Source organism: Streptomyces sp. NPDC038200 (assembly GCF_055600785.1).
This window is the reverse complement of record NZ_JBVJYH010000016.1, coordinates 1-115,343: the sequence shown is the minus strand read 5'-3', so window position 1 is coordinate 115,343 and position 115,343 is coordinate 1. Positions and strand designations below refer to the sequence as shown.

Sequence of the window (115,343 nt, the reverse complement as noted above, 5' to 3'; positions counted from 1 at the left end):
CTCGGGGGGCAGCGCGGCGGCCGTGGCCGCGGGACTGGTACCGCTGGCCCTCGGCAACGACGGGATGGGCTCGCTGCGCATCCCGGCCGCGAACTGCGGGCTGGTGACGCTGAAACCGGGGCACGCGGTGGTGCCGGCCGGGATCGGCAACGGCGACTGGTTCGGCATGTCGGAGAACGGCCCGCTGGCCACGACGGTCGAGGATCTGCGGCTGATGCTGGCCGTCCTCGCGGACGCCGGGTTCGGGCGGACCGACGAGCCGGCCCGCCGGCGGGTCGCCGTCGCCCTGCGCAGCCCGCTCGCCGGGGTGAGCGTCAGCCGGCCGTATACGATCGCGGTCCGGCAGGCGGCCGGGGCGCTGGCCCGGTCCGGGCACCGGGTGCGGCGGGCCGAGCCGCCGTATCCGCTCTCCCTCGGTGTGACCGCGCTCCGGCACTGGACGGCCGGGACCGCGGTGGACGCCGAGGGCCTGGACCGGGCGCGGCTGGCCCGCCGGACCCGGGTGCACGCGGCCGTGGGGCGCCGCTTCGTCCGCGCGGTCCGCACCGGTGACGCGCGCGAGCGGCTGCGCGCGCGACTGACGCCGTTCTTCACCGAGCACGACGTGCTGCTCACCCCGGCCCTGGCCCGCCGCTCCCCGCAGGCCGGCCCGTGGCACGAGCGCGGCTGGCTGCGCAACGTCCTCGCCAACACCGCCTACTCGCCGTTCACCCCGCCGTGGAATCTGACGGGCTGGCCCGCGATGTCCGTCCCGGCCGGCGCCCTGCCCTCGGGCGCCCCCTGCGCCGTACAGCTCGTGGGCCGGCCCGGGACGGAGTCCGTGCTGCTGGAGCTGGCGGCGGAACTGGAGCGGGCGAACCCGTGGCGGCGTACCGCGCCGGTGGCGGACCGCTGGTGAGCTGGGCGCCTCAGTCCAGCGCCCGGTACATGATGTGCAGCCCCACCCGGCCGTGGCGCGGGTGGTCGTACGCCTCCGGGACCGTGCCCAGGACGGTGAAGCCGAGGGACTTCCAGAGACCGACGGCGGGGTTCGTCTCGACCACGGCGTTGAAGACCATCGCCCGGTAGCCCTGGACCCGGGCCTCGGCCAGGAGGTGTTCGGCCAGCGCGCGGCCGATGCCGCGGCCGGAGTGGTCCGGGTCGACCATGAAGCCGGCGTTGGCCACGCCGGCGGCGGGTCCGCCGTAGTTGGGGGTGAGGTAGGCCGAGCCGACCACGGTGCCGGTCTCGTCCTCGGCGACGTAGGTCCGCTTGGCCGGGCCCGTCCACAGGGCGCGGGCCGCCTCCTCGGTCGTGTCGGGGTCCCACGCGTAGGTCTCGGCGGCGGCGACGATGCGGTGCCAGAAGGGCCAGATCCGCGGCCAGTCCTCGGCCGCGGCTTCTCTGATCAGCATGGGCGCGAGTCTGCCACGCCCATGCGTGCGGCGATCGCGACGGGTCGGTTCCGGGGTCAGTCCACGCTCGGCAGGATGTGGGGCTCGGCGAGGTCGTCCTCGTACCCCGCGAGGCGGATCGGGGCGGACCGGGCCCACACGTCGAGGCTGCCGAGTTCTCCGGGCCGGCGGCCCACGCGCTCCCGGTGTTCCTCGGGGCGCTGTTCGCGATTCGTCTTCTCCGGTGTCACCGCGCACTCCTTATGTGTCGGGTCACCCTCGGGGCGTACCGGACAGTCTGCGCTCCGGTGCTCGACGCCCGCTCGGGTCTGGATGGAAGGCCAGTTCGGACGCGGTGGCGCCGGTACCTCTGTCAGAGCAGGCCGTTGTGAACCGGCTCGCCCCAGGACGGACGATGGGTGTGGGTGGGACCCCGTGCTGCTGTCCGTCCACTCCAGACTAACCAAATGAGCGGGCATCCGCTCGATAGGGAATGCAAACAAGGTGTAACCAATGCACTGCTCGCGGCTCCCCAATACCCCCTAATATGGGGCTTTTTGAAACAAGATGCTCACTCGTACGACGTCGGGAATCACCCACTCGGCCTAGCCCGGCGAACACCCCTTCGAACCGGTGCGGCAACTGCCCCCCGCATCCGGCGCAGTTCAGGTGTCGTTGGCCACGCGGCAAGCTCGCCATGGTCTGCTGACGCGGCAACGGCTGTCTCGCGGAAGGACTGACGCATGGAGCTGCGCAGCGTCGAGGAGCTGATGGATCTGCTGTACGCCGGCCGGCAGCAGCACGCGCTGCGGACCGCGGCGCTGCTGCGCCGCAGCCGACCCGCCGACAAGGAGCTCCAGGTGGCGGCCCTGGTGCGGGGCATCGGGCCGGTGCTGAGCCCCGGCGACGAGGCGGCCCGCGCACGGAGGGCGGCCGAGGCCGTGCGCTCCCTGCTCGGAGAGCGGGTGGCCCGGCTGGTCCGCGCGGGCACCGGCACCCTCGGCCCCGCCGACGACGATGCGGTGCTGCTGCGCCAGGCCGCCGAGGAGGGCCGCACGGCCGGCTTCGACGCGGGCGTGCTGGAGGACTGGCGCACGGTGCTGGAGCTGGTCGCGGCCCGTCACGCGCGGCTCGGCGCGGTCGACTGAGGACCGGCCGCCGCCGCGCGTCACACCATCCGTCACACCGTCCGCGTCACGCCGTGCGCGTCACCCGCCCGGCGGCTCACCACTTGCCGGGCGCGTAGTCCTTCAGGAAGACGCCGTACAGGTCCTCGCCCACCTCGCCGCGCACGATCGGGTCGTACACGCGGGCGGCGCCGTCGACCAGGTCGAGGGGGGCGTGGAAGCCGGCCTCGGCGAGGCGCAGCTTGTCGTAGTGGGGGCGCTCGTCGGTGATCCAGCCGGTGTCCACCGAGGTCATGAGAATGCCGTCGGTCTGGAACATCTCCTCGGCGCTGGTCCGCGTCACCATGTTCATCGCGGCCTTGGCGGCGTTGGTGTTGGGGTGACCCGCGCCCTTGTAGCCGCGGCTGAACACACCTTCCATGGCGGAGACGTTCACGACGTACGCCCGTCCGCTCGCCGCCTTCCTGGCGGCGTCGGCCATCGCCGGGCGCAGCTTGCTGATCAGGATGAACGGCGCCGTGTAGTTGCACAGCTGCGTCTCGAGCAGCTCCACCGGGGAGATCTGCTCGATCGACTGCACCCAGGTGTTGCTCTCGACGACGTCGGGCAGCAGACCGCCCGCGTCGATGGCGGTCCCGTCGAGGTGCCGGGCGACGCTGGCGTTGCCCGCGACCAGGGCGAGGTCGGCGACCTGCTGCGCGTCGAGGTCGCCGGCGCCGACGGGGAGGGCGGCCGGGGCGCCGAGATCACCGACGGCGCCGGAATTGAAGGCACCGATGACGTGGTGGGCGGGCAGCTCCCCGGCGGGCAGCGGCGCGCTCTCGCCCTCGACGAGGGCGGCGTAGGCGGAGGGCAGCCGGCGCACGGTCTGCGTGGCGTTGTTGATCAGGATGTCCAGCGGGCCCGCCGCGGCGACCTGCTCGGCGAGGCCGACGGCCTGGGCCGGGTCGCGCAGGTCGATGCCGACGACCTCCAGGCGGTGCAGCCAGTCCGCCGAGTCGTCCATCGCCTTGAAGCGGCGGATGGCGTCCTTGGGGAACCGCGTGGTGATCGTGGTGTGCGCGCCGTCACGCAGCAGGCGCAGCGCGATGTACATGCCGATCTTGGCCCGGCCGCCGGTGAGCAGGGCGCGCTTGCCGCTGAGGTCGGCGCGCGCGTCCCGCTTGGTGCGGTTCTCGGCGGCGCACTTCTGGCACAGCTGGTGGTAGAAGTAGTCGACCTCGACGTAGCGCTGCTTGCAGACGTAGCAGGAGCGCGGGCGCTGGAGTATCCCCGCGATCCGGCCGGTCTCGATCTTGGAGGAGGGCAGGATGCCCTCGGTCTCGTCGTCGATGCGCTCGGCGGAGCCCGTCGCGGTGGTCTCCGTGACGGCGCGGTCGTGGGCGGTCTTGGCGGCCCGGCGCTCCTGGCGGCGGCGCTGCTTGACCGTCCGGTAGATGTGCGAGGTGGCCTGGCGCACCTTGACCGCGTCGGGGTGGTCGACCTCCAGCCGGTCCAGTTCCTCCAGCACGCTGAGGCAGACGGCCAGCCGCTCGGGGTCGATACCGGGCCCGTAGACCACCTCGTCCATGGGCACGTCCATGGACGTCGAGCCGTCCTCTGTCACCGTCATCGCGCTGCCGCTTCCCTGATCACCCGCGCGGCGCTCCGACTCGCGTCCGCTTTCGAGCAGGGAATGTTACGGAGGGCCGGGCCCGGGGACCAAACCGCTCTGCCGGGCCCCGCCGCGCGGGGCACCGTCAGTGCCTCAGCGGTCGCACACCGCCAGCAGCGTCGCCACCTCGGTCGTCACCGCGTGCGCGAACCGGTCCAGGTCCGGCACGGCCCGCGCATCGGCGACGAGCCCGTAGTGCACGCGTCCGCGGTACGTCGAGATCGCGACCGCCAGCGCCTGGCCGGGCGCGAGCGGGGCCAGCGGATACACCTCGGCCAGTTCGTGGCCACCGAGCCGCAGTCCGAGGCCGGGCAGCGGCACGCTGGTGACGAGGATGTCGAACCAGAGCCGGGCGGCCTGGCCGACCAGCGGCCCGCCGAGCCGGTGGCCGAGAGCCGGGACGTGGTCGGCCAGCAGGGCCACGGCGCCGGCGCCCCGGTCGGAGCCCGCGTCCTTGTTGCGGACCATGGCGGTACGCACGCTCCGCAGGCGGCCGAGCGGGTCGGGCTCGTTCACCGGGAGCCGTATCAGATAGCCGGAGAGCCGGTTGCCCTGCGGCTGGGCGGTGCGCGGGCGGCGCCGGGAGACGGGGATCAGGGCGCGGGGCGCCACGTCCTTGCTGCCGTCGCCGCGCTCGTCCAGCCAGCGGCGCAGGGCACCGGCGACCACGGCGATGAGGACGTCGTTCACGGTGCCGCCGGCGCTCTTGCGGACCCGGTGCACGTCGTCGATGTCGAGGACGACACCGGCGGTGCGGCGGGTTCCGCTGGGCGCGGAGGTCAGCGCGGCGCAGGGGCGCATGCCGAGCGTGGACCGGGCGAGCGAGGTGCCGATGTCCAGGGCCCGGCCCACGTCGGACAGCGCCTCCCTGACCAGCCCGGGAACCAGCGCGGGCAGCCGGCGCACGTCGGACAGCAGGCCGCGCGGCGGCTCGACGGCGCGCGGCGCACGCTCGGGCAGGTCGACGGGGTCCAGGACGCCGGCGGCGAGCTTGAGCGCGCGCAGCCCGTCGGCGAGGGCGTGGTGGAACTTGAAGAGCACCGCGAAGGACACCCCGTCGGCGCCGGGCAGCACATGCGCCTCCCAGGGCGGCCGGGCGCGGTCCAGCGGGCGTTCCATCAGCCGGCCGGCGACCGCGTGGAAGTCGTCGGCGGGGGCGTGCAGCCGGACGTGGTCCAGGGGGTCGAAGTCCGGGTCGGTCTCGCGGGCCGCGCCGCCGAAGGCGAGCGGCTGCCAGAGGTCGCGGATGCGCATCCGCAGACCGGGCACGGCGGCGGCGCGGGCGGCGAGCAGGTCGGCGGCGTGGGCCCCGGCGGTGGGCGAGTGCGCGGCGAAGACACCGAGCGCACCGAGATGCATCGGGTGCCGGTCGGACTCCATGTTCCAGAAGGCCAGGTCGAGAGGAGCGAGCAGGTCGGAAGTCAAGGGCTTGCCTCACGCGTCGGCGACGGGCGGAACAGCAGTCAATCTCCGCCGGACGATTACGGTCAAGTACGATCACACTACGCACAGTTAACGTCAGGTTAAGTCCCGCCTCCGCCGAAAGGGACGGGACTCAAGAGACGGCCGAGGTCATCTCAAGGCAGGCGGGGCCGCATCGGGTGACGTGCCCCACTCCGACGGGCGCGGGCCGACCGTGAACGCCAGGGAGCGCAGGGAGCGCAGCGTTCCGGTGGTCAGATAGGTCCGGGCGTGCGGGGCCCCGTCGGTGCGCACGGCCTGGACGTAGCGGTCGGCGCCCGAGGTGCCGGGCGCGGTCACCGTCAGCCGGCCGACCGGCCAGTAGCGGCGGTCCAGGGTCAGGTCGACGCGGTCGAAGACCGGCGTGGTCAGGCCCCAGGTGTCGTGGCCGGGCTGGACCGGGAAGAGCCCGATGGACGACAGGACGTGCCAGGCGGACATGGTGCCGAGGTCGTCGTTGCCGGTCATGCCGGTGGGGCCGTCGGTGAACAGGGTCAGCGCCGCGTGCACCACGTCCGTGGTCTTCCACGGCTGGCCGGTGGAGAGATAGGTGTAGGGCGCGATGAGGTCCGGCTCGTTCATCGGGTTGTAGACGGCGGCGTTGTAGTAGGCGTACGGGTCGCCGTGCACCCACACCTCGCGGGCGGTCCGCGCCGGGTCGGCGAGCAGCCGGTCGTAGGCGAAGAAGGTGTCCAGGCGGTCGTTGGCCGCGCGCTTGCCGCCGATCAGCGCGACCATGCCCGGTACGTCCTGCGGCACGAGCCACTGGTACTGCCAGGCCGTGCCCTCGTGGAAGCCGATGCCGCGGGCCGGGTCGGCCGAGCCGGTGAAGGCGCCGGAGGCGTCGCGCGCGCGGAAGAAGCCGGTGGCGGGGTCGAAGACGTTCCGGTAGTTCCGCGAGCGGGCAGCGTAACGGGCCGCGTCGTCCGCGTGCCCGAGACCCCGCGCCATCTGGGCGAGCATCGCGTCCGCGAGCGCGTACTCCAGAGTGACGGAGGCGCCGTGGTGGTAGTCGGAGTCGCCCACCTTGGCGTACGGGCGGCCTTTGACGTAGGGCGCGAAACCGCCCGCCAGGTACTCGGCGTTGGCCTCCCGGCCGACACCCGGGTACTCGGCGGGCGGCACGCCGTCGGCGTTCCTCCGCAGCGCCCGGTAGGCCCGCTCCTCGAAGCCCTTCAGGAGCCCCGTCCGGTAGGCGGTGGTCAGGAACGGGGTGACCGGGTCACCGGTCATGATGTTGGTCTCGACCGGACCGTAACCCCACTTGGGCAGCCAGCCGCCGTCCTCGGCCACGGCGACCACCGACCGGGCCATGTCCCGTGCTTCACGCGGCGCGAGCAGCGCGAGCAGCTGGGCCTGGGTGCGGTAGGTGTCCCACAGCGACCAGTTCTGGTAGTACGTGAAGCCCCGGGCACGGTGGGTGCGGCGGTCCCAGCCGAAGTAGCGGCCGTCGGCGTCGCTGCCGACGTTGGGCGCGAGGTAGGACCGGTACAGCGAGGAGTAGAAGGTCCGGCGCAGCGTGGGCGTGCCGCCCCGCACGCGGACGCCGGCGAGCCGGTGCTCCCACGCCTCGCGCGCCCGGCGCCGAACGGCGTCGAAGGACCGGCCGCCCTCGGCGCGCAGGTTGGCCGCGGCGCCGCGCGAGTCGACGTACGACAGGGCGGTGGTCGCCTCGACCGTACGGTCCCGGGTGGTGTCGAAACGGACGTAGGCGCCGCCGGGCCCGCTGTGGGCGCCCGGGGTGACGGTCCGGCCGTCCCAGGTGCCGTAGGCGGTGAAGGGCCGGCTGAAGCGGGTGATGGTGTAGACCGTGTAGGGGCCGGTGTCCCGGCAGAAGCCGTGGCCGGTGATCTCGGTGCGCACGGTGCGGTCGTCCAGGATCTCCACCGCGCTGCTGACCGGCTTGTGCAGCGACTGGGCCGCGTTCAGCAGGACGTTGGCCCGGTCGGTGGCCGGGAAGGTGTAGCGCTGCACGCCGGTGCGGGCGGTCGCGGTCAGTTCGGCGCGGATGCCGGAGGCGAGGCCGACCCGGTAGTAGCCGGGACTCGCCTCCTCGTCGTCGTGCGAGAAGGCCGCCGCGTACTGGGCGTGGTCCGTCTGCGTGACGTCGCCGGTGGTGGGCAGCACGGGCAGGTCGCCGCCGATGCGGCAGCCGACGCCCGAGAGATGGACCAGCGAGAAGCCGCGGATACGGTTCTGCGTGTAGTCGTAGCCGGTGCTGTGCCCCGTGTCCGGGGAGAGCTGCACCATGCCGAAGGGCACGGCCGCGCCGGGGAAGGTGTTGCCCTCGTTCTGGGTTCCGATGAACGGATTGACCAGATCGGTGAGGTGGCCGTCGGCCCGCTCCGCGGCCCGTGCGGCGGGGGTGGCGAGCAGCGCGGACGCCGCCATCACCCCGGCCATGCACAGGCCTGTGCGCCGGGTCCCTCTCATGTCGGATGACCTCCGCAGGTTGGACGTCGTTGCCTGCATCCTGAGGGCCGAAGGCCGCAAACCCGGGCATCCTGGAGGTGTCGCGCGAAACGCGTCGCGCCGAGCGGGGAACCGACCGGAGGGTGACGGGTGGTCAGAGGGGCCGCTTGAAGCCCTCGTGGCTGCGGACGAAGCCGAGGCCGCCGTAGGAGCGGTGGGCGTCCGCACGGCTCTTGTCGCTGGTGAGCTGGACGAGCGCGCAGCCGCGGGCCCGCGCCCTGGTCATCGCGTGCTCCATCAGCGTCCGGCCGAGCCCGCCGCCCCGCCGGTCCGCGCGGATCCGCACCGCCTCGATCAGGACGCGTTCGGCGCCGCCCTTGCCGAGTCCGGGGATGTAGGTCGCCTGGAGGCAGCCCACCACCGTGCCGGTGCCGGTGCCGCCCTCCCCTTCGGGCGCGCGCTCGCCCTCACGCTCGACCTCGACCTCGCCCTCGCCCTCGCCCTCGACGAGGACCAGTATCTCGTTGCGGGGGTCCCGGTCGATGGCGGCGAAGGCGCGCTCGTGGGCCTCCGTGACCCGGGCCGCCGCCGGATCCACCACCCGTTCCTCGTCGGCGAGCAGGGCCACGACCGCGGGCAGGTCGGCACGGGTCGCGGGACGGAACACGAGTGCGGTGGCTGCGGACATGACGTCGACCCCAGCGGGCGCTACGGCACCCGCTGCCCCTTCCCCAACGCGATGACTCCGCCCTGGGAGACCGTGTACAGCTCGGCGTCCCGCTCCGGGTTCACACCGATCGTGGCGCCCGGCGGGACCTCCACGTTCTTGTCGAGGACGGCACCGCGCACCACGGCACCCCGGCCTATGCGGACGTTGTCGTGCAGCACCGAGCCCTGGACGACCGCGCCCGGGTCGACGCGGACGCCCGGGGACAGCACCGAGCGGGTGACCTGGCCGCGGATCAGGCAGCCCGCGCTGACGATGGACTCGCTCGCGATGCCGCCCGCGTTGAAGCGGGCCGGGGAGAGCTGGCCCGAGTGGGTGTAGATCGGCCACTGGCGGTTGTACAGGTTGAACGCGGGGCGCTCGGCGATCAGGTCCATGTGCGCCTCGTAGTAGGCGTCCAGGGTGCCCACGTCCCGCCAGTAGCCCTGGTCGCGGCTGGTCTCGCCAGGCACGTGGTTGTCGCTGAAGTCGTACAGCTGGGCCTCGCCGCGCGCGGTCAGCTGGGGCAGGATCGAACCGCCCATGTCGTGCACGGACCGGCTGTCCTCGGCGTCGCGCTGCAGCGCCTCGACGAGTGCCTTGGTGGTGAAGACGTAGTTGCCCATCGAGGCGAACACGCTCTCCGGGTCGTCCGGCAGGCCCGGGGGGTCCGCGGGCTTCTCCAGGAACCGCCGCACGGTACGGCCGTCCGGACCCGGCGTGATCACCCCGAAGGACGAGGACTCCGCGCGCGGCACCCGGATGCCGGCCACCGTCACCCCCGCGCCGCCCTCGATGTGCTGCCGGACCAGTTGCCGCGGGTCCATGCGGTAGACGTGGTCGGCACCGAACACGGCCACGTACTCGGGCTGTTCGTCGTGGACCAGGTTCAGGGACTGCAGGATCGCGTCGGCGCTGCCCAGGTACCAGCGCGGGCCGAGCCGCTGCTGCGCGGGGACCGGGGTGACGTAGTTGCCGAGCAGGCTGGACATCCGCCAGGTGGTGGTGATGTGCCGGTCCAGCGAGTGCGACTTGTACTGGGTCAGCACACAGATGCGCAGCACATCGGCGTTGACGAGGTTGGACAGGACGAAATCGACGAGGCGGTACGTTCCCCCGAAGGTGACCGCGGGTTTGGCGCGGTCCGCGGTGAGCGGCATCAGGCGTTTGCCCTCACCGCCCGCCAGCACGATCCCCAGTACGGAAGGCCCTCCACGACGCATGGCCGCTCCCCTCACCGTGGTTGAACCATGGCTGCCCCGAGCAGGCCGGACTAAGCCTGCTTGAGGATCTCCTCGTACAGCCCCGCCGTACGGCGGGCCACCGCGCCCCAGCCGAACTCCCCCACCGCGCGCATCCGTCCCGCCTCGCCCATGCGACGGGCCGCGGCCGGATCGCCGAGGACGGTGTCCAGCGCCCGGGCGAGCCCGGAGTCGAAGTCGTCGTCCACGTCGACCAGCAGACCGGTACGGCCCTCGTCCACGACCTCGGGGATACCGCCCACCCGTGACGCGACCACCGGTGTGCCGCAGGCCATCGCCTCCAGGTTGACGATGCCGAGCGGCTCGTAGACCGAAGGGCAGACGAACACCGCCGCGCGCGTGAGGAGTTGGACCACCTCCGGGCGCGGCAGCATCTGCGGGATCCAGACCACGCCCGCCCGTGACCGGCGCAACTCCTCGAACAGCTCCCTGAACTCCCGCTCGATCTCGGGGGTGTCGGGCGCCCCCGCGCAGAGCACGACCTGGGCGCCGGGATCGATGTCCCGGACCGCGCGCAGCAGATGGGGCACGCCCTTCTGCCGGGTGATCCGGCCGACGAACAGCACGTACGGGCGGTCCGGGTCGACGCCGTGCCGGGTGAGCGCGTCGGTGCCGTGGTCGGGGCGGTAGAGCCGGGTGTCGATGCCGTTGTGCACGACGTGGACGCGGGCCGGGTCCAGCGCCGGGTAGCAGGCGAGGACGTCCTCGCGCATGGCGCCCGAGACGGCGATCACCGCGTCCGCCGCCTCGATCGCGGTGCGCTCGGCCCAGCCCGACAGTGCGTACCCGCCGCCGAGTTGCTCGGCCTTCCAGGGGCGCAGCGGCTCCAGTGAATGCGCGGTCACCACGTGCGGGACGCCGTACAGCAGCTTGGCGACATGGCCGGCGAGATTGGCGTACCAGGTGTGGGAGTGGACGAGTTCGCGGCCTTCCAGGGCGGCGGCCATGGCGAGGTCCACGGAGAAGGTGCGCAGCGCGTCGTTGGAGCCGTCGAGGGCGGACCAGGGACGGTGGCGCACGACCCCGACCCCGCGGCCCTCGCCCCAGCAGTGCACCTCCAGGTCCACCAGGGCGGTCAACTCGCGTGCCAGGAACTCCACATGGACGCCGGCACCACCGTAGACGTCCGGGGGGTACTCCCGGGTCAGCAGTCCCACTCGCACCCGACAATCCCCTCGTCCCGGTGGCAGGTTCTCTCATGGTCACCCAGATGCGGCGCCCGGGGAAGAGCGCGGCGGGCGCGTGAAGCAGCAGTCGCCGCAGAGGCCGCCCCCCGGCACCCGGTAGTACAGGCAGCAGCTGCGGCGCCGGAAGGCCGTGCCGGTGCGGACGCCGGCGGCGTCGAGCAGGGGGTGGGTGAACAGTTCGCCGGTGAGGGCACGGGTGCGGGCGGCCACGTCGGTACGGCCGTGGACGCGGGCCCAGCGGCTCAGTTCCCGGGCGGTCGCGGCGAGCGCGGAGCCCGCGTTGCCCCACAGCAGACCCGCCGCCACGCCGTAGCGGGCCCGCAGGGCGGCCGTCAGCGGCTCCAGATGGCCGTGCAGCACGGTGTCGAGGAGCGTGGCAGCGTCCCCGGGCAGCGGGCGCGGCCCGGTGAGCCACAGGTCGTCGGGCGCGGCGGCGAGGGCGTCCCAGCGCAGCAGGCGCGGATCCAGGTCCGGCAGCCGGCCGTACAGGACGGCGCAGCCGAGGGCCGCCGACCACAGCCGGGCGGCCAGCCCTTGCTGGGCGATGGACGCGGCGACCCGCGGCTCCCGGGTCCCCAGCCGCTCCCCGACGGTGGTGACACGCAACGTGAGGGGATCCGGGGGGACATCCGGGACGTCCGACGTCACCCCCGCGTAGCCCTCCGCGAGGGTCGGCAGCCGCTGCGGACCGGTGCCGTCGCCGGCCGCGGCCGGGCCCGCGACGGTGCGCAGGACGAAGAAGCCGCCGAGCGGGTGCAGCGCGGCGAGTCCGGGATCGAGGTCGAGGTCGAGGTCCACGACAGGAACTCGTACCAGGTGCGTCGCGGAGACGATCAGGCGGGTCTCCCCGCGGCGTCGCCCCTCCAGGGGATGATCGCCCGGCCGGTGTACTCCATCGGCAGTAGGACGCATTGCGTGCTCAGGTACGACGACGGGAAGGGCGCGGGCGGGCAGAGTGTTGGCCATGGAAGCCGACCGTTCGCAGCGCCGGGCCCGGGACGTCCGCCGCACCCAGAGGAGACACCGATGAGCGCCCTGGCGTTGTCCGTGCTCCTGTCGGTCGTCTCCGCCCTCGCCTACGCGGGCGGAGCGATCGTGCAGGAGCAGGTCGCGGTCTCCTCCCCCGCCAGCGCGTACCTCCCGCTGCGCCGGCCCGGCTGGTGGGGTGCGCTGGCGCTCAACGGTCTCGGCGGGGTGCTGCACGTCGTGGCGCTGGCCTGCGGGCCGCTCAGCCTGGTCCAGCCGCTCGGCGCGCTGACCATCGTCTTCGCGCTGCCCATGGCGGCGCTGTGCGTGGGCCGCCGGGCCGGCGCGACCGCCTGGCGCGGCGCCCTCATGGCCACGGTGGGCCTCGCCGGTCTGCTGTCGCTGGTCGGCTCCTCCGCCGCCGCGCACTCCCTGGCTCCGGCCCAGCGGCTGGTGGTCGCGCTGGTCACCGGCGGGGCGGTGGTGGCGCTGCTGTGCGCGGGCCTGGCCGCGCACCGGCATCCCGCGGTGCGCAGTGTGCTGCTCGCCACCGCCTCCGGCATCGCGTTCGGCATGGCGTCGGTGTTCACCAAGACCGTGGCCGTCGACTGGGCCCATGGGATCAGCCTGGGCGATCTGCCCTCGCTCGTGGTGATCGGCCTGTTCTCGGTGGCCGGCGTGCTGTTGTCCCAGGCGTCCTACCGGGGCGGCGGCCTCGCCGCCCCGCTGGCCACGCTGACGGTGGTCAATCCGGTGCTGGCCGCCGCGGTCGGCATCCTGATGCTCGGTGAGACGTTCCGCCACGGCACCACGGGCACCGTGCTGGCGCTGGGCTGCGGGGTGGTGGCCGCGGGCGGCCTGATCATGCTGACGACGGAACGGCTGGAGCGCGAGGCACGACCGGCCGCCACGGGACCGACCCCGCCCGTCGCACCCCCGGCCGGGGGGTCGCCGACCGTCCCGACGCCTGCTCTCCCGACGTCGGCTCTGCCGGCACCTGTTCTCCCGTCGTCCGCTCTCCCGTCGTCCGCTGTCCCGACGTCCGCCGTCCCGAAGCCGGCCGCTGCCTCGCGGGTCGACCCGTCGGCGGGGGAAGCGTCGTCGGTCGGCCTGTCGGCGGGGGAAGCGTCACCGGTCGGCCTGTCGGCAGGGGAAGCGTCACCGGTCGCCCTGTCGGTACGGGAAGCGTCGTCGGTCGGCCCGTCGGCTGGGGCGGCGGCGCCGCTGATCGTGTCGTCGGGGGAAGCGTCGCCGCGCACGGTGGCCTCGGCCGTCCGGCCGTCGGGCCCGGCGTGGTGGCCGGTGGTTCCGTCGTCGGTCGTCCTGTCGTCCGCCGAGGCGGCCCTCGCGCAGGGCCTGCCGGTCGCCGCCGAGGCGGTGCGCGCGGTCGCACGGGCGCGTGTCGCCATGCCGCAGCAGCGCGGGTCCGCCGAGCCGCGGACGGACCGCGCCGGGCGTGCCGCGAGCGGCCCCGGGTCCGGTCCGGCCGGACCGGTGCTGCGCGCGTTGCTCGTACCGGGCGGCGGCGGGGCGGACGGCGAGGGTGCCGTGCCGCAGGCCGAGGAGGTGGCGGCCCCGTCGTACCCGCCGCTGCCCGGGGGCGTCCCCGTGCCGCTGCCGGTCCTGGACCGGCAGCGTGCGCGCGTCAGATCCTGACGCCGCCGCCCCGGAGGTAGGCGAGCGGGTCGATGTCCGTGCCGAAGCCGGGCCCCGTCCGCACCTCGAAGTGCAGATGCGGCCCCGTGACGTTCCCGGTGGAGCCCGAGCGCCCGATGCGCTGGCCGGCGGTGACGTGCTGGCCGACCCGCACGGAGATGGCGGACAGATGGGCGTACTGGGTGTAGCGGCCGTCGGCGTGCCGCAGCACCACCTGGTAGCCGTACGAGCCGCCCCACCCCGCGGCCACCACGTGCCCGGCCGCCGCCGCCTTCACGGTGGTGCCGGTCGGCACCAGGAAGTCGACGCCGGTGTGGTAGCCCTTCGACCAGTGGGAGCCCGCCACGTGGTAGCCGGTACCGACGGTGGCGGTCACCGGGGCGACGACCGTGTGCCGGGTCGGGGCCGGGGTGTGGTGGGTGGGGGGATGCTCCGAAGGCGTCTTCTTCTTCGGGGCCTTGGGCGGCGCGGGCCGGGTGGCGGTGCCGTTCAGGCTGAGCCGCTGGCCCGGCATGATCAGGTCGGGATCGGAGCCGATCGTCGTGCGGTTGCCCGCGTACAACGTGCGCCAGCCGCCCGACACGCGATGGTCCCCGGCGATGCCGGAGAGGGTGTCGCCGTGCACCACCGTGTACATCTCGGCCCGGCCCGCGCGGGACTGCGGGGTGGTGTGCGGCTGCACGTCCTTGACGGAAGAGGACCGCGGGGCGGCGCTCTTCGCAGTGCCGGACGCCGTCGCACCGGTCCGCGCCGGATGCGCGGCCGCGGAGTCCGTGTGCACGTCGGGGCCGCCCCCGCCCCGGGACAGCCCGGCCCGCACCGAGCAGACCGGCCAGGCGCCCGGCCCCTGCCCGTCCAGGACCTTCTCGGCGACGGCGATCTGCTCGTCCCGGCCGGCCAGGTCGGCGCGCGGCGCGTACCGGGCGCCGCCGTACGCCTCCCAGGTGGACTGGGTGAACTGCAGCCCGCCGTAGTAGCCGTTGCCCGTGTTGACGTGCCAGTTGCCGCTGGACTCGCAGGCGGCGACCTTGTTCCAGGTGGCCGCGTCGGCGGCGCTCGCGGTGCCGGCGGCGATCAGCGGCATCGCGAGGCCGGCACCGCCAGCCGTGACGGTGAGTGAGGCGCGGTTGATCCTGTTCGGCTGGTACCGGCGGTGCCGGCCGCGTACGGCCATGTCCGAAATCCCCTCGGCATGCGTCAGGAGCGGCAAAAGTAAACGCCCCGAACAGGCCATGACAAGACGGCAAATCGGCCTCCGTCACGTGCCAAGTGGCCAAGAACGGACCCTGCTTGATCCGGACGGCCGGTGACTGAGGCGGAAGGCGGTCCCGCTGCGTACACATGCGTGGCGGGTCGGATGTGCGCTCGCCGTAGCGGCACGTCAGGATGGGCAGGGACCCGTACTGACGGAGCCGTAGTCACGAGGCAACCAGGGAGCAGGCGGTATGAGCACTTCAGCGCAGATCGGTGTCACGGGCCTCGCGGTCATGGGCCGCAATCTCGCCCGGAACTTCGCGCGCAACGGCTACACCGTCGCCGTGCACAACCGTACGGCGTCGCGGACGAAGGCGCTGGTGGAGGAGTTCGGCAGCGAGGGGGACTTCGTCCCGGCCGAGACCGCCGAGGAGTTCGTGGCGGCCCTGGAGCGCCCGCGCCGCCTGGTCGTCATGGTCAAGGCGGGTGAGCCGACGGACGCGGTGATCGAGGAGTTCGCGCCGCTGCTGGAGGCCGGTGACATGATCATCGACGGTGGCAACGCGCACTTCGCGGACACCCGGCGCCGGGAGAAGGCGCTGCGCGAGCAGGGCATCCACTTCGTCGGCATGGGGGTGTCCGGCGGCGAGGAGGGCGCGCTGCACGGGCCGAGCATCATGCCGGGCGGCCCGAAGGAGTCGTACGACTCGCTGGGCCCGATGCTGGAGAAGATCTCCGCGAAGGCGAAGGACGGGGCGCCCTGCGTGACCCACGTGGGTCCCGACGGCGCCGGACACTTCGTGAAGATGGTCCACAACGGTATCGAGTACGCCGACATGCAGCTGATCGGCGAGGCGTACCAGCTGCTGCGCGACGTCGCCGGGTACTCCCCCGCGCAGATCGCCGACATCTTCCGCACCTGGAACACCGGCCGTCTCGACTCGTACCTGATCGAGATCACCGCCGAGGTGCTGTCCCACGTGGACGCGGGCACCGGCAAGCCCTTCGTGGACGTGGTGGTGGACCAGGCCGAGCAGAAGGGCACCGGCCGCTGGACGGTGCAGATCGCGCTGGACCTGGGCGTGCCGGTGTCCGGCATCGCCGAGGCGGTCTTCGCCCGCTCCCTGTCCGGCCACGCGGCGCTGCGTGAGGCCTCGCGGGGGCTCGCCGGGCCGACGCCGTCGGCACTGAGCGAGTCGGAGGCGGCGGCCTTCGCCGACCGGGTGGAGCAGGCCCTGTACGCGTCCAAGATCGTGTCGTACACCCAGGGCTTCCACGAGATCGCCGCGGGCAGCGAGGAGTACGGCTGGGACATCGACCTGGGAGCCGTCTCCGCGATCTGGCGTGGGGGCTGCATCATCCGCGCGGCCTTCCTGGACCGCATCCGCGCCGCGTACGACGCCCGTCCCGACCTGCCGAGCCTGCTGTCGGACGAGACGTTCGCGCGGGAGATCGCCGCCGCGCAGGACGACTGGCGCGAGGTGCTGATCGCGGCGACCCGGCAGGGCGTGCCGACGCCGGGCTTCGCGGCGGCGCTGGCGTACTACGACGCACTGCGGGCCGAGCGGCTGCCGGCGGCGCTCACGCAGGGGCAGCGGGACTTCTTCGGGGCGCACACGTACCGGCGGGTGGACCGGGACGGCGCGTTCCACACACTGTGGGGTGGAGACCGGTCGGAGGTCTCCGCCTGAGAGCGGGCGCGCGCCTCTGAGGGCGATCGGCCGAGCGTGAAGAACGGGCGCCTCCGACAACTCGGAGGCGCCCGTCTCGTCGGCGCGGCCGGGGATGTCGCCGGCCGAGGGCGCGGTTCCCCCCGAGGCCGGGGATGTCGCCGGCCGGGAGACGCGGTTCCCGGCGAGCGCGGGGATGTCGTCGGCCGAGGGCGCGGTTCCCCCCGAGGTCGGGGATGTCGCCGGTCAGGGGACGCGGTTCCCCGCGAGGTCGGCATGCGGGCGCTCAGCGCCCTGGTCCTCGATCCTCGGCCCTCGGCCCTCGGTCCTCGGCCGCGGGGCGGGCCCGCCCTTCAGCTGAGGGGCGGACCCGGCTCCGGGGCCGGTACGGGTTCGGGGCCCGGGGGGATCGGGGACGGTGACGGTTCCGGCGGGCCCGGAGCCGGCGGCGCCGGCGGCGGGGTCGGGTCGGGGCCCGGTACGGGCGGGGTGGGCTGCGGTGACGGTTCCGGGGGCGGGACCGGGCTGGGATAGGGATCCGGCGGAGTCGGCCCGGGACCCGGGGCCGGGCCGGGCGGTACCGGGTCGGGATGCGGGTTCGTCATGAGGTTCTCCGGGCTGTCACGAGACGTCGCCTCTGGACTACTCCCCCCGCCTACCCGACGGTCGCGCGGCCACTCACCCGACGGCAACACCGAACCTGCCCCGGCTAGTGGTCGACGGCAGCGCCGAACGAGCCCCGCGGGAGGCCGGCGGCAGCACCGAACGAGTCCCGCGCGAGGCCGGCGGCAGCACCGAACGAGTCCCGGCGGGTGGCCGGCGGCATCCGCGGACCTGTCGAGGCCCCCCGAGGACCCCCCGAGGAGCTGCCCGGAACCGCTCCGGGTGGGCGACCGACGCCATGCGACGGCCCACCCCGCTCCTCCGGGCCCCGCCCCGACCTAGCCCTATCCCGCCGAGCGGCCGGCGGCATCCGACGGTCCGCTCAGAACCGTCCCGGGTGGGCGCGCAGCCAGTCCTTGGCGGCCGACAACAGCTCCGCGTCGGCCGGCGGGGCCGTCTCGGGATGGCGTTCGGCCCACTTGACGACGTAGGGGCACAGCGGGGCCACCGGGACGCCCTCGCGCTCGGCGAGGGCGTACAGCTCGCGGGCGAGCGATCCGGCGATGCCCTTCCCCTCGTGGGCGGGCTCGACGATCGTGTGGACGGGGACCAGGGCGCGCGCGGGCGACTCCAGGACGAAGTACTCGATGCGGCCGACGACTTCACCGTCGCCGACGGCCTCCAGGCGGCCCGCCGCCCGGTCGTCGCGGATCTCGGTCTCGCTCATGGGCACGCACGCTCCTGGTCCTGGTCCGCCGGTCAGGCCCCTACGGCCTGCGGGCTGCGCTGCTGGTCCGTGCCGGGCACCGGCTCGGACGGGTCGGCGCCGAGGGCCACGATCCGGTTGTCTGCGTCGACGTGCACGATCCGCGGCTCCAGTTCCCGCGCCTCGGCGTCGGTGACCTGAGCGTAGCTGATGATGATCACCAGGTCCCCGGGGTGCACGAGATGGGCCGCGGCCCCGTTGATCCCGACGACCCCGGAGCCGCGCTCGCCCTCGATGACGTACGTCTCCAGCCGGGCGCCGTTGGTGATGTCGACGATGTGCACCAGTTCCCCGGGCAGCAGGTCGGCGGCGTCGAGGAGATCGGCGTCGATCGTCACGGATCCCACGTAGTGCAGGTCGGCCTGGGTGACGGTGGCGCGGTGGATCTTGGACTTGAACATTGTCCGAAACATCGGGGCACTCCCACAAATAGGCTCCCTGCCTGCGTTTTTGCAGGTCAAGGGCTGTTTCCATACCCTACAACGAGTCGCATGTCCGGGCAGCTGTCCCCAGGTTTCCAGGACTCATGCGGACCACTTACCGACTTCTCCTACGCATCGTCAGGCGACTGGAGGAGGGGTTCGCGCGCCCCCCGTCCCCCACCGCGACGACGGCACAAGCCTACGCAGCACCCCTCAAGGGCATCCGTGATGACGGTCACTCGGGCGGCCTGGAGGGCGGTCGGAGGCGGGCGCGCCCCGCAGGTGGAGGCCCCTGACCTCGCGCTTTCACGAGGGCTGCCGTCCGGCAGCGAGCAAGCAAGCAGAAAAGTGCCTCTGCCCAGCTCTGACCAGCTCTGCCCAGCAAGAACGAGGATCGTCGAGGTCCCTGCTCGTGCGCTGGCCGGAGGCACTTTCCAAATGAAGAAGCGCATCGGGTCCTACCCGCGTGTCCGCGTCGAGGGCGGCGGCCACGGGGTGGTTTGGTTTCCCAGGCCGGGGCGTACTGCTGGTCGAGACCATTGGGTCTAGGCAGCACGACCGTGCTGCCTATGGACCCAGCACACACGGCGTCAGTCGGCGCGGCGTCCGCAGTATTCCCGCAGGCAGCGGTGTACGGCTTCGGGGTCGATACCGTTGCTCTCGAGCAATCCGGCGCCGGCCTCGGCCAGGCACTGGAGCAGACCGCAGAGGCGGTGGTCGCCGCCTCCCGGACCGGCGGGCGGCCGCTCTCCGCCGGGCAGTGCATTGGCGCTCACGGAGTACCCGTGCGCCGAGCGCGCCGGCCCGGGCGCGGGCCTCTCTGGGCAGCCTCGAAGACCGGACTTCGTTGAACGTGAGTACGGCGTTCCAGGTGCCGGCGTGGGCACCGTCGCCGAGAGGAGGTGATGGTCAGCCGCTAGAACAGGGTGTCGGCAAGGCGGTCGATCTGATCGATGGCCGGTGACCAGCAATAGAGCATGACTTCATCGGCGCCGATGCCGATGAAGTCATCGACCGCCTTACGGATGGTCTCCGGCGTGGTGAGAAGACCATCGGCCACGTGATCGGCGCGGCCGCTGAATCCGTAGTAGTCACGGACATTGCGTCGGGCTTGTTCGACGGTGGGCTCTGGGCCGAGGGCGACGTTGACCTGAGCAACCAGGCGCGGCCGGCCAGGGCGGTCGTGCTTCTCCCAGACCGCCTCCACGTCGCGGAACAGGCCGTCCATGAACTGCGGCGGCAGCGCCGCGCCGAGGAAGCCGTCGCCGAACCGCCCGACACGCTCGATCGCTGCTGGGGCGAAGCCGCCGAACAGCACCTCCGGGCCGCCGGGCGTCATGGGCGCGGGACCGATCGGTCCGACGCCTTCGTCATACGGCTCGCCGCGCCAGGTCCGGCGCAGCAGGGGCATCTGCTCGTCGAGGCGGCGCCCCCGACGTCGGATGTCGATGCCCGCGGCCAGGCAGTCGTCTTCGCGACCGCCGATGCCGATGCCGAGCGTGAACCGGCCACCGGACATGCGGTCCAGGGTCGCGGTCTGCTTGGCGAGCATCGCTGTGTTGTGGACGGGCGCGATCAGAACTTCGGTTTGAAGGCGGATGCGGGAGGTGGCGCCGGCGAGCGCCGCAAGGGTGATGAGGGGCTCAGGGTTGTCGAAGACGAGTCGGTCGAGCAGGCCGAGCGTGCTGAAGGGGCCGACGTCGGCGCGCTGGGCCCAGGTCAGCAGCAGGGCGGGATCATCGATGGGGAGACCGAGACCGATCTTCATGGGGAAACCTCCGGAGGGCACACAGAATCAGGTGCCGCCCCTCCGTGGCTCCGCGCTGCTGTGCGCGGGCTTGCTCCCATTCTGCGGCTACGTTTCCAGAGAGCGTGATCTTTAAGAGTGCGGCGACCATATCGCGCTCGGCCGAGCCTGAGCAACGACCTTTCCGTGCACGCAGAAACTGACCGACGGGCACATGACAGGGCTGTACGCCCGCCCGACCCACCGGACACGCCCTACATCCTCGCCCGGGCCGGCTTCTCGCTGTCGCCCGCGCCGGCCGACAACGGCACGCCGAGCCCTCCCGGGCTGCGCCGGGTGGTGACCCGGTTCTTCCACGCGGAGCGGGTCGCGGCCGCCGTGCCGATGATCGAGCGCATCGCCGGCGAACTGCTCGACGAGGTGCGGACGCGGCTCGCCGCCGACGGCAGCCGCGACCTGTTCGCCTCGTTCGCCCAGCCCTTCCCTGCCGGGTACTGAGGGAACTCCTCGGCATCCGGGGTGTCGACCCGGCCACCCTGATCCGCTGGAGCGACGCCGCGCTGGAGCTGTTCCGGGGCAAGCCCCCGCTCGAACGGCAACTGGAGCCGGCCGAACTCGTCGTGGTCTTCCACCGGTGGCCCACCGCGACCGTGCGCGACGGCACGGCTCCCGCCGACTCGTTCATCGGGGCGCTCGCCCGCCACCGTCTGCCCGACGGCCGACCACTGGACACCGGGACGGCGGTCGGCGCCTGCTTCTTCGTCTTCGTCGCCGGGCAGTCCACCACCGGGCAGCTCATCGCCACCGTGCTGCGGCGGGCGCTGACCGAGCCCGGCGTCTGGTCGCGCGCGGCCGGGGAAACCGGCCTGGCGGAGGCATGGGGGGAAGAGGTCCTGCGCCGCGAGCCCCCGGTGACCACGTGGCGCAGGGTCACCGCGCGGGCCACCGAAGTGAGCGGGGTACGCCTGCCGGCGGGCGCCCAGGTGCTGCTGATGCTCATGGGGAGCGGATCCGATCCCGAGGTCTTCCCGTCCCCGGAGCGGATGTGTCCGCGTCGGCCGAACATCCGCCACCATCTGCCTTCGACGCCGGCCGTCACCGCTGCCCGGGCGCGTCCCTGGCCCGCACCGAAGCGGCGGTGGCCCTGCGGACCGCGGCCCGCGGACTGCCCGGCATCCGACCGGCCGCGGGGACGGACGAGCCGCCGATGCTCGGCCTGCTGTCGTTCCGGGCCCCTCTGGCGGTGGTGGTCGAGTAGCGGACGGCCGCACGGCGGAGCCGTGAACCGCTCCGGCCGCTGCCGGCTTCCCGCCGGGACATCGCACGAGGCGCGGGCGACGTCCTGTGACAGGTTCCGTCCGCGCCAATTTCCTTCAATCCTGCACCACATCACTTTGTGTGACGTCTCATGCGTAGCCCGTGAGAGACGGGGCAGGCGACCGTGGCAGGCGCTCCGTGCTGTGGCGTCGGCGGCACTGGTACACGACCGAGCCTTGAGCGGGCGGGGATCGGCGGCAGCGGTCAGGCACGTGCACGAGTCGCTCGGGAACCTCGGCACCCCGGACGCGGGCGGGTGCCGGTCCGCTCGAAGGGGACGGCGTGACAGTGGTCGGCGTACCGACACGGCCGGGGACGACGCACTGGCGCGGCCCGGTGGCCGCCCGACGACGACAGAGGAGTTGAGGTTCCGTGAGCAAGGTGCTGTACGTGCATGCCAAGGGCGGTCCCCCGGTGGGCCATGCCCTGACGCGGGTGGCCGCGAGGTCCGCGGTGCACCTTCTGGCCCTCAGCGAACTGCCCGCGCCCGTGGCCCATGACGCCGCGAAACTGTGCGCGTCGGTCGTCACCCCCCGCCACGCCCACGGCGGCGACCTGGTCGAACTCATCACCGCCCGGGCCCTCGAGGTGGGGGCGGACGCCGTGCTCACCTTTTCGGAATACGCGGTGGTCGCGGTCGCCGAGGCGGCCCGGCGGCTCGGGCTGAGGGGTGCCGGGCCCACGGCCCCCCTGGCACGTGACAAGCGCCTGATGCGTGCGGCGTGGGAGCGCCGGGGCGTACCGCAGCCGCGGTTCCGCGCCGTCACGAGCGCCGCCGAACTGGAGCAGGCCTCCACAGAGTTGTCATGTCCACTTCTTTTAAAGGCGGCATGGAGCGCCGGGTCGACCGCACACCAGATCATCGAGCGGCCCGGGGACGCACGGGCCGCCTGGCAGCGGTCGAGCGCGGTGATGACCGAGTCCGCGCTGCTCGGATTCGCGGAACTGCACGTTCCCGGCGCCTCGGACGACTTCATCGTCGAGGAGATCGTCGACGGATGTGCCGAGGAGTGGTTCGACGGCCCCGGCTGGGGTGACTACGTCAGCGTCGAGGGGGTGGTCGTCGACGGGGAGTTCCGTCCCCTCTGCCTGAGCGGGCGGATGCCGACGGTGGCGCCCTTCACCGAGCGCGCCGGTATCACCCCGGCCGCGGTGGGAAGCGAGGCCCAGCGCGCCATCGTGGACCTCGCCCGGCGTGCCGTGGATGCCCTGGGACTGGAGAACTGCGGCATCCACACAGAGATCAAGCTGGGCCGGGAAGGCCGGATGTGGGTCATCGAGACGGCCGCGCGGTTCGGTGGGGCGATGACGGTGCCGCAGATCGAGGAGGTCTTCGGGCTGGATCTGATCGGCCTGTTCACCGACCAGTTGCTCGGCGGCTCACCCGCGTGGCCCGCACGGGCGCTGACGCCCGAGGACGCCAGGGGCGCGGCCGGATCGCTGGTGGTTCTCGCCGTGCGAGGCGACGGCACTCCTTGGCCCCGGCGCCATCGATGGGACTCCTCGGCGGTCGTCCGTTCCGCGCCGGTCGGCGCCGGCAGCACGCTGTCCGTCGTCCGCGAGAGCTCTCTGCCGGACGGGGCCCCCGTGCCGGTCTACGATCCCGCCGCCGGGGCCAACACCATGGCTGCCCTGTGCCTGTTGTCGGCGGATCGGCCGCAGTCCGTCGTCCGTGACTTCACCGCCCTGGTCGATGCACTGCCGCGCATTCTGCCCACGGACGTCACCGAAGGGGCCCGCCCATGAGCCACGCACCGCACGAGGCCGAGGCCCCCGACACGGCGGGCGACCGTACCGTCGTCGGCGCCAACCTCTCGTTGCCGTTGTTCCGCGCCCTGTCCGGCGTGCTCGCCGGACACCCGTACCTGAAGATCGTGGTGGACAGGTCCGAGGACACCTGGCACCTGCTCGACACCCGGGTGCACCCCTTCCACGTCGACTACGTCGCCACGCGCATCCTCGGCATGAGGATGGACGAACTCGACACGGGGCTGGACGCGTTCAACGCATCCGTGTACATGGCACCTGACCGCCGCTTCCTGCTCGGCGTGCTGTCCCTGCACAGCGACGAGGACGCCGAGGGGTTCGAGCGGCCCTTCCTGGTCCTGGAGACCACCGAAGCGGACACCATGCACGCCGCACTGCTGGAGGAGTTCTACGCGTATGTGCGCGCACGGGTGGACGGCCGCCTGCCCCTGCTGCTGAAACCGGCGAACCACGGGCAGGAACACGAACTCGCCTCGGTCGGCGAGGCGCGCGTACCGCGCATCCTCAGTCAGGAACTGTTCGGCAACCGGACCCGCACCTGTCTCAATCCGGGCGTGGCCGAGGGGCGGCTGCGCTACTTCCGCCATCCGGCGGAGTACCGCAGCGCCGCCCCGCAGCTCGGCTGGGCGGACATCGTCGCGATGGCCTGTCTGCCCGATGACGTGCCCCGGGTGGCGGGATTCGTCAACACCGAGCCCACGACGCCGCTTTCGCACACCAATGTCCTGGCTTCGGGCTGGGGCATCCCGAACGCGATCGTCCGCGACCTGGACTCCCTGGTGCGGCGGGACGAACTGGACGGCGCCTGGGTCCGCTACCGGGTGTCCGAGGACGCCATCACCCTCGAACGGCTGTCCGGCGCCCCGGCCCTGGAGATGCCGGTCTGGCACCAGCAGCGCATCCGCATCGACGCACCCGTACTGGACCAGGCACCGATCATGGCTCTGCACCGACTGCGGGGCACCGACCGCGACAGCTACGGCACCAAGGCCGCCAACCTCGGCGAACTGCACCACGTCCTGGACAGCCGCACGGCGAACCTGACCGCGTTCTACGCACGCCCGCGCCCGCCGCGACCCGATCTGCTCACCCACCTGGCCGTACGGCTCGGCGAGCCGGGGGCACCTGTGGAACTGCTGCAAGCCGCGGCGGCGGAACGCGTGGCGGCTGCCGTCAGGGCACCCGACGGGGTGGCGATCCCGTTCCGCCTGCACCATCTCTTCCTGACCTCGTCGCCCGCTCTGCAACAGGGCATCGGCAAGCTGAAGATGGCGCTCGAACTCGGAGCGTTCGACGTGATCGACTCCCTCTGTCTCGACCTGCAGCGCCTGATGCACAGCACGCCGATCCCCGACGAGGTGGCACGAGCCGTCACCGGCGCGGTACCGGGTCTGCTGGCCGAAGGACACCGTCTCGTCGTGCGCTCGTCCTCCAACGCCGAGGACCTGCCGGGTTTCTCGGCGGCCGGGATCTACGACTCGGTGACCACCGTGCGCGGCGAGGAGCAGTTGCTGGACGCGGTGCGGCAGGTGTGGACGTCGTTGCTGTCGCCACGGAGCGTACGCCTGCGGCACGAGGCCGGCATCGTGCTGGACGACACGTACATGGGAGTGATCATCCAGCGGTACGTGCCCGCCGACCTCGGGGGCGTGCTGGTGACCTGCAATCCGACCCGGCGGGAGGACTTCCGCAACGTGTACGTCAACTGCACGGCCGGTTCGCCGGAGCGGGTGGTCGACGGCACGGTCCTGCCCCACCAGTACCTGTACAACACGGTCGAGGGCGGCGGGCGCACCGTGGACGTCGGCTCCTCGGGGGCGGACCTCCCCCCGGACACCCGTGCGTCACTGGGCGAACTGGCCCTGGTGGGGCGTCTGCTGCAGTCCCACTTCAGCGCGGACGACCCCGACGACGCGCTCGACATCGAGTGGCTCATGACCGCCGAGGGGGCGTTCCATCTGGTCCAGGTCCGCCCGTACGCCCGGTGAGGCGCCCCGTGATCTCTGTGTGGCGCCGCTCCGCGGAGCCGGCCATGACCCCGGCCGCCCGCCGGATCATCCGCCTCAACAACGGGTTCCAGCTGTTGTTCAATCTGTTGTGGTGGATGCCCGTGTTCTACGCCTACCAGCGTGCCGCGGGCCTGTCGGACGGCCAGATCTTCGGCATCCAGAGCATCTACTACGTCGCCTTCTGCCTGTTCGAGATACCCACGGGCGTCGTCGCCGACCGCGTCGGTGCCCGCAACTGCCTGCGCGCCGGCGCGGTGGTCATGACGGCGGCGAACATGGTGCCGGTACTGGCACCCTCCTACACCGGCTTCCTCGTCCATTTCCTGGCGATCGCCGCCGGACGCTCCCTGACCTCCGGCGCGGCGAGCGCCTGCCTGTACGACGGCCTGCGCGCCGAGGGGGCGGACGCCCACTACCTCAGGGCCGAGGGCACGGCACGTGCCCTCGGGCTCGCCGCCAAGGTCGTCTGCTGGCCGCTCGTCGGACCGCTGATGTCCCTGGCCCACCAGTCGCCGTACGTGCTCAGCGCGGCGAGCGCCGCGGGCTCTCTCGCCTGCGCCCTGGCCCTGCCCCGGGAGACCGCCGGTGGCCCGGTCGCGGGGACCGGCACGCGCGGGCGGCGGCGCGGAACCCTGCTGCGGGACGTGGGCGCCTCCCTGCGCACGCTTCGGTCGTCACCGTGGCTGGCCCTGCTCATGGTGCAGGGCGTGGCGGTCTTCACGCTGTCGCGGATCTGCCAGGTCAACCTGTTCCAGCCGGTGCTGCTGGAGCACGGCATCGCGGAGAGCGGTCACGGCGGTGTCCTCGCGGCGATGACCGTCGCCGAGGCGGTGGCCTCCGCCAGGCCCCAGTGGCTGAGCCGGCGGCTGTCGCCCGCGACCTGGGTGTCCCTGCTGAGTGTCGCGCTCGCCGCGGCGCTCGCCGGCACCACGGTCGGCGGCCCCTGGGCCGTGGTGGGGTTGCTGTGCGCGTTCGCCGCGATCACCGGGTTCGGCTATCCGGTGCAGCGCAAGCTCATCAACGACGCCATCCCGAAGGAAGCCGCGCGTGCCACGCTGCTGTCGGTGGAGAGCATCGTGGACCGCGGTGTGTGCGCCCTGGCCGCGGTGGCCGCGGGCGCGTACCTGGCGGCGGGCCGGCTCGACGCGCTTCTGTGGCAGTCCGCCGCGGTCACCTGCGTGCTGATGCCGGTGCTGCATCTGGCCCTGCGCCGCGTGGGTCCGGCGGCGGCCATGCCTCGGACGCCTGGGGCACGCGGTGCCGACGCGGCCCCCGCCCGGGCCGTCGCACAGCCGCCGGCGGAGCCCGTCGCGCTGCCCGTGGACGAGGGCGCGGCCCCGCACCCCTGATCCGGACGGCGTGCGGGACGACGCGTTCGCAGGGGAAGCCGGGAGCGCTGCGATCACGCGTGCGACCGCTCCGGAACCGACCATCGGCGGCGAAGCGCGGACGCTGATCGTGGACAAGGCCCGGATCCGCCTCGGCCGGCCGGCCGAGCACACTGCCGAAGACCGATTCGGTCATCACCCGGGCCAGTTGGTCGCCGTCGGCGTCACCTGGGTAGCAGGAGGCACTGATGAACGCGGTGGCGACCGCCCTTCGCAAGGATCCCGCTGGGAGAGCGGCGCTCGTCGTGGACGGGCTGGATCACGTCACCCGCGTACACGGCGGGAGGACCAGGAGAGCGGACCCGTCGCCGGCCCTTGCCGAGGTACTCAGCTCGCTGCCGCTCCCAGCCGGCAGCGTGCTCATCGTCCTCAGCCAGTCCGGGACCCATCTCGCCCCCCTCAGACAGGCAGGGCCAGCCACCGTCGCCGTACCGGCGCTCGCGCAGGAAGAACTCCGTGGCACGGCCGAGCGGCTCGGGCTCCTCCCGTCGAAGGGAGGCGGCGAGGCCGAGGCCGTGTCGTGGAGCTGGAGGCGCACAAGGTCATCGAGGCCCGCCCGGCCGACGGGCCGAGCGCCGTGGAGATCCTCGGCAGCGCCACGTCCGGAGGCCACCGTGCCGGTACGCGCACCCGGCTGCTCCTCGACGCCCTGGTCCACCACGCGGTCGACCTCTCCCCCATGGATGGCCGCCGTCAGTAAGCCGGTTGCTCGATCGTCGCTGTCAGGACGGAAGCCGTAGTCCCGGTGATGCTGAGGAGGAGAGGCGACCGCACGTCCAGGCCGGCCAGGAAACCGGCGAGAGTTGTGCCTGCGAAGCCCGATGTTCGGACGACATCTCTCGCAAGGTGACGACAGCCGTCTGCGCCTCGTCTCGTTATGGCGATGACTGCGTGACCTGTGCGTGCCGGTCGCGTTCATCGGCTGTGCGAAAGATCATCACGTGTGGCCGCTGGATCTGGCGTGCTCCGGAGACTGGCATCCTCGGTAGCGTGACCATCTGCCGCATGGAGTGTCCATGTGTCCGGCTGGTCCGTGCGACGGCTTCCGACGGAGAATGATGAGACTGCGATGACTGAACTGAAGAAGCCCGAGGTCGACGTTCCGGAGGGTGAAGCACCTACCGAGCTGACCATCCGGGACCTGGTCGTCGGGGACGGGGCTGAGGTGAAGCCGGGCATGGTGGTCAGGGTCCACTATGTCGGGGTGACCTTCGAGTCCGGGAAGGAGTTCGATGCCTCCTGGGACCAGGGTCAGCCGTTCAAGTTTGCCCTGGGCAGTGGCAGGGTCATCAAGGGCTGGGACCGAGGGGTGAGGGGGATGAAGGTCGGCGGTCGGCGCGAGATCATCATTCCCCCGCGTCTCGGCTACGGCAATCAGTCGCCCTCTCCGTTGATCCCGGCGGGCTCGACCCTGGTCTTCGTGGTGGATCTGCTGGACTCGTATTCCAGCACAACCGGGTGGAGCAACGCCTAGCCCGGCGTTTCACTTGCCGCCGTGTCCGCGTAAGCCGATACGAACAAAGATCCGGACCATTTCCGGACCAGCCGCCGCCAGAGAGCCGCAGCATCGGCTGTTTCCGCTGATCGGCTCGGGTGCAACTGCTGCACCACCAGGAGAGGAAGAACCTGCTGGCCTCAGCATCGAATCAAGCCGCTTCCCACAAGCCTGCATCCAAGACGCGAGCCGCCTTCGTGATGCTCCCAGGCATCAGATGCCGGTAGCCCGGCGTGACTCCACCTCCAGCGCACCGGCAACGACTGCATCGAGGTCGCCTTCCGCACCGCGCGCGCCGCCGACCCGGCGGCCAAGCTCTGCTACAACGACTACAACATCGAGAACTGGACCTGGGCCAAGACCCAGGCGGTGTACGCCATGGTCCGGGACTTCAAGCACGCCAGCGTGACCAACGACTGCCTGGCGGTCGCGCGCTGTCTCGGCATCACCGTCTGGGGGCACGCGCCGCCGACTCCACCAGCTCCAGCTGTGGGACTGCCACAGCTGCGCCAACCGGCAGTGGACGTACATCGACACCGGCGAGCTCAGGGTCTACGGCGACAAGTGCCTGGACGCCGCCGGCACCGGCAACGGGGCCACAGTCCAGATCTACAGCCGTGGGGGCGGCGACAACCAGAAGTGGCGCCTCAACTCCGACGGATCCATCGTCGGCGTCCAGTCCGGCCTCTGCCTCGACGCCGTCAGGACCGGCACCGCCAGCGGCACCCTGATCCAGCTCTACTCCTGCTCGAACGGCAGCAACCAACGCCGGATCCGTACCTGATGGGGCCTGCCACAGACAAGGGCGCATCGACGACGGCCTGTGGCGCGGCTCTTCCCGCCCCTCCAGGAAGCCGTCCTTGACGGTCCCGGGTCGCCGCCGTGGTGTTGTCGACTGCCGGGGCCCTGGCCCGGGACCGCCGCTCACACGGGCGTCAGAATCCCTTGCCGGCCGGCACCGCGCTTGCGGGCGACCGCGTTGACGTACCGCGTCACAGCGGCCATGTAGTGGGAGTCGCTGCTCGCTTCGCTCGTCAGGCGATGGGGTCGTAGCCCAGGAGCCAGGCGGGTAGCCCGCCGAGGTCCCCTTCACCGCACACGTAGGGGCCGGGGCGCAGCAGCACCCACATCCTCTCCTGCCGACACAGCTGGATGAACCCGGCGAAGTTCCGCCGGTCGGTCGACAGGTCGAAGGTTCCCTGCCGCTCCTCCAGGTGGTTCCCCATCAGGTACAGCGAGATCGTGTTCAGCCCCATGGCCTTGGCCATGAGGAAGACTCCTCGTGGAACCTGCGCGGAGCCTGCTCGGACGATCGGCCGCCGGAGTGGCGGCCCGGATCGACAGGTTGCCCACCGGTCCTCGGTGACGCGGCCGACCGGCCGGTTCACCTCACATGGCCCGATACCCTCACGACAGGGACCAGCTCTGGCTGCCGGCGCTCGCAGCGGCTCCCCTCTCCTGGTCCACCGCCGCCTTCTCGGCGGTCGAGCCGTCCGCTACACCGATGTTCAGGCCGCCGCCTACGCCCACCAGCATGTAGGTACTGCCGGAGTAACTGCCGACCAGGTCGAGCGCCCACTGCTGGTTGGTGCCGCCGTTGCACCTGAACTGCTGCAGTTGCACACCGGTAGCCGTCGACTTGTACGGCACGTCCAGGCAGAGTCCGCTTTTCACACTGGTCAGCGTGTAGATGTTGTCCGCCACCCTGGTGAGGTTCCACTTCTGGTTGTCGCCGTTGTGGTCCGGAAACTGAATGACCTTGGCCTTTTCGTCCGGGTCGGCCCCGTATACATCCATCGCCATCGAACTCTTGGCATTGATCAGTTCATGGACTCCGGCGGACGGCAGCCCGCTGCCGGCGCTCCAGGTACCGGCAGCGGGATCGAGGGACCAGGTGGGGTACTGGCCGAGGTTGACGGACGTTCCTCTGATCGTCAGCGGCAGCCAGATCAGCTGGGAGCTGCCGAGGTCGTGCGGGTTCCATCGGTCGCCGGCGTAGAGGTACGTGGTGCCGGACGTGCCCTGCACGGTGATGATGTTCGCCGTCTGGCTGTTGTAGGTGTTGGTTCCCGGTCCGGCGAAGTCCCGGAACGACGACCAGGGTCCGCTCAGCGATGTGGCGGTGGCATAGACGTTGTCGTTGGTGGCCCAGCCCGACAGGTGGGAGCCGAACACGTAATAGAGGCCGTTGACCTTGACCATGGCGGGCGACTCGATGCTCTTGTCGTCGCTGCCGCCCAGGACCGCGACCGTGCTGTCCACCGAGAGGCAGTCGGCGGAGAGCCGGTCGACGCGCAGACCGTGCCGGCGGTCCTCGCTCAGCAGATACGCGGCGCCGTCGGTGTCCTGGAACAGGCCGATGTCACGGCTCTCGAAGCCGAGCGGCCGGAAGCTGCCCCGGTAGGTGTACGGCCCGCACGGCGTTCTGCTGGTTGCCACCCCGATCTTGGCCTCGGAGTAGCTCGGGTCGTCGATGTGCATGTACATCACGTACGTGCGTGTCGAGGAGTTGTAGATGACCTTCGGCCGCTCCACGATCCGGTCCGGCCCGAGGTCGCCGCTGCCCTGCCTCACCAAGGCAACGCCCTGATAGGTCCAGTTGGCGAGGTCGGTCGAGGTGTAGCAGGGGATGTTCTGGAATGACGCGTTGTCCTTGGTCCGCCCTGTCTTGTCCTCACCGAAGCCGTACCAGGTGTCACCGACGTTGACGATGCCCAGGCCGTGGAGCTGGAGGGTGTTGCCGTTCTGGTCGGTCCTGGTGGCTCCCAGGGTGAACGAGACAGTGGCCGCGCTCGCCTGCGCGGCGGGAAGCAGGAGTGCCGCAAGGCTGAGGAGCAGCGTCAGTAGCGCGGTGGCGACTGTACGGGGGCGGCCGCCGGGCCGGAGGTCCCGGGATCTTCCGATGGGCATGTCTCTCACCTCTCGTTCACGGTCCGTGGAGTCCGACGGGCTCAGTTCCGACGCGCGGTGGCCGTCGGTGCACCGACCTGGCCGACAGGAAGGGGTGCGGTCCCATTGCAGGAGACGTGGAAAGGGCGACGTACCCGCCTCAGCGCCACATCACGGCAGCCGCGGTCACATCGCTCCTTCCCCGCACCACTTGCAGCCCGGCACCGGCGATGATGCCGGCGGTAGTCAGCAGCAGGCAGGCCCGAACGATGGTCTGGGCTCTGGTGAGGCGAGGGAGCGGGGCGTTGGCAGCGACGGTGATTCCTTGCTCGCCTCCGAGTTGACCACGGTCGGTGTTCAGACCTGCTCGGTGGGGCGTACGAGCAACTCGGCGACGGCCACGCGCCGGGGGCGGGTGACGACATAGCCGACGGTGTCGGCGATGTCCTGGCCCTGCAGCCGCTCGATGTCGCCCAGGGACGAGGCGATGTACTGCTGGACGGCGTCCGGGTTGTGGGTGCGCAGTTCGGTGTCGACGATGTCGGCGGGCACGACCAGGGCCTCTCCGCCGGTGCCAGTGATGTCCGTGGCAAGGGCGCTGAGCCGGTCCTCTCGGCGGCCGACCAGGGCCACGGAGGCGCCCTGGCGGGCCGGCCCCAGGGCGGTGGCGTGGCCGATCCCGCTGGAGGCACCGGTGACCAGGGCGACAATGCCTTCAAGACGACGAGTCATGGGTTCAAGCCTTTCGACGAACGGTCACGCTGCTCGGGGGCCGTAGGGGACAAGGGGGTGACGGCCCATCGGTGAGGGCCGCGCGGGACAGCGGCCCTGTGTGAGGCCCCGGCCGGGCTGGGGCGCGGGTTGGTTTCAGGGAACCTTCTGATCCCTGTTCGACGAGCACCTGGGGACCCACCGCAGGTCTCTGCCTGGAGGCAGTCCCGCGCGGGAGGCCGAGAGGCCGCACCCAAGGGGTAGGAAGACCGGTCGTTCTTTTCGTTGACGATAGCCCCCTCGACAGACTCACGCCAGTGGTCGATCCACTTGTGGGCTCCCTCACCGGCCCAGCGCTGCCGCGCCATGACCGCAACCAGCACAACCGCCCCACCCGGCCCCCGCTGCAGCGTGTGGCGACCGGGTCCGGACAGGGAGAGCGCAGACGAAGAACGCGGCATGACGATCCTCGGGGCAGAGAGCAGCGCCCTGGGAACTCAAGGCGCAAAGACACGAGATCGATCAGAAACAAACGCCATCCAACAGCACGTCCATGACATCCGTTCGGAGTGTCGAACGTCAAGGGCTGTGCGCCGCCTTTCACGACGTGAGGTCACGCCAAGAGATCCGGTGATCACGCGCATGGCCGTGCTCCCATGGCTCCGCGCAGCCGTGCGGCGTGGTAATGCGCTCGACGAAGCGCGCGGAGAAGCCCAGCACAAGCCCTGTGCGGCCAGGAGATCCGACGTAAGCACCTCGGACATGCACTCAACCGGCCGCGGCAAGGGCTCCCACGCCAACCCATCAGAAAACAACATCTTCCTCGGCCCAGTGTCTTGACAGTCTTGCGTGAGCACGCGGTACAACTACGCCATTGGGCATGATGCGTTGACCTCGACCGCCGCGGACACATGCCCAGGCAGCCGTCGATGAAGAACGTTCACCGGTACTGCCTCATTGACCACCACTGATGCAGGCGGGGGATCCCTCCCTCACGCCATCGACAGGATCACCCATGACGAGCTCCCGTTCCCGTTCGCCGACCCGACCGACCCTCTCTCGGCGAATTCGGCACTCATCGGCGCGCTGCACAACACGCACGCCCGACTGCATCGCTGTGCGCCCCAACGCCGCGCCGCCACAGCCGCTTGAGATCGGTCACTCGCAGCATCCGTACGGCGCCATCGAGCCGGGCAAGCCAGGCAGGTAGCACCTTCATGCCTCGGCGCACGGACAGATCCGCACCTCCGGGGGACGGGTCCTGGGTACACGCGTGCCAGTCCACCGGCAGCGTCGCTGATCAGTCTCGCCGGCCCTCGAAACCGCGAGGCGCCCCCGGCCGGCCGCCGCTGCCGTGCACGTATCCGGTCCGGTGCTATCCGCCCGAAAGCCGCCCCCCAACCCGTAAACGCCGGCAGGCCGATATTCGGCATGCTCGGAACACCCTCAGGAAGGACGATCCTGATGCTTCCTCATACCCGACCACCCACCGTCGTCATGAGAGGCCGACGCTGCTGGACGGCAGTTCTCGCCGTCGTCGGGCTCTGCTTGGCGCTGGTCACCGGCGTGGCACCGACCCGTGCACACGCCGCGGCCGGGACCCCGATCAGCGTCGACGGCAATTCCCGGGGTCGCACGTTCGACGGTGTCGGAGCCATCAGCGGTGGTGGTGGCAACACCCGCCTGCTCGTCGACTACCCCGAGCCGCAGCGCAGCCAGATCCTGGATTACCTCTTCAAGCCCGGCTACGGCGCGTCCCTGCACATGTTGAAGGTGGAGATCGGCGGCGACACCAACACCACCGACGGCGCCGAATCCAGCATCGAACACTCACCTGGCAGCATCAACTGCGACAACGGCTACGAGTGGTGGCTGATGCAGCAGGCCAAGCAACGCAACCCGAACATCAAGCTGTACGCCCTCGCCTGGGGCGCCCCGGGCTTCCTCGGCGGCCACGACTTCTGGTCCACCAGCTCACCGTCGACGGTGGACTACCTCATGACCTGGCTCGACTGCGCCAAGAAGCACAACTTCACCATCGACTACCTCGGCGGCTGGAACGAGAGGTACGACAGCAAGAAGAGCCCCGCCTGGTACGAGGCCCTGCACGCCGCCCTCGTGCAGCACGGCTATGCCTCCACGAAGGTCGTCGGCGCGGACAACAACTGGCAGAACGCGGACGACATCGCGTCCAACTCCGAGCTGTCCAAGGCAGTAGACATCCTCGGCACACACTACCCCTGCGGCTACCGAAGCGATCAGAAGGACTGCTCCCCCACGCACAACGGCAGCAACGGAGCCGCGCAGGCATCCGGGAAACAACTGTGGGCGAGCGAGAACGGCTCGGACGACGCCGACTACGGCGCCGTGGCGATGGCCCGCGGTATCAACCGCGGTTATCTGGACGGCAAGATGACCGCCTACATCAACTGGCCCATCGTGGCGTCGATCTCCCCCAATCTCGACTTCAACGGCGTGGGCTTGATCCAGGCCAACCAGCCCTGGTCCGGCGCTTACAACGTCGGCCGCAGCACCTGGGCGATGGCTCAGACCAGCCAGTTCGCCTCCCCCGGCTGGAAGTACCTCGACAACTCCGGCGGCTATCTCGCCGGCGGCACCGACAAGAGCAAGGGCAGCTACGTCAGCTACGCGGCCCCGGACAAGTCCGCCTGGAGCACCGTCTTCGAGACCATGGACGCCACCGTCGACCAGACCGTCTCCCTCTCCGTCACCGGTGGTCTGCCCAGCGGCACCCTCCACGTCTGGACAACCGACCTGAGCGACGACCATCCGCGCATGGTGGCCGCGCCCGACCTGACGGCGACCGGCGGCGCCTACCAGCTCACCCTGAAGCCCAAGCACCTCTACACCGTCACCACCACCACCGGTCAGGCACCCGGAACCGTCACGGGCCCGCAGCGCACCATCCAGAGACTCCCCTACTCAGACACCTTCTCCGGGTACCACACGGGCTCGGAGGCCAAGTACTTCGCCAGCATGAACGGCGCCTTCGAGGCAGCGCCCTGCGGCGGAGGGCGCAGCGGCCAGTGCCTGCGCCAGATGACCACCACGACGCCGATCCAGTGGACCGACGAGTCCAGGAACCAGCCGTACACCACCATGGGCGACGTCAACTGGTCCAACTACACCGTCGCCGCGGACGTGTTGCTGGAGAAGTCGGGAGCCGGAGCCGACCTGCTGGGCCGCGTCGGCTGGCAGAAGAAGAACAACAACGGTCTCAACGCCTATCACCTGACCCTCGACACCGCAGGCAACTGGGCCCTGCAGAAGAGCGACCAGGCGTGGAACTTCACCACACTCCCGGACGCCAGCGGCAAGCTTGAGAAGGCGCCGGGCACCAACGCCTGGCACCGGCTCTCCCTCACCTTCCAGGGCAGCACCATCACCGCGAAGATCGACGACATCCAGGTCACCCGTCTCACCGACAGCAGCTACGGCGCCGGACAGATCGGGCTCGGCACCGTCTGGGACTCCGACACACATGGGTACTACGGAGTCCAGTACTCCAACCTGTCCGTCACCCCGGGTACGACTACGAACCTGAACGGGACCTACAAGATCGTCAACGTCAACAGCGGCCTGGCGCTCGACGCCCAGCACGAAGACACCGACAAGGGAACGCCGATCATCCAGTATCCCTTCAATGAGCGGTCGAACCAGAAGTGGACGCTGACCGCCGGCGAGGACGGTTACTACACCATCACCGGCGTCGGCAGCAACAAGGTGCTGGACGTGTCGAAGAAGACCACGTTGCCCGAAACCCAACTGCAACTGTGGGACGGCAACGACGGCACCAACCAGCAATGGGCGGTGACCCCCTCGACCGACGGCACCTTCACCATCGAATCCCGCAACAGCGGCCACCTGATCGACGTCTTCCACGGCTCAAAGGACGAACAGGCCCCGGTCATCCAGTGGAATCCGAACGGAGGCAGCAACCAGCAGTGGAAGCTGGAGAAGGCCGGATGACCGGCCCGCACTGAGCGGGGCCGCCGCGAGCCGCGGTCGACCGGGCCCCGACGACGGAATATCAGGGGCGGTGGACACCCGCTGGACGCCGTGCGCCTCCTCATCTGACGTGAGGCGGCGCACGTGCTCGCCCGGCCGAGACGGTCTCCGGGAAACCGACCGGCGCGGGAGACGCGTGCGTCGCCGCGCTCGCCGCCGGCCTGGCTGCCAAGCGGACCTGGCGTGATCTGCTGCGTGGCGCATGGCCCTCACGGCTGCCGCTCTGAGGCGGGCTGCTGGAGCTCCGAATGCGCCGTGCCGGGCCCCTCACCACACAAAAACCCAAGGAGGAGGTTCTCATGCGAATATGCAGACGTCTCGCTGCTCCGGTCGGCCTGGGCCTTGCGGCCTGTGCCCTGACCGGTACCGGCGCTACGGCCCACGCGGCCTCGGCAGCTCCCGCCTCCGGCACCGTGTACACCCTGACGAACGCCGCGAGCCACATGCTGATGGACGTCCAGTACGGCGCCACCAGTCCCGGCAAGCCGATCGTCCAGTGGCCGTCGAACAACGGGGCCAACCAGCAATGGCTCCTGACCCAGACCAGCTCCGGCGCGTATACCGTCATGAGCGCCCACAGCGGCCTGTGCCTGGACACCCCGGACCCGCGGAACTCCACCCCGCCTGTCCAGCTCGTCCAGAACAGGTGCGATGGCGCCGCCAGCCAGCAATGGAAGATCGAACCCGTCGGCGACGGCACCTACACCCTTGCCAACGCCGCCAACGACCGCCTGCTCGTCGACAACGCCGAGTCGTCCACCACCAAAGGCACCGAGATCATCCAGTGGCCGTCCGACGGCGGCACCAACCAGCACTGGACCCTCACCCCGCTCACACGGGTCGGCACCTACACCGCCGGCCTGATGTACAACGGACCCTCCTTCACCGACCAGAGCATCCGAATGGTCGCGCACACCAGCGTCGCAGGGTCCATGCTCCGCGTTCGACTGAGCAACCTCTACGGCACCAAACCGCTGACGATCGACGCCGTCGACCTCGCCCGGCAAAGCAGCACCCCCGGCACCGCCGTCCCCGGCACCCACCGGACCGTCACCTTCAACGGCAGCGCCTCCGTCACCATCCCCGCCGGGCAGGACGTCGCCAGCGACCCGATCCCGGTGGTCGTGGACGCGAACACCGACCAGCTCGTGAGCCTCCACCTGCCGGGCACGCCCGCCGGCACCACCTGGCACGCCGAGGCACAGGAAACCGCCTGGATCTCCACCGACGGCAACCACGTCACCGACGACGGCACCGGCAACTATCCGAGCACGAAGACGTCCTGGTACTTCCTCGACGGCCTGGACGTCGTCTCCCCGACCGCCACCGGAACCCTGGTGTGCGTCGGGGACTCCATCACCGACGGCGTCGGTTCCACTCGGGGCGCCAACCACCGCTGGCCCGACTACCTCGCCCAGCGCATGAACTCCGCCTCCAGCGGCCCCACCCTCGGTGTCGTGGACGCCGGCATCGGCGCCAACCGCGTGCTGACGGACGCCAACGCCGACAACCCCGGTCTCCAGAACCGATTCGACCACGACGTGCTCGGCCAACCCAACGTCAAAGACGTGATTCTGCTGGAGGGCATCAACGACATCGGCAGCAACATCGGCCCGAACGGATCCAGCCCGGTGACCGCCGCGGACCTCGAGAACGGCATGCAGGCCGTGATCCACAAAGCCCATGCCGCCGACGCGAAGATCATCGGCGGCACGATCCTGCCCTTCAAGGGTGCCGGCTACTACACGACCTACGGCGAGCAGGTCCGCCAAGCCGTCAACCAGTGGATCCGCACAAGTGGCGCCTTCGACGGCGTCATCGACTTCGACAAGGCGATGAAGGCCCCCGGCGACTCCCTGGCCCTCAACCCCGCCTACGACAGCGGCGACCACCTGCACCCCAACGACGCCGGCTATCAGGCGATGGCCAACGCCGTGAACCTCTCCTTGCTCACGCCGTGACACCGTGACGCGGAGCCTCTGCGGACCCGCTGACTGAGAGCGCAGATGCAGCGTTGGGCCCCACACTCCACGGAATGTGGGGCCCACCGTGTGGCATGCGGAGGGTCAGCGTCGGGTCCAACGCTGGTTGTCGTCGCCACCGTCGCAGTTCGCGAGGATCAGCGTGGAGTCGTCGACGGTGGCGCCGCCGCTGACCTTGATGCACAGCCCTGACTGGGCTCCCTTGACGGTGCCGTCGTCCTGGAGCGTCCAATGCTGGTTCGTCTGTCCGTTGCAGTCCCATGCGATGACCGGTGTTCCGGGAGCGGTGCCCTGGCGGTAGGCGTCCAGGCACATGTCGCCGAACACCCGCAGCTCCTTGTCGGGCCAGCTCGTCCACAACTGGTTGGCAGCGCCGTGGCAGTCCCAGATGATGGCTCTGGCGCCCGCCTTGTCCGCGCCGCCTTCGACATCCATGCAGCGGTTGGAGCGGGCACCCACCAGTGACGAGGTGGTGCTGGTGACGGGAGTGCCGCCACTCACCTTGAACGCGGCGACTCCGTGTGCGGGAACGCCGGCGCTGATGTCGCCGGACGTGGTCGATGTGTCACCGGCCCACAGGTCGGCCAGCGTGAACGAGTTGCCGCTCAGCCCGATCTGGGATGCGGTTGTTCGAATGGTCGTGGTCGCGTCGCTGCGGTTGAACAAGCCGATCGCCACCGACCCGTCGGACAGCGGCTTGGCGAACACCTCAGTGTTCTCCTGAACGTCGTGACGCACCCTGCGTCCGCCCGCGCCCAGCGGATCCTGGTCCACCGCGATCAGCCGCGGGTTGCGCAGAATCTCGCTCACATCCGCCGGCATCGACCGGATGTCGTTGCCCGCGATGAGCGGTGAGCCCATCAACGCCCACAGCGCGAAGTGCGACCGCCACTCCTCCGGCTTGAGACCGGAATTCCCGACTTCCAGCATGTCGGCGTCGTTCCAGTGCTCGGGCCCGGACTGTGCGGCAAGGGGTGCGTTGATGTCGACTATGCCGGTGAAGTTCGCCCATCGGGGCTGTATGTCCTCGGTGGTCCGCCACATGTCCGCCACCTGGCTCCAGTTGTAGGTCGCCCCGGTCTTGTCGGCGTGGTAGCTGTTCGGGTTGATGCTGTAGACGATGGGCCGGCCTGTGGCACGCAGGGCGTCGCGCATCTTGGTGAACCCGGCGACCTGGTCGGCGAGGGTGCCGTCGCTGCTGCACCAGTCGTACTTCAGGTAGTCCACACCCCACGCGGCGAACTGGCGTGCGTCCTGCGTTTCGTGTCCGAGGCTGCCAGTGGATCCGGGGTAGCGGTACGTGAGGTTCGGGTTCTCCTGTGCGCAGGTCTTGGAGCCGGGTGCTTCGTAGATGCCGAACTTCAGGCCCAGGGAGTGGATGTAGTCGCCGAGCGCCTTCATGTCGGGGAACCGTTCCGAGGCGCCCTGAAGGTTGCCCTGCGCATCGCGCTGGGGGTCGAACCAGCAGTCGTCGACCACCACGTACTGGTAACCGGCTGCCCTCATGCCCGAGTCGACCATCATTTTGGCGGACTCGCGGACCAGCTCGTCGTCGATGTTGCAGCCGAAGCTGTTCCAGGTGTTCCACCCCATGGGCGGTGTGAGCGCCGGGCTGCCGGGCGCTGCGCTCGCCGGCTGGTGCGCCCCGGCTGCAAGGAGCGCCCCGACACCGGTGAGCGCGGCAACGGCAGCGCGCAGGAGACGTCGAGGGACGTAGGTGGGCGACATTGCCTCTCCTTCGATAGAAGCAGATATGCGGGTCCGGTGGGTGTGGAGCCTGCGGAGCAGGGGACGACAACTGTCGGGGCTCTCGCCGCGGCCGCTGCGGTGATGGGGGATGTCGCCCTGGGATGCACTCGGTACAGGGAGAGCGTCGAACCTTCAGTCGATGCGGATCGCGTACAGGTCGACGTACTGGTTCCTCAAGTCCGCTCTGTCCCACATCACCACGTGCCGCAGACGGCCTCGTACGTGGATTCCATGAGGAGGGTGTCAGCCCTTGTTGGCCCCGAGCGTGAGGCCGCTGACGAACTGCCGTTGGAGCGCGAAGTACACGATCAGCGTAGGGATCGCGGTGAGCAGTGCGCCGGCGGCGATCAGGTTGGGGTCGGTGAAGTACTGGCCGGAGAGGTTGTTCAGGGCCGACGTGATCGGCATGTTCTGGCCGGTCGAGATCAGCACGAGGGCCCAGAAGAAGTCGTTGTAGATCCAGATGGACAACAGGGTCGCCAGGGCGGCCATCGCCGGTCTGCACAGCGGCAGCGTGATCTGCCAGTACAGTCGCCACACTGACGCGCCGTCGACGAGGGCGGCCTCGGTCAGTTCGTGCGGCAGCGAGCGCATGTAGTTGCTCAGCACGAACGCGCAGAAGCCGGACTGGAACGCCACGTGGATGAGGACCAGGCCCAGCGCGGAGTCGTACAGCTTGCCGCTCGCGGTGATGCCCGGCAGGTCCGTGAGCAGGTACAGCCGGTACAGCGGGGTGATGATGACCTGCTGCGGGAGCAGGTTGCCCGCCGTGAAGACCAGCAGCAGCGCGAGGTTGAGTCGGAAGTCGAACCGGCTGACGTAGAAGGCGACCATCGACGACAGGAACAGCGTGAGCAGCACGGCCGGCACCGCGATCAGCAGTGTGGTGCCGAAGTAGTGCGTCATGTCCGACTGCTGGAACGCGTTCGTGAAGTTGTCCAGGCTCAGCTTGTCCGGCCAGGACACGTAGCCCTTGGCGCTGGTCTCGCTGTACGGCCGCAGGGCCGAGTAGATCGCCCACAGCAGCGGGGCGAGCCAGGCCAGGGCCGTCCCGGCGAGGAACACGTGGAGGACCAGCCGGGCAAGTCGGATCCGCCTGGAGGTGCGGGGCGGGGCGGCGGCCGAGGCGCTCACGATCGTCGTTCCTTCCGCAAGGTGCTGATCAGGTAGGGGATGATCACGGCAAGGGAGATCAGCAGCAGGACGACGGCGATGGCGGAGCCGTAACCGATGCGGCTGGACTCGCCGATGATGTTGTTGGTGATCAGGATCGAGAGCAGTTCCGTGCCCTGAGCGCCCTTGTTGAAGACGAAGACCAGGTCGAAGGCGCGCAGGGCCTCGATGACGGTGACGACCAGGATGATGCTGTTGGTGGGGCGCAGGGTCGGGAAGATGACGTTCTTGAACGTTTGCCACTCGTTCGCGCCGTCCAGGGCCGACGCCTCGCGCAGGGAGGGGTCGACGCCCTTCAGGCCGGCCAGGTACAGGATCATCAGGTAGCCGGTGTGCCGCCAGCAGGCGGCGACGAGCACAGCCCAGAGGTTGAGCTTCGGGTCACCGATCCAGTCGATGTAGTGGCCCGGCTTGTTGGCCCCGATGAGGCTGTTGATCAGGCCCGTGTCCGGGTTGTAGACCAGCTGCCACACGAAGCCGATGACCGCGAAGGACACGACGACGGGCAGGAAGAAGGCCGTCTGGTAGAACCGGCTGAACCGGATCTTCTTGTCCAGCTGTACTGCCAGGAACATCCCCAGCGGCATGGGCACGAGGAGCAGTACGGCCAGCCAGACGACGTTGTGCTCGACAGCGGGCCAGAACTGCGGGTTGTCGGTGGACAGTTCATGGAAGTTCTGCACTCCGACCCACTCGATGGAGTCGAAGCCGATGCCGTCCCAGGTGGTGAAGGCGAGCGCGATCGAGGCGAGGGCGGTCACCCAGACGAGGGCGACGTGCAGGACGGTCGGCACTCCGGCCATGAGCCACAGGGTGACCCTGTCACGGCGGGTGAGCAGCCGCCGGTGCCCCTGAGGCACGCGTACGCGCCTGTGCCGGTCATTCGTCTTTGCTTCCGGAGGCCCCGGGGGCGGGGGCGTAGGGGTAGTCCTCGCCCCCGGGGTGCTGGTGGTCTCGGTGCTTGCACCGGTGTTCGGAGTGATGGTCATGACTCAGCGAAGATCGTCTTCTTCTGGCGCTCGATGGAGGACAGGAGGCTGTCCACGCCCTTGGGGTTGCGGATGAAGTTCTGCAACGCGGGCTGCACTACCGTCGAGGTGAAGTCCGGGCGGCTGTCGCGGTCCATGAACTGGGTGAGGCTCTTGGCGCCCGAGATCATCGCGTACGCCTTCTTCTGCAGCGGCGTGTAGGAGGAGGTGGGAGCGTTGCTGGAGGCGGCGACGACGCTCGGGTCGGATGCGAGATAGAAGGACTCGGCCTGCGGGGTGCCCAGGAACTCGAGGAGCTTTACTGCACCCGCGCGGTTCTTCGGCGCCTTGGAGAGCATGAAGCCGTCGGTCGGCGCCTCGACGGTGTCCTGGCCGTAGGCGGAGTTGATCTCCGGGAAGGCGAAGAAGTCGAGGTCGTCCAGGTCGGCCTTGCTGGTGAACTGCTGCGCGACGAAGGAGCCCAGCAGGTACATGCCCGCCTTCTTGGACACCAGTGTTTGCGCGGCGTCCTGCCAGGTACGGCCGACGGCGCCGTCCTGGTGGTAGGGCAGGAACTCGGCCCAGTGGTCGAAGACTGTCTTCACCTTGGCGTCGGTCCACGACTCCCTGCCCGCCATCAGGGACTTGTGGAACTCGTGGCCGTTGAGGCGGAAGTTGATCTGGTCGAAGGTGCCCATCGCGGGCCAGCCGTCCTTGTCGCCGAACGCGATGGGGACCAGGCCGTCCTTCTTCATCTGCTTGCACAGTGCGACGAGTTCGTCCCAGGTGGTGGGGACCCTGTAGCCGTGCTGCCGGAAGACGCTCTGGCGGTAGAAGAGCGCCCACGGGTACGTGTACAGCGGCACGAAGTAGTACTTGCCGTCCTCGCCCTTGCTGAGCTGCTTCATCGCGTCGGAGAAGTTCTCGCCGATGGTCTGCCACACCTCGTCGATCGGCGAGGCGAGGCCCTTGGCCGCGAAGAACTGCATGCGGTAACCGGCGAACCAGGTGAACACGTCGTCCGGCGTGCCCTGCAGATAGGAGTTGATCTGCTCCTGGAACGTGTTGTGGTCCTTTGTGTTCACCGCGACCTTGATGCCGTCCTTCTTCTGGAAGGCCGCGTAGATGTCGGCGAACGCCTTCTTCGGCACCGCATCAGAGGCGTAGGAGCCCAGGGTGACGGTCTTCGGGTCACCACCGGCACCGCTGCTGCCGGCGCAGGCACCCAGCACGGGCACGGCCGCGCTGAGCGCTACGGCGCCGCCTGCCCCGCGCAGCAGAGTGCGGCGGCTCGGGCCGACAAGGGAGGGACCGGAGGGAGGGACTTGCATAAGAGCTCCTGGGACTGAGGACGAGCTGGCATCACGCAGCGGACCACACGGAGACACAAGGTCGACCAGAAATCAACGGGATCGAACAGCGAACCTATGAGACCCGTTCGGTCCGTCGAACGTCAAGGGCCGTGCGTCACCCTGGTGAAACGTCAGGAGAAAGGAGCAGGTGGACGGGCAGAGACACTGCGGGCAACCCTCGGAAGGTGAGCAGGAGTCATCTTCTACAAAGCCGCAAGACTGCCTTACGGCCTGCAACTTGGCCCAATAGACGAGCGCAACTCGGGGTCTGGCACTCCTCGCACTCTCATGACTTGAGGCAACCGCACGAAAGCGACAGCCTCACCTGGACCCTCACGTCTGCCGGCTTCCTTGTTCACGGTGAGGCATGGACACACGTCTGACGGCCCCCTCCTCTTGCGCCAGGAGTGAGCGAACTTGTTTGGCCTTGTTGACCTTCCCACTCCCCTCCCTGCCCCCTCCGGCGACTCCGGGCCAGACAGCGACAACAGCTGCCGCACGTCCGGGACTCGCCCGGCTGAGGAAGATCGCTGATCAATGCTCGACGCCCCGACCCGGACAGGGCAGGGGCGGGGGCGACGTCGCCGAACACACGAGCGGCGGAACCGAGTTCCCTGCGACCACGGCGACAGACCATCGCATTGACCTGCGGACCCTGCCCCCCGAGGTGTTCGCCGAGACCGGCATGGCCACGGTCCTGCGCCTCCCGCTCGGCTACCTCGAGTCCGTAACGGGCGAGGGCTGTCCCCCCGGACGGAAAGCCCAGAAGGCTCCGGCTCCTCTCCTGCGCCGAACTCGGCGATGAGGCTTCCGGACTGCTCGACCCCGTCTTGGCTTCGCTGCCGCGAAGGGTTCGACTGCTGTGACAGGGTTCGAAGGCGACCCCGGGAGATCAAGGAGTCGGCAAGCCCGGCCGCCAAGCCAGACAGGCCCTCCGGGGCAGCAGTAACCCGTGAGGCTCCACACAAGCGCGCCGATCGGTTGGCGCCCGGACGGCGAGGGAGCTATCGTCACCAAGTAGAACGACCGGTCTTCCTCCCTGTGGGGAAGGGTCTGCATCGGCCTTCCCGGCTGGGCTGCCTCCAGGCCGAGACCTGCCATCAGGTCGCCGGTGCACGTCGAAGAGAGATCAGAAGTTCCGTGAAACCAATCCGCGCCCCGGCCCAGCCGGGGCACCGCACAGAGCCGCCGCCACCTGCGGCTCCGACGGGATCAGCCTCCCGACCGGATCAGCCGGACCGCGTCCAGCAGGGTCTTGTGGGCGGCGGTCGAGTCGTCCAGGTAGCCGGCTGCCATCGCGCCGTCGTACATCATCAGCAGCGCACCGGCGGCCGACGCCGGGTCGGCGTGCCCGAGCCGGGTGAGCAGGTCCTGGAAGAGGGTGCGGATCCAGTCCCGGTGGCTTGCCACCAGGCCGCGGACCGGGTGGTCGGCGTCCGGGTACTCGGCGGCCGCGTTCAGGAACGGGGATCCGCGGAAGCCGCGCTCGCGGGCGTGCTCGGCGATCGCCTCGAAGATCAGGTCGATCGCTTCGGCGGGCGGGTATGCGGCGGCCAGCGGTTCGGCCACCTGCTTGTAGTAGGCGTCCTTGGTCACCAGATAGGCCACGACCAGGTCGTCCTTGGAGGCGAAGTGCCGGTAGAAGGTCGCCTTGGTCACCCCGGCCTCGGCGATCAACCGCTCCACGCCGATCGCGCGTACACCTTCGTAATAGAACAGCCTCGACGCGGCCCGGACCAGGCGTTCGCGAGGCGGCAGGTCTCCTTCGACCGTGCTCTCCTGACGCTTGGGGTTGGTTGTCTTCTGCCCAGTAGTACTCACTTCCCCATTGTGCCCGTGGCGCGGCCCTGAGTGGCCCCCACCCTCATACGGCCTGCCAGGGCCGTCCCCCCTGTTCCGTACGGCCCGAACAACGTGGCCGCGCATCGAAAGGTTTGAACGATGACTCGTCGTCTTGAAGGAACCGTCGCCCTGGTCACCGGCGCGTCCAGCGGCATCGGCCACGCCACCGCCCTCGAGCTTGCCGGCGAGGGCGCCTCCGTGGCCCTGGTCGGCCGGCGCGAGGACCGGCTCACCGGCCTCGCCGCGGAAATCTCCAAGGCCAGCGGCAAGGCCCTGGTCGTGCCCACCGACATCACCACCGCCGAGGCCGCCGCGGAAGCGGTCGAGCGGACCGTCGAGGGCCTGGGCCGCCTGGACACGCTGGTCAACAACGCCGGCCTCATGCTGCTCGGTCCCACCCCCGGCGCGGACCTGAACGAATGGCAGCGCATGGTCGACATCAACCTGATGGGTCTGATGTACACCAGCCACGCGGCCATCCCGCACCTGGTCAAGGCCGCCGCCGACGGGCCGCGCCGGGTCGCGGACATCGTCAACATCAGCTCGCTGAACGGCCGCAACGCCTACGCCATGATGGCCGTGTACACCGCCACCAAGTTCGGCGTCACCGGCTTCAGCGAGGCGCTGCGCCAGGAACTGGCAAAGCAGCATGTCCGTGTGTCCGTCGTCGAGCCGGGCAGCGTCGACACCGAACTGCGCAGCCACAACTCCGACGCCGTCCAGCAGCTCCTCAACGCCGGACTCGCCGACGTCGAACGGCTGCAGAGCCAGGACATCGCCGACACCGTCGGGTACATCGTCACCCGCCCCCGGCACGTGGCCGTCGCGGAACTGCTCGTACGCCCCACCGAGCAGGCCTGAGCCCGAGGCCGGGCCCGCTCCAAGGCGAACAAGGAGGCGTGGTGGCGGTCGGCACTCCTGTCGCAGCAGCCGGCACCATCGTCCCTGCCTGCCGGCTGCTGGCCACCGCCATCGCGCTCGGAGACGGCCTGCAGCATCGTCGGCAGAACGGTTCGGCTTCTGGGCCGAGGAGGCCGTCGTCCCGTACCAGGCGTTCACGGCGGCCGGCCACGAGATCGTCGTCGCCACGCCTGGTGGCGTCGTGCCGCCCGTGGACCAGGGCAGCCTGGCGCCGCCGTTCAACGGCGGCGAGGAGGGCGCGCAGAAGATGGCCGCCGACCTCGCCTCGATCAACGAGATCCAGCGCCCCTCAGGCTGCAGGACGTCGACCTCGCCGACCACGCCGCCGTCTACTACCCCGGCGGCCACGGCCCGATGGAGGACCTGGCCGTCGACGCCGCCTCCGGCAAGCTCCTCATCGACACCCTCGTCTCGGGCAAGCCGCTCGGCGTGGTCTGCCACGCCCCGGCCGCGCTGCTGGCCGCCACCCTGACCGACGGCAGCAACGCCTTCGCCGGCTACCGGCTCACCGGCTTCAGCAACGCCGAGGAGACCCAGGGCGGTCTCGCGGCCGGCGCCAAGTGGCTGCTCCAGGACCGCCTGGTCGAGATCGGCGCGGACTACCAGGAGGGCGAGCCGTGGGCCCCGCATGTGGTCGTCGACCACAACCTGGTCACCGGTCAGAACCCGGCTTCCGCGGGGCCCGTTGCAGCCGAGATGCTCAACGAGCTGCCGTGACCCAGGAATCCGGACCGACGCCACGCCGTCCGCGCCCGCGCTGACATCCGCCTGCCTACCTGACTGGACACTCGCGCCCCTCCCCGTACGGAAGGCATCTGCAGAAAGGAAGTCCAACGCTCTGCTGCGGTTGGCCCAGCGCAGCGCTTCACGGCATCTACAACCCCGACGACCGCGACATCGCGGCCAAGCGATCAAGGCGTTCACGCTCTACAGCGCGCAGTTCCCCGACGCGGAGAAGAAGATCATCGGCCTCGAGGCCGAGCTGCCGGCGCAGACAACCTCCCCGCTGGACACTGACCCGCTGCGGACGGCCAACCCCATCGAGCCCACCCTCGCCACCGACCGCCCACGCGTGAAGGTTACTTGTGCGGCGCCGGTCCGCGCGCCAGTCATCGCTCGATTGTTCGACAGAACAGCACCGCGCACATCAACGCGGGAAGACGACCGTCAGCAGGCGGAAGAGTTCGGCGCGCTCCTCGTCGGACAGCTGGTCCAGGCCGGTCTGCGTCTGCTCCATCCGTTCTCGGATCGTGTCGATGGCCTTCTCGCCCACCTCGGTGAGGGCGACGTTCTTCACGCGGCGATCGGTGGCGCTGACCTCGCGCCGGACCAGATCTCGCCTTTCAAGCCGGTCGATGATCCCGGTCATGTTCGACGCGTCGCAGGCGAGGGTCTGCGCGAGCGAGCGCATCGAGGCGGGACCGCGGCGCAGCACCGCGAGGGTCTTTGCCTGACTGGAGGTGAGGCCCGTATCCGCGGCGGCGGCCGTGAAGTCGGCGTAGTGCGTGCTGACCGAGTGGGCGAGCAGCTCCATGAGCAGGGCCTTGGACGGGATGGACGGCATAGGTCGAGCGTACCGCGAAAAGCTTGAGCCCCTCAATCTTTGACATTCACCATCTCCACTTGTTTCATGTCCTCAAGTATCGAGTACCTCAACGGTTTGGGTCCTAGACCATCGATGCATCCATCCTTTGGCAACCTTCCACCGGAAAGAAGACCGTGAAGTCCTCCCTTGCCACCGCGCCGGAGCGCCGCACCGGCAGCCTCAGCCTCGTCCTGGTGCTGGGTCTCGCCGCCATGGTCGTGTCGATGATGCAGACCCTGGTCATCCCGATCCTCGGCATCATCCAGAACGATCTCGGCGCCACCACGGCCGAGGTCAGCTGGGTCACCACGGCCACGCTGCTGTCGGCCGCGGTCTTCACGCCACTGCTGGGCCGCCTCGGCGACCAGCACGGCACGAAGCCGACCCTGCTCGGCGTGCTGGTGGTCATGGTCGTCGGAAGCGTGCTCGCCGCCACCACGAGCTCCATGCTGCTGCTCATCGCGGCCCGCGTGATGCAGGGCGCCGCCACCGCGATCTTCCCGCTCGCGCTGTCCGTGCTGCGCCAAGAGGTCGAGCCCGCGCGACTGCCCGGCGCCATGGCCCTGGTCAGCGGCACGCTCGGGGTCGGCAGCGGCCTCGCCCTGGTCAGCGCCGGACTCCTGACGCAGGGTGCGCACCCCGACTACCACCAGGTCTTCTGGCTGGCGGCAGCCCTCGCCACCATCGCCCTCATCGCGGTTGCCCTCGCCGTGCCCGCGCCCCGCACCCGGACCGGCGGCCGCACCGACTGGCTCGGCGCCACCGGCCTCGCCCTTGTGCTCGTCCTGCTCCTGCTGCCCATCTCGCAGGGCCACACCTGGGGCTGGACCTCACCGCGCACGCTCGCCCTCTTCGTCGGCGCCGCCGTCACCACGGTCCTCTGGGTCGTCGTCGAGCGCGCGGTCCGCGACCCCCTGGTCGACATGAAGATGTTCGTCCACCGCCCGGTCCTGTTCACCAACATCGCCGGACTGCTCGTCGGATTCGCCATGTTTGCGCAGTTCATCGGCGTCTCCTACCTCGTCCAGACACCCGCTGAGATCGCCGGCTACGGCTTCGGCGCCTCCGTCCTGCGTGCCTCCGTCCTCTACCTGCTGCCCTCCGCCCTCATCTCGCTCGTGGCCGCCCAGTTCGGAGGAATGCTGGTACGCCGCATCGGCGCGCGCCTCACCCTCGCCGCCGGTGCCGCCTTCGGCGTCATCGGTTTCGCGTGGCTGACCCTCGCCCACGACACCACCGCGTCGGTGATCCTGGCCGGCATGGTCGTCGGCGTTGCCATCAGCTTCGGCTACGCCGCGATGCCCGCCCTGATCGTGGCGGGCGTTCCCCACCACCAGACCGGCATCGCCAACGGCATCAACTCCATCTCCCGCTCCACCGGCAGCGCGATCGGCAGCGCGGTCATCACCTCGCTGCTCGCCTCCAAGACGCTCGACAACCTGCCCCCCGGAGTCCCCGCACTGCCCGCCGAGAGCCAGTACACCCTGAGCTTCGCCCTCGCCGGCATGGCGTTCGTCCTCGTCATTGGTGTGGCCATGGTCGGCCTGGCGATCCGCCGCAGGTCCACCTCGTCCGCCACCGACACGGCCGCCCTGCCAGACGACAGCGAAGCCACATCCGCGCCGTCGGGCGACGGCGAACCCACGAGCGCACGCACGGCCGCCACGGTCTAACCGCACCACGTACGGCCGCGACTTCCCTGCAGCCGGATGCCGACCGGCTTTCCCTCCTGACCGAACAGGACACGACGACCGTGACCGTCACCAAGTCAGCCTTCACCCTCGACGACACCTTCACCGCCGCCGAAGCCGCCGCGCTGGTGGACCAGCTGCGCGCTGCCTTCCGCACCGGCCGTACCAAGCCCCTGGCCTGGCGCCGGAAACAGCTGACCCGCCTGCGTGACCTGCTCACCGACAACCGCGTGGCGATAGCCGACGCCCTCTACGCCGACCTGCGCAAGAACCGCGCCGAGGCCGACGCCATGGAGATCGACCTCACGATCGTCGAGATCGACGACTACCTGGAGCACCTGGAGGAGTGGACCGCCCCGCAAGCGGCGCCGGTGACGGTGCCCGGAATACCCGGCAGCACCGCCCGCACCGAGTTCGACCCCCTGGGTGTCGCCCTGATCATCTCGGCGTGGAACTACCCGATCAATCTGCTGCTGGTGCCCGTGGCGGGCGCGCTCGCCGCCGGGAACGCGGTCGTCATCAAGCCCGCCGACTACGCCGCCCACACCTCGGCGCTGCTGGCCGAGCTGCTGCCCGCGTATCTCGACACCGACGCGACCGCGGTCGTCGAGGGCGGCGCGCCGGTGACCACCGTGCTGCTGGAGCAGCACTTCGACCACATCTTCTACACCGGCAACGGCACGGTCGGCCGCATCGTGATGACCGCCGCCGCGAAGAACCTCACCCCCGTCGTCCTCGAACTCGGCGGCAAATCACCGGTGTTCGTGGACCGGGACGCCGACATCGCCACAGTCGCGCAGCGCCTGGCGCAGACGAAGTTCGCCAATGCCGGACAGACCTGCGTCGCCCCCGACTACGTCCTGACCGACCCGGACACCGCGACCGAACTGCAGGCCGCCCTGGCCCTCGTGATCAAGGGGTTGTTCGGTGAGGACCCGCAGACCTCCGACGCCTACGGACGGATCATCAACGAGCGGCACTTCGACCGGCTGTCCGCGCTGCTGGGCTCCGGCCGGACGGTCACCGGCGGGCAGACCGACCGCACGGACAAGTACATCGCCCCGACCGTGCTCGTCGATGTCCGGGCCGACGATCCCGTGATGCAGGAAGAGATCTTCGGCCCCATCCTGCCGATCCTGACCGTGGCCGACCTGGACGAGGCGATCGCGTTCATTACCGGGCGCGACAAGCCGCTCGCCCTGTACGCCTTCACCGAGAACGACACCACCAAGCACCGCCTCGCCGCCGAGACCTCTTCGGGCGGCCTCAACTTCGGCCTGCCGATGCACCACCTCGCCGTGCCGACCCTCCCCTTCGGCGGCGTCGGCGAGAGCGGCATGGGCAACTACCACGGCCGCTACTCGATCGAGACGTTCAGCCACCGCAAGGCCGTCCTCGACGTCCCGCTGAACTGAACCATCCCCTCAGGGCGGCGGCACGCGATTCCACCTGGCGACCTCATGCGCGCGCCGCCGTCCGGCAGCCCTCGGAAGAAGGCACCGCGTGCGCGGCTTCGTGGGCGTTGCCGTTCGACCATCGTCGTCGCCAAGTTCACCCACCCACCGGGCCCTGTTGCTCGACAAGATCAGCAACACGCCCACCCTCGACCAAATCGAGCTGCCTCCGCACTTCTCCCAGGACGAGAGCATGACCGCTGCCGCCGAACTGACATCGCTGCATGCCTCCCAAGAGGCCAACGGCCTCGAACCCCATAGCAAGGAGCGGAAACGCATCATGGACCACACGCTGCTGGAGCGGCTCGGCGCCGGCAAGTACATGCTGGTCACCAGCTACCGCAAGAACGGCGCCCCGGTCGCCACCCCGGTGTGGGTGGTGCGCGACGGTGACACGCTGGGCGTACGGACCCCCGCCGACTCCTGGAAGGTCAAGCGGATCCGGGCCCGCGGCGACATCCTCGTCGGCCCCTGCGACCTGCGCGGCAACCCGACGGGCGAACAGGTCCCGGCCACCGCCGAGATCGTCGACCAGGCGACCGGCGCCCGCTACCGCTCCCTCATCGCACGCAAGTACGGCATCCTCGGCCGCCTCATGATCCTGGAAAGCCGACTCCGGGGAGGGGACAGCACGCTGGGCATCCGTGTGCGGCTCGCCTCGTAGCGGGTGACGTATCCACGGCTCTCGGTCCGGTGAGGCTCGCCGAGGAGCTGGAAGATCGGGTGCCGCACTTCACCCACGTACCGCTGCAACCAGCCGGCACGGACGTACTTCCCGTGCCGGCCCGTGGAGTACTCCGTCATCCCGCGTTGTCGGGGCCGCCACTGCTTCGCGTATTCCGCGACCGTCTGCTGACCGAGTTCCCGGCGGGCCTCGGTAACGGACGGCTCCGTCTTCCCTTTCTCCGCGTGGACCTGCAGGGCGCCGAGCGGGGCAGCCGGCCCCTGCCACGGGCACGGGTCAGCAAGCCGGGCATCATCCGGCCTGATGCTGACGGTTGCCGACCTGGAGGCGGCCATCAGGGCTCTGAATTGCGGAAACGCCCAAACGCTAGATCTTGGACTTGAACAGAGTACGCAGCACTTTGGACTCCTGGAAGACGGCTCCCTGCCTGCTTTCTGCAGGTCAGGGGCGTCCTTCACTGTACGTCGGCATATCTTCCACTCGAAGACCTTCTAGAACATCGTGCGCCGTGGCGAGCGGGGCTTCTCACCTGCGCCATCTGCGCGAAGCAGGCTGCCGGGAAGCCCTCAGCCGGGAGCATGGACGGAAGGCTGCCCCAGTCCAATGCCGATTGGATGCCGACCTACCCCCATGAGTCGTCAGGTAGATCGAGAGGTCCAGCGCAAGTTGCGAACTGGGGTCAGTACATCCTGGTAGTGCTCCAAGATGGCCCGGCCGGCTGACCCATGCCACTCCCGCCAGTGCCGCGGTCGCGAAGGCGTCATCCAGATCGCCGTGTACCGCCGCACAGGTGTCCCGGCCGGGAGCGCTGTATGGGTATTCGGGGTCGTCGCTGTCGTGGACTCGAGGCGCCCGACTCTCGGTGACCGCCGCCGCTTCGCCCCACGGCGCGAGCCTCAAATCGAGTGAGCTGCGCCCGGGCAGGTAGACGGCCTGGTGGGCGAAGGCGTGGATCAGCGCCTGGGTGACACCGTGGGTGCCGTATCGGCCAGAGCTTACGACTGCCTCTGCCTCTTCGGCGACGACGCGGAAGGTGATGATCGGATCGATCTGCGCGGCTCGAACGGTTCAGCGATGGCCCTCAGGACTTGTAGAGCGTCGTCGGCACGTCCTTCGTCGGCACGTCCCTCGTCGGCGAGGCTGAGCAGCCGGTAGCCAACGAGGGTTGTGCGGTCGAGGGCCTGCTGTGGTGTACCGGTTCCGTAAGGCTGCTGACGCCATTCTGGTGCCGGTGATCATCCGATGAGGGTGCGCAGGACCGGAACGCTGCCGCCGGCGCTGGACACACCCGCGATGGCAGCCGCCGCGACCGAGGCCCCGGTGAGGACCGTCAGACAGCCGATGACCATGCCGATGACGACGGCTGCCAGGAGGACGACGGCGGTGTGTAGGGACAGGAAGGTGTCAGGTGGAGTGGACATGCCTCGACTCTGGCCCTCTTCACCACTCTGACCTGCAGGGATCGAACGGATCCGGCGAACGCCGATCACTCACGCAACTCCTCCGTACGTGGTGGGTGTTCGGCCGAACACCCACCACACGACCGCGTCCCGCACGGGTTGTACGAGACTGTTCCGTCAAGTTCGGTGCTGTTCGGCCCGAAGGTCCCTATGCTGCCGTTGACTTGGGACAACGTGGGGGACGAAGCCCATGGCAGAGCATGCCGAGGCCACCGACCGGGCGGGCACGTACGAGGAGGCGCTGCGGGATCAGGCTGCTCACCTGAGCCGCCTGCGGGTGGAGCGGGGCAATCCGTCGCTGCGTGCCATCGAGGCCCGCGCGCGAAAGCTGTTCGCCCAGGAGCAGGCATCGTTGCCGATCGCCACACAAAGCGCGGCGCTCGGCGGCAAGTACGTGAGCGTGGACAAGGTGATGCTGCTCGTTCGCACGCTGCTGTCCTGGGACGAGTACGGCCAGGAGTGCCCACCGCCCGACCGTAGATCGCCCGTGCTGGAGCCGTGGCGTGACCGGTGGGTCGCCGTCGCGTCAGCACGGCCGACGCGACGACCGGCTCATCCGGTGCGGCAGGAGCCGGTGAGCGGTCCGCCGGAAACCTCGCCCACGGCAGCGTCCTCGCCCCGCTACGCCCTCGCCTACGCGCCACTGGTGCACACGGGCCCGGTCGTGTCGGCGGCGTTCTCCCCGGACGGGCGGCTGCTCGCCACGGGGAGCGCGGACAACACCGTACGGCTGTGGGACTCCTCTTCCGGGGCTCCGGCCGGGGAGGCCCTCGCCGGCCATACCGAGGGGGTGGCGTCGGTGATGTTCTCGCCCGACGGACGGCTGCTGGCCACCGCGAGCGCCGATCACACGGTGCGCCTGTGGGACACCGTATCCAGGGCGCCGGTCGGCGACCCCCTCGGTGGCCACACCGACGAGGTCTGGTCGGTGGCGTTCTCCCCGGACGGGCGGCTCCTGGCCACCGCGAGCGCGGACGAGACCGTACGGCTGTGGGACACCACCACGCGCACACCGGTGGGAGATGCCCTCACCGGCCACGGCGATCCGGTCTGGTCGGTGGCGTTCTCCCCCGACGGGCGCCTCCTCGCCACGGCGAGCCGCGACAAGACCGTGCGCCTGTGGGACCCGGCCACCGGCACCCTCGTCGGCAGACCGCTCATCGGTCATACCGACGACGTCGAGTCGGTGGCGTTCTCCCCCGACGGGCGCCTGCTGGCGACTGCCTCGTCGGACGGAACGGTGCGGCTGTGGGACATGCTCACCGGCGCCGCGGCCCTCGCCCCGCTCACCGGTCACACCGGCCCGGTCTTCTCGGTGGCGTTCTCCCCCGACGGCCGACTGCTGGCCACCGCCAGCCGGGACAGGACCGTGCGGCTGTGGGAGCCCGCGACCGGGGTGCCGATCGGTGAACCGCTGGACGGGCACACCGATCAGGTCTGGTCGGTCGCCTTCTCTCCGGACGGGCGCATGCTCGCCACCGCCGGTCACGACAGCACGGTGCGTGTCCACCGGCATGGTGAGCCTCGCACTCCGGCACCCGTCGCCGTGGCCGCCTCGGCCCTACGAGCGGTCGAACACGCCCTCTCGCAGGGGCACCCTGTGGCCCTGCCCGCCCTGCACGCGGGTTGCGGAGGCCCCGTCTTCTCGGTGGCGTTCTCCCCGGACGGCCGTCTGCTCGCCTCCGCGGGCGCCGACGAGACCGTGCGGTTGTGGGACCCGGTCACCCGCGCCCCGGCCGGCGATCCCCTCACCGGGCACACCGGCCAGGTCCGGTCGGTGGCGTTCTCCCCCGACGGGCGCCTCCTCGCCACCGCCGGCGACGACGAAACCGTCCGCCTGTGGGACCCGGCCACCCGCCTCCCCATCGGCAACCCGCTGACCGTTCAGGACGGCTCCTGCCTGTCGGTGGCGATGTCCCCCGACGGACGCACCCTCGCCTGCGCGAGCAACGACCCCCATCTGTGGGACACGAAGACGGGCCTCCCCCTCGGCGAACCCCTGTCCGGTCACACCGACAGCATCGAATCCGTGGCGTTCTCCCCCGACGGGCGCCTCCTCGCCACCGCCGGCGACGACGAAACCGTCCGCCTGTGGGACCTGGCCACCCGCCTCCCCATCGGCAACCCGCTGACCGGCCACGAGGGCAGCGTCGCATGCGTGACGTTCTCCCCCGACGGACGGCTGCTGGCCACCGCGAGCCACGACGGGACGGTCCGCCTGTGGGATGCCGTGACCGGCGCCCCCGCCCGTGAATCCCTCACCGGCCACACCGGCCCGGTCCTCTCCGTGGCGTTCTCACCCGACGGATATCTGCTGGCCACCGCGAGTGGCGACGGCACCGTACGGCTGTGGAACACGCTCACCCGACGCCCCGTCGGCGAACCCCTGGCCGGCCACACCGACCGGATCCGCTCCGTCGCGTTCTCCCCCGACGGCCACTTCCTCGCCTCGGCCGGAAGCGACGGGATTGTGCGCTTGTGGGCAGGCCGTTTCCGACTGCCAGTGGTTCATCCGTCCGGTTGAGGCTCACCCCCGGTTCCGAAGCGTCTGAGTGCGGCACGGGGCGCGAGCAGACGGTCAACGTCCTCCTCGCTGCTGTGGGGGAGCACGTTCCGAACCGCTTCGCGGACCAGCTCGGCAATTCCCTCGTCGTACCCCATAAGACGGCTTCCCTCGTCATGGGTGTCGTCTCCCGGACGATCGCCGGCGGGCCCGCCGCCACCAGCAAGCGAGCCCCAACGGCCCGCCGGGGTCGGCTCGGCGGACCGCGTCGGAGATGACGTTCGTGTTGCGCCGTGCGGTCTCCGAGCGGTCCGGAGCGGCGAGGGAGAGCAGGCCCGCTGTGTCGGTCCCCTCGACGAGGAGCACCAGCGGAGCAGGAAGAAGAGACCGCTCAGTCCTACGGCGACGGACATGGAACGCCGGGCGGCGGGCACGTCCCGGCCGGCGCTGACGCGCAGGATCAGGTGGGGCGTCGTCGTGGTGCCGAGGATGACGACGATGCGGTCGCTGATCGCGGCCGCCTCCCCAAAGGGCGTCCGCAGTGGAGTCCTGTCATCCCGTGGAGAACCCTCCGCCCCAAGCGGCCGCACCCATGAACGCCGGTCCGGCCGGCCCGGGGGCGACGGGATACAGTGCGCGAGACGGCAGCCTGGTCAGGGAGGGCAAGCGTGACCGACACCAGCAGCACCCGGCCCGCCGAGGGTGAAGCGCAACCGCCGCGGCCGAGCCGGCTGCACCGCCTGATGCGCTACATCCCCCTGATCGCACCCTTCCTGCTGTGGGCCGTGCCCTGCTGGGTGCTCCTGCACGCCGGCCAGCACTGGCCGCTGCCCGTCACGCTCGTCGGGACCGTGCTGTTCGCCCTCGGCCTCATCGGTATGCCCCTCGCGATGGTGCGCGGCCACGGCCGGCGCCAGCAGGACCGGGCGGCGATCGCCGGTGACACCCTGCTGGGCACGAGCTGGGTCCTGTTCACCTGGTCCGTTCTGCTCGGCGCCCTCGTGCGGCTCGCCCTGACGGTGGCCGGCGTCGGGGAGAGTCAGGACCGGGCCCGCATCGTCACCTGGGCCGTCCTCGGCGTGACCGCCGTACTGCTCGGCTGGGGGTACGCCGAGGCCCGCCGCGTGCCCCGCGTGCGCCGACTCGACGTGCACCTCCCGCGACTGGGTGCCGGGCTGGACGGCCTGCGTGTCGTCCTGATCACCGACACCCACTACGGCCCACTCGATCGCGCTCGCTGGTCGGCACGGGTGTGTGAGACGGTGAACACCCTGGAAGCGGACCTGGTCTGCCACACCGGCGACATCGCGGACGGCACGGCCGAACGGCGCCGCGCCCAGGCCGCCCCGCTCGGAACCGTGCGGGCCACCCATGGCCGGGTCTACGTCACCGGCAATCACGAGTACTACAGCCAGGCCCAGGGCTGGGTCGACCTGATGGACGAGCTGGGCTGGGAGCCGCTGCGCAACCGCCATCTGTTGCTCGAACGCGGAGGGGACACCCTCGTGGTCGCCGGCGTGGACGACGTCACCGCCGAGTCCTCCGGCCTGGCGGGCCACCGCGCCCACCTCGCCGGAGCCCTGCACGGTGCCGACGCCGACCTGCCCGTCCTGCTCCTGGCACACCAGCCCAAGTTCGTCGACCGGGCGGCAGCCGCCGGCGTCGACCTCCAGCTCTCCGGCCACACCCACGGCGGCCAGATCTGGCCCTTCCACCACCTGGTCCGCATCGACCAGCCCGTCGTCTCCGGCCTCAGCCGGCACGGCACCCGCACCCTCCTCTACACCAGCCGCGGCACCGGCTTCTGGGGCCCGCCGTTCCGCGTCTTCGCCCCCAGCGAGATCACCCTGCTCGTGCTCCGCTCCCCGCACCTGCCCACCACGCCGTAGCACGGGGCGGGCCAGCACATCCGCCGGCAGCAGTCCACGAGCCGAGGGACGCGGCATCGTACGGCCCGTCTCGCTGAGGACAAGATCCGGACCATTCCCAGGACGGCGGCTCCGACGAGCTACACGGTGACCGGTGGCTGATCACCGCTCGACGTGTACGGCGGGAGCAGCCCTGGCTGCCGGGGGCGCCCCTGCGCACCGTTGTCGGCACGGGGCCGGCTCATGCGCCGAGGCCTTTTGCAGTTCGTCGGCGATGGCACGGCCGATCGACTCGGTCACCGGGCCGGGTTGCCATGCCCACTGTCCGTTGGGGTTGCACTCGAGGAAGTACCAGTCGCCGGCGGGTGTGACGGCGAAGTCGAAGGCGCCGAAGACCAGCCGGAAGGCGGTGAGGTACGCGGACACCGAGCGCGCGATCCGGGCGGGGACGGCGATCGGCGTGCACTCCATGAGGGACTGCCGTTGCCGCCAGTCCAGGTCCGGGCTGTCGATGCGGACCGCGAACACCCGGCTGCCGACAGCTGTGAGTCGTACGTCGAACGCCTTCTCCACCTTGGCCTGGAACAGATGCGGGCAGACGGCCACGGCGGGCGTGATCTCGTGCGGGCGCACGTCGCGCACCCATACCTGTTGTGCCCTGCCGTCGATCGCATAGGGCGTGTTCCACAACGGCTTGTAGACCACGGCTCCGGAGTGCTGGGCGACGAACTCGCGGGCCTGTTCATGGTCGTTGGTGATCAGCGTGGAGGGGACGGAAAGGCCGCTACGCCGTGCGGTGGCCAGCTGGGCCGGCTTGTACTCGGCCGCCCGGTTGTTCCACGGGTGGTTGACGTAGTGGGCTCCGGGAAGCGACGCCAGGATGCCGCCGACGCCCCACAGGGACTGCGAGGCGGCGAACCGGCGCTCCTGGCCGCCCAGTTCGGGCGGCCCCTCGTAGGGAGAGGGACGGCGTGTCCAGACGGAGCGCACCTCGGTGAGGTCGAGCTCGCGGGTCGGCGTGCGCAAGGTGCCGCGTTGGTCACCGGTACGGTACGTGGCGGTGAGCGCGGCACCTGTGTGCAGGTCGGTGCCGGGGTCGAGACGGACCACCGGGACCTGGTGCTCCGCGAGGATGCGCAGGACCACGTCAGCGGTCACGTCGTGGAGGCTGGTCAGTACCAGCACCGACCCGGTCGGGCTTGTCGTCATCAGTCGTGGTCGGAGTCCGACGAGCTGTCCGAGTCATAGCTGTCGGCGCCGCTGGTACTCGTGGAGCCCGACGTGCCGCTGCTCGTCTCGTGGTGGAGCTCGCCCGCCTGGCCGTGTGCGTCGATCACGACGGCGATCTGGGTCTGCGGGTCGATCACCGCGGTGAGCAGGGGAACCGGCCGTGTCTCGGCATACGGGGCCATGCGGGTGATGCCCCAGGGTACGCCGGCGTTTCGCGTTGTCATCATTCGTCTCCTTCGCTTCCGACTGTTCGGGGGCTCGCCTCCTCCGCAGGGGAGGTCTTCCGGGTCCGTGCTCACTCTCGGCGCATGCCGATCGGCTCCACGGCCGCGATGATCTTGTCGATCTCCTTGCGGATCGCCTTCATGGACACCCTGGCGCGGCTGTCGATGTCGAACCCGGCGCCGAAAAGCGCATCGCCTCTGCCATGAGGGGTTCTGGCGTCCGAAACGAGCTTCTGCATACGCCCGGCATGTAACAGCCCCATGTGGGTCCTCTTCGTTGTGGATGCAGGCGCGGCTCACGCAGTGAGCGATGAGTCCATGCTGACAAGAGGCGTTGAAATACGGATGAAATCCCGGTTCATCGGGCGGATGCGGCGTCAGCGGTGCGGCGGGGAGACGAGGAACAGCGGTGTGCGGCGGATGCGGGCTCACGCGAGTTCACCGGATGCGGTGCGTGAGCGGGCGACGGCCCGTTCGAACCGGTGGCGCGCCTGGACGAGGTCCTCCGTCGTGGCCTGGTGTCAGCCCAACCGGTTACGGATCTCGGCCTTCAGTCCGGCGCCGGGCCCTCCGCCGACCGCCGCGCGTGCCTCGGCGTGGCCTCTACGCAAGAGCGTCTTACTCAGGATCCGGGGTCTGCCGAAGCCATCGGCGGGAAGCCAGGGCACACCGCGGGAACAGGACGGGAAGGCGTCGGCGTAGGCCGCCGACGAGTCGGGCGAAGTGCATCGATCCCAGGATGAAAAGGATGGCGGCACCGGCACGGTCGGCAGCCGCCTCGACGCCCGCGAAGAGTGCCCTCGGCCGGTCAGTCGCCCCCCTTTACGTATATGTCATGGACATGTAACTTCCGTGTCGCAAGCGTTTTCAGAGAGTTTCCGAAATTTCTTTCAGCCTAGCCCCACCCCACCCCGCATCGGGAGAGGCATGAACCGACACACATCAACGACGCCTCCGAGACGTGAGGCGTCGCGCCTGACGCGCCGTGCCCTCACGGCAGGCGCGGTGGCGGCCGGTCTGGTCGCGGCTCTCGCAGGCCCGACGGAACCCCGCCCGGCTCCCCTGAAGGCCACCGCCGCGACATCGAACTCGGCGACCGTCTTCTACTACACGAAGACCAAGAACTGGCCCTCCACCTACTTGCACTACGCCCCCGACGGCGGCTCCTGGACCACCGCCCCCGGTACGCAGATGGAGACCGCCTGCACGGACTGGGTGAAGAAGACCGTCGACCTGGGCTCGGCCACCGGCCTGCGGGCCACGTTCAACAACGGCAGCGGCACCTGGGACAACAACGGCGGCACCGACTACGCGCTGGGCACCGGTGCCCTCACCGTCAAGGACGGCGTGATCGCCCACAGCGACCCGTGCGCCGGCACCGGTGCGGGCAGCGGCAATCAGGCCACCGTCTACTACTCGACCACCACCTCCGGCTGGACCACCGCCAACATCCACTACGCGCCCGTCGGCGGCACCTGGACGACGGTCCCGGGCGTCGGCATGCAGACGGCCTGCACCGGCTGGTGGAAGAAGACCCTCGACATCGGCACGGCGACCTCGCTGAAGGCCGTCTTCAACAACGGCAACGGCGTCTGGGACAACAACAACGGCGCCGACTACACGATCCCCGCCGGGACCACGACGGTGAAGGACAAGACGGTCACCGCCGACGCCAAGGACCCGTGCGCCGCCGAGCAGCCCGACACCGAGGCCCCGACCGCCCCCACCAAGGTCACCGCGAGCGCCACCGGCACGTCGGTGGTGGTGAGCTGGGACGCGGCCACCGACAACAAGGGTGTGGCGAAGTACCAGGTCACCCGCACCGGCGGCACGAAAGGCACGGTCGTCACGGACGTCGGCGCGACGGTCTGCTCCGACACGGGGCTCGAGGAGAAGACCACCTACACGTACACCGTGAAGGCCGTCGACGCGGCCGGCAACACCTCGCCCGCCTCCGCCGGGGCCACCGCCACCACCGGCGCGAGGGCCCCGGAACCGGCCGCCGGCACCCCACTGGGCACCGACCCGCGCAAGGACCCGATCTACTTCGTCCTCACCGCCCGCTTCCACGACGGCGACAGCTCCAACAACCGCGGCGGAAGCCAGGACGTGAAGTCGGGCAACGCAGCCCACCACGACCCCATGTTCCGAGGTGACTTCAAGGGCCTGGTCGACAGGCTCGACTACATCAAGGCGCTCGGCTTCTCGGCGGTCTGGATCACGCCGGTCGTCCTCAACCGCTCGGACTACGACTACCACGGCTATCACGGCTACGACTTCTACAAGGTCGATCCGCGCCTGGAGTCGGCCGGCGCCTCCTACCAGGACCTGATCAACGCAGCCCACGCCAAGGGCATGAAGATCTACCAGGACGTCGTCTACAACCACAGCTCCCGCTGGGGCGCCAAGGGCCTGTTCACCCCGACCGTGTACGGGGCCCGCGACTCCGAGTGGAGCTGGTACTACGACGAGAAGAACGAGGGCTTCGAGTACGACGGCCTGACCGTCGAACCCAAGTCCGGGAAGTCCTACTACAACGGCGACCTCTGGTCGACGGCCGAGCCGTCCGGCAACACCTGCCTCAACTGGGGCAAGCCCACCGGCAGCAAGAGCCCCGAGGGCTACACCCTCCACAACTGCCAGTGGCCCAGCCCCACGTCGGGCATGTTCCCGAAGGCGTACTACCACCAGTGCTGGATCGGCAACTGGGAGGGCGAGGACTCCCGCTCCTGCTGGCTGCACGAGGACCTCGCCGACTTCGACACCGAGTCGACGCCCGTGCAGAACTATCTGATCGGCGCGTACGACAAGTACATCGACATGGGCGTCGACGGCTTCCGGCTCGACACGGCTGTCCACATCCCTCGCGTCACCTGGAACCGCCGCTTCCTGCCCGCCATCCACGACCGCGTCACCCAGAAGTTCGGCGCGGACGCGGCCCAGAACTTCTTCGTCTTCGCCGAGGTCGGGGCCTTCGTCAACGACAAGTGGAACCGCGGCTCCGTGAACCACTCCGCGCAGTTCTACACCTGGAAGGAACGCAAGGAGTACAGCGCCGACGACGCGACGGCGGCGATCGAGCAGTACACCTACGAGGAGCAGCTGGGCACCGGCAACCAGCCGACCTCCACCAACGCCTTCTTGGACGGCAACAGCTATCACACCCCGGACCGCAGCCGGTTCTCCGGGATGAACATCATCGACATGCGCATGCACATGAACTTCAGTGACGCGCAGAACGCCTACGGCAACGGCAAGGACTCCGACGACAGCGTCAACGACGCCAGCTACAACGTCGTCTACGTCGACAGCCACGACTACGGCCCGAACAAGTCGAGCACCCGCTACAGCGGCGGCACCGACGCCTGGGCGGAGAACATGTCCCTGATGTGGACCTTCCGCGGCATCCCGACGCTGTACTACGGCTCCGAGATCGAGTTCCAGAAGGGCAAACAGATCGACTGCGGCCCGACCTGCCCGCTGGCCTCGACCGGACGCGCCTACTACGGCGACCACTTGGCGGGATTCGTCACCGCCACGGACTTCGGCACGGTCGGTTCCGCGAGCGGCGAGGTCGCCACGACCCTCGCCCAGCCCCTCGTCCAGCACCTCCAGCGGCTCAACCGGATCCGCCGGGCGATCCCGGCCCTCCAGACGGGCCAGTACTCCACCGACGGCATCAGCGGCCAGATGGCCTTCAAACGCCGCTACACCAGCGGGAGTACGGACAGCTTCGCGCTCGTCACCGTCACCGGCGACGCCACCTTCACCGGCATCCCGAACGGCACTTACGCCGACGCCGTCACCGGCACTACGAAGACCGTCTCCAACGGCACGCTGTCGGTCGCGGCGCCGGGCAAGGGCAACCTCCGCGTGTACGTGCTGAACGGCCCCGGCAAGATCGGCGACAGCGGCCCCTACTTGAAGTAGCAACCATTGCGGGAAGCCTGTCGACTCGAACCGAGCATTTCGGTGTCATGCGCCGAGTGGGCGCCCGGCCATGGGCCATGGCCGGGCGCCCACACCCCGGCGCCGGCGGGGACGTGCGGGGATCATCGGTCGCCAGCAGCGGACTCTCGCCCCGCTGTGCCGACTACCGCTCCAGCGTGCGGAGACATGAAGCCGCCGGATCCCTCCCGGGACTGATCGACTCAGCCGCCGCTCTTACGCCTGAACGACCGCTGGCCGACGGCCGGGCCGTGCGCCGCACGCACCTTCGACGCGTCCGGGTTGCCGGCACCATCGGCGGCGTCCGCCTGCGCACCGCGCTTGCGGGCCAGGGCCTCGCGGAACTTGCGCTTGAGGTCGTAGTTGCCGTCACTGTCCGGCGCCAGCGGGGACGTCTCGGGGTCAGCCGGCTCCGAACCTTCCGTAGTCACGGGCTCTGCGGTCATGGTGACCTCCTGGGTTCGGGGGTGGACAGGCACAGCTTGTCATGCCGGGCGCGGTGCGGGGCACCGGCGAGATCATCCTGCCCCGTTTCGACGGATATCCCTCTCACGGCCGAGGGTGTTCGCTTCGTAGGCGGAGGCAAGCGGCAGCGCTTGCACCACGTCAGCACCAGGGAACACATTTTCCCCATGCATCCGTGCAACCGTTTCCCCGTCCGGCGAGTCCGCGTCTACATGCACACGCACGTCCTGGACATGCAGGCCCGATCGGGTCGACTCTCCCCCGGCCCCGGCCCGTCCCCAGCGTTCCGGTACCTCCGCCCTCACGAGGAGCGGTGGTGAGCGACACGGAGAGTCTCAGGGCTGAGGTGCTGGCCCTCCTGCTCGAACCACTGGGCGTCGACGCCATGGCCGGGCCGGCCTCACTCGAGAGGCTCGCCAAGGGCGTGGAGGCGGTTGCCCGAGCGTGTGGGTGTGCCGGTGTGCCACCGTCCGGGACCACTCTTCACGGGATATCCGAGGCCGTGGCGGCGTGCGTCGAGGAACGGGAACTGGTCCGCCTGGCGACGGCTCGGGGCCGGACTCTGACACTGAGCGAGGCCAGAGCGCTCAGGGAGTTGATGCGGCTCGACGGGCTACGACCTCATCTGCAGGCGCTCGAGGGGGTGACGACGCAAGCACTTCGAGCGGACCTTGCGGCTGTGGCGCTCGCGGAACGGGTACTGCCGGAAGTCCTCGAGCAGTGCCGTCGTGCGGATCAGGGGTGGCCCGAGGAGATCTGGCGGTCGATCTTCGAGATCGACGTCGATCGCGCGGTGACTGATCTGCGTCGTCACCGCCGAGGCAGCCGGCAGGCGGCAGGCGCACGTGAGCTCGTACTCACCCACAGTGTCTCCACAGCTCGGGACCTGCAGAACCGGGATCTGGTGGCCCGGCTCGCGAAAGTGCAGGATTTCATCGCCGCGCAGGAGTCGTACGAGGCAGTTCTGTCCGTGCAACCGGAATGGTGGCGCTGGCTCGGGCCGGCCGAGCGGTTCAGGTTCAGATCGGATCGGCGTGATGCCCTCGTCTGGGCGATCGGGGCCCGCGACACCGGCGCCGTTTCGGGGAGCACTCTGGAGATGCTCGCGGACGGTGACGTGAGGGCAGTGATCGAGCAAGGGATCGTGACGGTTCCCGTGCACACGACCGCTTCCCCGGCTGCGCCTGCCATGAGTTCGGCCGCACGGCTCGTCGCCGGTCTGCCGGCGGTCGCCTCCCGGACCGACATCAGCGAGCTGCGAGCGCTTGAGTCCTGGTACGCGAACCACATCGAGCTGTTCGACCGCGTGGCGGCGGCCATGGACGTGCGGCGAACCGAACCGGATCTCCGCGCGGCCCTTGAGCCCCTGGTCGACGAACTCGCTCATCCGTTCGGGGCGGTGGACGCGAGTCGATCGGCCTACCGCGATATCCAGTCCGCCCTCTGGGCCGAGGTCGAGGCTCGCCTTCAGCGAACGTCGTACTCCGCGCACGCGATGGAGAGCGAGCATCTCGTCGGGGTCATCAGCCGCATCGGGGCACTCGAACGCGAACTGCGCGATGCCGTACGGGACATGCCTGCGGTACGAGGCCGACTGCTCGTGGCCATCGTGGGAAGAACCAAGTCGGGGAAGACCACGCTCCGGAAAGCCCTGACGCGCGACGCGGACCGAACCGGGATCGGGCGGGGAGCGCACCGAACCACGCGGGAGACCTCTGCGTTCGAGCTCGGCTCCGTGACCTACCTCGACACCCCCGGCGTCGCCGCGAAGGACGACGACCTGGACGCCCAACGCGCCCGGGCCGCGTGCGACATCGCCGACGCGGTCGTATGGAATTACGCCGACACGCTTCGCGACGAGGAGGCCGCCGAACTCCAGCAGCTCCTCCTCTCCGGGAAGCCTCTGCTCGCTGTCGTCAACGTGAAGGAACGCGTCGACACGCCGGGTCGTCTCCAGCTCTTCGCCCAGCGACCGGAGAGAGCGTTCACGTCCGCGTCGGGTCACGCTGTCCGGATCGAGCAGGTCTCCAGAGCGGTCGGAGCCGCACCGCCCGTCGTCCTCGCGGTCCACTCCGGTGCGGCGCACGAAGCGTTGTCCACCGAATCCAGCGAGCTGCGAGACCGGGCCTTCCGGGCGAGCAGGTTGCCCGAGCTCGAACAGTCCCTCGCACAGCTCCTGGCCGAGCGCGCGATCCCGCTTCGTGCCGTTCGGCTGGCCGAAGGCGTACGAGCACCACTTGCCGCGTTCCACGACCGGGTGACCGGGGAACTCCCTCAGATCGGTCTCGCGCTCGGCGAACTGGAACGCTCGGCGCCGAGTGAACAGGCAGCGTTGCTCGAGGCGATCCGGATCGCGGGCCAGAACACGCGCGACTGCCTCGCAGCCAGGCGCCACCATGCCAAGGAGAAGTTGTCGGGTGTGGTTCCGCGCCTGGGCGGCGCGGATCATTCGCGGCGATGGAGCGACTTCATCACCGGTCTGGAGCTGGAGGGATTCGCCTCGGTCCTCGAGAGAGAGATCGAGCAGGAGATACGGAAACGGGAGAGGGTTCTGCGCACGCGGGATGGCGCCGCGGAGCGGCAGGACGACGAGCGCCTGCATGTACGACAGCGACCTGACGCGACGCTGTGGCGCTGGATCGCGGTCGCTGCCGAGGGAGCCGGGACAACCCTCTCGCACTCCTTCGCTGCCCGGGGGATCACCAAGGGGCTCGACACGGGCGCCACCAAGGGCAACCCTGCCATGGTGACGGTGGGCTACCTGCTGGATGCCGTGGTCGGAGCGGTGAAGGCGGTGAGCCGTGAAGTCGATCGCGCGGAGAAGGTGAAGCACGAGTGGACCGGTGAGACCGCGGCCGCGGCCGAGGCCGAGCTCGATGAGCGGTTCGACAGAGAAGAAGCACGGTTGACGCGCATCGTCGATGCGACGACGGCTCGAGTCGGAGCCCAGTTCCAAGAGCAGTCCGCGGACATCAGCCGTACCCGGGAGCGGTTCGAACAGCTCTGTCGGCTGCAGTCGGCCGTGCGGTCCGCCCTCGATTCGATCGACCTGGTACTGGTGCGCCGACTCCTGGCCCTTGCCGGTGGGGACCCGGCGGCGATCCGTTCGGCGCGCCGAACGCCAGGAGTCGTGCTGCGCGTCCGGACCGACGCGTCCCGCACCGTGGAAGTGCGGACGTGCCTCCAGGCCCGACTCGTGGATGTCCTCACCGAGCGGATCGAGATCTGCTCGGGCTCCGGGAGCCCTGTCGCGGTAGCCGGCCCCCGCGGAGCGAGCGAAGGGAAAACAGATGGTTGACGGCAATCCGGCCGGCGTGGTGGAGAGCAACGGGGGTCTGAACGCCCGCGTGCTCGCGCTGAGCGCACGGGCCGAGCGTGTCCTGAGCGCTCACGCCCGTACGCGGGGACTGGTGGCGCACCTTCCCCATGCGGACGCGAGCCCGCTACGGATCGCGCTCCTGGGTCCCTACAGTGCCGGGAAGTCGATGCTCGTCGCGGCACTGCTCCGGCTCTCGTCGGCTGCTGTCGACGAACTCGTCGACGCGGCACCCAAGACGCACGAGCCGACGCCGCATCCGTGGAACGGCGTGACGCTCGTCGACTTGCCCGGGACGCTGTCGGGCAACGACGAGCATTCCGGCGCGGCGCGGCGCGGCGTGCGTGGTGCGGACGCGCTGATGATCGTGACAACGAGCGAACTGCCGGGCGAAGCGGAGACCACGGCGATTCTGCGAGCGCTCGACACGGACGGGTTCGCCGACCGAAGTGTGGTCGTCGTCAACAAGATGAACGCCGAGAACAGTGATCGCGGCGTCATCCTCGACGAGATGCGCAAGCGACTCGGGCCCTTCGCCGATCGTGTCCCGATCGTGCCGACCGACGCGCGCGACTACGTCGACGCGATCAACGATCCCGACCTCACGGCCGCTGAGCGCGATGTGCTGTTCGCGGAGAGCGGCGTCGATGCTCTTGCGGACGAGTTGCGGAGAATGGTCGCGCCTGGTGTCAGCGGTGTCCGACCGAAGGCGCAGGCATACGAACTCCTCCGGGTTCTGGCGGACGCCGAGCAGCACTGGGTACTGGACGGCGAGGAACTCAGGGCCGCGGAGACCGCGAAGAAGGTCGAGGAGTCGGTCTCCCAGGCGAAGCGGGGTGTGCTGAGCACGCTGGAGAGGGAGAGAGAGGTCGTCGCGTCCGTGATCAGAGCGGCGGGAAGCAAGAGCGCTGCCGGCGTCTCGGAGAAGGACGGCATCGTCCCCACCGACGTCGCTCGTGACGTCGGTGAAGCACTGACGCGTGCCATGACCGAGTTCGACATCACGTTCTCCTCGTCGATGAGGACAGCGTTCGATTCTCTGGTCGCCGAGTACGGACCCGTCGTCCCTGAGCCGGAAGCCTGGGTGAACGACCTCGACTCACCCGAGACGACGATCGGCGTCTCCCCGCAGGACGCATCACGGTTTGAGCGTGCGATCAGGGAAGGCGCGGAGAAAGGCGTGAAGGCGGGCGCCAGAAGGCTTCAGGAGTGGATCGGGAACGTCGCGGCCAGCGGTAGCGAGCAGGGAAGCACGGCCTCCGACATCGCGACCCGCATCAACAAGACCCGAGTGGGCCAGAAGGTGCTCAACATCGGCAAGAAGGTGAGCGGCGAAACGGGCAAGTTCAAACCGTGGGGGCGAGGCAAGGCAGCCGAGAAGGTCGCCCATACGGCCGGCAAGGCGCAGTGGGCGCTGGCGGTCATGAGGCCGTTGATCGACTTGCAGGGTGTTGTGCGGGATCAGGGCGAGCGGATGAAGATCGACAAGCGCCGGAAGACGATCAGGCGTCACTTCGACGAAGAGGCCTCCAGAACGCTGAGTGCTCTCGACGACTCCGGCACCCGGCACCTGAACGAGTGGATCGTGGAGGTGGAGCAGTCGCTCGGCGGACTCACGAACCAGGGGGCGGAAATCAGCGCTGAGCGTGAAACAGCGCTGAGGGGGATCAGGAGCCTTCGCGACGAGGCCGAGACGCTCGTCAGGCCGGCCGACTGACCCGGCGGGCGCCGCTGATCGACGAGTTGGCGGGGAAAGACGAGGAGTGACCCGACAGCGGCTCCCCCCTCGCCGTCCGTTGCCGCGCGCTCAGCCGATCAGCTGCTCGGTGCGTGGGTCGGGCACGATGGTCGGCCCGCCGATGTCGGCTCGCCGGCCGTCGACGCGGCCCTGCCAGTAGCCCGTCCCCTTGAACTTCGTGGGCCGAGTCTTGCCCAGCTTGGGATAACGGTCGTTCAGATGTGCGGCCACCACCGTCGACCGGTCGGCGAGGACCAGGGCCACACTGCGCCCCGTCCTTTCCGCACCCTCCGCCGCCTCCTGCTCGTGCTCGGCGGCTGCCCGCGCCGCCTCCTGCGCGGCCTTGACCCGGTCGGTCACCTCGCGGATGAACCCGAGCATCCAGGAACGCTTGTAGGCGCGCGCGTCCTCCCCCGCCGGCCGGTACAGGCGGTCGGCGCGGTCCGCTCCGTCCAGCATCTGCAGCCGCAGGCTGGCGAACAGGACCTCGCTCGCCTGGATGTCGCCCTCGAAACCGAAAAGGTGGACCTGGTGGCGGTGCGCCTTGCCTCCGGGGTAGACCGAGCGGCAGCGCATGGCCCCGGCGACCCAGCTGAGCAGTCGCCGCATCTCCTTGGCATAGGGCGGGTGGACCTCGACGACCTTGTCCACTGGCCCGGCGGGTCGGTCCAGGCCGTCGAGCATGGCCTGTTCGATGCCGTACTTGGCCATGAGTTCCGCGGCCTTGGCGAGGAAGGCGCGGGCCTCCTCCTCCGTGGCGGCCTGGTCCTCCGCCTTACGGAGCAGGGCCCGGACCTTGCCGAGCAGTTCGGGCGGGAGGGCACCGTTCGCGGTGCGGCGGGCGGAGGGGGCACCACCCGGGTCCGGGGAGGGAGTCCCGCCGGGACCGGTGCCGGAACCGGTGCCCTTCGTTCCGTCGGACCCGGTGGTCTCGTCCGGTTCGTCCGTGCCCTCCTCCTCGTCCCGGGCGAGGACGTCGGCGAGGTCCTCCGGATCGGGAGCCAGCTCCGCCAGCGCGGCGAGGGCCCAGCGCCGGTAGGCCTTGGCGTCGTCCTCGCGCACACGGGCGCGGACCGAGCGCAGGGTGCGTACCGTTCCGTCCGGGTGGACCGTCAGGAACTCCAGCATGGCATGGCCGAGTTGCGCCAGCGCGAGAAGCGCGCACAGGTCGAAGGCGCTGTCCGGTTCGTACGGGACGTCGATGCCGGGACGGGGATACCAGTCCGCCGACTCGTCGGCCTCGTCGAACAATCCCTCGAACAGTGAGAGGTCGGGGACCGTCACGTCGTCGTCGCCCGTCCGGACACGGACGACGGAGGCCGACGGCTGTCCCGAGTAGGCGAGGGCGGCGGCCTTCTCCTGCGGGGAGGTGACGATGTGGTACCAGACGGGCACGGAACCCCGCACGCCCTGCCAGGTCGTCTCTCCCCGCTCGCGGCGCTCACGCGCCTGCCGTACCACGTCCGCGCTCGGCACCTCGTCCCGCCAGGCGTCCTCGTCCGATTCCACCTGCCAGTCGAGGAACATGTCCAGGTACTCAACGGCATTGCGGTGGGGGCCAGGCCGGCTGCCGTCCAGGAGCGCGCGTTCGCAGGCGGAGAGCGCGTCGACGACGGGTTGCAGCACCAGGGTGGCGTAGCGCTTGACGGTCTCGGACAGCTCCGCCAGGAAGGCCCGTGTGGCCTCGGACCCGGTCTGCTGCTGGGCTCTGCGCCACGCTTCGAGCTGATCGGCGCGTGCCTGCTGTTCGGCCAGCCACCTCAGGTGCCCCGCGCCCTGGAGATGCTCCTCGCGCAGCAGAACGGCGTCCTCGACAGCGGCGACCGTTCGGGGCGAACTGAGCACCGCGTGGGCCAGCAGTCTCAGCGGCTCGGGTTCCGAGGCGAAGAACTCGGCGGGCGTGACGAGCGTCCGACCGTGCCGTCGCGGCGCCTGCTCGGGCTCGTCGATGTCGCCGTTCCAGGAAATCTCCGCGGACCAGCGCGAGCGCCACTCGGCGAAGTCCCGTGCGGGATCACCGGTGCGCGGCTGGTGCCGTCTCCACCACCACAGGGCCATCTCCTCCCATGCCGCGGCGTTCCACGACCAGACGGCCTGCTCACCCCAGGTCGCCAGCCGCGAACGGAGCGCTCGGGCCGCACCCGTCAGGTCGTGGTGGTGCCCGCCCGGAATCAGGCGCTCGAGCACGCGGACGGTCTCCGCCACGGAGTGGGCGCGCGACTCGTCCGCGGCCACTCTGGCCACGGTGACCGCCGCGGCCAGGCGCCGCTCACCCAGATCGGCCGGCAGCAGCTCGTACAGATCCGGGCCGGCGGTCTCGAGCACGTCGGCGAGGTCCTGGATCCTGCTCTCGACCCACCCCTTGCGCGCCTGCCGGAACTCCACCGCCGAGGGTCCGTCCGCGCGGCTGTCCTTCATGTGTCCCCCTCCGCACATCCCCACCTGCATATGAGGGATCATCTTAGGAAGATCCACCGTGAGCGTTCACAACCCGGCGTGCCGTCGGCAGCCATCTGGCCGGTGCCCGCTCCGAGGGAGCCGGAGGGGCGTGGACGCGCTCCTCCGGTGGGTCCGAGGGCCGGCGTATTCGATTCGGCTTGCGTCGGAATTCGGCACGGGAACAGAAAAGCCGACCCTTTCTCTCACCTCTGTCGTACGGGGGTGCTCTGCGTGTTTCATAGAGGTGTGGTCTGCGGTGCGCGATCATACGGACGCGGCACAGCGCCTTTTCCAGCCGGTGGGCGCCATGACGCGCTGACCGCGTGGGTCGATGTACTCGACACCAGTTCAGTCGGCGACGTCAGGAGCGGCGGCCGGCGGAAGGAACACCGAGACAGGAAGAAGGACGGGCATGTCCGGCAGTGAAAGCGAGAATCCAGCAATCCCTTCACCGACGCCCACGCCGACTCGGCGGCCCAGGACGAACCGGGACTGGTGGCCGAATCAGCTGGATCTTCAGGTTCTCCACCAGCACTCGCCCCGGTCCAATCCGATGGACGAGGACTTCGACTACCCGAAGGAGTTCGCGACCCTCGACGTCGACGCGCTGAAGCGTGACGTCTTCGAGGTGATGACGACATCCCAGGACTGGTGGCCTGCCGACTACGGTCACTACGGGCCGCTCTTCATCCGGATGAGCTGGCATGCCGCGGGAACGTACCGCATCGAGGACGGCCGCGGCGGTGGCGGCAGCGGCGCGCAGCGCTTCGCCCCCCTCAACAGCTGGCCGGACAACGCGAGCCTGGACAAGGCGCGCCGTCTGCTCTGGCCGGTCAAACAGAAGTACGGCCGGAAAATCTCCTGGGCCGACCTTCTGGTCTTCGCTGGAAACTGTGCCATGGAATCCATGGGATTCAAGACGTTCGGGTTCGGTTTCGGGCGAGAGGACATCTGGGAACCCGAGGAGATCTTCTGGGGGCCCGAAGACACATGGCTCGGGGATGAGCGCTACAGCGGCGACAGGGAACTCACCGGTCCTTTCGCCGCCGTCCAGATGGGGCTGATCTACGTCAATCCCGAAGGGCCCAACGGAAACCCGGACCCGTTGGCTGCCGCCCGGGACGTTCGGGAGACGTTCGGGCGCATGGCGATGAATGACGAGGAGACGGTCGCGCTCATCGTCGGCGGCCACACCTTCGGCAAGTGTCATGGCGCGGTCACGGCCGAATACATCGGCCCGGAACCCGAGGCCGCCGCCATCGAGCAGCAGGGCCTCGGCTGGCGGAACACCTACGGCACCGGCACGGGCCCCTACGCGCTGACCAGTGGCCTGGAGGGCGCGTGGACCACCGAGCCGACCCAGTGGGACAACGGGTACCTGGACAATCTCTACGGGTACGAATGGGAGCTGACGAGCAGCCCCGCCGGCGCCCACCAGTGGACCCCGACGGATCCCGCGGCCCGGGACACCGTGCCCGACGCCCATGATCCGTCGAAGCGGCACGCCCCCATGATGCTGACGACGGACCTCGCGCTGAAGGTGGACCCGGTCTACGGCCCGATCACGAAGAGGTTCCACGAGAACCCGGACGAACTCGCGGTGGCGTTCGCCAAGGCGTGGTACAAACTGCTGCACCGCGACATGGGGCCCCTCTCGCGTTACCTCGGCCCGTGGATTCCCGAGCCGCAGCTGTGGCAGGACCCCGTTCCCGCCGTCGAGCACGAACTCGTCGGGGACGGCGACATCGCCGCCCTCAAGGAGAGGATCCTTGCCTCGGGGCTCTCCGTCTCCCAGCTGGTCACCACCGCCTGGGCGTCGGCGGCGAGCTTCCGCGGCACCGACAAGCGCGGCGGGGCGAACGGGGCCCGCATCCGGCTCGCGCCGCAGAAGGACTGGGAGCTCAACGACCTCCCCGAGGTCACCGAGGTACTGCGCACGCTCGAGCGGATCCAGCAGGACTTCAACCTCTCCCAGAGCGGCGGAACGCGGGTCTCCCTCGCCGACCTGATCGTCCTCGGTGGGTGCGCGGCCGTCGAGCAGGCCGCGAGGAACGCCGGGCACGACGTCACGGTCCCGTTCGCACCGGGGCGTACGGACGCCTCGCAGGAGCAGACCGACACGGCCGCGTTCGCCGTGCTGGAGCCCAAGGCGGACGCCTTCCGCAACTACCTTCCGGCGGGCGAGAAGCTGTCGCCGGAGACCCTCATGCTGGACCGCGCCAACCTGCTGACGCTGACCGCCCCCGAGATGACGGTGCTGATCGGCGGCATGCGGGCCCTGAACACCGGGTTCAAGGGGTCCCCCCACGGTGTCCTCACCGACCGGCCGGGAACCCTGACCAACGACTTCTTCGTCAACCTGCTCGACATGGGCACGGAGTGGAAGGCGTCGGCCACGGACGACAACGTGTTCGAAGGCCGGGACCGCGCCACCGGCGAGCTCAAGTGGACCGCCACCGCCGTCGACCTGATCTTCGGTGCGCACTCCCAGCTCCGAGGCGTCTCGGAGGTCTACGCCTCTCAGGACGCGAGGGAGAAGTTCGTACGTGACTTCGTGGCAGCGTGGAACAAGGTGATGAATCTCGACCGGTTCGACCTCGCCTGAGCTCGGCGTCCCGGTCGGCCCTCATCGGCCGCCCGGGACGGGGCGACGTGGCACCCGCCGCCGCGGAGCGGCTGCTCGGATCACGTACTCCTGCCCCGCGCCCGGGTCAGCTGCTTCAGTTCGATGATGGTCGCGACGGCGCGCAGCCAGGTGGCCGCGGTGTCGTCGGCGGCGATCCCGCCCGCGAGTTCGGTGCCGGCCCGCAGCCACTCCCTGACGAGGACGGCCGCCTCCTGGCGGGGCAGGGGCTCGGGCAGCTCCGCGGCGCGGGCGAGTCCGCCGGCGCGCACGGTGTCGGCGAGGAAGGCGACCGAGCGCGGCTCGGTGCCGAGGCGGTCGAGGATGACGGCTGCGGCCGCGGCGCCGTCGCCGAACAGTGCGGTGCGCCGGACGCCGGACTCCGCGGTGAGGCCGTGACGCAGCAGGACGGTGATGTCGAGCCCGGCCAGCTCGTCGTCCGTGCGGTCCGGCGGGTACGGGGCGTCGTCGTTCATGGCGGGGCCTCGGGTGTCTCGTTCCATCTGACTGGTCCGCCGCGGCTCAGTCGACGGTGACGGTGTAGGTGATGCGCTCGGGGGCCTGGGAGGTGGCGGCCGGCCCCGGGGACGGGGTGGCGGAGGGGCCGGTCGTCTCGGGGGGCAGGGTGGAGGTGTTGCCCTGGCAGGTGGTGAACGTGCAGTGCAGCAGGGTGAACCGGGTGGTCCCCTTGCCCTTGGCCTCGAAGGTGAAGGTGAGCCGGCCGCCGGCACCGTCCGCCGGCTCGTCGCCGGAGTCCGACGCGTAGTCCCGGCCGCGGCTGACCAGCACCGAGCTGTCGGGCCGGGGGGCGACCAGGTACCAGTACTCGCGGGTGGAGGCGTTCTGGTCGACGGTGATCGTGAAGCGCTCGCCCGGCTCGGCGGTGATGCTGGTGTCCTTCACCGGGTGGCTCGTCGCGCCGCCCGCGGTGCCCGTGGGACGGCTCGCCGTGCTCGTGGAGCCGCCGGCCGGTTCGTCGGTGCCCGAGCCGCAGCCCGTGGCGAGAGCGAGGAGCGCGGTCGCCGCGATCGCGGCACCGCCCCCGCTACCGCGGAAGATAGACGCTGTACGCATTGGGGAGATCACTGGTGGAAGCCTTGCCCATGTGGCCGTTGATGAAGTCGTCCTCGCTGACCCAGGTGGTCGAGCCCCAGGGGTTGTACACCTGAAGCTTGTCGCCCTCCTGGGCGATGATGGTCATCGCGTGGGCACCCTCCTTGCCCGAGACGTCGACCGGCACCGGCCGCCCCTGCGCCACCGACTTCTCGACCTCGGTGAGGACCGCCCGGCGGTCGGCGTCGCTGTTCAGGTCCTGGCGTTGGTAGTCGGTGCCGGTGGCGCTGCCGACGGTGGTGTCGTTGATCCGTTCCTGCCCCTCGGGTCCCATGCCGCCCCAGTTCTTGCCGCCGTCGCCTTCGGTGTGCAGCCGGTGCTGTTCGGCCACCAGGCGCTGCTTGAAGGCGTCGGGGTCGTCCTGCTGACCGTCGGGGCCGCCGGTGAGGTCGAGCGCGTACAGCGGGTCGACCATGGCGCGGGACGTGACGGTGGACGAGGCCACGCAGGTGCCCTCGGAGCCGTCGCCGCCCTGGATCCACCGCTGGCCGTCGAACGTGACGTAGTCCTTGTTGTTGTTGGAGCCGTCCGGCGCCAGGCCCTCGTCCTTCAGGCTGTCCGCGGCGGTGACCACCGGGGTGAGGTGCCGGCGCAGCCAGTCGGGGTCCTTGCCGTGGATCTTGTCCTGGAACTTCCCGATCTCGGCGACGCTGTGGCCGGCGGCCAGGGCCTTCATCAGGTAGGCCCGCTCCTGCGGGCTGTCCGACGTCGCCAGCATCCGCTCCATGGCCGTCTCGTCGTCGAGGTTCAGCTGGTCCATCCGCGTCGACGCGCGCGCCAGGTCGCCGGCCGTGAGGATCTCGTTCAGCTCGGTGTCGGCGCCCGCGACACCGGTGTCGGCGAGCATGAGCTTGTCGACGGCGGTGAGTTCGCTGGTCTCCATCTTCCCGGCCCGTGCCTCGGCGGCCCACTTGTTCAGGTCCCGGGCCGCGACGCGGGTGGCCTCCTGCGCGTCGGAGACGGCGGTGTGCATCAGGTCGACCGCGTAGGAGCCGAAGTGGGCGGCGTTCTTGCGGTCCCACTCCTCCTCGTCGTTCTCGTGCAGGTCGTCGAAGAAACCGTCCTTGCCGCCGAGCGTCTTCTTCTGCTCCAGCAGCTGTCCGCGGCCCTGCTCGTCCTTGCGCTGTGCGGCGCCGATCGCGTCGGACAGCGTCAGCAGCACCGTCGCGCACCCCTGGAACGCCTCGCTCATCTGGCTCACGGACCGCCCGGCGGCGTTCACCACGTCGGAGGCGAGGACACTCGTGTCGCCGACCCACACCTCCGGCAGACCCTTGCGACCCACCCGGTCGACCTGGTCGAAGACACTGCCGACCTGGTCGACCTGGCCGCGGTAGAGGCTTGCCAGGCCCTCCAGCACGCCTGGGTCGCCGCCCGGTTCGGGCACCGACAGGGCGTCGTCGATCAGGTCGAGCAGCTCGTTCTTGCTTCCGGCGCCGAGCATCTTCTTGGACAGCCCGGCGAGCCACGCGAGGCGGAAGGAAGGGGAGTCGAGGGGAGAGGAGAAGAAGGACACCGGCCCGTTCCTCAGTAGCTCGACAGGGCCGAGGTGCGCGCGCCCTGCGTCGATGTGTCGGTGAGGCTGCTCGTGCCGCCGATGGTGACGCTGTCCGCGTGCGTCTTCACCAGGCCGTCGGTGCCGTGGTAGGTCTTCTTGGCCAACTGCACCTTGGCACCCAGCTCGTGCAACGCCGAGGCCAGTGTCTTGGCCTCCGCTTCCCATGCCTTGACGAACGCGTTCAGCGCCGACGCGGCGTCATCGCCGCCGGCATCGCCGTACGAGTAACTCGTACGGGACCTGACGGCCGAGCTGACACCGTCCATGTCCGTGCCGGCGTCGTCGAGTTGTCGGGCCTGGCCGGTCATACCTGCCTTGACCTGGTAGCCGTCCGAGCCCACCGTGCCTCCCCCGTGTACATGTCGATCGTGATCGCGGGCAGGCTAACACGCAGCGCAGATACGGAGGATCACACGCCGTCCGCCCCACACACCGCCTCCACAACACCCGCCCCACGGGCCCGCCGGAGCGCTCGTCCCGGCCCGGGCGACCGGCTGCGACGCGCCGGAGGAATGCGTTCCGTCGGCACGTCCCCGTCCCCCGTGACGCGGCTGGCAGCGGCGCGTGCCGCCGTGCCCGGCACGAGCGCCGTCCTCCCCGCCGCGTCACCGCGGCCCCACGTCGGGCCGGTCCCCGGCTGATCTTCCGTTGCGTCGAGTCAGGGTGGCGAAACACCGGCGTCCGCTCGTCCACTGGTCGGTCATGCTCAGGGCGAGGTTCTCCGCGGCCCTGCAGAGCGCTCGTCGTCCCAGCCGGGCCCAGGGAAAGGGCGGCCCGCTGTGGCCCTGGGGGTCCTCCAGGCGGGCGGTGCAGAGCTCTTCGACGTCGCGGGGGTCGATCTCGATGACGAGACGTCCCGACGGTGCGATGAGCTCGCGACAGCGGCGCAGCAGGCTTCGGGGGTCTCCTCCGATGCCGATGTTGCCGTCGATGAGCAGAAGCGTCTCCCAGCTCTTCTCGGCCGGCAGCCGGTCGAAGACCGACCGGCACACCGCGAGCCCGCCCAGCGCGGTGGTCAGGGCGACCGCGCGGGGCGCGACGTCGACACCGAGGGCGAAGACTCCTCGGCCCAGCAGCTCCCGGCACAGCCGGCCCGGTCCGCAGCCGACGTCGAGGACGGGGCCGACGCAGCGTTCCAGCACGGTACGGTCGGCCGCGGTGGGCCGCTCGTGCCAGCGGTGCACCGGCATCGGGATCCGGCGCCCGTCGACCAGCCGCAGGTAGACCGGTCCACGGCCGGGTTGCAGGGCCAGCGCGTAGGGGTCCTCCCCGGCGCCGTACAGCTCGTCCTCGTCGGTCGTCACGGGGTGCCGCCATGTCCTGGGCCGGACGGGCTCTCGTCGGTTCGGTGGGCCTGCCACGGGGACGGTCGACCGATGCGTGGGGCCGGGGTACGGACCCGAGCGGTGGCCTTCGGCACTGCGGCCGCCCCGCCCGGCGGAACTGGTCCCGGCCGCTCCCGCGCATTCCTCTCGGCCGGGCTTCGGCGCCGCGTCCCACTGGGTGGCTCCGCGTCCGACGGCCGTCCGCGACCTGCCTCGGGCATCCCGCTACCGGTGCTCGGGGTTGTCGTGGTCGCGGCGGCAGCCGGCGTCCCAGGCCGTGCGCTGGTTGCCGTAGGCGGGGACACCGCCGAGGTCCTTCAGCGCCCGGGCCAGGTGCAGCAGGTTCCAGGTCATGAAGGTGGTGTTGCGGTTGGTGAAGTCGTTCTCGGGGCCGCCCGAGCCGGGGTCGAGGTAGGAGGGGCCGGGGCCCGCCTCGCCGATCCATCCGGCGTCCGCCTGGGGAGGGATGGTGTAGCCGAGGTGCTGGAGGCTGTAGAGGACGTTCATGGCACAGTGCTTGACGCCGTCCTCGTTGCCGGTGATCAGGCAGCCGCCGACACGGCCGTAGTAGGCGTACTGTCCGGCGTCGTTGAGCAGGCTGGAGCAGGCGTAGAGGCGTTCGATCACCTGCTTCATGACGGAGCTGTTGTCGCCCAGCCAGATGGGGCCGGCCAGCACCAGGATGTCGGCTGCCAGTACCTGCTGGTACAGCTCGGGCCAGGCGTCCGTCTCCCAGCCGTGCTCCCTCATGTCCGGCCACACACCGGTGGCGATGTCGTGGTCCACCGCCCGTACGACGTCCACGCGCACTCCCTGCGCGGCCATGACGGCGGCGCTGCGGTCGATCAGTCCCTGGGTGTTGCTCGTCTCCGGTGAGCGTTTGAGGGTGCAGTTGATCACCAGAGCGCGCAGGTCGTCGTACCGGGCCGGTGGTGCGTCGGTGTCGGGCGACGTAGCGGTCACACGGTCCTCCCAGAGCTTCGCCGCCGGCTCCTGTGCACGGTGGCTCGTCCACATCGCCCAGCGTGCGGGCCCACCGTCGTGGCTGCCACCACAACGCCTCCGAATGGCCCGGCTCTCCGCGCGCCCGGCCGACGGCGCACGAGTGGCCGGAGCCTCGGCTTCCCCGATGCGGTACGGGTGCCCATCGGCTCCGTCGGGGCTTCTCCCGTCCCAGGTGCTCATCGCCGGACTGTGCGGCCGTCCTCGGTCCGTGCGGCTGCCCACAGTGCGATCTGGATGCGGGAGCGCAGGCCCAGCTTGTCGCGGATCCGGTCCAGGTGCGTGGCGACCGTGTGGATCGACAGGCCGAGCCGGGCCGCGATCTGCCGGTTGGTCAGCCCTTCGGCGACGAGTCCGGCCACCGTGGACTCCCGTGCCGTGAGCCGGAGCCGTTCGTCGGCGGCCCGGACACGGCTCCCCGTGCGGTCCTCGCCGCTGCCGACCCCGAGCGCGTACGCGACCAGCCGCTCCCCGCACAGCCCGCGGGCACCGGCGACGGCGGCCTCCTGTGCCGCTGCCGACAGCCGTGTCCGGGCACGTGCCGCCGCCTGTTCCATCCTGTGCCGCCAGGCGGCCTCGGGCTCGGTGTCCAGGCGGCGCCGCGCCTGCGCGCTCGCCTCGTACAGCCGTAGCGCGCGCTGCGGGTCGCCGCTCTCCGCGGCCACGAGAGCCATGCCCTCCACGGGGTACAGGGCATGGAAGCCGGCCTCCGGAACGATCCGCAGCACCTCGGCGAACAGGCTCTCGGCGCTGCGCAGGCGCCCCAGGGCCAGTCGTACGGCCCCCGCGGTGTGCAGCGCGGCCGCGGTCCGGGGCCACGGCGCCTGCTGTCGCAGCACGGGCAGACACCGTGACATCAGTTCGTCGGCCTCCCGTTCCCCGCCGGCCTGCAGCAGGGCCCAGGCCAGGTGATGGGTGCACCAGGCGGTGTCCTGCGGCCGGCCGGTGGCGGCGACGACCTCCAGGCACTCCCGTAGGTCCGCGACGGCCTCGGTGAACTCCCCGCGGCACAGTCGCGCCGCCGCCCGCGCGTCCAGGGCGTTGGCCAGTCCGGCGGCGTCACGGCGTGTCCGCTCGCTCCGCACCGCCTGCTCGCCCAGCCGCAGCGCCTCGTCCGGATCGGCCTGCTGGCAGGCCACGCGTGCCGCGAGCGCCGGCACCTGGCCGCCCAGCGCCCGGCCCTCGGCTCCGGTCAGCACTCCGGTGAGCAGCGCACGGGCGGCCGACGGCTGTTCCTGCTGGTAGTGCACACGCGCCAGTTCCAGTCTCAGCCGCGCCCGTACGGCATCGCCGTGGCCGGCGCTCTCCGCCAGTACCGAGGCGAGATTGTCCCGTTCCCCGGCGAGCGGGCTGCGGGCCTGGTCGGCGAACACGTCCCCGGGGCCCCGGCCGGCCAGTTCGGTCAGCCACGCGAGCGCCCGGCCCAGAGTGGCGCGCAGTTCGCCGGATGCGCGCAGCCGGTCCATGGCCCAGACACGGATGGCGGTCAGCTGCCGGAAGCGTGCGGGCGCCGTCTCCCCCGGCAGACGCACGACGAGGGACTTCGCTTCCAGGGCGCACAGGATGCGGAAGACCTGCCGTCGGTCCAGGCCGTCACCGGCGCAGACCGTTTGCGCGGCGGCCAGGTCGAAGCCGCCGACCAGGACGGAAAGGCGCCGGAAGACCGCCTGCTCGGCCGGATCCAGCAGCCGATGGCTCCAGTCGACCGCTGCGGCGAGGCCACTGTGGCGTGCGGGTCCGGTTCGGTTCCCCCGGGTCAGAAGGTCCAGCTGGGAGAACTGGTCGTCCAGCCCCGCCAGGATGTCGCTCGGCGTGAGCGCACCGGCGTGGCGGGCCGCGAGTTCGACGGCGAGCGTCAGCCCGTCCAGGCGTCGGCAGATCTCGGCCACCAGGTGGCCGTTGCCGCGATGGAGTGTGAACCCGGGGCAGTTGCTCGCGGCGCGGTCGACGAAGAGCCGTACGGCGTCGGACCGCATGAGGGCCGTCACGTCGTCTCCGGCGTCGGCCGGCGGCAGGGACAGTTCGCCGACCCGGAACACGGTCTCTCCGGGCACTCTCAGGGCTTCCCGGCCGGTGGCCAGGATCCGCAGCCGGGGGCAGCGGCCCAGCAGGGTCACCGCCAGCCGGGCGCACGGCTCGGCCAGGTGCTCGCAGTTGTCCAGAATCAGCACCCGGGAGGTGTCCCCGATCTCCCGGACCAGGGCGTCGACGCCGGTGCGGCCCGCTCGTTCCCCCGCTCCCAGCGCGGCGGCCAGGGACTGCGTCAGCAGTGCGCCGTCCTGGAGGGAGGCGAGTTCCACGAGGTCGACTCGTGCGAAGCGCTTCGGTAATCCCTTGGCGAACTCCAGCGCCAGCCGGGTCTTGCCCACACCGCCCGTGCCGGTCAGCGTGAGCAGGCGCGCGTTCCTCAGGAGGGTGCGCAGCTCCGACAGTTCGTGCTGCCGGCCGACGAAGGAGTCGAGCGCCGGCGGCAGGTCGCTCCCGGCGGCCGTCGGGACCGCGGGCGTGGTATCCGAAGCCGCCCGTCGCCGCAGCGCCCGCTGCCGGCAGGCGCTGGAGCAGTACCGAGCCGGCCGGCCCCCGTGCGGCCGCACGATCAGCGCCGCCCCGCACACGTCACATGTTCGACTCCGGCTCATCCCCGATTCCTCGCCGCGCCGCCCCGGTGGGAAACCATCGCCTTCGGCCTTGTGTCTCCGCGGGCACCGCGCCGGTCGGCTTCGGCGGGAGCGGCGGGGCCGGGGCCCGACCGAGGCGGAGGGACCCTCACATGACCGGTTCTCCGTCACGCGTGCGGTGGCCGGCACCGTGGCGGAGCCGGCCACCGCGGGTGCTGGGGTGCGTCAGGGGGTGGCGGCGGGGTCGATGCCGAGCACGACGGTTCCGGTCACTCCCTTGCCCAGGTCGCTGCCCGCCTGGGTGAGGGTCAGCAGGGTCGAGGAGCCGCCGTTGCGGTAGATGCCGTCCCGTGCGTTGAGCGTCCGGGTGGCCGTGTTGTTCCGGTACGGGGACAGGGCGGCGATCCTGGTGTTGTACGTCTCCGGGAAGTAGAGCTGACCCGTGTGGGACACATGGCCGCCGTGGTACGTCCCGTTGGACACGGTGCCTCCCCCGTGCGTCTTGACGTGGATGTGGAGGGCCCGGCCGACGTACCAGCCGGGGTAGACGGTGGTGAACTCCGCGACACCGGCGGAGTCGGTCAGCTGTACGCCGCGCAGGAAGGTGGTGTCCGGGGTGGAGCCTCCGGCGACATAGCCGGAGTAGATCCCTAGGGCGTCGCAGTGCCAGATGTCGACGGCCGTCCGGGGCAGCGGGGCGCAGGTCGTCGCGTCGACCACCGTCACGCGGAGGGTCAGCGGGACGCCCGCCTTCCCCTCCGTGACGTCCTTGCGGACCGTCTCCAGGTCCAGGTAGTACGGCCCCTCGGTCTGCTCGGGCGTGAGGACGCAGGCGACGGCCGGCCGGGCCGCGGCCTCGGGCCCGGGTCCGGTGGCGGCGGTCGCCCGCGTGCCGGCGAGACCCAGCGCGGCCACACCGAGGGTGGCGCCGCCCAGGGTGGCTATGACGGACCTGCGGGTGGCACCTGCGGGGACGCCCGACGGCTCGTCGGCGCGCTGCGGTTCCGCGGTGTTGTGGTGGGGGATGTCAGTCATGGTGTGAGCATGGCGCCGGTGACGTTCCATGGGATCGCACGGACGACCCACGAAGCCACCGCGTGACGAAACCCGCCGCCGGTCGCGCGCGAGCCGTTGCGCCCACACCTGTACCGCGTGCGAGCCGCTGCGCCCACCGGTACCGCGCGCGAGCGGAGGCCCGGCCTGCCCGGACCGGATCCGCGGCCCCGCCGCCGCGTGTGTCCGTTCGCCGCCGCGCGGCGCTGCCGCCAGTTGCGCGGCGCTGTACTGCCTTGGGCTGAGATCCCGTGCGGCAACAGGGGATCCGTGGCACGAGGAGCCACAATCCTGATCACGGCCGTTTCGCGGGGGTGCCCAGAAAGGACAGGTCATGGATGCCAGGCTCGCCCTCCGGATCCGGACGTTCCGGGACACCGGTCAGGTCAGCCCGCAGGTGGCCGAATTCGTCACCGCCGAACTGGAGGCACTGGCCGCCGAGGGGGCCACGGTCACCGAGGACACCGCCGGCATGCTGACCAGCCATCTCATGATGGCCCTCACCCGGTTGCTGGACGGCCGGGCGGTCGAGCGGTTCGCCACCGACGGGCAGGTCGCCTCGGAGCTGGACGGCCACCCCGAGGCGGTGTCCCGGGCCCGCTCCGTATCCGCGCGGGCTCAGCGCACGCTCGGCGCCGCGCTCCCCGAGTCCGAGATCAACTTCCTGGGCCTGCACCTCGCCGTCCTGGCGCGGTACTCGCCCGCTTCCTGACCCCCCTCCGCCCCCTCTCTCACCTTCTCCACGTCTCCCCTCTCCCCTCGCCCCCCTCTCCCCTCTCCCCTCGCCCCCCTCTCCCCTCTCCCCTCGCCCCCTCTCCCCTCTCCCCTCGCCCCCTCTCCCCTCGCCCCCCTCTCCCTTTCCCCGGCCTCTCCAGCCTCTTCAGCGCACGAGAACAGGACACACCATGGCGAAGATCCTCACCGGCGGCGTCGGCAAGGTCGAGGTCGCCCGGACCGTCGACGAGCTGGCCCTGGGTGGCGTCGAAGTCAGCGTCTCCAACGACATGGACGCGGCCGTGAAGCTGCGGGCCGGCCAGGCCGACTACTTCCTGGGTACCTGCCACACCGGCGCCGGCGCCTCTCTGGGTGTCCTCGTCGGCCTCCTGGGGCAGCAGAGCTGTCACACCTTCGGCCGCTCCGTCCCCACCGCCGAGGAGGTGCGGGACCTGCTCGTCGGCGGCAAGAAGGTCTTCGGCTTCGCCGTCGACCAGATCGATCTGATCGCCCCCGTCCTCGTTCACGCCATCGCGGCCAGGACCGCGACCGCGTAGAGCCCACCGGCGTACCGCGCATCACGAAGGCCCGTCACCGTGCACCCATCGGCGCTCCTCGCCTCCGGCGGCCCCAGTTCCCTCCACCTCACACCGCTTCAGATCGCGCTCGTCGTGGCGGTCTGTGCCCTGTCGGCGCTGCTCGTCAACATGGCGGTCGCCGTGTTCCACGACGGCGTGCGCCCCTTCATGCTCGACCACCGGCAAGGGCGGATGAAGCGCCGGGAGATCACCCCGCTCGCGTTCAGCCTCTCCGCGGGCTTCGTCTTCGGCCTGGGTGCGCCGATGGCGTTCTCCACCGGAGTGCTCAACCCGTGGATCCTCTTCCTTCCCACGGACGTCCTCGGCCTGCTGGCGTCCAGGCGATGGATGGCGCTCGTGCTGGGTGCCGTGTGGGCGTTGCTGGTGGTGTTCGGTCTCTCCCAGGCGACACAGGCGGCGCAGGCGCTGCCGGTCGACTTCCTCACGGCGATGCAGTCGCTGTCCGACCCGGTGATGTATCTGTTCGCGTTCTTCCCGGCGGTCGCTGTCGCCTACCAGTTCGGCAGGGTGCGTGGTGCGCTCGCCTTCGCCGTCGAGGGTGTTCTGATGCTCGCCTCCGCGCACCTCTGGAAAGGTGTCTTCCCCGGCGCGCTCTCCATGGCCGTCGGGATGCTGCTGCTCGTGGGGCTCGCCGTCCACCGCGACCTGGTGAACCGGCGCGCGGCACGCGAGGAGGCACGGGCCCGGGGCGCCGAGCCGCCGGTTCCGGACACCTCTGCGGCCGATTCCCTCTTCGGCGCCAACGCCAAGCGCCTCCGCACCCACCTGCCGTGGCTGATGGCACTGGGCGGTCTGGTCGGAACGCTGTGCGCGACCGGCACGTTCGCCGGTGGGGAAGCCACCAGCTACCTCGTGCAGCACGGCGACATGGTCAATGCGGCCCAGGTCGACTTCTACCGTACGTTCGGCTTCATTCCGCTGATCGGTCTGACCTCCCTCGCCTCCGGCACCTTCGCGACCAACGGCGTCAACTTCGTGTACGCCGTGGGGTACCTCGCACCGAACGTGATCGTCGCCGCGATGGCCGGAGCCGCCGTCTTCACCGTCGAAGTGCTGGCACTGACACAGTTGGGAAGGTTCTTCGCCCACGTTCCCTCGGTCCAGGACGCCGCCGACCACATCCGGCATGCGATCAACCAGGTACTGGAACTCGGGGTGCTGTTCGGCTCGATCCTCGCCGGCATGCGGATGGGCGGCGGGACGGGGCTCGCCCTGGTCGGAGGCATGTACGTACTGAACGAGGCCATGGGCCGGCCCGTGATCCGGCTGGCCGCGGCGCCCGTCGCCATCATCTGCACCGGGCTCCTGCTCAACGTCGCCTCCTGGTGCCACCTGTTCACACCGCTCGAGGGCTGAGCGATGGCGACCACCGAGGAACGCCACTCTCCGACGCCCCGGCGACGCCCCTCCCCCTCCCCCTTCCCCCTCCGCATCCGCACCGTCACCGGCCCGGTCTCCCCGTCCTGCGTCCGCGGCCCGGTACTCGCCCACGAACACCTGGCTCTCGACCTCAGCCGGGACACCGATCCGGACGCGGTACTGGTCCCCGCCACGCACGGCCCGGACGTCGTCGCCGAACTGACCGATCTCCGCGAGGAGTTCGGCCTCGCCCTCGTCATCGAGCTGACCTGCCGGGGCATGGGGCGTGACCCCGGCGCACTGGCCCGCATGTCCGCCGCGTCGGGAGTCGCGGTGGTCGCCGGCACCGGCTGGTACCACGAGCGGTTCCACCCGGCCGAGCTGGCCCGTGCGGGGGTCGAGGAACTCACCGCCGTGCTGGTGGGCGAGATCGACCACGGAATCGGATCCCTCGCCGTCCGGCCCGGAGTCATCGGTGAGGTCGGCAGCCACGGCGCACAACCGGACGAGCCGGAGGCGCGGGTCCTCGTCGCGGCCGCCCGTGCCGCCGTGGCCACGGGGCTGTCGGTGGCCACCCACGCGCGACTGGGCGTGGGCGGCCCGGGCCAGCTCGACCTGCTCGTCGGCGCGGGCCTGCCCGCCCACCGGATCAGCATCGGGCACCAGGACCTGCTCGACGACCCCGCCGTCCACCGCGAGCTGGCCGCGTCCGGCGCCTACGTCGCCTTCGACACCATCGGGAAGCGGGACTACCAGAGCGACGAAACCCGGCTGCGGCTGCTGATCGCCCTGCTGGAGGCCGGGCACGCCGACCGGGTACTGCTCAGCTGCGACATCTCCCGGCACCGCTACCTCCTGCGGGAAGGAGGCCACGGTTACGGACATCTGTTCCGCTCCTTCCTGCCCGGTCTGCGCGCACGGGGCGTCGACGACGAGCTGATCGACCTGATGACCCGCCGCAATCCGCTGCGCTTCCTGACCGGAGCGACGGAGGGAAGGGAAAGCCCCGATCCGACGGATGGCGGGACGTGACCGGCCGGACGGAAGCGCGCGACGCGATGGACGGCAACAACCTGACGCGGGGGATGGACGGAGCTGGGATGCACCGAATCGACGCCGGTCTGCCGCAGACCTTCCCCCTGCCCACGGTGCCGTTGCGGGACGCGACGGCCACGCAGTTCCGGCTGCTGGAGTGCACCGCGCGCCACTTCGAGGGGCAGCAGCTCTTCGCGACCGACTCGGGCGTCGTGCCGGGCCTGGGCCGGCCCCGGACCACGGCGAGGGTGGAAGCCGTCCTCGCCGACTTCTTCTCCTGCGAGGCCGCGGCACTCGTCCAGGGCGCGGGCACCGGCGCCATCCGCGCCGCCCTCACCGCCGCGGTCCGCTCCGGGGATCCCCTGCTCATCCACCGTGCACCGGTCTACCGCAGCACCGAGGTCACGCTGCGCGGGTTGGGCGTGGAGACGGCGGAGGCCGACTTCAACGACCGGCAGGCACTGGACGCGGCCCTCGCCTCGGCGCGCTTCTCCTGGGCGTACGTCCAGCACACGCGTCAGCGGCTGGCCGACTCCTACGATCCGGCCGAGGTGCTGGCCGCCTGCCGGTCGGCGGGCGTGCGGACCATCGTCGACGACAACTACGCGGCGCTGCGGGTTCCCGCCTGCGGTGTCGAACTCGGCGCCGACGCCTCGTGCTTCTCGCTGTTCAAACTGCACGGCCCGGAGGGCGTGGGCGTGGTCCTGGGCGCCCGCGACATCGTCGACCGGGTCCGTGCCGACAACTACTCCGGGGGCGGTCAGGTCCAGGGCCACCAGGCACTCGACGCGCTGCGTGCCCTCACCCACGTGCCCGTGATGTGGTCGGTGCAGTCGCAGGTCACGGCCGATGCCGCGGGGCGGCTGGCCGCGGGGGAGGTGCCGGGTGTCGCCGAGGTCCGCGTCGCCAACGCGCAGGACCGCTGTCTGCTCGTACGTCTGGACCGTCCCGTCGCCCGGCATCTTCCCCCGGTCGCGGCCCGATACGGTGCGGCGCCCTATCCGGTGGGCTCCAACTCCCGCTACGAGGTGGCCCCGCTGTTCTACCGGTTGTCCGGCTCGGTGCTCGACGACGCCCCGGCGCTCGCCGACACCACCGTGCGGATCAACCCCATGCGGGCCGGCGCCGACCTGGTCCTGGACATCCTCCGCCGCTCGCTGACCGACCTGCACCAGGGCAAGGACGACTGATCGTGTTCCTCGACACCGTGCTCACCCGCAACCCCGGGCTCGTCCGCACCGCCGCCGCGCTGCACCACCGGGGCGTGATCCCGCCCGACACCTACGTCATCGACCTCGACGCCGTGGAAGCCAATGCGCGCCTGCTCGCCGCGGAGGCCGAACGGCTGGGCCTGACCCTGTGGTTCGTGGTCAAGCACGTCGGACGCAACCCCGAGCTGATCAAGGCCATCGCCCGGCACATCCCCAAGTACGCGGCCATCGACGCCCCGGAGGCGCGCGTCCTGCACGCGGCCGGAGCAGCGGCCGGGAACGTCGGCCACCTGGTCCAGATCCCGGGCCGCGCCCTGGCCGAGGTCCTCGCGTGGCGCCCGGAAGCCGTCACGGTCTACGACGTGGCCAACGCCCGCGCCGTCTCGACGGCGGCCGAACGGCTCGGCGTCGTCCAGGACGTGCTCGTCCGTCTGGAGGGCTCGCCCGGCGTGGTCCACCCGGGGCAGGAAGGCGGAGTCCCGCTGAGCGGACTGACCGCCTTCGCCGCGGAGGTGGAACGACTGCCCGGCGTGCGGATCGCCGGCGTCACCGCCTTCCCCTGCGTACGGTGCGACCCGGACTCGGGCACTCCGCGGCCCACGCCCAACTTCGGTCTCGCGCTGACCGCCCGTGACATGCTCGCCGCCCGCGGCCACACGCGCCTCAAGCTCAGCGCCCCCAGCGCGACATCGGTGGCCTCCCTGCCGCTGCTCGCGGACCTCGGGGCCACGCACGCGGAACCCGGCCACTGCCTCACCGGCACCACGCCCCTGCACGCGGTGGACCCGCATCAGCCGGAGCAGCCGGCCTACGTCTACGTCAGCGAGGTCGCCCACACCCTCGCCGACGGCCGTCCGGCCCTCCACGGCGGCGGCTTCTACCCCCGGTCCGGTGTCAGGGACGCCCTGCTCCCGCGTACGGGCGTGCGGCTGGGGGTGCAGGCGGCGCCCGCCGAGAACATCGACTACTACCGGACACTCGAGGCACCCAGGGCCCCCCGGGAGGCGCGGCTCGGCGACACCGCCGTCCTCGCCTTCCGTACGCAGATCTTCGTCACACGCAGCCATGTCGCTGTCGTGTCCGGACTGTCCCACGGCGAACCGCGGAGCGTCGGCCTGTACGACGCTCTCGGCCGGGCCGTCTGAGGAGCGCGCTTCGTGACCAGGACCGTCATCGTCGTCGTCGACGGCTTCGGCATCGGTGCCATGCCCGACGCGGGCACCCTGCGCCCGGGCGACCGGGGAGCCGACACCTGCGGGCATGTCCTCGACCACTGTCGGTGGGCGAACGGCCGGCCCCTGCGGCTGCGGGCGTTCGGCGCCCTGGGGCTCGGCCTGATCCATCCGCATCCGGATCTCGCGGACCGCGCCTGTCTGCCGGCGGCCGTGGGCCTCGCCCCCCTCGGCTATCCGGGCGCCGACACCTACGCGGGCCATCAGACCATGATGGGAGCCGACTTCAGCGAGGTGACCGTGGCCCCGCTGAGCGACCATCTCGACGAGGTCGCCGGTGCCCTGCGTGCCGCCGGGCACTCGGTGGAGCCGCTGGACGGCAAGCCGGTGCTGACGGTGGACGGAACGGTCCTCGTCCACGACAACCTGGAGGCCGACCCGGGCGTCAACTGGAACGCCTCGGGGCGCCTGGAGGACACGTCCTTCCACCGGATCGTGGCGATCGCCCGGACGGTCCGGGCGATCGCCCCCGTCGCGCGGGTGATCGCGGTCGGAGGTCACGCGGATGCTCCGCTGGCCTCCTTCGTGCGTTTCGGGGACGGCGGAACCGTCGGGCTCGACACCCCCGCGTCCGGTTTCTACCGCAACGGCGGCCTGGAGGTGCGGCACCTGGGCGCGCCGCTGGACCACACCCGGCAACTGCCGGATGTGGCGGCTCGCGCCGGGATCCCCGTGACGCTGGTCGGCAAGGCCGCGGACATCCTCGCGTGCGAGGCGGCGGTGCGCCGCCCGGGGGTGCGGACCGCCGATGTCCTCGCGCACACCCTGGGCGCCACCCGCGCCGGCAGGGACGCCCTGGTCGTCGCCAACGTCCAGGAGACGGATCTGGCCGGACACCAGCAGGACGCCGCGCGCTACGGCGCCGTCCTGGAACAGGTCGACGCGGGGCTGGGCGAACTCATCGCCCTCCTGGACGCGCCCGGTGACCGCCTCATCGTCACGGGTGACCACGGGAACGACCCCACCATCGGGCACGCCCACCACACGCGGGAATGCGTGCCGGTGCTGATGCACCGGCCGGAGTCCGCCGGTCCGGAGTTCCTGCCCGCAGCGGCCGGCCTCGCCGACGTGGGCGCGACGGCCGCCGCGTCGTTGGGGCTCGACCCGGCCGGGCTGGCGAACGGGTCCGCGCTGTGGCCGAGGGGAGCCGCGGTCGGACGGGCAGTCCCCTTGGAGCCCTCGGAGCGAACGGGACCGACCGCACGGGCGGCGTCCACCGCAACGGCGTGGCCTGCCGGCTCGTAGGTCAGGTCCCGGGGTCGCGCCGGGCAGCGGGTCCGGGCAGGGAAGGGGGCCGGCCGGAGGCCGGCCCCCTTGACGCGGGAGCTGCTGTCACCACCCCCAGTCGCCGTAATCGTCATCGTCGTCGTGGTGGTAGTAGCCGCCGTGGTCACCGTGGTCGTCGTGGTCGCCGTAGCCGCCATGACCGCCGTAGCCGCCGTGGTCGCCGCCGCCGTAGCCGCCGTGGTCGCCGCCGCCATGACCGCCACCGCCGTGACCGCCACCGCCGCCGTGACCGCCACCGCCATGACCGCCACCGCCGCCGTGACCGCCACCGCCGCCGTGATCACTCACGAAGTCGACAGAGGCGATGGAGTGACCGAGCTGGGAGTGAGCGTCCACCGAAGCCGGTGCGGCGGCGGCAGCCGATGCCGCGGCGCCTCCCAGGGCCAGGACGAGTCCCGCAACGGTGGCGAGAGGCCGGGTAAGAGTACGCATGGTGCATCTCCTGGAATGGTGCGAAGCCGGGCTGGTGTCAGCGACACGCGAAACGGGGTCCGATCGGACTCCCGCATGCCCGTTTTATTACTTTCCTTCGCATTCCACGGTGCTCCCGAGGGGAGGGCGGAACAATCAGGCAAGCTGGAAGCCGCCTTACCGGCTAGCTGCCATACCCGCCACGCGCCCCCGCCCCGACGTGCGCTTCCACATCCGGCCGCCCATCGAACTGGCATTCGATGCGAGATCCGGCGGTGGGGCGCTCCGCTGCTCCGGCCGTCCGCCGGTCCGGGACCGATCGGTTCCGGACCGGTCCGGGTCCCCGAGGGGGCTTGCGCAGCAGGCCCTAGGTGTATTGACCTGAAGCGTTGTTCACGCGGCTGATCGGTGGGTGGCCGCCGAGTGCGGTGTGGCAGCGGTGGTGGTTGTAGGTGTGGAGGAAGTCTGCCAGGGCTTCGGTCCGCTCTTGGTTGGTGGTGTAGGGCCGCAGGTAGACCCATTCGTCGAGCAGGGTGCGGTTGAAGCGTTCGACTTTGCCGTCGGTCTGCGGCCGGTAGATGCGGGTGAGCTTGCCGACCGCGCCGAGGTCGGCCAGTGCCTGCCTCCAGGCGAAGCTCTTGCGGCAGGGCCAGGCGTTGTCCGTCAGGAGCCGTTCGATGCGGTCGATGCCGCAGGTGGCGAAGAAGGCTGCGGCCCGGCGGAGGAAGCCGGCGCAGGTAGCGGCCTTCTCGTCCGGGTGGATCTCGCTGTAGGCGAGCCGGCTGTGGTCGTCGACGGCGGAGTGGACGTAGTCGAAGCCGACACTGCTTCGCCGGGCCCGGCCGGCCTGTCGGCCCAGGACTTTGTGGCCGCCGCCGTCGTGGATCCGTCCGAGATTCTTGACGTCGACGTGGAGGAGTTCGCCGGGCCGGTCGCGTGCGTAGCGGCGGATGGGCTGGCCGGTGGGGCGGTCCAGGAAGGCCAGACGGTTCAGGCCGTGCCGGGTGAGGATGCGGTGCCCGGTGGAGGCGGGCAGGCCCAGGATCGGTCCGATGCGTGCCGGGCCCAGCTTGCGGTCCTGTCGCAGCCTGCAGACGCGGGCCTCGGTGGCGGCCGCGGTCCGGTGCGGTGTCCTGCGGGGACGGCTGGACCGGTCGATGAGTCCGCGCTCGCCCTCGGAGCGCCAGCGGCGGATCCACTTGTGGGCTGTGGGACGGGAGATGCCCATCTCTGCGGCGACGTGGACGACGGGACGGCCGGAGCGGACACGCTCGACGAGCAGTCGCCTGCCGTGGACGGTCAGCCGGGCATTACGGTGGGACACGAAGGCCTCCGTGCGGTGAAGATTCGACACCTCCACCACACACGGGGGCCTTCGCCACGATCAAGACCGGCCCGCGTTAACAACGCTCGTGATCAATACACCTAGCGCCGGAGCAGGCCGCGGTGGCGGTCCGGATTGACCACCGTGGACAGGCCGTTGAGCAGGAGGCGGGTGCCGCCGCGGAGGTGGGCGACGTCCTGGCTGCCGTCCCCCGTGGGCACGAGCCAGGTGTACTGCTCGGTCCAGGTGAGGCGGGAGCCGGCGGCCTCGTCGGACAGTTCGACGGTGACGAGGGAGATCCAGCGGCGGCTGCCGTCGACCTCGGCCTCGTAGACGTAGACGATCCGGGTGTCCGGCACGATGTCCAGGAACCGGGAGCGGTAGGCGAGGTGCTGCCGGGTGTCGCCGGAGACGAAGACGTTGCGGGCCCTCTCCCCGCCGCCGACCCGGAAGTCCAGATCGTGCTCGGCGGTGGAGGAGCCGCCGGGGAGGCGGAACCAGCGGCGCCGCAGGGACGGCTCGGCGAAGCCGCGGAAGACCTCGGCCCGCGCCACCGAGAAGTCCAGGTCTACGGAGAACGACCCGTGCAGCGCGGGGATTGTCGGGTCAGCGGCCGGGGCACTGCCCGACTCCACCTGCGTGGGGTGACCTGCGTCCATTGGATCAACCTAGCACGGGCGGGATGCCCGGTCGGGGCGCTGCCGCGCGCCGGTCAGAGCCAGCCGTCCAGTGACTTGAGGAAGCCGTCCAGGTCGTCCCGGTGGATGCAGTGACCGGTGTCCGGGACGTACGTCACCTCGAACCCGCGTCCGCGCAGCCGGTCGGCCAGTTCGTCGGGGACGAGGTGGTGGTCGCCGGCGCCCTGGACGAGCGAGGGCACCTCGGCCCGCGCGGGGATCAGGTCCCGGTCGCTGCGCAGCCACTCGATGGCCCGGACGTCCCAGCGGGCGTACCCGGCCAGCTCCGCCTCGATGTCCTCGGGCAGCCAGCGGGGGCACAGCTGCCGGATGCTCTCGGCGGTGGCCGACTTGGTGGCCTGCGCGAACTCGTGCACTTCGTCGACCGACTTGACGCCGAGCTTCCAGGCCGGGTCGCTGTAGACGACCTTGGCCGGGCGCAGGCCGGGTACGGCGAGGGCGAGCACGGGTGCGCCGAAGGAGTGGGCGAGGGCGAGGTCGACCCCCTCCGGGACGGACTCCACGAGGTCGGCCGCGAGCAGCTCGGGGGTGTACTCGTCGGCGTGCGGGCTGTCACCGTGGCCGCGCAGGTCCGGCATGATCACGCGGTAACCGCGCTCGGCGATGAGCGGCGCCACGCGGCGCCAGGTGGTCGCCGACGACATCACGCCGTGGACGAGCAGCACCGTGCGATCGCCGTCGCCGACCTCGTGCAGTGCGAGCTTCATGATCGGGGTGTCCTTTCGACACGCGGGGTGCGAGCGGGGGTGCGGTCTCGCGGTTGTCAACGAGCGTGGACCAACGGGATGTGGTCGACGAGCGGTTGCCGTCAGGTGGCGGTCGTCGTGACCAGTTCGAGCAGGGCCTTCGCGGCCAGTCGGTACCCCATGGAGCCGAGGCCGACCACCACTCCGGAGGCCAGCGGCGCGATCACGGACTCGTGGCGGAACTGCTCGCGTGCCCACACATTGCTGAGATGCACCTCGATCCAGGGCTGCGGGTACGCGGCGAGCGCGTCGCGCAGGCTCCAGCCGGCGATCATCAGCGCACCGGGGTTGACGATGGCGCCGACGGTGTCGAAGTGGTGCCGGTGGATGTCGCGCACCAGGTCGCCCTCGGAGTCGTGCTGGAGGGAGAGCACCTCCCAGCCCGCGCCGCTCACCTCGGCGGCGACGGCCTTCTCGATGTCGGCGAGGGTGTCGGTGCCGTAGATCTCGGGCTCGCGGCGGCCGAGGATGCCCAGGTTGGGGCCGTTCAGCAGAAGCAGCGTGCTCATGGGGTCACCTCGCTGTTCGGCGAGCCGGGCCGTCCCGACTCGTGCCGGGTGCGGTCCGGGCCGGAGTCGTCGTCCTTCAGGGCGAGTTCGGCCTCGGCGAGTTCCTCGGCGCGGGCCATGGCGACCCGCAGGACGGGCGGCGTCATCAGCGAGGTCACGATCGCGACCAGGATGATGATCGTGTACGCGTCGGTGTCCAGGACGCCGAGACGCAGGCCGGTCATCGCCACGACGACCTCGACCACGCCGCGGCAGTTCATGCCGGCCCCGAGAGCGAGCGCCTCCCAGCGGTTGAGGCGGCTGAACCGGGCGCCGAGGAAGGCGCCGGAGAACTTGCCGATGACGGCGACGGCGAGCACGGCGACGGCCGCGCCGAGGACGTCCGGGTGGCGCAGGCCGGTGAGGTCCATCCGCAGCCCGGCCGTGGCGAAGAACAGCGGGGCCAGGAAGGACAGCACGCTGGTCTTCAGGGGTTCCAGCTTCGCCCGGTCCAGGTCCTTGCTGGTGCCGACCAGCACACCGCAGACGAAGGCGCCGAAGATCGCCTCCAGCTTCATGGCCTGGGTGGCGGCGGCGCTGAACAGGACCATGACCACCACCGTCATGATCGTGGGTGCGGCGCCCTCGGCCCGTCCCGCCCAGCGCAGCGCGGCGCCCACCAGCGGGCGGCCGATCAGCAGGGCGAACAGCACGACACCGACCGGGTAGAGCACCGAGGTCACCACGACGCCCGTGGTGAGTCCGGCCGTGGCCATCGCGGACACCACGGACAGCAGGAACCAGCCGACGATGTCGTCCACCACGCCGGCGGAGAGGATCAGCTGGCCGATGTCCCGGTGCAGCAACTTCATGTCGAGGAGCGTCTTGGCGATCACCGGGATCGCGGTGACGCACATCGCCACGCCGAGGAAGAACGCGAAGACCTTGGAGTCGACGCCGTCCGGCATCAGGACACCGCTGAGCGCGAAACCGGTGCCGATGCCGAGGCCGAGCGGCAGCACGAGTCCGGCGATGCTGACCCGGGCGGCGGTGGTGCCGCGCTTGCGGACGAGGCCGAAGTTCAGCTCGGCGCCGGTGACCCCCACGAGGAGGAGCACGCCGAGCTGCCCGGTCGCGTCGAGCAGGTGCATCTGCTCCGGCTGCTGCGGCAGCAGCCAGCCGGAGAAGTCGGGCAGTGTGTGCTGGAGCACGGACGGGCCGAGCAGCATGCCCGCGCACAGCTCGCCCACGACCGCCGGCATGCGGAAACGCTCGGCGACCCGGCCCAGGACGAGTGCGAAGAGCAGGAGGAAGGAGATCTGGAGGAGGAAGACCAGGAGTGAGTGCGGGGCCATGGTGGGCACCGGATTGGCGAGCGTCACGGGCTCTTCCCTCGTCGGAGAGGTTCGGTGGGGATCAGCGGGTGGTGTCGGCGCCCTGGGCGTGCAGGCTGCGCGCCAGCAGCGCGACTACCTCGGCGCTCCGCTCGACGTGGAAGAAGTGGCCGCCCGGGAAGACGTGCACGTCGGTGGGGCCGGTGGTGTGCTCCTCCCAGGCGTGTGCCTCGTCGAGGGACGTCCGGGGGTCGTCGTCGCCGGTGAGCACGGTCACCGGGCAGTCGAGCAGCCGGCCGGGGTCGTGCCGGTAGTTCTCGATGGCGGTGTAGTCGCTGCGGATCGCCGGCAGGAACATCGCCAGCACCTCCGGGTCCGCCAGGACGGCCTGGTTGGGGCCGCTGAGCGTGCGCAGCTCGGCCAGTACCTCCTGGTCGGTCGCCGCGTGCACGTGCTCGTCGCGGTACCGGGAGGGGGCGCGGCGGCCGGAGGCGAACAGCCGTACCGGCGAGGGCAGTCGGGCCTCCTGCATGCGCAGGGCCACCTCGTAGGCGAGGACGGCGCCCATGCTGTGCCCGAACAGGGCGAGCGGCCGGTCGTCCAGATGGCGCAGGGCCGCGAAGATCTCGTCGGCGTAGTCGGGGATGTTGTCGATGCCGGGTTCGTGCCGGCGCGTCTGCCGGCCCGGGTACTGGACGGCCAGGACCTCCACCGCGGGGCTGAGGGCCGTGGCGACCGGGAAGAAGAAGCTCGCCGAGCCGCCGGCGTGCGGCAGGCAGACGAGCCGTACCGCGCTGTCCGGCGAGGGGCGGAAGACGCTGACCCACTTCTCGAACTGTGCCGTTGCTCCAGGCATGCCGAATGGCTCGCTTTCACGTCGGAAATCAGCGTCTTGTAAGGGACTTCGGCAGATTAGGCCGAGCCGGTCGGGGGCCGGTATCCCTCAACCTGATAGCCCGGGCCGGATTCCCGCCGGAGCCGGTCGCGGGACCCGTACGCTCACCACGAGTCACCCGAGCAGGACCCGTCAGCCAGGCAGCACCGAGGGGGTTCCCATGTCCGATGTGTCACCGAACGGCGTGCCGGCGTCCGGTAGTTCACCGCAGACAGGACCGGAGACGGATGTGCTCGTCGTCGGGTACGGACCCGTCGGCTCGGTGCTGTCCGTGCTGCTGGCCCAGCGCGGCTGGCGGGTGACCGTCCTCGAACGCCGCCGGCGGCCGTACACGCTGCCCCGGGCGACGAGTTTCGACGGGGAGACCGCCCGGCTGCTGGCCGGCACGGGCGTCGGCGGGGGGCTGGCCGGGATCACCGAACCGGGCACCGGCTATCGGTGGCGTACGGCGGACGGTGAGACGCTGCTGGACATCGAGTTCACCACCGAGGGCCCGTACGGCTGGCCGGACGCCAACACGATGCACCAGCCCGCGCTGGAGGAGCTGCTCGCCGCCCGTGCCGCGCGGCTGCCCGGGATCACGGTGCTGCGCGACCGACGGGTCGTGGACGTCACCGACGGCCCGGCGGGGGTGACGGTGACCGCCGAGGACGAGGAGGGCACGGTACAGACGTTCGCGGCGCGGTGGGTGGTCGGCTGCGACGGCGCCAACAGCTTCGTACGGGACCGGATGGGCGTGTCCGTCACCGATCTCGGGTTCTCCTACGAGTGGCTGCTGTGTGACGTGGAGCTGCGCGAGCCGCGGGAGTTCGTGCCGACCAATGTGCAGCTCTGCGATCCGGCCCGGCCCACCACGCTGGTCGGGAGCGGGCCGGGGCACCGGCGCTGGGAGTTCATGCGGCTGCCGGGCGAGCGGGCGGCCGACCTGAACCGGGAGGAGACCGCGTGGCGGCTGCTGGCGCCCTTCGGCGTCACCCCGGACACCGCCCGGCTGCTGCGCAGCACCACGTACATCTTCCAGGCGCGGTGGGCCGACGACTGGCGGGCGGGGCATGTGCTGCTGGCCGGCGACGCGGCCCATCTGATGCCGCCGTTCGCGGGGCAGGGCATGTGCTCGGGCGTACGGGACGTGGTCGGCCTGGCCTGGCGGCTGGACCTGATCCTGCGCGGGGCCGCGCCGGAGTCCCTCCTCGACAGCTACACGGAGGAGCGCCGGGCGCAGGTGCGGGAGTCGATCCTGGCGTCGGTGCAGCTCGGGCGGCTGATCTGTGTGACGGACCCGGCGGCCGCCAAGGAGCGTGACGCGACCGTGCTGGCGAACCGGCGCGGGCGGGGGCCGGGCCGGCCGGATCCGGCGCGGCCGATCACCTGCGGGCTGCTGCACCGGCCGGCCGGTGCCGACGCGGAGACCCGGGTGCCGCCGGCCGGTGAGGTCCTGCCGCACGCCCGGCTGCTGCGGCCGTCCGGCGGGGAGCCGCTGGAGGATCCGGTCACCCGCGGTTTCGTCCTGTTCACCAAGGCCGAGGCGGAGTGGGGCCTGCCCCCGGACCGGCTGTCGTTCCTGCGGGACCTCGGCGCCACGGTGCTCCGTCTGCGCCCGGCCTCGGCGTCGTACGACGGCACGGAGGGCACGGACGGCACGGACGGCACTCAGAGCGCGGTGGACGCGGACGGGGTGCTGCGCGGGTATCTCGACCGGTACGGCGCGACCGCGTTGCTGGTGCGCCCGGACTATCACGTCTTCGGCGCGGCGGCCGATCCGGCCGGGGTGACCGCGCTCGTGGACGATCTGCGCACCCGGCTGACCGCGCCGGCACCGGCCGCCGCGGTCCGCGCCGGCTGAACGGGAGGGCACAGCGCGGCCGCCGGGCGGGGACGGGCCGGGCCTCGGCCCCCTCCCCCGGCCGGATCCGGCATCGGCGAGCCGGACGTCCCCGCCACCCGGGAGGCCCGCCCGAGCGTTCCCGCGACCGCGGCAGGCGGGACACGCGGGGCCGCCCGGCCGCCGGAGCGGACGCGCGCGGGCGTTGCTGCCCGGCACCCGGCGAGCGCCCGTCCGGTCGGGGGGACGGGCGCTCGCCGGGTGCCCGTGCGGGCTGGGGGTCAGAGTTGCCGGGCGAGGAGGAGCGCTCCCCGCAGGGACGACAGGCCGCCCAGGCGGGCCGGGGCGAGGGGCGGGGCGGGGTGGCCGGGGCGGGCGAGGGTCGTCAGGTGGGCGGCCACGGCGTCCAGCAGGCCCGGGACGCCCGCGGCGAAACCCCCGCCGAGCAGCACGCGTTCGGGGTGGAGGAGTTCGCTGACGCCGGCGACGGCCGTCGCGAGGGCGTGGGCCGTCCGGTCCAGTGCGGCGACGGCCCAGGGGAGGTGGTCGCGCAGACCTGCCCGTAGCTCGTCGAAGGTGACGGGGGCGCCGCGCAGGCCGGCGGCGTGGGCGAGGGTGGCCGGGCCGGAGGCGGTCGCCTGGAGGCAGCCGCGCCGGCCGCAGACGCACTCGGGTCCGGCCCGGTCGACCACGAGGTGGCCGATCTCGAAGGAGCCCCGGGCGGGACCGGGGCACAGGGTGCCGTTCAGGACGAACCCGCCGCCCACTCCGGTGCCGACGCCGATGTAGAGCAGGTGGGGGCAGTCCGCGGCGTGCGACTCGGCGAGGGCACCGAGGTCACCGTCGTCCGCCCAGGCGACCGCCGCCCCGGGGAACAGCTCGCGCAGGGCGGGGCCCAGCGCGAGGCCGGTCCAGGCGGGGCGGCTGGGCCAGGCGGTGATCCGTTCGTCGGGACCGACGGTGGCGGGCATGGCCACGCCGACGGCCCGTACGTCCGTGAGCGCGGGGAAGGCTTCCAGGTGTGCGGCGAGGTCGGCGAGGTCGCGGCCGGCGTCCCGGTGCGGACCCCAGGTGAAGGACGACTCCTCGGTCCGGCCGTCCACGGACTCGGCCCGGAAGGCGACCTTGGTGCCACCGACGTCGATGCCGAGACGGCCCGGCGCCGCCACGGCGCCGGGCTGCTGGTCCCGGGGTGCGCGCACGCTCAGTCGCCCGGTACGGCGGGGCACAGCGCGAGCAGGTCGCTGGGCCGGCGCAGGACCGCGTCGGGCTTCGCGGCGAGGAGTTCCTCCTCGTCGGGGCCGACCCACAGGGCGGCGGCGGAGGCGACACCGGCATCGCGTGCGCTGACCAGGTCGGTGGGCGCGTCGCCGATCATGATGGCCTGCTCGGGCGGCACGTCCAGCAGCTCCAGCGCGCGCTGGACGATGTCGGGCGCGGGCTTGGGCCGGGGCACCTCGTCGGAGCCGATGACGTGCGCGAAGAACGGCAGCAGGCCGAGTCCGTCGAGCAGGGAGCGGGCCCGGTCCCCGGCCTTGCCGGTGGCCACGGCCAGCCGCAGGCCGCGCACCCGCAGGGTCAGCAGGAGTTCGAGGACGCCGTCGAAGACCTCGACGCGATGGGCGAGCCGGTAGCTCTCGCGGACGAAGGGCTCCTCCATCTCCGGCGGCAGCCCCATGATCCGCATGATGTCGGGGAAGTAGCGTCCCTGGTGACGCACATACTCCTCGAACGGGGCCGGGCCGTCGCCGACGACCTCCGCGTAGGCGACCGCGAAGGCCTCCCGCATGACCGCGAAGCTGTCGACGATCACCCCGTCCAGGTCGAAGACGACCGCCCGCCGAGGTGTCGTCAGGAGTCCGGCCGGGACGACGGGCCGGTCGGTCGAGTGGACTGTCATGGGGTCCTCATCTACTCGTGGTCTGCTGGTACACGGGCTCGCTCGGCCCGTCGCGGTCGGCGCGCGCGGAGGCGTAGATGCGCTCCATGAGCCGTACGGTGGTCCGGGCCTCGGCGATGGCCCGGCCCCGGCCGGCCGGGTCGGCGAGGAGGGCCGGCACACCGTCCAGCTGTCGCCCGTACTCCGCGCCGACGGGTTCGGCGGGGACCGGCAGCCGGCGGGTGGTGCCCTCGCGGGTGAGGGTCAGGACCGACTCGGGCTGCCGGTTGGGGCTGAAGCCGAAGGTGCAGCGCAGTTCGGCGGTGCCGGCGCTGCCCTCGATCCGGATCAGGGAGAGGTCCCGTGCCTCGTGCGAGGCCCAACTGGCCCGCAGGGAGACGGAGATGCCGTCCTCGCGGAGCAGGAAGCCGCGGGCGGTGTCCTCGACGTCGCCGGTCGGCGCGGCGGCGGCCTCCTCGCGGCGCCAGGCCGCGGACCACTCGCCGGCGTTCAGGAAGTCGTCAGAGGTGGCGCCGATGGCCTGCCGGATCGGGGACGGACCGAGCAGTGCGGTCAGGGTGTCCACGAGATGCCAGCCGAGGTCGACCAGGGCGCCGCCGCCGGCCTCGCTGCGGCGGGTGAACCAGCCGCCGGCCTGCGGCACGCCACGGGCCCGTATCCAGGCCAGGTCGACGTGCCGGACCCTTCCCAGTTCGGGCAGGATCCCGGTCAGTTCGCGGACGTCGGCGCGGTGCCGGGCGGCGCTGCCGGCCAGCAGCACGCCGCCGTCGCGCTCGGCGGCGGCGAGGGTGTCGGCCTCGGCGCCGGACAGGCACACCGGCTTCTCCAGGAAGACGTTCACGCCCCGGCCGAGCAGGCGGGCGGCGACGGTGGTGTGCAGATGGTTGGGTACGGCGACGACGGCGAGGTCGACGGACCGGGCGTCGAGCGCGTCCGGTTCCGCGTGGACGGGTGTCCCCGTCACCGCCCCGACCTCCGCCCGGGCGGCGGGGTCGGGGTCGACGGCGGCGACCAGGTCGAAGTCCGGGTGGGACCGCAGCCGGGGCAGCCACAGCTCCCGCCCCGCCCAGCCGAGCCCCACCACGGCGGCCCGCACGCTCATATGGCGGCCACTGCGTCCGCGACGATCTCGGCCGTGATCTCCAGGTCCTGCTCGCCGGCGAGGAGCACCCGGTGGTGCAGCCAGACGCAGTCGCTGCTGATGGCCTCGGTGTTCGGGCAGCGCTCGGCGATCTGCTCGACGGTCTCGTCGGGGGCGCCGACCTCCCAGAAGGCGTCGGTGCGGTAGATCGCGCGGAACGCGGCGAACGCGGGCAGCCCGGCGTCGACCAGCCGGTCGACCAGGGCGTTGCGGTCCTCCTCGGAGATGCCGGGGACGCGGAACATCGCCATGTAGTGCGTGTTCTGGTCGGCGCGGACGTCGCTGCCCTGCGGCACGACGCCGTCGATGGCGCCGAGCAGCCGGGACAGCAGTGCCCAGCGCTTGTCGCGCAGCTCGGTCTGGGCGGGCAGGCGGCGCAGCTGGGCGCGCAGCACGGCGGCGGAGAACTCGTTGAGCCGCATGTTGGTGCCGGCGACCGCGTGCAGGTAGCGGCGGTCGGTGCGCGGCCGGCCGCAGCTGTGGCGCAGGAACGCCGACTCGTACAGGTCGCTCTCGGGGAAGATGACGGCGCCGCCCTCGCCGGCCGTCATCAGTTTGCCGTTCTGGAAGGAGAACGCGGCGACCGAGCCGAGTTCGCCGACCCGCTTGCCCTGCCAGCGGGCGCCCTGGGCGTGGGCCGCGTCCTGGAGGATCGGTACGCCGGTGTCGGCGGAGAGCTTGCCGAGGGCGTCCATGTCGGCCAGGAGACCGGCCATGTGGACGGGCATGATCGCCCGGGTGCGCGGGGTGACGGCGCTCGCCGCGGCGGCGACGTCGATGTTGTAGGTGTCGGGGTCGACGTCCACGGGGACGGCGACCGCGCCGATGCGCTGGGCGGCCTGTGAGGAGGAGATGAAGGTGAAGGCCGGCACGATGACCTCGCTGCCCGGCCCGACGCCCATGACCTGGAGGGCGAGTTCCAGGGCGTGGGTGCCGTTGGTGACGGCCAGGGCGTGCGGGGCACCGTGGAAGTCGGCGAACTCGCGCTCGAAGGAGTCGACTTCCTCCCCGCCCATGCGCCACCACTGGCCCTGTTCCAGGGCCCGGATCAGTCCGGTCCGCTCGTCGTCGTCGTACTGCGGCCACTTCGGGAATTCCGGTGCCGGTCGCGCGTTCATGGTTCTCCAAATCTCCGTCGGGGACGGGCTGGGCGAGGGTGAGCGGGCGAGGCGAAGGGGGCGACAGAGCCGGTCCGGACGGTTCGCGCAGTGCTGGCCGTCCTCAGACTAGGACGCGGCGTGCCGGCCTCCCATCCCTCGGTCTGGTAGTCGGCCGGTGGCGGTCGGACTAGGGCGCGTGCAGTCCGAAGAACGCACGGTAGGAGTCGATCTGGCCGGTGAGCATGTGGCTTCCGTGGTGCACGTGGAGCCCGTGTGCGGCGGCCTCCCGCAGCAGCCGGGTGTCGCGGGGCTTCATGACGATGTCGGCCACGACGGCGCCGGCCGGCAGGGCGTCGGGCGGGAAGGGCAGGGGGTCGTCCGGGTGCAGGCCGAGCGGGGTGGCGTTGACGGCGATGTCACTGTCGGCCAGGGGCGGCCGGGCGGCGGTGTGGACGCGGCCGGGCCAGTGGGCGGCCAGCCGGTCGACGAGCGTGGTCAGCCGCGCGGTGTGGGGGTCGGTGAGGGTCAGGCGGTCCACTCCGGCGTCGAGCAGGGCCGCCGCGATGGCGCTGCCGGCACCGCCCGCGCCGGCCAGGGCGACCCGGGCGCCCTTCGGCCGGTGGCCGGCCCGCACGAGACCGGCCACGAAGCCGGAGCCGTCGAAGTTCTCGGCGAGCCAGCCGCCGTCGGGCTCGCGCCGGAGTGCGTTGGCGCTGCCGGTGATCTCGACGGTGGTGCTGCGCCGGTCGGCGAGCAGGGCGGCGGCCGTCTTGTGCGGGACGGTGACGAACAGCCCGTCGAGGTTGCCGACCCGCTGGAGTCCCCGGACGACCGTCTCCAGGTCGGCGGGGCGGACGTGGACCGGGACCAGCACGGCGTCGATGCCGAGGCGGGCGAAGAGCGGGTTGAGCAGTCCCGGCGACTGGACCTGCCCGACCGGGTCGCCGAGAACGGCGTACAGCCGGGTGGTCCCGCTGACCAGGGTCTGCTGCGGGGTGCCGGTCGCCGGTGCGGTGGGGGTGGACGGTGACTGTGGGGTGCCGGTCGCCGGTGCGGTGGGGGTGCCGGTGGTGTCGTTCATCGTGGCGCCTCCGTGGTGCGTGTCGTCCCGGCCGCGAACATCTCCGCGACGGTGAAGGCGAGTTCCATGGACTGTTCGGCGTTGAGGCGGGGGTCGCAGGCGGTGCGGTAGCGGGCGGGCAGGTCCGCCTCGGACAGCCCGCGGGCGCCGCCGACGCACTCGGTGACGTCCTCGCCGGTGGCCTCCAGGTGCAGGCCGCCCGGGTGGGTGCCGAGGGCGCGGTGCACCTGGAGGAAGCCGGTGATCTCGTCGAGGATGTGCTCGTAGTGCCGTGTCTTGTAACCGGAAGCGGTGGTGCGGGAGTTGCCGTGCATGGGGTCGCACTGCCAGATCACCTGGCGGCCGGAGGCGGTGACCTTCTCCACGATCGGCGGGAGCACCTCCCGTACCCGGTCGTGCCCCATCCGGCTGATCAGGGTGACCCGGCCCGGCACACCGTGCGGGTCGAGGCGGCGTACGTATTCCACGGCCTGTTCCGGGGTGGTGGCGGGGCCGATCTTCACGCCGATGGGGTTGGCGAGCAGTTCGGCGAAGGCGAGGTGCGCGCCGTCGGGGCGCCGGGTGCGCTCCCCGATCCACAGGAAGTGGGCGAGCCCGCTGGACAGCCGGGGTTCGGGGCCGTCGGTGTCGACCCACAGCAGGGCGCTTTCGTAGTCCAGCAGCAGCGCCTCGTGGCTGGTCCAGATCTCGCCGAGACGGGGGGCGGGGGCGCCGATGCCGGTCATGAAGCGCAGTCCGCGGCCGATCTCGGCGGCCCTGGCCCGGTGCCGGCGGCCGCCGGGGGCGGTGCCCACGAAGTGCCGGTTCTCCTCGTGCAGGGCGTGTGCGTCGGCGAGGTCTTCCTGGGCGAGCCGACGGACGACGGCCATCGCCTCCCGGGCGTGGCCATGGGCCCGGGCCATGCGTTCCGGGTCGGGCGTGCGGGCGGCGTGGGTGGCTTCGCCGGAGTTGATGATGTCGCCCCGGTAGACGGGCAGCCCGTCGCTGTCGACGGGGGCGGAGCGGGGCTTGGCGTACTGTCCGGCGGCGCGTGCCACCGTGACCACGGGCAGACCGGCGGCGTGGGTGAGGACCAGCGCCATCCGGCGGAGCAGCCCGAGGTTGGCCCGCAGGTGCGGCTCGGTGCTGTCGGCGAAGGTCTCCGCGCAGTCGCCGGACTGCAGCAGGAGGGCTTCGCCGCGCGCGACGGCGCCGAGCCGGTCGAGCAGCCGCCGGGTCTCGGCGGGGGTGACGAGGGGTTCGCCGGCGGTCAGCCGGTGGACCACGGCCCGGGCCCGGGCGGGGTCCGGCCAGCCGGGCTGTTGTGCGGCGGGCCTGGCCAGGGCCGCTTCGAGCCGGTCGGCGAGTGTACGCTCGACCGCCCGCCGCCGGATCCGCCCCGGGGTGCCGGGCGGCCACCGTGGTGTGTACGTCATGTCACCGCCGCCTCCGTTCCCGCGGCCCCGGACGGGGCGGGGGCGACGAGCCGGTCGAGGGGGGCGCGCTCCATCCGGGCCAGGGCCTCGGCGACGGCCCGCTCGGGCACGTCGGCGACGAGTTCGGCGCCGGCCGGGCCGTCCAGGACGAAGGTGAGGCCGGAGCGGGCCTTCTTGTCCCGGCGCATCAGGTCGATGAGCGTGCCGGGTTCGGCGTCGTCGGGCAGGGCGGTGGGCAGTCCGTAGGAGGCGACCACCTGCCGGTGTTCGCCGACCCGGTCGGGTGGGATCCGGCCCAGGGTGCCGGCGAGCAGGCCCGCGAAGACGGTGCCGACGGCGACGCCCTCGCCGTGCCGGAGGGCGAAGCCGGTCGCCGTCTCCAGGGCGTGGCCCAGGGTGTGGCCGTAGTTGAGCAGATGCCGCAGGCCGGTGTCGCGTTCGTCGGCGGAGACGATGCCCGCCTTGAGTGTCACACTGGCCGCGATCTGTTCCGCGAGCGGCAGTCCGTGCAGGCCGGGGGCGCCGATGAAGTGGCAGCGGGCGATCTCCCCGAGCCCGTTGAGGAGCTCGCGGGGCGGCAGGGTGGTCAGGTAGTCGGTGTCGCACAGGACGGCGGCGGGCTGCCAGTAGGCGCCCACCAGGTTCTTGCCCTCGGGCAGGTTGACGGCGGTCTTGCCGCCGACGCTGGCGTCGACCTGTGCGAGCAGGGTGGTCGGCAGGTGCACGACGGGCACCCCGCGGTGGTAGAGCGCGGCGGCGAGGCCCACGACGTCGGTGGTGGTGCCGCCGCCGACGGAGACGACGGCGTCGGAGCGGGTCAGCCCGAACCGCACGAACGCGGCGCACAGGGCCTCCACCGTGGCGAGGTTCTTGTCCGGCTCACCGTCCCGGGCGGGCAGCAGCAGTGTCTCCACACCGGTTTCGGGCACCCACTCGTCGGGGCGGGCCGAGACCACCGCGACGCGCCGGGCACCGAGCTTGTCGATGATCCCGGGCAGGGCGGAGCGCACTCCGGGGCCGATGAGCACCTCATAGGACCGGTCGCCGAAGCGCACCGGGACTCTTCTTGTCACTTCCGCTTCACCTGGTTCGCTAGCGCGGACTCGGTCGGTCGCCCGGAGCCCGGCCGGCGGCGGCGCACCGCGCGGCCGGGGCTCCGTGGCGGGCTGGGCCGTTTCTTCCGGATCGGGCCGGCTCCGGGCGACCGCGCCTCCTGGCGTCCGGTGCCTCCGGCTGGATCCGGCAGACGGGCCCCTTGCCCCGGGGGGCTACTGGCCGGCGGTCACCCGGCGGATGCGGGACTCGGCGCGTTCCTTGCGGTCCTGCTCGTCCAGGTGCGGGTAGGACGGGCAGCCGAAGACCCGCTGGAACGGGGCGAAGGTGTCCCATTCGGTCCGCCGGCGCATCTCCTGGGCGACCGCGTTGTGCTCGCTCCAGAAGTCGCCGCCGATCAGCCGGATCAGGTAGCGCTCCAGCGCCTCGCGGTCGGTGGTGCGGCCGGCGTCGGCGGCGACCGCGACCAGCTCACCGTCGTAGAAGGCGTGGATGAGCCGGATGTAGGTGTCGTAGCCGGTCTTGAAGAAGTTGGCGTACTCGTCGATGAGCCGGTCGGCGTCCTGCGGGTTATTCAGGGCCGTGCTCAGGGTCTCGGCGGCGCGGACGGCGGTGGCCGAGGCGACGAGGACGCCGCCGGAGAACATCGGGTCGCCGAAGCAGCCGGCGTCGCCGACCATGAGCCAGCCGGGGCCGGTGACGGTGTCGGTGTGGTAGCAGTAGTCGGTCTCGACCTTGAGGTCCATGGTCGGGCGGGTGCCGGTCAGCCGGGTGGTGATGCGCGGCACCCGGGCGAGGTGCTCCTCGAACACCTTCTCCGGGGTGGAGGCGCGGAACGCGTCGCGGGGCATGACGGTGCCGACGCTGATGACGTCCTTGGACAGCGGGATGGCCCACACCCAGCCGTCGGCGTGCGCGCCGACCTGGATGTCGCCCTCGACGCCGAGGTTGTGCTTCTCGTCCAGGCCCTCGTAGTGCCGGAACACCGCGACCATGCGGAGCTTGTCCAGCGTCTTGCGCAGCCCGAACTTGTTGGCGATGCGCCCGCTGCGGCCGCTGGCGTCGACGACGTACTGGGCGCGGACCTCGTGCTCCTCGCCGTCCTTGGTGTAGCGGACGCCGACCATGCGGTCGCCCTCCATCAGGAGTTCGCCGACAGGGGCGCCGAAGTGGATCTGGGCGCCGGCCTTGCCGGCCTCCTCGACGAGCATGCGGTCGAACTTGGCCCGCTCGACCTGGAAGGCGCGGTCGTAGCGGCCCTCGCCCTGCTTGCTGAAGTCGGCGCGGAAGACCCCGGAGAAGAACTTCGTCTCGGTCGGGTCGATGAACTCGCCGCCGAACTTGGGGACGTAGCCCTTGGTCTCCACCGCCTCCCGGATCCCGATCTGGTCGAACAGGCCCATCATGTACGGCAGCAGTGACTCGCCGATGTGGAAGCGAGGGTTCTCCTCGCGCTCCAGGAGCACCACGGAGTGGCCCCGCCGGGCCAGTACATAGGCGCTCACCGCGCCGGCCGGTCCTCCACCGATGATGACGACGTCGGCCGAGTTGTTAGCCATGGAATGTCCTTTCGTACTGTTGGTGGTGCCGATGGATCGGTTGGTCTGCCGCCGGGTCACGTGAGGTCGCCGGGGCCGAGGTCGCCGCTGATGATCGCGGCGACGAGCCTGTCGTGTTCCTCGTCGTCCACGACGGTGCGGACGCGTTCGCGTCCGTCCCGGACGACCAGGTACCGGCGGCCTTTGAGCACGGCCTGGCCGTTGTCGAACGTCCGGCCGCACAGGGTGCCCTGGCCGTCGTCCTGGGACGCGGTGGCGTGGTGGGCGCGGGCCCGGTCCTCCAGTTCCTTCCAGTCGTGCCACTCGCGGGCCTGGAGCCGGAAGGTGTAGACGGTGCCCCACCGGGTGACGCGCCCGCGCCGTTGCAGGGCGATGGTGCCGTCGTCCTTGCGGACGAGCCGGAACTGGCTGCCGTACTGGGTCTGTACCTCGTCGCCGACGCGGAGGGGTTCGAGGTAGGACGGGCCGGGGTAGCCGACGTCGATGAGCCATTCCTCGCCGTCGAGGACGGCGAGGATGAACATGTGCTCGATCTCGGTGCCGAAGTTCTCCCGGCCCTCGGCGGTGCTGGCGGCCAGCAGGGACACCTCGTAGCCCAGTGCGGACAGGAGCCGGAAGAAGAGCCGGTTGAGCTGGAAGCAGGTGCCGCCCAGGCCCTCCATGACGCCGGTGCGGAACACCTCGTCCTCGTCCACGTCCACGAGGTGGACGCCGTCCTCGAAGCCCTGCCCGGCGACGTTGTACGGCAGGGTCATCAGGTGCTGTTTGTGCAGGGTGCGCAGGGTGTCGAGGTCCGGCCTCGGCGTCTCGCCGGTCCAGCCGATGCGGCGGAGGTAGGCATCCACGTCGAACATGGGGTCATCTGCTCCCTTCGGGTCGGTGCGGTGGGTGGACGCCTCAGACGGAGAGGGCCACGGGCCCGGTCGCGTCCTCGCCGTACATGCGCTCGGTGAGATGGGCGACGATCAGCACGGGGGTCGGATGGTCGAAGACGAGGCCCGCGCCGAGCTTGGTGCCGGTCAGCTCGCTGAGCCGGTTGCGCAGTTCCAGGGCGGTGAGCGAGTCGAAGCCGATCTCGAACAGGCCCTGGTCGGCGTCGATCCGGTGGCCGGCGGTGTAGCCGAGGACGACGGCCACCTGGGTGCGGACCAGTTCCAGCAGGGCCTCGGCCCGCTCCCCCGCCGGCAGCCCGGCCAGCTGTTCGGCCAGCCGGCGCCGCTCGTCCCCGGTGACGGCGGCCCGTGCGGACTGGCGGCCGGCGCGGACGAGCCCGCGCAGCAGCGGCGGCACGGTGGCCCCGGAGGCGGCGTCGGCCCGCAGCCCGCGCAGGTCCAGTTTGGCCGGTACCAGCAGGGTCCGGTCGCTGCCCAGGGCCGCGTCGAACAGCCGGATGCCTTCTTCGGGCGTCATGGAGAGCACGCCGCCGCGGCGGCTGAGCCGGCCGCGGGAGAGTTCGTCGGTGCGGGCCGCCATGCCGGTGGTCTGCTCCCACAGGCCCCAGGCCAGCGACTGCGCCGTGAACCCGGCGGCTCGACGGCGCGCCATCAGCCCGTCCATGCCGGCGTTGGCGGCGCCGTAACTGCCGGTGCCCGCGCCGAGGAAGACCGCGGACACCGAGGAGTAGGTGACGAACGCGTCCAGGTCGGGGACGAGTTCCCGGGTCAGCTCGTCCAGGTGCTGGACGGCCGTCACCTTCGGCGCGAACACCCGGGCGAGGCGCTCGGGTTCCACTTCGCCGACGACGCCCGCGTCGTACAGGCCGGCGGCGTGGACGACGGCGGTCAGCCGGGGCCCGTCCAGTCCCGTCAGCAGCTCCCGCACCGATGCCCGGTCGGTCACGTCGCACGCGGGCACCGCCACCGACAGCGCACCCAGCGCCTCCAGCTCGGCCACCAGCTCCCGCGCCCCGTCGGCCCGCGGACCACGCCGGCTGACGAGCACCAGATGCCGCACCCCGTGCCGCACCACCAGATGCCGCGCCAGCAGCCCCGCCAACGACCCCGTGCCACCGGTGATGAGCACGGTGCCCGCGGGATCCAGCGCCGGCTCCGCCGAACCGGCCGGGACGACCCGCGCCAACCGCGGCACGAACAACGCCCCGCCCCGCACGGCCACCTGCGGCTCACCACTGGCCAGCACCGGGCCGAGCAGCGCCCCGATGTCTTCGGTGTCCGTGCCGGTCTCGGCGTCGGCGTCGGCGTCGATGTCGAGCAGGACGATCTGGTCGGGGTTCTCGGCCTGCGCGGCGCGGATCAGCCCCCAGACGGCCGCGCCGCCCGGGTCGGTGACCGTCTCGTCGCCGCCCGCGGGCACCGCGCCCCGGGTGAGCACGACCAGCCGGGTGTCCTCCAGGCCGCCGCCGGCGAGCCAGGTCTGGACGACCTCCAGGGCGCGGTCCGTCACGGCGAGCGGGGTGTCGTCCGGGCCGGTCGTCCTGGCGTCCAGGACCACCGCTGCGGGCAGCTCGGTGCCGTCCGGGGCGTCCTCGGCGAGCGTCGCCACCTCCTCCGCCGTGGACAGCCGCAGCCAGGTCGGCGTGTCCGGGCTCTCGGGCCGGGGCAGCGGGACCCAGTCGACGCCGAAGAGCATGTCGGGGCCGCCCGTGGCGCGCAGCTGATCCGGTGCGACCGGGCGGAACACCAGCGAGTCCGCGCTGAGGACCGGGCTGCCGGTCTCGTCGGCCGCTTCCAGGGACAGCGCGTCCGGCGCGGGCCGGGCGACCCGGATCCGCAGGGACGCGGCACCGGAGGCGTGCAGGGTGAGCCCGTTCCACGCGAAGGGCAGCATCGTGCGGTGCTCGCCGGTGCTCAGGAACGCCTTGGTGTGCAGGGCGGCGTCGAGGAGCGCGGGATGCAGACCGTACTCCGTGGCGGCCTCGTGCTCCTGTTCCGGGAGGGCGATCTCGGCGAAGAGTTCCTCGCCGCGCCGCCACACCGCGCGCAGGCCGCGGAAGACGGGTCCGTAGCGGTAGTCGTGGTCACGCAGTCCGGCGTAGAAGTCCTCCGGGGTCACCTCGACGCGTTCGGCGCCGGGCGGCGGCCAGGTGGTGAGGTCGGGGTGCGTGACGGCACGGGCGCGGGGGGCCGGGGTGAGGACGCCGGTGGCGTGCCGGGTCCAGCCGTCGGCACCGGCCGCGCCGTCGGGCGTGGAGTGGACGGTGACGGTGCGGGTGCCGTTGTCGTCGGGGCCGCCGACGGCGACCTGGACGCGGACCCCGCCCTGCGCGGGCAGGATCAGCGGGGCCTCGATGACGAGTTCGTCGAGGGTGGAGCAGCCGGCCTCGTCGCCCGCGCGGACGGCGAGTTCCACCAGTCCGGTGCCGGGCAGCAGGACGACGTCGCCGACGGCGTGGTCGGCGAGCCAGGGGTGGGTGCGCAGCGACAGCCGGGACGTGCACAGCACGCCGCCGGTGTCGGGCACCTCGACGACCGCTCCGATGAGCGGGTGGCCGGCGCCGGCCAGGCCCAGCGAGGCGGCGTCGCCCCCGGCGGCCGGGGCGGGCAGCCAGTAGTGCTGGTGGTCGAAGGCGTAGGTGGGCAGGTCGGCGGGGCGGACGGCGGGCGGCAGGACCCCGGTCCAGTCCACCGGGACGCCCTTCACGAACAGTTCGGCCATGGCGGTCAGCAGCCGGCGGGGGCCGCCGTCGTCGCGGCGCAGGGTGCCGGTCACCAGCACGTCGGCGCCGTCGGCGGTCTCGCTGATCGCCGGGGCCAGCACCGGGTGGGCGCCGACCTCCACGAACACGGTGTGCCCGGAGGCCATCAGGTCGGCGACGACGGGCCCGAACCGCACCTGCCGGCGCATGTTGCTGTACCAGTAGTCGGCGTCCAGGGTGCCGGCGCCGGTGACGCGCTCGCCGGTGACGGTGGAGTGGAAGGGGATGACGGGGGCCTGGGTGCGGACGTCGGCGAACGCCTTGGCGAGCGGCTCGCGCACCGCCTCCACGTGCGGGGTGTGGGAGGCGAAGTCGGCCGCGATCCGCCGGGCCCGCACGCCCTGGGCCGACAGTGTCTCGACGACCTCGTCGAGCACGTCGGCGTCGCCGGCCACGACGACCGAGGAGGGGCCGTTGACCGCGGACACGTGGACGCGTCCGGCCCAGCGTCCGACGGCGGCGGCCGCCTCGGTCTCGGGCAGGGCCACGGCGACCATGCCGCCGTGCCCGGACATGCGTTCGGCGATCACCTGGGAGCGCAGGGCCACGAGCCGTGCGGCGTCCTGGAGGGGCAGCGCTCCGGCGACGCACGCGGCGGCGATCTCGCCCTGCGAGTGGCCCACCACCGCGTCCGGTACGACACCGACGGACGCCCACACGGCCGCCAGGCCCACCATCACGGCGAACGAGGCCGGCTGGATGACGTCGGCGCGGTGCAGCAGCTCGTCCGGTGCCTCGCCGCGCAGCACGTCCTCCAGTTTCCAGTCCACCCAGGGCTCCAGCGCGCGGGCGCACTCGGCGATCCGCTCGGCGAACACCGGTGAGCCGTCCAGCAGTTCGCGGCCCATGCCGGCCCACTGGCTGCCCTGGCCGGGGAAGACGAACGCGACCTTGCCGGCGCCGGCCGAGACGGCGGGGCTGCCGGTCACCACGGCGGGACTGTGCTCGCCACGGGCCAGCGCGCCCAGGCCGGCCAGGGCCTCCTCCCGGTCGCCGGCCACCACCACGGCCCGCTCCGGCAGCACGGCCCGCCGGGTCAGCGCCGCCGCGACGCCGACGGGCGCGGCGCCGGTGTCCCCGAGGAACGCGGCGAGCCGGGCGGCCTGCCCGGCGAGCGCGCCGGTGCCGCGGGCCGACACGACCAGCGGCAGCACACCGGCGGGTCGCTCCGTCTCCTCGTCCGGGGCCTCCTGCGGGGTTTCGGGGGCCTCCTCCAGGATGACGTGGGCGTTGGTGCCGCTGAGTCCGAACGAGGACACCGCGGCCCGCCGCGGCCGTCCCGGGTCGGCCCACTCCCGGGCCTCGGTCAGCAGTTCCACCGCGCCGGCCGACCAGTCGACCTGGGCGGAGGGCGCGTCGACGTGCAGCGTGGCGGGCATCTCGCGGTGCCGCAGGGCCTGGACGGCCTTGATCACGCCGGCGACCCCTGCGGCGGCCTGGGCGTGCCCGATGTTCGACTTCAACGAGCCCAGCCACAGCGGCCGTTGCGGATCCCGGTCCTTGCCGTACGTCGCCAGCAGCGCCTGCGCCTCGATCGGGTCGCCGAGAACGGTGCCGGTGCCGTGGCCCTCGACCAGGTCCACGTCGGCGGGGGTCAGTCCGGCGGCGGCGAGCGCCTTGCGGATGACGCGCTGCTGCGAGGGCCCGTTGGGCGCGGTGAGGCCGTTGGAGGCGCCGTCCTGGTTGACGGCGCTGCCGCGGATCACGGCGAGGACGGGGTGCCCCTTGCGCCGCGCCTGCGACAGCCGTTCCAGTACGACCACCCCGGCGCCCTCGGCCCAGCCCGTGCCGTCGGCGGCGTCCGCGTACGACTTGCACCGCCCGTCCGAGGCCAGCGCCCGCTGCCGGGAGAATTCCATGAACATCCCGGGCCCGGCCATCACCGTCGAACCGCCGGCCAGGGCCAGGGAGCACTCACCGCCCCGCAGGGCCTGCGCGGCCAGGTGCAGGGCGACGAGCGAGGAGGAGCAGGCGGTGTCCACGGTGACGGCGGGGCCCTCGAAGCCGAAGACGTACGACACCCGGCCGGACGCCACGCTGGCTCCCGCGCCGGTCAGCGCGAAGCCGCCGACCTCCTCCGGCACGTCGCCGCCGGAGTAGTAGTCGACGCCCATGATGCCGCTGAACACGCCGACGTCGGTGCCCTTGAGCGCGGTCGGGTCGATACCGGCCCGCTCCAGCGCCTCCCAGGAGGTCTCCAGCAGCAGCCGCTGCTGGGGGTCCATGGCCACCGCCTCGCGCGGCGAGATCCCGAAGAACAGCGGATCGAACAGCGGTGCCTCGTGCAGGAATCCGCCCTGGCCGACGTACGAGGTGCCGGCGTGCTCGGGGTCGGCGTCGAAGACCGTGTCGAGGTCCCAGCCGCGGTCGGTGGGGAACCCGGTGACGCCGTCGCGGCCCTCACGGACCAGGCGCCACAGGTCCTCGGGGCCGGCGACCCCGCCGGGCAGCCGGCAGGCCATGCCCACGACGGCGATCGGCTCGTCCGGGTCGTGCGCCACGGCGACCTGCGCGGACGCGGCCGGGGTGACGCCTTCGAACTCCTCGTGCAGATGCCGGGCGAGCGCGAGCGGCGTCGGATAGTCGAAGACGGCGGTGGCGGGCAGGCTCAGGCCGGTGGCCTCGCGCAGGCGGTTGCGCAGCTCGACGGAGGTGAGGGAGTCGAATCCGGCGTCCTTGAAGGCGGTCTCGGCCCTGACCCGGTCCGGTCCGGCGTGTCCGAGGACGTTCGCGACATGGGTGCGGACCAGGTCCAGCAGCAGTGCCTCCCGTTCGGCGGGGGCCAGCCCGGCCAGCCGTCCGGCCAGCCCGGCCCGGCCCTCGCGTCCGCTGCCGCGCGCGGCACGCCGGCCGGCGCGGACGAGCCCGCGCAGCAGCGGCGGCACGGTGGCCCCGGCGGTCGCGTCGGAACGCAGCCCACGCAGGTCGAGTTTCACGGGCACGAGCAGGGTCTGCCCGCTGCCCAGCGCCGCGTCGAACAGTTGCAGGCCCTCCTCGGGCCCGATCGGCAGCACACCGCCCCGCCGGTTCATCCGGCTGCGGGACAGGTCGTCCAGGTCGGCGCCCATGCCGGTGGTCTGCTCCCACAGGCCCCAGGCCAGCGACTGCGCCGGGAACCCGGCGGCCCGACGGCGCGCCATCAGCCCGTCCATGCCGGCGTTGGCGGCGCCGTAACTGCCGGTGCCCGCGCCGAGGAAGACCGCGGACACCGAGGAGTAGGTGACGAACGCGTCCAGGTCGGGGACGAGTTCCCGGGTCAGCTCGTCCAGGTGCTGGACGGCCGTCACCTTCGGCGCGAACACCCGGGCGAGGCGTGCCTCGTCCAGCTCGCCGACCACACCGGCGTCGATGACACCGGCGGCGTGGACGACGGCGGTCAGCCGGGGCCCGTCCAGTCCCGTCAGCAGCTCCCGCACCGACTCCCGGTCGGTCACGTCGCACGCGGGCACCGCCACCGACAGCGCACCCAGCGCCTCCAGCTCGGCCACCAGCTCCCGCGCCCCGTCGGCCCGCGGACCACGCCGGCTGACGAGCACCAGATGCCGCACCCCGTGCCGCACCACCAGATGCCGCGCCAGCAGCCCCGCCAACGACCCCGTACCACCGGTGATGAGCACGGTGCCCGCAGGATCCAGCGCCGGCTCCGCCGAACCGGCCGGGACGACCCGCGCCAACCGCGGCACGAACAACGCCCCGCCCCGCACGGCCACCTGCGGCTCACCACTGGCCAGGACACGCCCCAGCTCCGAACCACCGCCGATACCGGTGCCGTTACCGCTGCCCGTCCCGGCGTCGATGCCTGTGTCGGTGTCGGTGTCGGTGTCGACGAGGACGATCCGGTCCGGGTTCTCCGCCTGCGCGGCCCGCACCAACCCCCACACGGCCGCACCACCCGGATCGGTCACCGCCGCGTCACCCCCGGCCGGCACCGCCCCCCGCGTCACCACGACCAGCCGGCCGTCCTCCGCGTCCTCCTCCGCGAGCCACGCCTGCACGGACCCCAGCACCCGACCCACCAACGCCACCGGCGACTCGTCACCCCCGCCGGAACACGCCTCCACCACCGTCACCGACGGCACCACGACCCCACCGGACACACCAGACACACCAGACACAGCGGGCGCAGCAGACGAGGAAGCCAGCTCGCTCCACTCGACCCGGAACAGCGCGTCGGTTCCGGGCGTACCGGCCGCCGCTTCGAGCTGTTCTCCGGAGACGGCCCGGGAGACCAGCGAGTCGAGCGTCAGGACCGGTTCGCCGGTGTCGTCGACAGCCTCCAGCGACAGGGTGTCCGGGTCGGGCCGCAGCAGCCGTACCCGGATCGACGCGGCACCGGAGGCGTGCAGGGTCAGCCCGTTCCAGGCGAACGGCAGCCGTACCACCGCCTCGTCCTCCGCGTCGGAACCGTCGGTCACCTCGGCGGCCGCGTCCAGGATGCTCGTGTGCAGGGCCGCGTCGAGCAGTGCCGGATGGATGCCGAACCCGGCGGCGTTCTCCTGCTGTTCCTGCGGAACGACGACCTCGGCGAAGAGCTCGCCGTCGCGCCGCCAGACCTTCCGCACGCACTGGAACGCGGGGCCGTACGCGTATCCCGCGCGCGTCAGCTTCTCGTAGCCGTCGGAGATGTCGACCTGCTGGGCGCCGGGTGGCGGCCAGGCGGTGAAGTCGAAGGTGCCGGCGGGGGCTGCGACCGTGCTCAGGGTGCCGCTGGCGTGCCGGGTCCAGGCGTCCGGAGAGCTTTGCCCATCGTCGTCCTGGCGGGTGGAGTACACCTCCACGCTCCGGGATCCGTTCTCGTCCGGCCCGCCGACGGCGACCTGGACGCGCACGGCACCCTGCTCGGGCACGACCAGCGGGGCCTCGATGACGAGTTCGTCCAGCACTCCGCAGCCGACCTCGTCACCGGCCCGGACGGCCAGTTCGACCAGGCCGGTACCGGGGACGAGGACCACTCCTCCGATGGCGTGGTCGGCCAGCCAGGGGTGCGTGCGCAGGGACAGCCGGGAGGTGAAGACCAGTCCGTCCGACTGCGGGAGCTGGACCACCGCACCGAGCAGCGGATGGTCCGCCGCGCTCTGGCCCAGCGCGGTGGCGTCCATGAGGGAGCGCGGGGCCGGGAGCCAGTAGTGCTCGTGATCGAAGGCGTACGTCGGCAGGTCCACGTGGGTCTGGGTGGCACCCTCGGGAAGGATCGCCGCCCAGTCCACCTTGGCGCCGCGTACGAAGAGGCGGGCCACGGCGGCCAGCAGGGTCCGCGTCTCATCGCGATCGTCGCGCAGGGCCGGGACGCTCACCGCGTCCGCGTCTGCCGACTCGGCGATGGCGCCGGTCAGTGCGCCGCCGGGGCCGAGTTCGAGGAATTGGGAGCCGCCGGTGGCGTTGATGCCCTCGGAGAAGCGGACCGGGCGGCGGACGTGGTCCACCCAGTACGACGGATCCGTCAACCGACCCGGCTCGACGAGCTGCCCGGTCACGTTCGACACGACCGGGACGGTCGGCTCGCTCCACGTCAGCCCCGACAACACCTCGGCGAACTCCGCCAGCATCGGCTCCATCAACGCCGAGTGGAACGCATGGGAGACCGTGAG

At 71.3% G+C, this 115,343-nt stretch carries 84 protein-coding genes and 4 pseudogenes (1 of these 88 running past the window's edge); 34 read left to right on the top strand and 54 right to left on the bottom strand.

Going from position 1 to position 115,343, the window contains the following annotated elements; translation table 11 throughout:
• Positions 1-898: the 3' portion of an amidase gene (locus ACZ7KF_RS28655; protein ID WP_471080992.1), read on the top strand. The gene continues 455 nt to the left of window position 1, outside the view; the window shows 898 of its 1,353 coding nt (coding positions 456-1,353); its start codon lies off the left edge, out of view; the stop codon is at positions 896-898.
• Between the two features lie 10 nt (positions 899-908).
• On the opposite strand, the gene ACZ7KF_RS28650 is transcribed toward ACZ7KF_RS28655, so the two are convergent.
• Complete coding sequence (locus ACZ7KF_RS28650; RefSeq protein ID WP_471080989.1) at positions 909-1,394, bottom strand: GNAT family N-acetyltransferase; 486 nt, start codon at positions 1,392-1,394, stop codon at positions 909-911.
• Between the two features lie 56 nt (positions 1,395-1,450).
• Positions 1,451-1,624, bottom strand: a complete 174-nt coding sequence (locus ACZ7KF_RS28645) for a hypothetical protein (protein ID WP_471080986.1) — start codon at positions 1,622-1,624, stop codon at positions 1,451-1,453.
• Positions 1,625-2,116: 492 nt separating this feature from the next.
• On the opposite strand from ACZ7KF_RS28645, the gene ACZ7KF_RS28640 reads away from it, so the two are divergent.
• A complete protein-coding gene (locus ACZ7KF_RS28640) occupies positions 2,117-2,521 on the top strand; it encodes a hypothetical protein (protein WP_471080983.1) in 405 nt (134 codons plus the stop codon).
• A 76-nt stretch (positions 2,522-2,597) separates the two neighbouring features.
• Here the strand turns inward: ACZ7KF_RS28640 and ACZ7KF_RS28635 are convergent, their stop codons facing one another.
• The 7 genes from ACZ7KF_RS28635 to ACZ7KF_RS28605 all read right to left on the bottom strand — a co-directional run bounded on the left by ACZ7KF_RS28635 (position 2,598) and on the right by ACZ7KF_RS28605 (position 11,980).
• Positions 2,598-4,112 carry an SDR family NAD(P)-dependent oxidoreductase gene (locus ACZ7KF_RS28635; RefSeq protein ID WP_471080980.1) on the bottom strand — a complete coding sequence of 505 codons (1,515 nt, stop codon included), beginning with the start codon at positions 4,110-4,112 and terminating at the stop codon, positions 2,598-2,600.
• A gap of 135 nt (positions 4,113-4,247) precedes the next feature.
• Positions 4,248-5,579, bottom strand: coding sequence for a wax ester/triacylglycerol synthase family O-acyltransferase (locus tag ACZ7KF_RS28630; RefSeq protein WP_471080977.1), 1,332 nt, complete (start codon positions 5,577-5,579; stop codon positions 4,248-4,250).
• A 147-nt stretch (positions 5,580-5,726) separates the two neighbouring features.
• A complete protein-coding gene (locus tag ACZ7KF_RS28625) occupies positions 5,727-8,048 on the bottom strand; it encodes a GH92 family glycosyl hydrolase (protein WP_471080975.1) in 2,322 nt (773 codons plus the stop codon).
• Positions 8,049-8,181: 133 nt separating this feature from the next.
• Entirely contained in the window at positions 8,182-8,715 is a 534-nt protein-coding gene (locus tag ACZ7KF_RS28620) for a GNAT family N-acetyltransferase (RefSeq protein WP_471080973.1), read from the bottom strand.
• A gap of 20 nt (positions 8,716-8,735) precedes the next feature.
• A complete protein-coding gene (gene glgC, locus ACZ7KF_RS28615; protein WP_471080970.1) occupies positions 8,736-9,956 on the bottom strand; it encodes a glucose-1-phosphate adenylyltransferase in 1,221 nt (406 codons plus the stop codon).
• A 50-nt stretch (positions 9,957-10,006) separates the two neighbouring features.
• Positions 10,007-11,158, bottom strand: coding sequence for a glycogen synthase (glgA, locus tag ACZ7KF_RS28610; protein ID WP_471080967.1), 1,152 nt, complete (start codon positions 11,156-11,158; stop codon positions 10,007-10,009).
• A gap of 39 nt (positions 11,159-11,197) precedes the next feature.
• Entirely contained in the window at positions 11,198-11,980 is a 783-nt protein-coding gene (locus tag ACZ7KF_RS28605) for a (2Fe-2S)-binding protein (RefSeq protein ID WP_471080965.1), read from the bottom strand.
• 228 nt (positions 11,981-12,208) lie between these two features.
• Here ACZ7KF_RS28605 and ACZ7KF_RS28600 point away from each other — a divergent pair.
• Positions 12,209-13,067 (top strand): annotated as a pseudogene (locus ACZ7KF_RS28600) (DMT family transporter); the annotation flags it as partial.
• 726 nt (positions 13,068-13,793) lie between these two features.
• On the opposite strand, the gene ACZ7KF_RS28595 reads toward ACZ7KF_RS28600, so the two are convergent.
• Positions 13,794-14,978: a transglycosylase family protein gene (locus ACZ7KF_RS28595; RefSeq protein WP_471080963.1), complete on the bottom strand. Its 1,185-nt coding sequence runs from the start codon at positions 14,976-14,978 to the stop codon at positions 13,794-13,796.
• Between the two features lie 271 nt (positions 14,979-15,249).
• Here ACZ7KF_RS28595 and gndA point away from each other — a divergent pair, with 271 nt between their 5' ends.
• Positions 15,250-16,689, top strand: a complete 1,440-nt coding sequence (gene gndA / locus ACZ7KF_RS28590) for an NADP-dependent phosphogluconate dehydrogenase (protein ID WP_471080960.1) — start codon at positions 15,250-15,252, stop codon at positions 16,687-16,689.
• A 964-nt stretch (positions 16,690-17,653) separates the two neighbouring features.
• Here the strand turns inward: gndA and ACZ7KF_RS28585 are convergent.
• From ACZ7KF_RS28585 to ACZ7KF_RS28570, 4 genes are all read right to left on the bottom strand, one after another.
• On the bottom strand, positions 17,654-17,998 hold the full coding sequence (locus ACZ7KF_RS28585; protein WP_471080957.1) for a GNAT family N-acetyltransferase: 345 nt from the start codon (positions 17,996-17,998) through the stop codon (positions 17,654-17,656).
• A gap of 32 nt (positions 17,999-18,030) precedes the next feature.
• Complete coding sequence (panD, locus tag ACZ7KF_RS28580) at positions 18,031-18,450, bottom strand: aspartate 1-decarboxylase (protein WP_471080954.1); 420 nt, start codon at positions 18,448-18,450, stop codon at positions 18,031-18,033.
• 599 nt (positions 18,451-19,049) lie between these two features.
• Positions 19,050-19,235 (bottom strand): hypothetical protein, encoded by a 186-nt coding sequence (locus tag ACZ7KF_RS28575; RefSeq protein WP_471080951.1) that lies wholly within the window; start codon positions 19,233-19,235, stop codon positions 19,050-19,052.
• A gap of 140 nt (positions 19,236-19,375) precedes the next feature.
• Positions 19,376-20,227, bottom strand: coding sequence for an LLM class flavin-dependent oxidoreductase (locus ACZ7KF_RS28570; RefSeq protein WP_471080948.1), 852 nt, complete (start codon positions 20,225-20,227; stop codon positions 19,376-19,378).
• 165 nt (positions 20,228-20,392) lie between these two features.
• Between ACZ7KF_RS28570 and ACZ7KF_RS28565 the strand changes: the two genes are divergently transcribed.
• The 9 genes and pseudogenes from ACZ7KF_RS28565 to ACZ7KF_RS28525 all read left to right on the top strand — a co-directional run.
• Complete coding sequence (locus ACZ7KF_RS28565) at positions 20,393-20,704, top strand: hypothetical protein (protein WP_471080945.1); 312 nt, start codon at positions 20,393-20,395, stop codon at positions 20,702-20,704.
• 122 nt (positions 20,705-20,826) lie between these two features.
• Positions 20,827-21,207 (top strand): annotated as a pseudogene (locus ACZ7KF_RS28560) (cytochrome P450); the annotation flags it as partial.
• A 44-nt stretch (positions 21,208-21,251) separates the two neighbouring features.
• Positions 21,252-21,464: a hypothetical protein gene (locus ACZ7KF_RS28555; RefSeq protein WP_471081323.1), complete on the top strand. Its 213-nt coding sequence runs from the start codon at positions 21,252-21,254 to the stop codon at positions 21,462-21,464.
• Positions 21,465-21,895: 431 nt separating this feature from the next.
• On the top strand, positions 21,896-23,269 hold the full coding sequence (locus ACZ7KF_RS28550) for an ATP-grasp domain-containing protein (RefSeq protein ID WP_471080943.1): 1,374 nt from the start codon (positions 21,896-21,898) through the stop codon (positions 23,267-23,269).
• Positions 23,266-25,278: a PEP/pyruvate-binding domain-containing protein gene (locus ACZ7KF_RS28545; protein WP_471080940.1), complete on the top strand. Its 2,013-nt coding sequence runs from the start codon at positions 23,266-23,268 to the stop codon at positions 25,276-25,278. The genes ACZ7KF_RS28550 and ACZ7KF_RS28545 overlap by 4 nt, the downstream gene beginning before the upstream one ends.
• A gap of 44 nt (positions 25,279-25,322) precedes the next feature.
• Positions 25,323-26,648, top strand: coding sequence for an MFS transporter (locus tag ACZ7KF_RS28540; RefSeq protein ID WP_471080938.1), 1,326 nt, complete (start codon positions 25,323-25,325; stop codon positions 26,646-26,648).
• Positions 26,649-27,207: 559 nt separating this feature from the next.
• The gene (locus ACZ7KF_RS28535) at positions 27,208-27,387 is read left to right on the top strand and encodes a hypothetical protein (protein WP_471081320.1); all 180 of its coding nucleotides are present in this window, start codon (positions 27,208-27,210) and stop codon (positions 27,385-27,387) included.
• Between the two features lie 369 nt (positions 27,388-27,756).
• Entirely contained in the window at positions 27,757-28,161 is a 405-nt protein-coding gene (locus ACZ7KF_RS28530) for an FKBP-type peptidyl-prolyl cis-trans isomerase (protein ID WP_471080935.1), read from the top strand.
• A 261-nt stretch (positions 28,162-28,422) separates the two neighbouring features.
• Positions 28,423-28,966 (top strand): annotated as a pseudogene (locus ACZ7KF_RS28525) (RICIN domain-containing protein); the annotation flags it as partial.
• A 250-nt stretch (positions 28,967-29,216) separates the two neighbouring features.
• Here ACZ7KF_RS28525 and ACZ7KF_RS28520 read toward each other — a convergent pair.
• The 3 genes from ACZ7KF_RS28520 to ACZ7KF_RS28510 form a co-directional block, all read right to left on the bottom strand.
• Positions 29,217-29,450: a beta-galactosidase gene (locus ACZ7KF_RS28520; RefSeq protein WP_471080933.1), complete on the bottom strand. Its 234-nt coding sequence runs from the start codon at positions 29,448-29,450 to the stop codon at positions 29,217-29,219.
• 139 nt (positions 29,451-29,589) lie between these two features.
• Positions 29,590-31,092: an RICIN domain-containing protein gene (locus ACZ7KF_RS28515; RefSeq protein ID WP_471080930.1), complete on the bottom strand. Its 1,503-nt coding sequence runs from the start codon at positions 31,090-31,092 to the stop codon at positions 29,590-29,592.
• Between the two features lie 336 nt (positions 31,093-31,428).
• Positions 31,429-31,803, bottom strand: a complete 375-nt coding sequence (locus ACZ7KF_RS28510; RefSeq protein ID WP_471080928.1) for an SDR family NAD(P)-dependent oxidoreductase — start codon at positions 31,801-31,803, stop codon at positions 31,429-31,431.
• A 1,476-nt stretch (positions 31,804-33,279) separates the two neighbouring features.
• Between ACZ7KF_RS28510 and ACZ7KF_RS28505 the strand changes: the two genes are divergently transcribed.
• Both ACZ7KF_RS28505 and ACZ7KF_RS28500 read left to right on the top strand, forming a co-directional pair.
• Entirely contained in the window at positions 33,280-35,772 is a 2,493-nt protein-coding gene (locus tag ACZ7KF_RS28505) for an RICIN domain-containing protein (RefSeq protein WP_471080926.1), read from the top strand.
• Between the two features lie 338 nt (positions 35,773-36,110).
• Positions 36,111-37,772 carry an RICIN domain-containing protein gene (locus tag ACZ7KF_RS28500; protein WP_471080923.1) on the top strand — a complete coding sequence of 554 codons (1,662 nt, stop codon included), beginning with the start codon at positions 36,111-36,113 and terminating at the stop codon, positions 37,770-37,772.
• 105 nt (positions 37,773-37,877) lie between these two features.
• Here ACZ7KF_RS28500 and ACZ7KF_RS28495 read toward each other — a convergent pair whose 3' ends face one another.
• From ACZ7KF_RS28495 to ACZ7KF_RS28475, 5 genes are all read right to left on the bottom strand, one after another.
• Positions 37,878-39,521, bottom strand: coding sequence for a glycoside hydrolase family 27 protein (locus ACZ7KF_RS28495; RefSeq protein WP_471080920.1), 1,644 nt, complete (start codon positions 39,519-39,521; stop codon positions 37,878-37,880).
• 264 nt (positions 39,522-39,785) lie between these two features.
• Positions 39,786-40,676, bottom strand: a complete 891-nt coding sequence (locus tag ACZ7KF_RS28490; RefSeq protein WP_471080917.1) for a carbohydrate ABC transporter permease — start codon at positions 40,674-40,676, stop codon at positions 39,786-39,788.
• The gene (locus ACZ7KF_RS28485; protein ID WP_471080913.1) at positions 40,673-41,704 is read right to left on the bottom strand and encodes a carbohydrate ABC transporter permease; all 1,032 of its coding nucleotides are present in this window, start codon (positions 41,702-41,704) and stop codon (positions 40,673-40,675) included. Before ACZ7KF_RS28485 ends, ACZ7KF_RS28490 begins: the two co-directional genes overlap by 4 nt.
• A complete protein-coding gene (locus tag ACZ7KF_RS28480; RefSeq protein ID WP_471080910.1) occupies positions 41,701-43,014 on the bottom strand; it encodes an ABC transporter substrate-binding protein in 1,314 nt (437 codons plus the stop codon). The genes ACZ7KF_RS28485 and ACZ7KF_RS28480 overlap by 4 nt, the downstream gene beginning before the upstream one ends.
• 1,233 nt (positions 43,015-44,247) lie before the next feature.
• A complete protein-coding gene (locus tag ACZ7KF_RS28475; protein WP_471080907.1) occupies positions 44,248-44,856 on the bottom strand; it encodes a TetR/AcrR family transcriptional regulator in 609 nt (202 codons plus the stop codon).
• Between the two features lie 120 nt (positions 44,857-44,976).
• Between ACZ7KF_RS28475 and ACZ7KF_RS28470 the strand changes: the two genes are divergently transcribed.
• Complete coding sequence (locus tag ACZ7KF_RS28470) at positions 44,977-45,738, top strand: SDR family NAD(P)-dependent oxidoreductase (RefSeq protein WP_471080904.1); 762 nt, start codon at positions 44,977-44,979, stop codon at positions 45,736-45,738.
• 88 nt (positions 45,739-45,826) lie between these two features.
• Positions 45,827-46,515 (top strand): annotated as a pseudogene (locus ACZ7KF_RS28465) (type 1 glutamine amidotransferase domain-containing protein).
• A 430-nt stretch (positions 46,516-46,945) separates the two neighbouring features.
• On the opposite strand, the gene ACZ7KF_RS28460 reads toward ACZ7KF_RS28465, so the two are convergent.
• Complete coding sequence (locus ACZ7KF_RS28460; RefSeq protein ID WP_471080901.1) at positions 46,946-47,362, bottom strand: MarR family winged helix-turn-helix transcriptional regulator; 417 nt, start codon at positions 47,360-47,362, stop codon at positions 46,946-46,948.
• Positions 47,363-47,517: 155 nt separating this feature from the next.
• Between ACZ7KF_RS28460 and ACZ7KF_RS28455 the strand changes: the two genes are divergently transcribed.
• The 3 genes from ACZ7KF_RS28455 to ACZ7KF_RS28445 all read left to right on the top strand — a co-directional run bounded on the left by ACZ7KF_RS28455 (position 47,518) and on the right by ACZ7KF_RS28445 (position 51,192).
• Positions 47,518-49,056 carry an MFS transporter gene (locus ACZ7KF_RS28455; RefSeq protein WP_471080898.1) on the top strand — a complete coding sequence of 513 codons (1,539 nt, stop codon included), beginning with the start codon at positions 47,518-47,520 and terminating at the stop codon, positions 49,054-49,056.
• Between the two features lie 80 nt (positions 49,057-49,136).
• On the top strand, positions 49,137-50,489 hold the full coding sequence (locus tag ACZ7KF_RS28450) for an aldehyde dehydrogenase family protein (protein ID WP_471080895.1): 1,353 nt from the start codon (positions 49,137-49,139) through the stop codon (positions 50,487-50,489).
• Between the two features lie 319 nt (positions 50,490-50,808).
• A complete protein-coding gene (locus tag ACZ7KF_RS28445) occupies positions 50,809-51,192 on the top strand; it encodes a PPOX class F420-dependent oxidoreductase (RefSeq protein ID WP_471081305.1) in 384 nt (127 codons plus the stop codon).
• A gap of 1,256 nt (positions 51,193-52,448) precedes the next feature.
• On the opposite strand, the gene ACZ7KF_RS28440 is transcribed toward ACZ7KF_RS28445, so the two are convergent.
• Entirely contained in the window at positions 52,449-52,634 is a 186-nt protein-coding gene (locus ACZ7KF_RS28440; protein WP_471080892.1) for a hypothetical protein, read from the bottom strand.
• Positions 52,635-52,863: 229 nt separating this feature from the next.
• Between ACZ7KF_RS28440 and ACZ7KF_RS28435 the strand changes: the two genes are divergently transcribed.
• Together ACZ7KF_RS28435 and ACZ7KF_RS28430 are read left to right on the top strand one after the other, a co-directional pair.
• Complete coding sequence (locus ACZ7KF_RS28435; RefSeq protein WP_471080889.1) at positions 52,864-55,197, top strand: WD40 repeat domain-containing protein; 2,334 nt, start codon at positions 52,864-52,866, stop codon at positions 55,195-55,197.
• 647 nt (positions 55,198-55,844) lie between these two features.
• Complete coding sequence (locus ACZ7KF_RS28430) at positions 55,845-57,065, top strand: metallophosphoesterase (protein ID WP_471080886.1); 1,221 nt, start codon at positions 55,845-55,847, stop codon at positions 57,063-57,065.
• 141 nt (positions 57,066-57,206) lie between these two features.
• Here the strand turns inward: ACZ7KF_RS28430 and tgmB are convergent, their stop codons facing one another.
• From tgmB to ACZ7KF_RS28415, 3 genes are all read right to left on the bottom strand, one after another.
• Positions 57,207-58,253, bottom strand: coding sequence for an ATP-grasp ribosomal peptide maturase (gene tgmB, locus ACZ7KF_RS28425; protein WP_471080883.1), 1,047 nt, complete (start codon positions 58,251-58,253; stop codon positions 57,207-57,209).
• Positions 58,253-58,501, bottom strand: coding sequence for a putative ATP-grasp-modified RiPP (gene tgmA / locus ACZ7KF_RS28420; RefSeq protein WP_471080880.1), 249 nt, complete (start codon positions 58,499-58,501; stop codon positions 58,253-58,255). Before tgmA ends, tgmB begins: the two co-directional genes overlap by 1 nt.
• A 68-nt stretch (positions 58,502-58,569) precedes the next feature.
• Positions 58,570-58,737, bottom strand: a complete 168-nt coding sequence (locus ACZ7KF_RS28415) for a hypothetical protein (RefSeq protein ID WP_471080877.1) — start codon at positions 58,735-58,737, stop codon at positions 58,570-58,572.
• A 688-nt stretch (positions 58,738-59,425) separates the two neighbouring features.
• Here ACZ7KF_RS28415 and ACZ7KF_RS28410 point away from each other — a divergent pair.
• Complete coding sequence (locus ACZ7KF_RS28410; RefSeq protein WP_471080874.1) at positions 59,426-62,428, top strand: carbohydrate binding domain-containing protein; 3,003 nt, start codon at positions 59,426-59,428, stop codon at positions 62,426-62,428.
• A 221-nt stretch (positions 62,429-62,649) separates the two neighbouring features.
• On the opposite strand, the gene ACZ7KF_RS28405 is transcribed toward ACZ7KF_RS28410, so the two are convergent.
• Entirely contained in the window at positions 62,650-62,892 is a 243-nt protein-coding gene (locus ACZ7KF_RS28405) for a DUF5302 domain-containing protein (protein WP_471080871.1), read from the bottom strand.
• Positions 62,893-63,227: 335 nt separating this feature from the next.
• Between ACZ7KF_RS28405 and ACZ7KF_RS28400 the strand changes: the two genes are divergently transcribed.
• Positions 63,228-66,209 carry a GTPase gene (locus ACZ7KF_RS28400; RefSeq protein WP_471080868.1) on the top strand — a complete coding sequence of 994 codons (2,982 nt, stop codon included), beginning with the start codon at positions 63,228-63,230 and terminating at the stop codon, positions 66,207-66,209.
• Positions 66,202-67,944 carry a GTPase gene (locus tag ACZ7KF_RS28395; RefSeq protein WP_471080865.1) on the top strand — a complete coding sequence of 581 codons (1,743 nt, stop codon included), beginning with the start codon at positions 66,202-66,204 and terminating at the stop codon, positions 67,942-67,944. The genes ACZ7KF_RS28400 and ACZ7KF_RS28395 overlap by 8 nt, the downstream gene beginning before the upstream one ends.
• Before the next feature lie 90 nt (positions 67,945-68,034).
• Here the strand turns inward: ACZ7KF_RS28395 and ACZ7KF_RS28390 are convergent, their stop codons facing one another.
• Complete coding sequence (locus ACZ7KF_RS28390; protein ID WP_471080862.1) at positions 68,035-70,383, bottom strand: DUF2786 domain-containing protein; 2,349 nt, start codon at positions 70,381-70,383, stop codon at positions 68,035-68,037.
• 433 nt (positions 70,384-70,816) lie between these two features.
• Between ACZ7KF_RS28390 and katG the strand changes: the two genes are divergently transcribed.
• The gene (gene katG / locus ACZ7KF_RS28385; RefSeq protein WP_471080859.1) at positions 70,817-73,009 is read left to right on the top strand and encodes a catalase/peroxidase HPI; all 2,193 of its coding nucleotides are present in this window, start codon (positions 70,817-70,819) and stop codon (positions 73,007-73,009) included.
• A gap of 80 nt (positions 73,010-73,089) precedes the next feature.
• Here the strand turns inward: katG and ACZ7KF_RS28380 are convergent, their stop codons facing one another.
• The 8 genes from ACZ7KF_RS28380 to ACZ7KF_RS28345 all read right to left on the bottom strand — a co-directional run bounded on the left by ACZ7KF_RS28380 (position 73,090) and on the right by ACZ7KF_RS28345 (position 81,678).
• Positions 73,090-73,503, bottom strand: coding sequence for a hypothetical protein (locus ACZ7KF_RS28380; protein ID WP_471080855.1), 414 nt, complete (start codon positions 73,501-73,503; stop codon positions 73,090-73,092).
• Positions 73,504-73,549: 46 nt separating this feature from the next.
• Positions 73,550-74,101, bottom strand: coding sequence for a protease inhibitor I42 family protein (locus ACZ7KF_RS28375; RefSeq protein WP_471080853.1), 552 nt, complete (start codon positions 74,099-74,101; stop codon positions 73,550-73,552).
• Positions 74,073-75,656, bottom strand: coding sequence for a peptidoglycan-binding protein (locus ACZ7KF_RS28370; protein ID WP_471080851.1), 1,584 nt, complete (start codon positions 75,654-75,656; stop codon positions 74,073-74,075). The genes ACZ7KF_RS28375 and ACZ7KF_RS28370 overlap by 29 nt, the downstream gene beginning before the upstream one ends.
• Positions 75,657-75,667: 11 nt before the next feature.
• On the bottom strand, positions 75,668-76,039 hold the full coding sequence (locus ACZ7KF_RS28365; RefSeq protein WP_471080848.1) for a hypothetical protein: 372 nt from the start codon (positions 76,037-76,039) through the stop codon (positions 75,668-75,670).
• Between the two features lie 264 nt (positions 76,040-76,303).
• Positions 76,304-77,002 (bottom strand): class I SAM-dependent methyltransferase, encoded by a 699-nt coding sequence (locus ACZ7KF_RS28360; protein WP_471080845.1) that lies wholly within the window; start codon positions 77,000-77,002, stop codon positions 76,304-76,306.
• A gap of 246 nt (positions 77,003-77,248) precedes the next feature.
• Positions 77,249-77,986, bottom strand: a complete 738-nt coding sequence (locus tag ACZ7KF_RS28355) for a flavodoxin family protein (RefSeq protein ID WP_471080842.1) — start codon at positions 77,984-77,986, stop codon at positions 77,249-77,251.
• Between the two features lie 218 nt (positions 77,987-78,204).
• Positions 78,205-80,664, bottom strand: coding sequence for an ATP-binding protein (locus ACZ7KF_RS28350; RefSeq protein WP_471080839.1), 2,460 nt, complete (start codon positions 80,662-80,664; stop codon positions 78,205-78,207).
• 204 nt (positions 80,665-80,868) lie between these two features.
• Positions 80,869-81,678: an intradiol ring-cleavage dioxygenase gene (locus tag ACZ7KF_RS28345; RefSeq protein WP_471080836.1), complete on the bottom strand. Its 810-nt coding sequence runs from the start codon at positions 81,676-81,678 to the stop codon at positions 80,869-80,871.
• Positions 81,679-82,030: 352 nt separating this feature from the next.
• Between ACZ7KF_RS28345 and ACZ7KF_RS28340 the strand changes: the two genes are divergently transcribed.
• The 7 genes from ACZ7KF_RS28340 (at position 82,031) to ACZ7KF_RS28310 (ending at position 89,091) form a co-directional block, all read left to right on the top strand.
• Positions 82,031-82,408 (top strand): transcriptional antiterminator, encoded by a 378-nt coding sequence (locus ACZ7KF_RS28340; RefSeq protein WP_471080833.1) that lies wholly within the window; start codon positions 82,031-82,033, stop codon positions 82,406-82,408.
• 193 nt (positions 82,409-82,601) lie between these two features.
• Positions 82,602-82,967, top strand: coding sequence for a DUF2620 domain-containing protein (locus ACZ7KF_RS28335; protein WP_471080830.1), 366 nt, complete (start codon positions 82,602-82,604; stop codon positions 82,965-82,967).
• A gap of 39 nt (positions 82,968-83,006) precedes the next feature.
• On the top strand, positions 83,007-84,365 hold the full coding sequence (locus ACZ7KF_RS28330; RefSeq protein ID WP_471080827.1) for a YhfT family protein: 1,359 nt from the start codon (positions 83,007-83,009) through the stop codon (positions 84,363-84,365).
• Positions 84,366-84,368: 3 nt separating this feature from the next.
• A complete protein-coding gene (locus tag ACZ7KF_RS28325) occupies positions 84,369-85,400 on the top strand; it encodes a phosphotriesterase family protein (protein WP_471080824.1) in 1,032 nt (343 codons plus the stop codon).
• A 68-nt stretch (positions 85,401-85,468) separates the two neighbouring features.
• Positions 85,469-86,593: an aminotransferase class V-fold PLP-dependent enzyme gene (locus ACZ7KF_RS28320; protein ID WP_471080821.1), complete on the top strand. Its 1,125-nt coding sequence runs from the start codon at positions 85,469-85,471 to the stop codon at positions 86,591-86,593.
• 2 nt (positions 86,594-86,595) lie between these two features.
• Positions 86,596-87,759, top strand: a complete 1,164-nt coding sequence (locus ACZ7KF_RS28315) for an alanine racemase (RefSeq protein ID WP_471080818.1) — start codon at positions 86,596-86,598, stop codon at positions 87,757-87,759.
• A 12-nt stretch (positions 87,760-87,771) separates the two neighbouring features.
• Positions 87,772-89,091 (top strand): phosphopentomutase, encoded by a 1,320-nt coding sequence (locus tag ACZ7KF_RS28310; protein WP_471080815.1) that lies wholly within the window; start codon positions 87,772-87,774, stop codon positions 89,089-89,091.
• A gap of 87 nt (positions 89,092-89,178) precedes the next feature.
• Here ACZ7KF_RS28310 and ACZ7KF_RS28305 read toward each other — a convergent pair whose 3' ends face one another.
• From ACZ7KF_RS28305 to ACZ7KF_RS28275, 7 genes are all read right to left on the bottom strand, one after another.
• Complete coding sequence (locus tag ACZ7KF_RS28305; RefSeq protein ID WP_471080812.1) at positions 89,179-89,565, bottom strand: hypothetical protein; 387 nt, start codon at positions 89,563-89,565, stop codon at positions 89,179-89,181.
• Between the two features lie 346 nt (positions 89,566-89,911).
• The gene (locus tag ACZ7KF_RS28300) at positions 89,912-90,868 is read right to left on the bottom strand and encodes an IS481 family transposase (RefSeq protein WP_471080809.1); all 957 of its coding nucleotides are present in this window, start codon (positions 90,866-90,868) and stop codon (positions 89,912-89,914) included.
• A 101-nt stretch (positions 90,869-90,969) separates the two neighbouring features.
• Positions 90,970-91,527, bottom strand: a complete 558-nt coding sequence (locus tag ACZ7KF_RS28295) for an SRPBCC domain-containing protein (protein ID WP_471080806.1) — start codon at positions 91,525-91,527, stop codon at positions 90,970-90,972.
• A gap of 53 nt (positions 91,528-91,580) precedes the next feature.
• Complete coding sequence (locus ACZ7KF_RS28290) at positions 91,581-92,273, bottom strand: alpha/beta fold hydrolase (RefSeq protein ID WP_471080802.1); 693 nt, start codon at positions 92,271-92,273, stop codon at positions 91,581-91,583.
• A 101-nt stretch (positions 92,274-92,374) separates the two neighbouring features.
• The gene (locus tag ACZ7KF_RS28285) at positions 92,375-92,821 is read right to left on the bottom strand and encodes a type II 3-dehydroquinate dehydratase (RefSeq protein WP_471080799.1); all 447 of its coding nucleotides are present in this window, start codon (positions 92,819-92,821) and stop codon (positions 92,375-92,377) included.
• Positions 92,818-94,182 carry a cation:proton antiporter gene (locus ACZ7KF_RS28280; RefSeq protein ID WP_471080796.1) on the bottom strand — a complete coding sequence of 455 codons (1,365 nt, stop codon included), beginning with the start codon at positions 94,180-94,182 and terminating at the stop codon, positions 92,818-92,820. The genes ACZ7KF_RS28285 and ACZ7KF_RS28280 overlap by 4 nt, the downstream gene beginning before the upstream one ends.
• 34 nt (positions 94,183-94,216) lie before the next feature.
• Positions 94,217-94,990: a thioesterase II family protein gene (locus ACZ7KF_RS28275; protein WP_471080793.1), complete on the bottom strand. Its 774-nt coding sequence runs from the start codon at positions 94,988-94,990 to the stop codon at positions 94,217-94,219.
• A gap of 199 nt (positions 94,991-95,189) precedes the next feature.
• On the opposite strand from ACZ7KF_RS28275, the gene mhpA reads away from it, so the two are divergent.
• A complete protein-coding gene (gene mhpA, locus ACZ7KF_RS28270; RefSeq protein ID WP_471080790.1) occupies positions 95,190-96,872 on the top strand; it encodes a bifunctional 3-(3-hydroxy-phenyl)propionate/3-hydroxycinnamic acid hydroxylase MhpA in 1,683 nt (560 codons plus the stop codon).
• Between the two features lie 260 nt (positions 96,873-97,132).
• Here the strand turns inward: mhpA and ACZ7KF_RS28265 are convergent, their stop codons facing one another.
• From ACZ7KF_RS28265 to ACZ7KF_RS28220, 10 genes are all read right to left on the bottom strand, one after another.
• A complete protein-coding gene (locus tag ACZ7KF_RS28265) occupies positions 97,133-98,053 on the bottom strand; it encodes an ROK family protein (RefSeq protein ID WP_471080787.1) in 921 nt (306 codons plus the stop codon).
• A 2-nt stretch (positions 98,054-98,055) separates the two neighbouring features.
• Positions 98,056-98,751: an HAD-IA family hydrolase gene (locus ACZ7KF_RS28260; RefSeq protein WP_471080783.1), complete on the bottom strand. Its 696-nt coding sequence runs from the start codon at positions 98,749-98,751 to the stop codon at positions 98,056-98,058.
• A gap of 7 nt (positions 98,752-98,758) precedes the next feature.
• Positions 98,759-99,853 (bottom strand): Gfo/Idh/MocA family protein, encoded by a 1,095-nt coding sequence (locus ACZ7KF_RS28255; RefSeq protein WP_471080780.1) that lies wholly within the window; start codon positions 99,851-99,853, stop codon positions 98,759-98,761.
• Positions 99,850-101,010, bottom strand: coding sequence for a 3-amino-5-hydroxybenzoate synthase (gene rifK, locus ACZ7KF_RS28250; protein WP_225828436.1), 1,161 nt, complete (start codon positions 101,008-101,010; stop codon positions 99,850-99,852). Before rifK ends, ACZ7KF_RS28255 begins: the two co-directional genes overlap by 4 nt.
• Positions 101,011-101,179: 169 nt before the next feature.
• On the bottom strand, positions 101,180-102,073 hold the full coding sequence (locus tag ACZ7KF_RS28245; RefSeq protein ID WP_471080778.1) for a shikimate dehydrogenase family protein: 894 nt from the start codon (positions 102,071-102,073) through the stop codon (positions 101,180-101,182).
• Positions 102,070-103,488, bottom strand: a complete 1,419-nt coding sequence (locus tag ACZ7KF_RS28240; protein WP_471080775.1) for a 3-deoxy-7-phosphoheptulonate synthase — start codon at positions 103,486-103,488, stop codon at positions 102,070-102,072. Before ACZ7KF_RS28240 ends, ACZ7KF_RS28245 begins: the two co-directional genes overlap by 4 nt.
• Positions 103,485-104,561 carry a 3-dehydroquinate synthase family protein gene (locus ACZ7KF_RS28235; protein WP_471080772.1) on the bottom strand — a complete coding sequence of 359 codons (1,077 nt, stop codon included), beginning with the start codon at positions 104,559-104,561 and terminating at the stop codon, positions 103,485-103,487. The genes ACZ7KF_RS28240 and ACZ7KF_RS28235 overlap by 4 nt, the downstream gene beginning before the upstream one ends.
• Positions 104,562-104,756: 195 nt before the next feature.
• Entirely contained in the window at positions 104,757-106,100 is a 1,344-nt protein-coding gene (locus ACZ7KF_RS28230; RefSeq protein WP_471080769.1) for an NAD(P)/FAD-dependent oxidoreductase, read from the bottom strand.
• Between the two features lie 56 nt (positions 106,101-106,156).
• Positions 106,157-106,954 carry an arylamine N-acetyltransferase family protein gene (locus ACZ7KF_RS28225; protein WP_471080766.1) on the bottom strand — a complete coding sequence of 266 codons (798 nt, stop codon included), beginning with the start codon at positions 106,952-106,954 and terminating at the stop codon, positions 106,157-106,159.
• Between the two features lie 43 nt (positions 106,955-106,997).
• The gene (locus tag ACZ7KF_RS28220; RefSeq protein WP_471080763.1) at positions 106,998-115,310 is read right to left on the bottom strand and encodes an SDR family NAD(P)-dependent oxidoreductase; all 8,313 of its coding nucleotides are present in this window, start codon (positions 115,308-115,310) and stop codon (positions 106,998-107,000) included.
• Positions 115,311-115,343 lie beyond the last annotated feature (33 nt).

Bases quoted from the DNA above. Each gene is read 5' to 3' on its own strand.
- mhpA (WP_471080790.1), top strand. From the start codon at position 95,190: ATGTCCGATGTGTCACCGAACGGCGTGCCGGCGTCCGGTAGTTCACCG.
- ACZ7KF_RS28285 (WP_471080799.1), bottom strand. From the start codon at position 92,821: ATGAGCACGCTGCTTCTGCTGAACGGCCCCAACCTGGGCATCCTCGGC.
- ACZ7KF_RS28345 (WP_471080836.1), bottom strand. From the start codon at position 81,678: ATGACTGACATCCCCCACCACAACACCGCGGAACCGCAGCGCGCCGAC.
- ACZ7KF_RS28650 (WP_471080989.1), bottom strand. From the start codon at position 1,394: ATGCTGATCAGAGAAGCCGCGGCCGAGGACTGGCCGCGGATCTGGCCC.
- ACZ7KF_RS28275 (WP_471080793.1), bottom strand. From the start codon at position 94,990: ATGCCTGGAGCAACGGCACAGTTCGAGAAGTGGGTCAGCGTCTTCCGC.
- ACZ7KF_RS28540 (WP_471080938.1), top strand. From the start codon at position 25,323: ATGACCCCGGCCGCCCGCCGGATCATCCGCCTCAACAACGGGTTCCAG.
- ACZ7KF_RS28505 (WP_471080926.1), top strand. From the start codon at position 33,280: ATGAGAGGCCGACGCTGCTGGACGGCAGTTCTCGCCGTCGTCGGGCTC.
- ACZ7KF_RS28340 (WP_471080833.1), top strand. From the start codon at position 82,031: ATGGATGCCAGGCTCGCCCTCCGGATCCGGACGTTCCGGGACACCGGT.
- ACZ7KF_RS28380 (WP_471080855.1), bottom strand. From the start codon at position 73,503: ATGAACGACGACGCCCCGTACCCGCCGGACCGCACGGACGACGAGCTG.
- ACZ7KF_RS28470 (WP_471080904.1), top strand. From the start codon at position 44,977: ATGACTCGTCGTCTTGAAGGAACCGTCGCCCTGGTCACCGGCGCGTCC.
- ACZ7KF_RS28440 (WP_471080892.1), bottom strand. From the start codon at position 52,634: ATGTCCACTCCACCTGACACCTTCCTGTCCCTACACACCGCCGTCGTC.
- ACZ7KF_RS28570 (WP_471080948.1), bottom strand. From the start codon at position 20,227: ATGAAGATCGGTCTCGGTCTCCCCATCGATGATCCCGCCCTGCTGCTG.
- ACZ7KF_RS28225 (WP_471080766.1), bottom strand. From the start codon at position 106,954: ATGTTCGACGTGGATGCCTACCTCCGCCGCATCGGCTGGACCGGCGAG.
- ACZ7KF_RS28530 (WP_471080935.1), top strand. From the start codon at position 27,757: ATGACTGAACTGAAGAAGCCCGAGGTCGACGTTCCGGAGGGTGAAGCA.
- ACZ7KF_RS28435 (WP_471080889.1), top strand. From the start codon at position 52,864: ATGGCAGAGCATGCCGAGGCCACCGACCGGGCGGGCACGTACGAGGAG.
- ACZ7KF_RS28295 (WP_471080806.1), bottom strand. From the start codon at position 91,527: ATGGACGCAGGTCACCCCACGCAGGTGGAGTCGGGCAGTGCCCCGGCC.
- ACZ7KF_RS28395 (WP_471080865.1), top strand. From the start codon at position 66,202: ATGGTTGACGGCAATCCGGCCGGCGTGGTGGAGAGCAACGGGGGTCTG.
- tgmA (WP_471080880.1), bottom strand. From the start codon at position 58,501: ATGATGACAACGCGAAACGCCGGCGTACCCTGGGGCATCACCCGCATG.
- ACZ7KF_RS28350 (WP_471080839.1), bottom strand. From the start codon at position 80,664: ATGAGCCGGAGTCGAACATGTGACGTGTGCGGGGCGGCGCTGATCGTG.
- glgC (WP_471080970.1), bottom strand. From the start codon at position 9,956: ATGCGTCGTGGAGGGCCTTCCGTACTGGGGATCGTGCTGGCGGGCGGT.
- ACZ7KF_RS28415 (WP_471080877.1), bottom strand. From the start codon at position 58,737: ATGCAGAAGCTCGTTTCGGACGCCAGAACCCCTCATGGCAGAGGCGAT.
- ACZ7KF_RS28390 (WP_471080862.1), bottom strand. From the start codon at position 70,383: ATGAAGGACAGCCGCGCGGACGGACCCTCGGCGGTGGAGTTCCGGCAG.
- ACZ7KF_RS28510 (WP_471080928.1), bottom strand. From the start codon at position 31,803: ATGACTCGTCGTCTTGAAGGCATTGTCGCCCTGGTCACCGGTGCCTCC.
- ACZ7KF_RS28335 (WP_471080830.1), top strand. From the start codon at position 82,602: ATGGCGAAGATCCTCACCGGCGGCGTCGGCAAGGTCGAGGTCGCCCGG.
- ACZ7KF_RS28520 (WP_471080933.1), bottom strand. From the start codon at position 29,450: ATGGCCAAGGCCATGGGGCTGAACACGATCTCGCTGTACCTGATGGGG.
- ACZ7KF_RS28625 (WP_471080975.1), bottom strand. From the start codon at position 8,048: ATGAGAGGGACCCGGCGCACAGGCCTGTGCATGGCCGGGGTGATGGCG.
- ACZ7KF_RS28305 (WP_471080812.1), bottom strand. From the start codon at position 89,565: ATGCGTACTCTTACCCGGCCTCTCGCCACCGTTGCGGGACTCGTCCTG.
- rifK (WP_225828436.1), bottom strand. From the start codon at position 101,010: ATGAACGCGCGACCGGCACCGGAATTCCCGAAGTGGCCGCAGTACGAC.
- ACZ7KF_RS28480 (WP_471080910.1), bottom strand. From the start codon at position 43,014: ATGCAAGTCCCTCCCTCCGGTCCCTCCCTTGTCGGCCCGAGCCGCCGC.
- ACZ7KF_RS28405 (WP_471080871.1), bottom strand. From the start codon at position 62,892: ATGACCGCAGAGCCCGTGACTACGGAAGGTTCGGAGCCGGCTGACCCC.
- ACZ7KF_RS28585 (WP_471080957.1), bottom strand. From the start codon at position 17,998: ATGAGCGAGACCGAGATCCGCGACGACCGGGCGGCGGGCCGCCTGGAG.
- ACZ7KF_RS28595 (WP_471080963.1), bottom strand. From the start codon at position 14,978: ATGGCCGTACGCGGCCGGCACCGCCGGTACCAGCCGAACAGGATCAAC.
- ACZ7KF_RS28500 (WP_471080923.1), top strand. From the start codon at position 36,111: ATGCGAATATGCAGACGTCTCGCTGCTCCGGTCGGCCTGGGCCTTGCG.
- ACZ7KF_RS28545 (WP_471080940.1), top strand. From the start codon at position 23,266: ATGAGCCACGCACCGCACGAGGCCGAGGCCCCCGACACGGCGGGCGAC.
- katG (WP_471080859.1), top strand. From the start codon at position 70,817: ATGTCCGGCAGTGAAAGCGAGAATCCAGCAATCCCTTCACCGACGCCC.
- panD (WP_471080954.1), bottom strand. From the start codon at position 18,450: ATGTTTCGGACAATGTTCAAGTCCAAGATCCACCGCGCCACCGTCACC.
- gndA (WP_471080960.1), top strand. From the start codon at position 15,250: ATGAGCACTTCAGCGCAGATCGGTGTCACGGGCCTCGCGGTCATGGGC.
- ACZ7KF_RS28245 (WP_471080778.1), bottom strand. From the start codon at position 102,073: ATGAACGACACCACCGGCACCCCCACCGCACCGGCGACCGGCACCCCA.
- ACZ7KF_RS28290 (WP_471080802.1), bottom strand. From the start codon at position 92,273: ATGAAGCTCGCACTGCACGAGGTCGGCGACGGCGATCGCACGGTGCTG.
- ACZ7KF_RS28320 (WP_471080821.1), top strand. From the start codon at position 85,469: ATGCACCGAATCGACGCCGGTCTGCCGCAGACCTTCCCCCTGCCCACG.
- ACZ7KF_RS28445 (WP_471081305.1), top strand. From the start codon at position 50,809: ATGGACCACACGCTGCTGGAGCGGCTCGGCGCCGGCAAGTACATGCTG.
- ACZ7KF_RS28260 (WP_471080783.1), bottom strand. From the start codon at position 98,751: ATGACAGTCCACTCGACCGACCGGCCCGTCGTCCCGGCCGGACTCCTG.
- ACZ7KF_RS28410 (WP_471080874.1), top strand. From the start codon at position 59,426: ATGAACCGACACACATCAACGACGCCTCCGAGACGTGAGGCGTCGCGC.
- ACZ7KF_RS28620 (WP_471080973.1), bottom strand. From the start codon at position 8,715: ATGTCCGCAGCCACCGCACTCGTGTTCCGTCCCGCGACCCGTGCCGAC.
- ACZ7KF_RS28325 (WP_471080824.1), top strand. From the start codon at position 84,369: ATGGCGACCACCGAGGAACGCCACTCTCCGACGCCCCGGCGACGCCCC.
- ACZ7KF_RS28240 (WP_471080775.1), bottom strand. From the start codon at position 103,488: ATGACGTACACACCACGGTGGCCGCCCGGCACCCCGGGGCGGATCCGG.
- ACZ7KF_RS28635 (WP_471080980.1), bottom strand. From the start codon at position 4,112: ATGACGGTGACAGAGGACGGCTCGACGTCCATGGACGTGCCCATGGAC.
- ACZ7KF_RS28255 (WP_471080780.1), bottom strand. From the start codon at position 99,853: ATGAGCGTGCGGGCCGCCGTGGTGGGGCTCGGCTGGGCGGGGCGGGAG.
- tgmB (WP_471080883.1), bottom strand. From the start codon at position 58,253: ATGACGACAAGCCCGACCGGGTCGGTGCTGGTACTGACCAGCCTCCAC.
- ACZ7KF_RS28230 (WP_471080769.1), bottom strand. From the start codon at position 106,100: ATGGCTAACAACTCGGCCGACGTCGTCATCATCGGTGGAGGACCGGCC.
- ACZ7KF_RS28495 (WP_471080920.1), bottom strand. From the start codon at position 39,521: ATGTCGCCCACCTACGTCCCTCGACGTCTCCTGCGCGCTGCCGTTGCC.
- ACZ7KF_RS28460 (WP_471080901.1), bottom strand. From the start codon at position 47,362: ATGCCGTCCATCCCGTCCAAGGCCCTGCTCATGGAGCTGCTCGCCCAC.
- ACZ7KF_RS28220 (WP_471080763.1), bottom strand. From the start codon at position 115,310: ATGGAGCCGATGCTGGCGGAGTTCGCCGAGGTGTTGTCGGGGCTGACG.
- ACZ7KF_RS28485 (WP_471080913.1), bottom strand. From the start codon at position 41,704: ATGACCATCACTCCGAACACCGGTGCAAGCACCGAGACCACCAGCACC.
- ACZ7KF_RS28515 (WP_471080930.1), bottom strand. From the start codon at position 31,092: ATGCCCATCGGAAGATCCCGGGACCTCCGGCCCGGCGGCCGCCCCCGT.
- ACZ7KF_RS28375 (WP_471080853.1), bottom strand. From the start codon at position 74,101: ATGCGTACAGCGTCTATCTTCCGCGGTAGCGGGGGCGGTGCCGCGATC.
- ACZ7KF_RS28640 (WP_471080983.1), top strand. From the start codon at position 2,117: ATGGAGCTGCGCAGCGTCGAGGAGCTGATGGATCTGCTGTACGCCGGC.